The organism is Polynucleobacter sp. MG-28-Ekke-A2 (assembly GCF_035012985.1).
Classification (GTDB): Bacteria; Pseudomonadota; Gammaproteobacteria; order Burkholderiales; family Burkholderiaceae; genus Polynucleobacter.
In genome coordinates, this window is sequence record NZ_JAYGQU010000002.1 from 1 (window position 1) to 111,673 (window position 111,673).

General features: G+C 45.7%; 128 protein-coding genes, 1 tRNA gene and 2 pseudogenes (1 of these 131 cut by a window edge). 97 read left to right on the plus strand and 34 right to left on the minus strand.

The features are described 5' to 3' along the window. The 32 genes and pseudogenes from tuf to dsbD form a co-directional block, all read left to right on the plus strand. Positions 1-413, plus strand: a pseudogene (tuf, locus tag VC188_RS01655) (elongation factor Tu); the annotation flags it as partial. 123 nt (positions 414-536) lie between these two features. After that, the gene (gene rpsJ, locus VC188_RS01660; RefSeq protein ID WP_011901899.1) at positions 537-848 is read left to right on the plus strand and encodes a 30S ribosomal protein S10; all 312 of its coding nucleotides are present in this window, start codon (positions 537-539) and stop codon (positions 846-848) included. Positions 849-1,045: 197 nt separating this feature from the next. Beyond that, the gene (rplC, locus tag VC188_RS01665; protein ID WP_011901900.1) at positions 1,046-1,702 is read left to right on the plus strand and encodes a 50S ribosomal protein L3; all 657 of its coding nucleotides are present in this window, start codon (positions 1,046-1,048) and stop codon (positions 1,700-1,702) included. An 11-nt stretch (positions 1,703-1,713) separates the two neighbouring features. After that, positions 1,714-2,334 carry a 50S ribosomal protein L4 gene (gene rplD / locus VC188_RS01670; protein ID WP_011901901.1) on the plus strand — a complete coding sequence of 207 codons (621 nt, stop codon included), beginning with the start codon at positions 1,714-1,716 and terminating at the stop codon, positions 2,332-2,334. Further along, on the plus strand, positions 2,331-2,645 hold the full coding sequence (gene rplW / locus VC188_RS01675; protein WP_072582065.1) for a 50S ribosomal protein L23: 315 nt from the start codon (positions 2,331-2,333) through the stop codon (positions 2,643-2,645). Before rplD ends, rplW begins: the two co-directional genes overlap by 4 nt. A gap of 2 nt (positions 2,646-2,647) precedes the next feature. Beyond that, the gene (rplB, locus tag VC188_RS01680; protein ID WP_215321274.1) at positions 2,648-3,478 is read left to right on the plus strand and encodes a 50S ribosomal protein L2; all 831 of its coding nucleotides are present in this window, start codon (positions 2,648-2,650) and stop codon (positions 3,476-3,478) included. Positions 3,479-3,498: 20 nt separating this feature from the next. Beyond that, positions 3,499-3,777 (plus strand): 30S ribosomal protein S19, encoded by a 279-nt coding sequence (gene rpsS / locus VC188_RS01685; RefSeq protein WP_046329379.1) that lies wholly within the window; start codon positions 3,499-3,501, stop codon positions 3,775-3,777. A 7-nt stretch (positions 3,778-3,784) separates the two neighbouring features. Beyond that, complete coding sequence (rplV, locus tag VC188_RS01690) at positions 3,785-4,117, plus strand: 50S ribosomal protein L22 (RefSeq protein WP_202816811.1); 333 nt, start codon at positions 3,785-3,787, stop codon at positions 4,115-4,117. Positions 4,118-4,125: 8 nt separating this feature from the next. Continuing rightward, positions 4,126-4,953 (plus strand): 30S ribosomal protein S3, encoded by an 828-nt coding sequence (rpsC, locus tag VC188_RS01695; RefSeq protein WP_215321275.1) that lies wholly within the window; start codon positions 4,126-4,128, stop codon positions 4,951-4,953. Positions 4,954-4,955: 2 nt separating this feature from the next. After that, positions 4,956-5,369 carry a 50S ribosomal protein L16 gene (gene rplP, locus VC188_RS01700; RefSeq protein ID WP_011901907.1) on the plus strand — a complete coding sequence of 138 codons (414 nt, stop codon included), beginning with the start codon at positions 4,956-4,958 and terminating at the stop codon, positions 5,367-5,369. Between the two features lie 14 nt (positions 5,370-5,383). Then, positions 5,384-5,578 carry a 50S ribosomal protein L29 gene (rpmC, locus tag VC188_RS01705; RefSeq protein ID WP_215362451.1) on the plus strand — a complete coding sequence of 65 codons (195 nt, stop codon included), beginning with the start codon at positions 5,384-5,386 and terminating at the stop codon, positions 5,576-5,578. Between the two features lie 12 nt (positions 5,579-5,590). Further along, complete coding sequence (gene rpsQ, locus VC188_RS01710) at positions 5,591-5,860, plus strand: 30S ribosomal protein S17 (RefSeq protein WP_011901909.1); 270 nt, start codon at positions 5,591-5,593, stop codon at positions 5,858-5,860. 183 nt (positions 5,861-6,043) lie between these two features. Next, a complete protein-coding gene (gene rplN, locus VC188_RS01715; protein WP_072582069.1) occupies positions 6,044-6,412 on the plus strand; it encodes a 50S ribosomal protein L14 in 369 nt (122 codons plus the stop codon). Between the two features lie 9 nt (positions 6,413-6,421). Beyond that, on the plus strand, positions 6,422-6,730 hold the full coding sequence (rplX, locus tag VC188_RS01720; RefSeq protein ID WP_011901911.1) for a 50S ribosomal protein L24: 309 nt from the start codon (positions 6,422-6,424) through the stop codon (positions 6,728-6,730). 16 nt (positions 6,731-6,746) lie between these two features. Then, positions 6,747-7,289, plus strand: a complete 543-nt coding sequence (gene rplE / locus VC188_RS01725; protein ID WP_046329383.1) for a 50S ribosomal protein L5 — start codon at positions 6,747-6,749, stop codon at positions 7,287-7,289. 9 nt (positions 7,290-7,298) lie between these two features. Further along, the gene (gene rpsN / locus VC188_RS01730; protein ID WP_011901913.1) at positions 7,299-7,604 is read left to right on the plus strand and encodes a 30S ribosomal protein S14; all 306 of its coding nucleotides are present in this window, start codon (positions 7,299-7,301) and stop codon (positions 7,602-7,604) included. Positions 7,605-7,628: 24 nt separating this feature from the next. Then, on the plus strand, positions 7,629-8,024 hold the full coding sequence (rpsH, locus tag VC188_RS01735) for a 30S ribosomal protein S8 (protein ID WP_011901914.1): 396 nt from the start codon (positions 7,629-7,631) through the stop codon (positions 8,022-8,024). A 10-nt stretch (positions 8,025-8,034) separates the two neighbouring features. Then, positions 8,035-8,568, plus strand: coding sequence for a 50S ribosomal protein L6 (gene rplF / locus VC188_RS01740; protein ID WP_215321277.1), 534 nt, complete (start codon positions 8,035-8,037; stop codon positions 8,566-8,568). A gap of 13 nt (positions 8,569-8,581) precedes the next feature. Next, a complete protein-coding gene (gene rplR / locus VC188_RS01745) occupies positions 8,582-8,935 on the plus strand; it encodes a 50S ribosomal protein L18 (protein WP_046329386.1) in 354 nt (117 codons plus the stop codon). An 18-nt stretch (positions 8,936-8,953) separates the two neighbouring features. Beyond that, on the plus strand, positions 8,954-9,472 hold the full coding sequence (gene rpsE / locus VC188_RS01750) for a 30S ribosomal protein S5 (RefSeq protein ID WP_011901917.1): 519 nt from the start codon (positions 8,954-8,956) through the stop codon (positions 9,470-9,472). 24 nt (positions 9,473-9,496) lie between these two features. Beyond that, positions 9,497-9,685 (plus strand): 50S ribosomal protein L30, encoded by a 189-nt coding sequence (gene rpmD, locus VC188_RS01755; protein WP_216154302.1) that lies wholly within the window; start codon positions 9,497-9,499, stop codon positions 9,683-9,685. 27 nt (positions 9,686-9,712) lie between these two features. Beyond that, complete coding sequence (gene rplO / locus VC188_RS01760; protein WP_071464448.1) at positions 9,713-10,153, plus strand: 50S ribosomal protein L15; 441 nt, start codon at positions 9,713-9,715, stop codon at positions 10,151-10,153. Between the two features lie 17 nt (positions 10,154-10,170). After that, the gene (gene secY / locus VC188_RS01765) at positions 10,171-11,508 is read left to right on the plus strand and encodes a preprotein translocase subunit SecY (RefSeq protein WP_215321279.1); all 1,338 of its coding nucleotides are present in this window, start codon (positions 10,171-10,173) and stop codon (positions 11,506-11,508) included. 4 nt (positions 11,509-11,512) lie between these two features. Next, positions 11,513-11,731, plus strand: coding sequence for a translation initiation factor IF-1 (gene infA / locus VC188_RS01770; RefSeq protein ID WP_068320132.1), 219 nt, complete (start codon positions 11,513-11,515; stop codon positions 11,729-11,731). Positions 11,732-11,767: 36 nt separating this feature from the next. Further along, positions 11,768-11,884 (plus strand): 50S ribosomal protein L36, encoded by a 117-nt coding sequence (rpmJ, locus tag VC188_RS01775; protein ID WP_012357167.1) that lies wholly within the window; start codon positions 11,768-11,770, stop codon positions 11,882-11,884. 24 nt (positions 11,885-11,908) lie between these two features. After that, positions 11,909-12,274, plus strand: a complete 366-nt coding sequence (rpsM, locus tag VC188_RS01780) for a 30S ribosomal protein S13 (protein WP_071464450.1) — start codon at positions 11,909-11,911, stop codon at positions 12,272-12,274. Between the two features lie 18 nt (positions 12,275-12,292). Next, positions 12,293-12,700 (plus strand): 30S ribosomal protein S11, encoded by a 408-nt coding sequence (gene rpsK / locus VC188_RS01785; protein WP_011901923.1) that lies wholly within the window; start codon positions 12,293-12,295, stop codon positions 12,698-12,700. 118 nt (positions 12,701-12,818) lie between these two features. Then, complete coding sequence (gene rpsD, locus VC188_RS01790; RefSeq protein ID WP_215321280.1) at positions 12,819-13,442, plus strand: 30S ribosomal protein S4; 624 nt, start codon at positions 12,819-12,821, stop codon at positions 13,440-13,442. A 23-nt stretch (positions 13,443-13,465) separates the two neighbouring features. After that, the gene (locus tag VC188_RS01795; protein ID WP_215321281.1) at positions 13,466-14,446 is read left to right on the plus strand and encodes a DNA-directed RNA polymerase subunit alpha; all 981 of its coding nucleotides are present in this window, start codon (positions 13,466-13,468) and stop codon (positions 14,444-14,446) included. A 16-nt stretch (positions 14,447-14,462) separates the two neighbouring features. Further along, on the plus strand, positions 14,463-14,855 hold the full coding sequence (gene rplQ / locus VC188_RS01800; protein ID WP_072582073.1) for a 50S ribosomal protein L17: 393 nt from the start codon (positions 14,463-14,465) through the stop codon (positions 14,853-14,855). 69 nt (positions 14,856-14,924) lie between these two features. Further along, complete coding sequence (gene cutA / locus VC188_RS01805; protein WP_323482832.1) at positions 14,925-15,275, plus strand: divalent-cation tolerance protein CutA; 351 nt, start codon at positions 14,925-14,927, stop codon at positions 15,273-15,275. After that, positions 15,272-16,951, plus strand: a complete 1,680-nt coding sequence (dsbD, locus tag VC188_RS01810) for a protein-disulfide reductase DsbD (protein WP_323482833.1) — start codon at positions 15,272-15,274, stop codon at positions 16,949-16,951. The genes cutA and dsbD overlap by 4 nt, the downstream gene beginning before the upstream one ends. A 17-nt stretch (positions 16,952-16,968) precedes the next feature. Here dsbD and hemB read toward each other — a convergent pair whose 3' ends face one another. After that, a complete protein-coding gene (hemB, locus tag VC188_RS01815) occupies positions 16,969-18,003 on the minus strand; it encodes a porphobilinogen synthase (protein ID WP_416350480.1) in 1,035 nt (344 codons plus the stop codon). Next, a complete protein-coding gene (gene yihA / locus VC188_RS01820) occupies positions 17,981-18,646 on the minus strand; it encodes a ribosome biogenesis GTP-binding protein YihA/YsxC (RefSeq protein ID WP_215321284.1) in 666 nt (221 codons plus the stop codon). The genes hemB and yihA overlap by 23 nt, the downstream gene beginning before the upstream one ends. Positions 18,647-18,760: 114 nt before the next feature. Between yihA and VC188_RS01825 the strand changes: the two genes are divergently transcribed. Then, positions 18,761-19,486: a c-type cytochrome gene (locus VC188_RS01825; RefSeq protein WP_216190688.1), complete on the plus strand. Its 726-nt coding sequence runs from the start codon at positions 18,761-18,763 to the stop codon at positions 19,484-19,486. A gap of 98 nt (positions 19,487-19,584) precedes the next feature. Here the strand turns inward: VC188_RS01825 and lysA are convergent, their stop codons facing one another. Together lysA and lptM are read right to left on the minus strand one after the other, a co-directional pair. Next, positions 19,585-20,883 carry a diaminopimelate decarboxylase gene (gene lysA, locus VC188_RS01830; protein ID WP_323482834.1) on the minus strand — a complete coding sequence of 433 codons (1,299 nt, stop codon included), beginning with the start codon at positions 20,881-20,883 and terminating at the stop codon, positions 19,585-19,587. After that, positions 20,883-21,074: an LPS translocon maturation chaperone LptM gene (gene lptM / locus VC188_RS12040; RefSeq protein ID WP_223146583.1), complete on the minus strand. Its 192-nt coding sequence runs from the start codon at positions 21,072-21,074 to the stop codon at positions 20,883-20,885. Before lptM ends, lysA begins: the two co-directional genes overlap by 1 nt. A gap of 2 nt (positions 21,075-21,076) precedes the next feature. Here lptM and cyaY point away from each other — a divergent pair, with 2 nt between their 5' ends. Next, complete coding sequence (gene cyaY, locus VC188_RS01835; protein ID WP_251368488.1) at positions 21,077-21,499, plus strand: iron donor protein CyaY; 423 nt, start codon at positions 21,077-21,079, stop codon at positions 21,497-21,499. Here cyaY and aroB read toward each other — a convergent pair. From aroB to VC188_RS01855, 4 genes are read right to left on the minus strand one after another with little or no spacing between them, the layout of a single operon-like run. Continuing rightward, the gene (gene aroB, locus VC188_RS01840; RefSeq protein WP_251368557.1) at positions 21,496-22,578 is read right to left on the minus strand and encodes a 3-dehydroquinate synthase; all 1,083 of its coding nucleotides are present in this window, start codon (positions 22,576-22,578) and stop codon (positions 21,496-21,498) included. The genes cyaY and aroB overlap by 4 nt on opposite strands. Before the next feature lie 16 nt (positions 22,579-22,594). Continuing rightward, on the minus strand, positions 22,595-23,119 hold the full coding sequence (locus VC188_RS01845; RefSeq protein WP_323482835.1) for a shikimate kinase: 525 nt from the start codon (positions 23,117-23,119) through the stop codon (positions 22,595-22,597). Positions 23,120-23,131: 12 nt separating this feature from the next. Beyond that, complete coding sequence (locus tag VC188_RS01850; protein WP_323482836.1) at positions 23,132-24,253, minus strand: secretin and TonB N-terminal domain-containing protein; 1,122 nt, start codon at positions 24,251-24,253, stop codon at positions 23,132-23,134. Next, positions 24,250-24,942, minus strand: a complete 693-nt coding sequence (locus VC188_RS01855) for a hypothetical protein (RefSeq protein WP_323482837.1) — start codon at positions 24,940-24,942, stop codon at positions 24,250-24,252. The genes VC188_RS01850 and VC188_RS01855 overlap by 4 nt, the downstream gene beginning before the upstream one ends. Before the next feature lie 141 nt (positions 24,943-25,083). Between VC188_RS01855 and VC188_RS01860 the strand changes: the two genes are divergently transcribed. The 16 genes and pseudogenes from VC188_RS01860 to hisD all read left to right on the plus strand — a co-directional run bounded on the left by VC188_RS01860 (position 25,084) and on the right by hisD (position 43,610). Then, positions 25,084-27,420: a penicillin-binding protein 1A gene (locus tag VC188_RS01860; protein ID WP_323482838.1), complete on the plus strand. Its 2,337-nt coding sequence runs from the start codon at positions 25,084-25,086 to the stop codon at positions 27,418-27,420. Positions 27,421-27,432: 12 nt separating this feature from the next. After that, the gene (locus tag VC188_RS01865; protein WP_215321291.1) at positions 27,433-28,137 is read left to right on the plus strand and encodes a transposase; all 705 of its coding nucleotides are present in this window, start codon (positions 27,433-27,435) and stop codon (positions 28,135-28,137) included. Positions 28,138-28,331: 194 nt separating this feature from the next. Next, on the plus strand, positions 28,332-33,077 hold the full coding sequence (locus VC188_RS01870) for a glutamate synthase-related protein (protein ID WP_215321292.1): 4,746 nt from the start codon (positions 28,332-28,334) through the stop codon (positions 33,075-33,077). Positions 33,078-33,124: 47 nt separating this feature from the next. Further along, on the plus strand, positions 33,125-34,588 hold the full coding sequence (locus VC188_RS01875) for a glutamate synthase subunit beta (protein ID WP_323482839.1): 1,464 nt from the start codon (positions 33,125-33,127) through the stop codon (positions 34,586-34,588). Between the two features lie 10 nt (positions 34,589-34,598). Next, positions 34,599-35,453: an ABC transporter ATP-binding protein gene (locus VC188_RS01880; RefSeq protein WP_323482840.1), complete on the plus strand. Its 855-nt coding sequence runs from the start codon at positions 34,599-34,601 to the stop codon at positions 35,451-35,453. Further along, positions 35,450-36,238: a lipid asymmetry maintenance ABC transporter permease subunit MlaE gene (gene mlaE / locus VC188_RS01885; RefSeq protein ID WP_323482841.1), complete on the plus strand. Its 789-nt coding sequence runs from the start codon at positions 35,450-35,452 to the stop codon at positions 36,236-36,238. Before VC188_RS01880 ends, mlaE begins: the two co-directional genes overlap by 4 nt. Positions 36,239-36,259: 21 nt before the next feature. Beyond that, complete coding sequence (mlaD, locus tag VC188_RS01890; RefSeq protein ID WP_215321296.1) at positions 36,260-36,742, plus strand: outer membrane lipid asymmetry maintenance protein MlaD; 483 nt, start codon at positions 36,260-36,262, stop codon at positions 36,740-36,742. Then, complete coding sequence (locus VC188_RS01895; protein ID WP_216154474.1) at positions 36,742-37,491, plus strand: VacJ family lipoprotein; 750 nt, start codon at positions 36,742-36,744, stop codon at positions 37,489-37,491. Before mlaD ends, VC188_RS01895 begins: the two co-directional genes overlap by 1 nt. Before the next feature lie 53 nt (positions 37,492-37,544). Further along, positions 37,545-38,186: an MlaC/ttg2D family ABC transporter substrate-binding protein gene (locus tag VC188_RS01900; RefSeq protein ID WP_215321297.1), complete on the plus strand. Its 642-nt coding sequence runs from the start codon at positions 37,545-37,547 to the stop codon at positions 38,184-38,186. A 3-nt stretch (positions 38,187-38,189) separates the two neighbouring features. Further along, on the plus strand, positions 38,190-38,462 hold the full coding sequence (locus VC188_RS01905; RefSeq protein ID WP_251368490.1) for an STAS domain-containing protein: 273 nt from the start codon (positions 38,190-38,192) through the stop codon (positions 38,460-38,462). Further along, positions 38,462-39,151, plus strand: a pseudogene (locus tag VC188_RS01910) (ABC transporter ATP-binding protein); the annotation flags it as partial. The gene VC188_RS01905 and the pseudogene VC188_RS01910, both read left to right, overlap by 1 nt. Before the next feature lie 65 nt (positions 39,152-39,216). After that, positions 39,217-40,005 carry an ABC transporter permease gene (locus VC188_RS01915; RefSeq protein WP_323482842.1) on the plus strand — a complete coding sequence of 263 codons (789 nt, stop codon included), beginning with the start codon at positions 39,217-39,219 and terminating at the stop codon, positions 40,003-40,005. 33 nt (positions 40,006-40,038) lie between these two features. Next, on the plus strand, positions 40,039-40,287 hold the full coding sequence (locus VC188_RS01920) for a BolA family protein (protein ID WP_323482843.1): 249 nt from the start codon (positions 40,039-40,041) through the stop codon (positions 40,285-40,287). A 49-nt stretch (positions 40,288-40,336) separates the two neighbouring features. Beyond that, positions 40,337-41,611, plus strand: coding sequence for a UDP-N-acetylglucosamine 1-carboxyvinyltransferase (gene murA / locus VC188_RS01925; protein ID WP_323482844.1), 1,275 nt, complete (start codon positions 40,337-40,339; stop codon positions 41,609-41,611). Positions 41,612-41,631: 20 nt separating this feature from the next. Beyond that, positions 41,632-42,258, plus strand: a complete 627-nt coding sequence (hisG, locus tag VC188_RS01930) for an ATP phosphoribosyltransferase (RefSeq protein WP_072582096.1) — start codon at positions 41,632-41,634, stop codon at positions 42,256-42,258. Positions 42,259-42,287: 29 nt separating this feature from the next. Beyond that, positions 42,288-43,610 carry a histidinol dehydrogenase gene (gene hisD, locus VC188_RS01935; protein WP_323482845.1) on the plus strand — a complete coding sequence of 441 codons (1,323 nt, stop codon included), beginning with the start codon at positions 42,288-42,290 and terminating at the stop codon, positions 43,608-43,610. Positions 43,611-43,644: 34 nt separating this feature from the next. Here hisD and hisC read toward each other — a convergent pair whose 3' ends face one another. Next, on the minus strand, positions 43,645-44,712 hold the full coding sequence (gene hisC, locus VC188_RS01940) for a histidinol-phosphate transaminase (RefSeq protein WP_323482846.1): 1,068 nt from the start codon (positions 44,710-44,712) through the stop codon (positions 43,645-43,647). Positions 44,713-44,828: 116 nt separating this feature from the next. Here hisC and hisB point away from each other — a divergent pair, with 116 nt between their 5' ends. From hisB to hisF, 4 genes are read left to right on the plus strand one after another with little or no spacing between them, the layout of a single operon-like run. Then, complete coding sequence (hisB, locus tag VC188_RS01945) at positions 44,829-45,416, plus strand: imidazoleglycerol-phosphate dehydratase HisB (RefSeq protein ID WP_215321305.1); 588 nt, start codon at positions 44,829-44,831, stop codon at positions 45,414-45,416. Positions 45,417-45,467: 51 nt separating this feature from the next. Further along, entirely contained in the window at positions 45,468-46,124 is a 657-nt protein-coding gene (gene hisH, locus VC188_RS01950) for an imidazole glycerol phosphate synthase subunit HisH (RefSeq protein ID WP_216190695.1), read from the plus strand. Positions 46,125-46,142: 18 nt separating this feature from the next. Beyond that, complete coding sequence (gene hisA, locus VC188_RS01955) at positions 46,143-46,904, plus strand: 1-(5-phosphoribosyl)-5-[(5-phosphoribosylamino)methylideneamino]imidazole-4-carboxamide isomerase (RefSeq protein ID WP_215362478.1); 762 nt, start codon at positions 46,143-46,145, stop codon at positions 46,902-46,904. Then, a complete protein-coding gene (gene hisF / locus VC188_RS01960) occupies positions 46,904-47,662 on the plus strand; it encodes an imidazole glycerol phosphate synthase subunit HisF (protein ID WP_215358862.1) in 759 nt (252 codons plus the stop codon). The genes hisA and hisF overlap by 1 nt, the downstream gene beginning before the upstream one ends. Before the next feature lie 9 nt (positions 47,663-47,671). Here the strand turns inward: hisF and VC188_RS01965 are convergent, their stop codons facing one another. After that, the gene (locus VC188_RS01965; protein WP_323482979.1) at positions 47,672-48,064 is read right to left on the minus strand and encodes a type II toxin-antitoxin system HicB family antitoxin; all 393 of its coding nucleotides are present in this window, start codon (positions 48,062-48,064) and stop codon (positions 47,672-47,674) included. A gap of 149 nt (positions 48,065-48,213) precedes the next feature. Between VC188_RS01965 and hisI the strand changes: the two genes are divergently transcribed. From hisI to tatC, 8 genes are all read left to right on the plus strand, one after another. After that, positions 48,214-48,603 (plus strand): phosphoribosyl-AMP cyclohydrolase, encoded by a 390-nt coding sequence (gene hisI, locus VC188_RS01970; protein ID WP_323482847.1) that lies wholly within the window; start codon positions 48,214-48,216, stop codon positions 48,601-48,603. An 86-nt stretch (positions 48,604-48,689) separates the two neighbouring features. Continuing rightward, positions 48,690-48,950 (plus strand): type II toxin-antitoxin system VapB family antitoxin, encoded by a 261-nt coding sequence (locus VC188_RS01975; protein WP_323482980.1) that lies wholly within the window; start codon positions 48,690-48,692, stop codon positions 48,948-48,950. A gap of 8 nt (positions 48,951-48,958) precedes the next feature. Continuing rightward, positions 48,959-49,345: a type II toxin-antitoxin system VapC family toxin gene (locus VC188_RS01980; protein ID WP_323482848.1), complete on the plus strand. Its 387-nt coding sequence runs from the start codon at positions 48,959-48,961 to the stop codon at positions 49,343-49,345. 28 nt (positions 49,346-49,373) lie between these two features. After that, complete coding sequence (locus VC188_RS01985; protein WP_323482849.1) at positions 49,374-49,763, plus strand: phosphoribosyl-ATP diphosphatase; 390 nt, start codon at positions 49,374-49,376, stop codon at positions 49,761-49,763. Positions 49,764-49,787: 24 nt separating this feature from the next. After that, positions 49,788-50,144, plus strand: coding sequence for a histidine triad nucleotide-binding protein (locus VC188_RS01990; protein WP_215321313.1), 357 nt, complete (start codon positions 49,788-49,790; stop codon positions 50,142-50,144). 16 nt (positions 50,145-50,160) lie between these two features. Then, positions 50,161-50,382: a Sec-independent protein translocase subunit TatA gene (tatA, locus tag VC188_RS01995; protein ID WP_215321314.1), complete on the plus strand. Its 222-nt coding sequence runs from the start codon at positions 50,161-50,163 to the stop codon at positions 50,380-50,382. A gap of 57 nt (positions 50,383-50,439) precedes the next feature. Beyond that, the gene (tatB, locus tag VC188_RS02000; RefSeq protein WP_216154326.1) at positions 50,440-50,916 is read left to right on the plus strand and encodes a Sec-independent protein translocase protein TatB; all 477 of its coding nucleotides are present in this window, start codon (positions 50,440-50,442) and stop codon (positions 50,914-50,916) included. Positions 50,917-50,955: 39 nt separating this feature from the next. Next, positions 50,956-51,747 (plus strand): twin-arginine translocase subunit TatC, encoded by a 792-nt coding sequence (gene tatC, locus VC188_RS02005; protein ID WP_323482850.1) that lies wholly within the window; start codon positions 50,956-50,958, stop codon positions 51,745-51,747. Here the strand turns inward: tatC and VC188_RS02010 are convergent. Beyond that, positions 51,723-53,183 (minus strand): sel1 repeat family protein, encoded by a 1,461-nt coding sequence (locus VC188_RS02010; protein WP_323482851.1) that lies wholly within the window; start codon positions 53,181-53,183, stop codon positions 51,723-51,725. The genes tatC and VC188_RS02010 overlap by 25 nt on opposite strands. A 208-nt stretch (positions 53,184-53,391) precedes the next feature. Here VC188_RS02010 and VC188_RS02015 point away from each other — a divergent pair, with 208 nt between their 5' ends. The 5 genes from VC188_RS02015 to VC188_RS02035 all read left to right on the plus strand — a co-directional run bounded on the left by VC188_RS02015 (position 53,392) and on the right by VC188_RS02035 (position 58,139). Further along, entirely contained in the window at positions 53,392-54,672 is a 1,281-nt protein-coding gene (locus tag VC188_RS02015) for a porin (protein ID WP_323482852.1), read from the plus strand. 294 nt (positions 54,673-54,966) lie between these two features. Then, on the plus strand, positions 54,967-55,899 hold the full coding sequence (locus VC188_RS02020; protein ID WP_323482853.1) for an amino acid ABC transporter substrate-binding protein: 933 nt from the start codon (positions 54,967-54,969) through the stop codon (positions 55,897-55,899). Between the two features lie 22 nt (positions 55,900-55,921). Beyond that, positions 55,922-56,710 carry an amino acid ABC transporter permease gene (locus VC188_RS02025; RefSeq protein ID WP_323482854.1) on the plus strand — a complete coding sequence of 263 codons (789 nt, stop codon included), beginning with the start codon at positions 55,922-55,924 and terminating at the stop codon, positions 56,708-56,710. Continuing rightward, a complete protein-coding gene (locus VC188_RS02030) occupies positions 56,711-57,379 on the plus strand; it encodes an amino acid ABC transporter permease (protein WP_216190701.1) in 669 nt (222 codons plus the stop codon). It begins immediately after the preceding gene. 25 nt (positions 57,380-57,404) lie between these two features. After that, positions 57,405-58,139, plus strand: a complete 735-nt coding sequence (locus VC188_RS02035) for an amino acid ABC transporter ATP-binding protein (RefSeq protein WP_323482855.1) — start codon at positions 57,405-57,407, stop codon at positions 58,137-58,139. A 19-nt stretch (positions 58,140-58,158) separates the two neighbouring features. On the opposite strand, the gene VC188_RS02040 is transcribed toward VC188_RS02035, so the two are convergent. The 3 genes from VC188_RS02040 to mscL are packed head-to-tail and all read right to left on the minus strand — an operon-like array spanning position 58,159 to position 62,012. Continuing rightward, positions 58,159-59,346 carry a Do family serine endopeptidase gene (locus tag VC188_RS02040; RefSeq protein WP_323482856.1) on the minus strand — a complete coding sequence of 396 codons (1,188 nt, stop codon included), beginning with the start codon at positions 59,344-59,346 and terminating at the stop codon, positions 58,159-58,161. 10 nt (positions 59,347-59,356) lie between these two features. Beyond that, complete coding sequence (locus tag VC188_RS02045) at positions 59,357-61,588, minus strand: tetratricopeptide repeat protein (RefSeq protein ID WP_323482857.1); 2,232 nt, start codon at positions 61,586-61,588, stop codon at positions 59,357-59,359. A gap of 1 nt (position 61,589) precedes the next feature. After that, a complete protein-coding gene (gene mscL, locus VC188_RS02050; RefSeq protein WP_215321324.1) occupies positions 61,590-62,012 on the minus strand; it encodes a large conductance mechanosensitive channel protein MscL in 423 nt (140 codons plus the stop codon). A 137-nt stretch (positions 62,013-62,149) separates the two neighbouring features. On the opposite strand from mscL, the gene petA reads away from it, so the two are divergent. The 7 genes from petA to VC188_RS02085 all read left to right on the plus strand — a co-directional run bounded on the left by petA (position 62,150) and on the right by VC188_RS02085 (position 68,180). Next, on the plus strand, positions 62,150-62,752 hold the full coding sequence (petA, locus tag VC188_RS02055; RefSeq protein WP_072584012.1) for a ubiquinol-cytochrome c reductase iron-sulfur subunit: 603 nt from the start codon (positions 62,150-62,152) through the stop codon (positions 62,750-62,752). A gap of 10 nt (positions 62,753-62,762) precedes the next feature. After that, complete coding sequence (locus VC188_RS02060; protein WP_215321325.1) at positions 62,763-64,163, plus strand: cytochrome b; 1,401 nt, start codon at positions 62,763-62,765, stop codon at positions 64,161-64,163. Between the two features lie 41 nt (positions 64,164-64,204). Then, positions 64,205-64,978 carry a cytochrome c1 gene (locus VC188_RS02065; RefSeq protein WP_371816837.1) on the plus strand — a complete coding sequence of 258 codons (774 nt, stop codon included), beginning with the start codon at positions 64,205-64,207 and terminating at the stop codon, positions 64,976-64,978. Positions 64,979-65,077: 99 nt separating this feature from the next. Next, on the plus strand, positions 65,078-65,689 hold the full coding sequence (locus VC188_RS02070; RefSeq protein WP_028819209.1) for a glutathione S-transferase N-terminal domain-containing protein: 612 nt from the start codon (positions 65,078-65,080) through the stop codon (positions 65,687-65,689). 29 nt (positions 65,690-65,718) lie between these two features. Continuing rightward, positions 65,719-66,126 carry a ClpXP protease specificity-enhancing factor gene (locus VC188_RS02075; RefSeq protein WP_215321326.1) on the plus strand — a complete coding sequence of 136 codons (408 nt, stop codon included), beginning with the start codon at positions 65,719-65,721 and terminating at the stop codon, positions 66,124-66,126. 18 nt (positions 66,127-66,144) lie between these two features. After that, positions 66,145-66,220: transfer RNA gene (locus VC188_RS02080), tRNA-Thr, on the plus strand. Positions 66,221-66,302: 82 nt separating this feature from the next. Then, positions 66,303-68,180 (plus strand): tetratricopeptide repeat protein, encoded by a 1,878-nt coding sequence (locus VC188_RS02085; protein ID WP_323482858.1) that lies wholly within the window; start codon positions 66,303-66,305, stop codon positions 68,178-68,180. A gap of 42 nt (positions 68,181-68,222) precedes the next feature. Here the strand turns inward: VC188_RS02085 and VC188_RS02090 are convergent, their stop codons facing one another. Further along, on the minus strand, positions 68,223-69,545 hold the full coding sequence (locus VC188_RS02090) for an MFS transporter (RefSeq protein WP_323482859.1): 1,323 nt from the start codon (positions 69,543-69,545) through the stop codon (positions 68,223-68,225). Between the two features lie 196 nt (positions 69,546-69,741). Here VC188_RS02090 and VC188_RS02095 point away from each other — a divergent pair, with 196 nt between their 5' ends. Next, on the plus strand, positions 69,742-70,326 hold the full coding sequence (locus tag VC188_RS02095) for a phasin family protein (RefSeq protein WP_072583423.1): 585 nt from the start codon (positions 69,742-69,744) through the stop codon (positions 70,324-70,326). 88 nt (positions 70,327-70,414) lie between these two features. On the opposite strand, the gene rmuC is transcribed toward VC188_RS02095, so the two are convergent. The 5 genes from rmuC to hemA form a co-directional block, all read right to left on the minus strand. Then, positions 70,415-71,689: a DNA recombination protein RmuC gene (gene rmuC / locus VC188_RS02100; protein ID WP_323482860.1), complete on the minus strand. Its 1,275-nt coding sequence runs from the start codon at positions 71,687-71,689 to the stop codon at positions 70,415-70,417. A 28-nt stretch (positions 71,690-71,717) separates the two neighbouring features. Beyond that, on the minus strand, positions 71,718-72,026 hold the full coding sequence (gene grxD / locus VC188_RS02105) for a Grx4 family monothiol glutaredoxin (protein ID WP_072583421.1): 309 nt from the start codon (positions 72,024-72,026) through the stop codon (positions 71,718-71,720). Between the two features lie 106 nt (positions 72,027-72,132). Beyond that, the gene (gene prmC / locus VC188_RS02110) at positions 72,133-72,963 is read right to left on the minus strand and encodes a peptide chain release factor N(5)-glutamine methyltransferase (protein ID WP_323482861.1); all 831 of its coding nucleotides are present in this window, start codon (positions 72,961-72,963) and stop codon (positions 72,133-72,135) included. Between the two features lie 27 nt (positions 72,964-72,990). After that, positions 72,991-74,070: a peptide chain release factor 1 gene (gene prfA / locus VC188_RS02115; RefSeq protein WP_323482862.1), complete on the minus strand. Its 1,080-nt coding sequence runs from the start codon at positions 74,068-74,070 to the stop codon at positions 72,991-72,993. Further along, entirely contained in the window at positions 74,071-75,387 is a 1,317-nt protein-coding gene (gene hemA, locus VC188_RS02120; RefSeq protein ID WP_323482863.1) for a glutamyl-tRNA reductase, read from the minus strand. A gap of 1 nt (position 75,388) precedes the next feature. Here hemA and VC188_RS02125 point away from each other — a divergent pair, with 1 nt between their 5' ends. Beyond that, positions 75,389-75,685 (plus strand): hypothetical protein, encoded by a 297-nt coding sequence (locus tag VC188_RS02125; protein ID WP_323482864.1) that lies wholly within the window; start codon positions 75,389-75,391, stop codon positions 75,683-75,685. Here the strand turns inward: VC188_RS02125 and VC188_RS02130 are convergent. Genes VC188_RS02130 through VC188_RS02145 form a run of 4 tightly spaced genes read right to left on the minus strand, consistent with a single transcriptional unit; the run spans position 75,674 to position 80,191 of the window. Further along, positions 75,674-76,423 carry a uracil-DNA glycosylase gene (locus VC188_RS02130; RefSeq protein ID WP_323482865.1) on the minus strand — a complete coding sequence of 250 codons (750 nt, stop codon included), beginning with the start codon at positions 76,421-76,423 and terminating at the stop codon, positions 75,674-75,676. The genes VC188_RS02125 and VC188_RS02130 overlap by 12 nt on opposite strands. A 6-nt stretch (positions 76,424-76,429) precedes the next feature. After that, positions 76,430-78,211: a M61 family metallopeptidase gene (locus VC188_RS02135; protein WP_323482866.1), complete on the minus strand. Its 1,782-nt coding sequence runs from the start codon at positions 78,209-78,211 to the stop codon at positions 76,430-76,432. A gap of 5 nt (positions 78,212-78,216) precedes the next feature. Continuing rightward, entirely contained in the window at positions 78,217-78,933 is a 717-nt protein-coding gene (locus tag VC188_RS02140; protein ID WP_323482867.1) for a DsbC family protein, read from the minus strand. Beyond that, on the minus strand, positions 78,926-80,191 hold the full coding sequence (locus VC188_RS02145) for an FAD-dependent monooxygenase (protein ID WP_323482868.1): 1,266 nt from the start codon (positions 80,189-80,191) through the stop codon (positions 78,926-78,928). The genes VC188_RS02140 and VC188_RS02145 overlap by 8 nt, the downstream gene beginning before the upstream one ends. 40 nt (positions 80,192-80,231) lie before the next feature. Here VC188_RS02145 and ychF point away from each other — a divergent pair, with 40 nt between their 5' ends. Continuing rightward, on the plus strand, positions 80,232-81,326 hold the full coding sequence (ychF, locus tag VC188_RS02150; RefSeq protein WP_323482869.1) for a redox-regulated ATPase YchF: 1,095 nt from the start codon (positions 80,232-80,234) through the stop codon (positions 81,324-81,326). A 68-nt stretch (positions 81,327-81,394) separates the two neighbouring features. Here the strand turns inward: ychF and VC188_RS02155 are convergent, their stop codons facing one another. Next, positions 81,395-81,745: a hypothetical protein gene (locus VC188_RS02155; protein WP_216154347.1), complete on the minus strand. Its 351-nt coding sequence runs from the start codon at positions 81,743-81,745 to the stop codon at positions 81,395-81,397. 106 nt (positions 81,746-81,851) lie between these two features. On the opposite strand from VC188_RS02155, the gene VC188_RS02160 reads away from it, so the two are divergent. After that, positions 81,852-82,421 carry a hypothetical protein gene (locus VC188_RS02160; protein ID WP_323482870.1) on the plus strand — a complete coding sequence of 190 codons (570 nt, stop codon included), beginning with the start codon at positions 81,852-81,854 and terminating at the stop codon, positions 82,419-82,421. Here the strand turns inward: VC188_RS02160 and trpC are convergent. Genes trpC through rpe form a run of 5 tightly spaced genes read right to left on the minus strand, consistent with a single transcriptional unit; the run spans position 82,402 to position 87,041 of the window. After that, a complete protein-coding gene (gene trpC / locus VC188_RS02165; protein WP_323482871.1) occupies positions 82,402-83,205 on the minus strand; it encodes an indole-3-glycerol phosphate synthase TrpC in 804 nt (267 codons plus the stop codon). The two genes, VC188_RS02160 and trpC, sit on opposite strands and share 20 nt — an antisense overlap. A gap of 10 nt (positions 83,206-83,215) precedes the next feature. After that, positions 83,216-84,241: an anthranilate phosphoribosyltransferase gene (gene trpD, locus VC188_RS02170; protein WP_323482872.1), complete on the minus strand. Its 1,026-nt coding sequence runs from the start codon at positions 84,239-84,241 to the stop codon at positions 83,216-83,218. 19 nt (positions 84,242-84,260) lie between these two features. Continuing rightward, complete coding sequence (locus VC188_RS02175; protein WP_215321344.1) at positions 84,261-84,827, minus strand: aminodeoxychorismate/anthranilate synthase component II; 567 nt, start codon at positions 84,825-84,827, stop codon at positions 84,261-84,263. Then, a complete protein-coding gene (gene trpE / locus VC188_RS02180) occupies positions 84,811-86,316 on the minus strand; it encodes an anthranilate synthase component I (protein WP_323482873.1) in 1,506 nt (501 codons plus the stop codon). The genes VC188_RS02175 and trpE overlap by 17 nt, the downstream gene beginning before the upstream one ends. Then, positions 86,316-87,041 carry a ribulose-phosphate 3-epimerase gene (rpe, locus tag VC188_RS02185; protein WP_323482874.1) on the minus strand — a complete coding sequence of 242 codons (726 nt, stop codon included), beginning with the start codon at positions 87,039-87,041 and terminating at the stop codon, positions 86,316-86,318. Before rpe ends, trpE begins: the two co-directional genes overlap by 1 nt. 49 nt (positions 87,042-87,090) lie before the next feature. Between rpe and apaG the strand changes: the two genes are divergently transcribed. The 3 genes from apaG (at position 87,091) to VC188_RS02200 (ending at position 89,529) form a co-directional block, all read left to right on the plus strand. Further along, complete coding sequence (apaG, locus tag VC188_RS02190) at positions 87,091-87,465, plus strand: Co2+/Mg2+ efflux protein ApaG (protein WP_323482875.1); 375 nt, start codon at positions 87,091-87,093, stop codon at positions 87,463-87,465. 130 nt (positions 87,466-87,595) lie between these two features. Beyond that, positions 87,596-88,726, plus strand: coding sequence for a murein transglycosylase A (locus VC188_RS02195; protein ID WP_323482876.1), 1,131 nt, complete (start codon positions 87,596-87,598; stop codon positions 88,724-88,726). A gap of 26 nt (positions 88,727-88,752) precedes the next feature. Then, a complete protein-coding gene (locus tag VC188_RS02200) occupies positions 88,753-89,529 on the plus strand; it encodes an enoyl-CoA hydratase (RefSeq protein ID WP_323482877.1) in 777 nt (258 codons plus the stop codon). Between the two features lie 31 nt (positions 89,530-89,560). Here the strand turns inward: VC188_RS02200 and VC188_RS02205 are convergent, their stop codons facing one another. Genes VC188_RS02205 through bioA form a run of 4 tightly spaced genes read right to left on the minus strand, consistent with a single transcriptional unit; the run spans position 89,561 to position 94,107 of the window. Then, positions 89,561-90,757 carry a M20 aminoacylase family protein gene (locus VC188_RS02205; RefSeq protein ID WP_323482878.1) on the minus strand — a complete coding sequence of 399 codons (1,197 nt, stop codon included), beginning with the start codon at positions 90,755-90,757 and terminating at the stop codon, positions 89,561-89,563. A gap of 56 nt (positions 90,758-90,813) precedes the next feature. Next, complete coding sequence (gene bioD / locus VC188_RS02210; protein ID WP_216121530.1) at positions 90,814-91,533, minus strand: dethiobiotin synthase; 720 nt, start codon at positions 91,531-91,533, stop codon at positions 90,814-90,816. Continuing rightward, entirely contained in the window at positions 91,526-92,764 is a 1,239-nt protein-coding gene (gene bioF, locus VC188_RS02215) for an 8-amino-7-oxononanoate synthase (protein ID WP_323482879.1), read from the minus strand. Before bioF ends, bioD begins: the two co-directional genes overlap by 8 nt. Then, on the minus strand, positions 92,761-94,107 hold the full coding sequence (gene bioA, locus VC188_RS02220; protein ID WP_323482880.1) for an adenosylmethionine--8-amino-7-oxononanoate transaminase: 1,347 nt from the start codon (positions 94,105-94,107) through the stop codon (positions 92,761-92,763). The genes bioF and bioA overlap by 4 nt, the downstream gene beginning before the upstream one ends. A gap of 89 nt (positions 94,108-94,196) precedes the next feature. Between bioA and bioB the strand changes: the two genes are divergently transcribed. The 16 genes from bioB to ftsA all read left to right on the plus strand — a co-directional run. Beyond that, on the plus strand, positions 94,197-95,246 hold the full coding sequence (gene bioB, locus VC188_RS02225; RefSeq protein WP_215321354.1) for a biotin synthase BioB: 1,050 nt from the start codon (positions 94,197-94,199) through the stop codon (positions 95,244-95,246). A 21-nt stretch (positions 95,247-95,267) separates the two neighbouring features. After that, on the plus strand, positions 95,268-95,888 hold the full coding sequence (gene coq7 / locus VC188_RS02230; protein ID WP_216154479.1) for a 2-polyprenyl-3-methyl-6-methoxy-1,4-benzoquinone monooxygenase: 621 nt from the start codon (positions 95,268-95,270) through the stop codon (positions 95,886-95,888). Between the two features lie 303 nt (positions 95,889-96,191). Next, positions 96,192-96,620 carry a division/cell wall cluster transcriptional repressor MraZ gene (mraZ, locus tag VC188_RS02235; protein ID WP_216121756.1) on the plus strand — a complete coding sequence of 143 codons (429 nt, stop codon included), beginning with the start codon at positions 96,192-96,194 and terminating at the stop codon, positions 96,618-96,620. 12 nt (positions 96,621-96,632) lie between these two features. After that, complete coding sequence (gene rsmH, locus VC188_RS02240; RefSeq protein ID WP_323482881.1) at positions 96,633-97,583, plus strand: 16S rRNA (cytosine(1402)-N(4))-methyltransferase RsmH; 951 nt, start codon at positions 96,633-96,635, stop codon at positions 97,581-97,583. Beyond that, positions 97,580-97,846 carry a cell division protein FtsL gene (gene ftsL / locus VC188_RS02245; protein WP_072583399.1) on the plus strand — a complete coding sequence of 89 codons (267 nt, stop codon included), beginning with the start codon at positions 97,580-97,582 and terminating at the stop codon, positions 97,844-97,846. Before rsmH ends, ftsL begins: the two co-directional genes overlap by 4 nt. Beyond that, complete coding sequence (locus tag VC188_RS02250) at positions 97,843-99,615, plus strand: penicillin-binding protein 2 (RefSeq protein ID WP_323482882.1); 1,773 nt, start codon at positions 97,843-97,845, stop codon at positions 99,613-99,615. The genes ftsL and VC188_RS02250 overlap by 4 nt, the downstream gene beginning before the upstream one ends. Beyond that, positions 99,612-101,162 (plus strand): UDP-N-acetylmuramoyl-L-alanyl-D-glutamate--2,6-diaminopimelate ligase, encoded by a 1,551-nt coding sequence (locus VC188_RS02255; RefSeq protein WP_416350481.1) that lies wholly within the window; start codon positions 99,612-99,614, stop codon positions 101,160-101,162. Before VC188_RS02250 ends, VC188_RS02255 begins: the two co-directional genes overlap by 4 nt. Beyond that, positions 101,162-102,610, plus strand: a complete 1,449-nt coding sequence (locus VC188_RS02260) for a UDP-N-acetylmuramoyl-tripeptide--D-alanyl-D-alanine ligase (RefSeq protein WP_215321358.1) — start codon at positions 101,162-101,164, stop codon at positions 102,608-102,610. Before VC188_RS02255 ends, VC188_RS02260 begins: the two co-directional genes overlap by 1 nt. Then, complete coding sequence (gene mraY / locus VC188_RS02265) at positions 102,601-103,770, plus strand: phospho-N-acetylmuramoyl-pentapeptide-transferase (protein ID WP_323482884.1); 1,170 nt, start codon at positions 102,601-102,603, stop codon at positions 103,768-103,770. Before VC188_RS02260 ends, mraY begins: the two co-directional genes overlap by 10 nt. A gap of 52 nt (positions 103,771-103,822) precedes the next feature. Then, complete coding sequence (gene murD, locus VC188_RS02270; protein WP_323482981.1) at positions 103,823-105,406, plus strand: UDP-N-acetylmuramoyl-L-alanine--D-glutamate ligase; 1,584 nt, start codon at positions 103,823-103,825, stop codon at positions 105,404-105,406. Continuing rightward, complete coding sequence (gene ftsW, locus VC188_RS02275) at positions 105,403-106,674, plus strand: putative lipid II flippase FtsW (RefSeq protein WP_215321361.1); 1,272 nt, start codon at positions 105,403-105,405, stop codon at positions 106,672-106,674. Before murD ends, ftsW begins: the two co-directional genes overlap by 4 nt. Positions 106,675-106,694: 20 nt before the next feature. After that, positions 106,695-107,744, plus strand: a complete 1,050-nt coding sequence (gene murG, locus VC188_RS02280) for an undecaprenyldiphospho-muramoylpentapeptide beta-N-acetylglucosaminyltransferase (RefSeq protein ID WP_323482982.1) — start codon at positions 106,695-106,697, stop codon at positions 107,742-107,744. Continuing rightward, positions 107,741-109,177 carry a UDP-N-acetylmuramate--L-alanine ligase gene (murC, locus tag VC188_RS02285; RefSeq protein ID WP_323482885.1) on the plus strand — a complete coding sequence of 479 codons (1,437 nt, stop codon included), beginning with the start codon at positions 107,741-107,743 and terminating at the stop codon, positions 109,175-109,177. Before murG ends, murC begins: the two co-directional genes overlap by 4 nt. After that, positions 109,170-110,183, plus strand: coding sequence for a D-alanine--D-alanine ligase (locus VC188_RS02290; protein ID WP_255533270.1), 1,014 nt, complete (start codon positions 109,170-109,172; stop codon positions 110,181-110,183). Before murC ends, VC188_RS02290 begins: the two co-directional genes overlap by 8 nt. Next, positions 110,180-111,037 carry a cell division protein FtsQ/DivIB gene (locus tag VC188_RS02295; RefSeq protein ID WP_215321363.1) on the plus strand — a complete coding sequence of 286 codons (858 nt, stop codon included), beginning with the start codon at positions 110,180-110,182 and terminating at the stop codon, positions 111,035-111,037. The genes VC188_RS02290 and VC188_RS02295 overlap by 4 nt, the downstream gene beginning before the upstream one ends. 9 nt (positions 111,038-111,046) lie before the next feature. Beyond that, positions 111,047-111,673: the 5' portion of a cell division protein FtsA gene (gene ftsA / locus VC188_RS02300; protein ID WP_215321364.1), read on the plus strand. 603 nt of this gene lie beyond the right edge of the window; only the first 627 of its 1,230 coding nucleotides appear in the window; its start codon is at positions 111,047-111,049; the stop codon falls past the right edge of the window.

Consider the following 111,673-nt stretch of genomic DNA (forward strand, 5'->3'; position numbering starts at 1 on the left):
GTGTTGAAATGTTCCGCAAATTGCTCGACCAAGGTCAAGCAGGCGATAACGTTGGTATCTTGTTACGCGGTACAAAACGTGAAGAAGTTGAGCGCGGCCAAGTATTGGCTAAGCCAGGTTCAATCACTCCACATACTCACTTTACAGCCGAGGTTTATATCTTGGGTAAAGATGAAGGTGGTCGTCATACTCCATTCTTTAACAACTATCGTCCACAGTTTTACTTCCGTACTACGGACGTAACTGGTTCAATCGAGTTGCCAAAAGACAAAGAAATGGTGATGCCTGGTGATAACGTTTCGATTACCGTAAAACTCATCGCTCCAATCGCGATGGAAGAAGGTTTACGTTTTGCGATCCGTGAAGGTGGCCGTACTGTTGGCGCTGGCGTGGTTGCAAAGATTTTGGCTTAAGTAGTAAGTTTTAATTAGTAAAAATATTTAGCGGTTTGCTAACCGGTGACATCAGTGCTGCTGATGTCACCGAGCTCTTTAGATGTATAACGTGGCAGCACCACAACGCTCTTTGGAATTAATATGCAAAACCAAAAAATTCGTATTCGCCTTAAAGCATTTGATTACCGTTTAATCGACCAGTCTGCAGCTGAAATCGTTGATACAGCTAAGCGTACTGGTGCAGTTGTTAAGGGTCCAGTTCCTTTGCCAACCCGTATTGAGCGTTTTGATATCTTGCGTTCACCACACGTGAACAAGACATCCCGTGATCAGTTAGAGATCCGCACCCATCTCCGTTTGATGGATATAGTTGATCCTACAGAGAAAACTGTAGATGCTTTGATGAAGTTAGACCTTCCAGCAGGCGTGGACGTTGAAATTAAGTTGCAGTAATTTGTTGTTTCCAGCCTTTTTGCTTGTCAAGACTGGGTTTTCGGGATAGAATCTAAGGCTTCGCTCAATTATTTGGGCGATAATCTTAGTTTTATCAGCACTAAAAACGTTGTAAGTTATTGATTTAGAAGTACTTTTACTTGTAAATCACTTAAATTAATTTTGCCGACCAATCGAAGTCGGCGTGGAGCATGAATATGAGCTTAGGCTTAATCGGCCGCAAGGTCGGCATGACCCGTCTATTTACGGACGAAGGGGACTCAATCCCTGTGACCGTAATTGACGTGAGCGACAACAGAATCGCTCAAATCAAGACCCAGGCAACTGATGGCTATGATGCTATCCAGTTAGCACATGGCACACGTAGAGCTACTCGCGTTACTAAAGCAATGGCTGGTCACTTCGCCAAAGCTGGTGTGATGGCAGGTAACGGCCTCAACGAATTCCAATTAGATGCAGCAAAAATTGCAGAAATGACACCAGGACAAGTTATTCCTGCTGACACTGCATTTACTGCTGGCCAGAAAGTGGACGTACAAGGCGTGTCTATCGGTAAGGGCTACGCTGGTACCATCAAGCGTTATCACTTCGCTTCTGGTCGTGCATCCCACGGTAACTCACGCTCACATAACGTACCTGGCTCTATCGGTATGGCGCAAGATCCAGGTCGAGTTTTCCCTGGTAAGCGCATGACCGGTCACTTGGGTGACGTTACACGTACAGTTCAAAATTTAGTCATCGCACGCATTGATGCAGAACGTAATCTCATCATGGTTAAAGGCGCTATTCCAGGTGCCCCAGGCGGTAAAGTTATTGTTACTCCAGCGGTTAAAACACCGCTGAAGAAGAAATAAGGAGAGCGATTATGGAACTTAAGCTTCTCCAAGACAACGGTACTTTAGGTGCAGGCGTACAAGCCTCACCGGAAGTATTCGAACGTGAATATAACGAAGCATTGGTACACCAGGTTGTTGTGGCCTACCAAGCAAATGCACGTAGCGGTAACCGTGCACAAAAAGACCGTGAGCAAGTTAAGCACACAACCAAGAAACCTTGGCGTCAAAAAGGTACGGGTCGTGCACGTGCTGGTATGAGCTCTTCCCCGCTGTGGCGTGGAGGTGGTCGTATATTCCCGAATTCTCCAGAAGAGAATTTCAGCCAAAAAGTAAACAAGAAAATGTACCGCGCCGGCATGAGATCTATTTTGTCTCAGTTAGCACGCGAAGGTCGTTTGAATGTAGTTGATCAATTTTCTCTTGACGCTCCAAAGACTAAAGTTTTAGCTGACAAAGTTAAAGCTATGGGATTGGATTCAGTCTTGATTATTGTTGATCAGGTTAGCGAGAATTTGTACTTGGCATCACGTAACTTGCATAAGGTTGCTGTATGTGAGCCACAGCACGCTGATCCGTTAGCTTTGGTTCAATACAAAAAAGTATTGGTAAGCAAAGCTGCGATCGCAAAAATTGAGGAGTTGCTGAAATGAGCCAAGTCCGTAAAAATGATCACAACCTAATGAGGGTTCTGCTTGGACCGGTTATCTCTGAAAAAGCCACTATGGTTGCAGAGAAAAACGAACAAGTAGTTTTCCAAGTAGCTCGCGACGCAAATAAACTCGATGTAAAACAAGCGGTTGAATTGCTCTTCAAAGTGCAAGTTGATTCTGTTCAGATCGTGAATCAAAAGGGTAAGCCTAAGCGCTATGGCCGTTTTGAGGGTCGTCGTGACCACACTAAGAAGGCCTACGTAAGCTTGAAGCCAGGTCAAGAAATTAACTTTGAAGCGGAGGCGAATTAATCATGCCTTTGATGAAGACAAAACCGACCTCACCAGGTCGTCGTTCAATGGTCAAGGTGGTAAATCCTGACCTGCATAAAGGTAAACCTTTTGCAGCGTTGGTAGAGCCACAATTCCAAAAAGCGGGTCGTAACAATAATGGTCACATCACTACCCGTCATAAAGGTGGCGGTCATAAGCATCACTATCGTGTTGTTGATTTCAAACGCAACGACAAAGATGGTATTCCAGCAAAAGTTGAACGCTTGGAATACGATCCAAACCGTAGTGCAAATATTGCATTGATCGTGTTTGCTGATGGTGAGCGTCGCTACATTCTTGCTGCAAAAGGGATGACTGTTGGTCAGGCATTGATGAGTGGCTCAGAAGCCCCAATCAAGTCTGGTAATAACTTGCCAATTCGCAACATTCCGGTTGGTAGCACGATTCACTGTGTAGAAATCATGCCGGGTAAGGGTGCTCAAGTAGCACGCTCGGCCGGTGGTTCAGCAGTATTGTTGGCCCGTGAAGGTGTATACGCTCAAGTGCGTTTGCGCTCAGGCGAAGTGCGCCGTGTTCTGATTGAGTGCCGCGCCACTATTGGTGAAGTTGGCAACGAAGAGCACAGCTTGCGTGTTATTGGTAAAGCTGGTGCAAATCGCTGGCGTGGTATTCGCCCAACCGTTCGCGGAGTGGCAATGAACCCAGTAGATCACCCACATGGTGGTGGTGAAGGTAAAACTGGTGAAGGCCGTGTACCAGTATCTCCATGGGGCACTCCAACTAAAGGTTATCGTACACGTCGTAACAAGCGTACAACATCGATGATCGTTCAACGTCGTCAAAAGCGTTAAGCGATTAAGGAAAAATAGATATGACACGTTCAGCTAAAAAAGGCCCATTTTGCGAAGCCAGCTTGGTAAACAAGGTTGAAGTCGCACAAGCCAACAAAGACAAAAAGCCGATCAAAACTTGGTCACGCCGTTCAACAATCCTCCCAGACTTTATTGGTCTGACGATTGCTGTGCATAACGGTCGTCAACATGTTCCGGTTTATGTATCAGAAAACATGGTGGGTCATAAGTTAGGCGAATTTGCCTTGACCCGTACTTTCAAAGGTCACGCTGCTGACAAGAAAGTAACGAAGAAGTAAGGGGATGATGATGGAAGTTAAAGCTATTCACAAGAGCGCCCGCATTTCTGCGCAAAAGACACGTTTGGTCGCAGACCAAATTCGTGGTTTGCCAATTGCACGCGCATTAAACATTTTGAATTTCAGCCCCAAGAAAGCTGCCTTCATTGTGAAAAAAGTGGTTGAGTCTGCAGTGGCCAACGCTGAACACAATAAAGGCGCTGATATTGATGAGCTCAAGGTTTCAACAATTATTGTTGATAAAGGTACTTCCTTGAAGCGCTTCACAGCACGCGCTAAGGGTCGTGGTAATCAAATTGAAAAACAAACATGTCACATTACCGTGACCTTGAGTAACTAAGGAAAGATATGGGACAAAAGATAAACCCAACCGGATTCCGACTCGCGGTAACGAAGAATTGGACATCACGTTGGTATGCAAACAATACTGACTTTGCGAAGATGTTGAAAGAGGACGTAGATGTCCGCATCTATCTCAAAAAGAAGTTGAAGAATGCATCCGTAAGTAAAGTTGTGATTGAGCGTCCTGCAAAGAATGCCCGCATCACCATCTATAGCTCACGTCCAGGCGTTGTAATCGGTAAAAAAGGCGAAGATATTGAAGTGCTCCGCCGCGAATTGCAAAAGCGTATGGGTGTTCCAGTTCACGTGAACATTGAAGAAATTCGTAAGCCAGAAGTTGACGCGCAATTAATTGCCGACTCAATTACTCAGCAGCTTGAAAAACGTATCATGTTCCGTCGTGCGATGAAGCGTGCAATGCAAAATGCAATGCGCCTTGGCGCGCAAGGTATCAAAATCATGTCATCAGGTCGTTTGAATGGTGCTGAGATCGCTCGTCGCGAATGGTATCGCGAAGGTCGTGTTCCACTTCATACATTGAAGGCTGATATTGATTACGCAACATCAGAAGCTGAAACTACATACGGCATCATTGGTGTAAAAGTTTGGGTATACAAAGGCGACACATTGGGTCGTGGTGCAGAAGCTCAAGTGGTTGCTCCATCAGCTGAACCAGCTGCCGAAGAAAAGAAAACTCGTCGTGCCCCAAGCAAGACAGCTGCTCGTAAACCAGCTGCTGGCACAGACAAGCCATTAGTTGCTGCTAAGCCAGCAGTAAAGCGTGTGCGTAAGGTTGAAACACCTGCCGCAGATACGCAGAAGTCAGGAGAGTAAGCATGCTACAACCAAAGCGTCGCAAGTATCGTAAGGAACAAAAAGGTCGCAACACTGGCGTGGCAACACGTGGTAGTTCCGTAGCCTTTGGTGACTTTGGATTGAAGGCCGTTGGCCGTGGTCGTTTGACTGCTCGTCAAATCGAGTCAGCACGTCGTGCAATGACTCGTCACATTAAACGTGGTGGCCGTATTTGGATTCGCATTTTCCCAGATAAGCCAATTTCACAAAAACCTGCTGAAGTACGTATGGGTAACGGTAAAGGTAATCCAGAGTACTACGTAGCTGAAATTCAACCAGGCAAAGTGCTCTACGAGATGGACGGTGTTGATGAGCAATTGGCGCGCGAAGCTTTCAAGCTTGCTGCCGCTAAGTTGCCTTTACAGACCACTTTCGTGATTCGCCACTTAGGTTGATCGGGATAGAGATTATGAAAAATACAGAATTAGCTTCAAAAGATCTGACAGCTTTAAATGCAGAGTTAACCGAGTTGCTCAAGACCGGTTTCAAGCTCCGCATGCAAAAAGGCACTCAGCAACTCACAAATACCAGCCAATTGGGTAAAAATAAGCGCGACATCGCTCGTGTGAAGACTTTTATCGCCCAAAAGACTGCACAGAAATAAGGAAAAAGGGATATGACAGAATTATCTAAACCCTTGCGCCGCACCCTCGTGGGCCGTGTTGTTAGCGACAAAATGCAGAAAACTGTGACGGTGTTGGTTGAGCGTCAAGTTAAGCATCCAGTGATTGGTAAGTACGTTGGCCAGTCCAAAAAGTACCATGCTCATGACGAAGCTGGCACATACAAGATGGGTGATACCGTTGAAATTGCTGAATCTAAGCCAATTTCACGTACTAAATCTTGGGTTGTGACCCGTTTGGTTGAGGCTTCAAAGGGTATTTAAAGAAATATTGGGGATTTTGGTGAAGATTCTTCCCAAATCCCTTTTTTTCGTAGTAGAATAGAAGGCTTCTCTGGTTTTATTGGAGAAGCAGTGTTTTTCATTAATTCCGGGTTTTAGCTCTCGTTAAAGCCCATAGACGGAACCAAGACTGTTTGCCTTTGGCCAATAAGTTGGGGATTAGAAATGATACAAACCGAAAGTAGATTACAGGTTGCCGATAACACAGGCGCCAGTGAAGTGTTGTGCATCAAGGTATTGGGCGGCTCTAAGCGTCGTTACGCCAGTATCGGTGATGTCATCAAAGTCAGCGTTAAGTCTGCTGCTCCACGTGGCCGTGTTAAAAAAGGTGACATTTATAACGCCGTAGTTGTGAGAACTGCTAAGGGTGTTCGCCGTCCAGATGGTTCATTGATTAAGTTCGATGGCAACGCTGCGGTATTGCTCAACGCTAAGTTAGAGCCAATTGGCACACGTATCTTTGGACCAGTGACGCGCGAGTTGCGTACTGAAAAGTTCATGAAGATCGTTTCTCTCGCCCCCGAAGTTATTTAAGAGGCTGATATGAAAAAGATTCGTAAAGGTGATTCCGTAGTTCTGTTGACTGGCCGCGATAAGGGCAAGCAAGGAACTGTTACAGCCGTTCTCGAGAACAAGTTAGTGATCGAAGGCGTAAATATTTATAAAAAGAGCGTTAAGCCAAATCCAGCAGCCGGTGTTACTGGCGGCATGATTGACAAGACGATGCCTGTTCACATTTCTAATGTGGCTGTGGTTGACGGTAACGGCAAGCCATCACGTGTTGGTATCAAACTCGTGGATGGTAAAAAGCAACGTTTCCTCAAAACCACTGGCGCAACTTTAAGCGCATAAGGGGCACGGAGAAATTATGAGCACACGTTTTCAAGAACACTATCAAGCAAAAGTTGTTGCAGATTTAATCGCCAAATTTGGTTATAAGTCTGTAATGGAAGTTCCACGTATCACTAAGGTAACCCTGAACATGGGCTTGGGTGATGCAGTGAACGACAAGAAAATTATCGAAAATGCAGTTGGTGATTTAACTAAAGTTGCGGGCCAAAAGCCAGTTGTAACTAAAGCGAAAAAAGCGATTGCAGGTTTCAAAATTCGCCAAGGCTACCCAATCGGTGCAATGGTGACATTGCGTGGTGCACGCATGTACGAATTTTTGGATCGTTTCGTAACTGTTGCATTGCCACGCGTACGTGACTTCCGCGGTATCTCTGGTAAAGCATTTGACGGCCGTGGTAACTACAACATCGGCGTTAAAGAACAGATCATTTTCCCTGAAATCGAATACGATAAAATTGATGCCCTCCGCGGTCTCAACATCAGTATTACGACGACTGCTAAAACCGACGAAGAAGCAAAAGCTTTGTTGGCGGCATTCAAATTCCCTTTCCGCAATTAAGAGGCTAACGTGGCAAAACTATCCCTAATTGAGCGCGAGAATAAGCGCGCAAAAACTGTAGAGAAGTACGCTGTAAAGCGTGCCGAACTCAAAGCGATCATTGCTGATCAATCACGCAGCGATGAAGAGCGCTATGAAGCTCGCTTAAAACTACAGGCACTTCCACGTAACGCAAGCCCGATTCGTCAAAGAAATCGTTGTTCATTAACCGGTCGACCACGTGGCACATTCCGTAAATTCGGATTGGCTCGTAGCAAGATTCGTGAAATCGCCTTCCGTGGCGAAATCCCCGGTTTAACCAAGGCCAGCTGGTAAGCGGCGAAAGAATTAGGAGAACTCATGAGTATCAGCGATCCAATCGCCGACATGTTGACAAGGATCCGCAATGCGCAAGCAGTGCAGAAACCCGTAGTCTTGATGCCGTCGTCAAAAGTAAAAGTAGCCATCGCAAAAGTTTTGCAAGATGAAGGCTATATCGAAAGTTTTGAAATCAAAGGTGAAGCAGCTAAGCCAGTGCTCCATATTGATCTCAAATACTATGCAGGCCGTCCTGTTATTGAGCGTATTGACCGTGTATCAACACCAAGTCTACGCATCTATAAAGGTCGCCATGACATTCCAGAAGTAATGAATGGCTTGGGCATTGCAATTATTTCAACCCCTCAAGGCGTAATGACAGACCGTAAAGCACGTGCAACAGGCGTGGGCGGCGAAGTTATTTGCTACGTAGCTTAAGGAGCGAAATATGTCCCGCGTAGGTAAATCACCAATTACAGTTCCTAAAGGCGCTGAGATCAGCATCAACGGTGCAAACGTAACTGTTAAGGGTCCATTGGGCACTTTGACACACAACTTGCATCCTTCTGTTGGTTTGAAACAAGAAGATGGCGTATTGACAGTTGTTTTAAATAACAACTCACCAGAAGCTGGTGCACAGTCAGGTACAGCCCGTGCTTTGGTTAACAACATGGTTGTTGGCGTAACTGCTGGCTTTGAGCGCAAGCTCAGCTTAGTAGGCGTTGGTTACCGTGCTGCTGCTCAAGGTGAAACATTGAAGTTGCAGTTAGGTTTCTCACACGACATTATTTACAACCTACCAAAGGGTGTAAAAGCTGAGACTCCATCGCAAACTGAAATCATTATCAAAGGTTCCAACAAGCAGCAAGTTGGCCAGGTCGCAGCTGAAGTTCGCGCATACCGTTCACCAGAGCCATACAAAGGCAAGGGTGTTCGCTACGTGGATGAGGTTGTGCATCTGAAAGAAACTAAGAAGAAGTAAGCGAGATTAGAAAATGAATAAAGACGAATCCAGACAAAGACGCGCTAGGCAGACTCGTATTCGCATTGCCGAAGCATTGGCAAATCGCTTAACAGTTATCCGTAGCAATACTCATATTTCTGCTCAGGTTTATAGCCCATGCGGAACCAAAGTTGTAGCAGCCGCTTCAACAATGGAAAAAGATTTGCGCCAAGCGATCAAAAACGGCGGCAACGCTGAAGCTGCAAAACAAATCGGCAAATTAGTTGCTGAGCGTGCTGTTAAGGCAGGCATTGTTGATGTTGCATTTGATCGCTCCGGTCATCGTTACCACGGCCGTATTAAGGCCTTAGCTGAAGCTGCGCGTGAAGCCGGCCTGAAGTTCTAATAGGGTTTAGGAAAAAACATGGCAAAAATGCAAACTAAGATGCAAAACGAAGAGCGTGATGATGGTCTTCGCGAGAAGATGATCGCTGTTAATCGTGTAACTAAAGTGGTTAAGGGTGGTCGTATTCTCGGCTTCGCCGCACTTACTGTAGTTGGCGATGGCGATGGCCGCATCGGCATGGGTAAGGGTAAATCTAAAGAAGTGCCAGTTGCTGTTCAAAAGGCAATGGATGAAGCTCGTCGCAAGATGATCAAAGTTACTTTACGTAAAGGCACTTTGCAGCACACCGTTACTGGTCAACATGGCGCGTCACGCGTTTTGATTTCCCCAGCTAAAGACGGTACTGGAATTATTGCTGGCGGCCCAATGCGCGCAATTTTCGACGTAATGGGTGTAACTAATGTGGTTGCTAAGTCACTTGGCTCTACAAACCCATACAACTTGGTTCGTGCAACCATTGATGGCTTGAGCAAGATGAGTACTCCTGCTGAGATTGCTGCTAAACGCGGTAAGTCAGTTGAAGAGATTCTCGGCTAAGACCAAAAGATTAGGAATCTACAAATGACAACAACTATCTCCAAAGTCAAACTGCAATTAGTACGCAGCTTGATCGGTACACGCGAAAGCCACCGTGCAACTGTACGAGGCTTAGGCCTTCGTCGCATCAATTCAGTTTCTGAATTGGAAGACACTCCAGCTGTTCGCGGCATGATTAATAAAGTTTCTTATCTAGTTAAAGTCGTTGGCTGATAACTAGCAAGTAAATAGGCGAAGAATATGCAACTCAACACAATTAAACCTGCAGAAGGCTCCAAGAAAAACCGTCGTCGCGTTGGTCGCGGTATTGGTTCTGGTCTTGGTAAAACTGCTGGCCGTGGTCACAAAGGTCAAAAATCCCGTTCTGGTGGTTTCCACAAGGTTGGATTTGAAGGCGGTCAGATGCCTATGTATCGTCGTTTGCCAAAACGCGGTTTCGTGTCTTTGACACGTCGTCACGTTGGTCAAATTACATTGAACGATTTAGCAAAAATCAATTTGCCAGAAGTGGACTTATTGGTATTGAAGGCACACGGCTTTGCTGGTGAGCAAATCAATGCAGTTAAGGTTATCAAGACTGGCGAACTCAAGATTGCTGTAACCCTCAAGGGTATTACAGCTACTGCCGGCGCAAAAGCAGCAATCGAAGCAGCTGGCGGCAAATTGGTTGAATTGGTTTAATAGGTCTTTTAGTAGATATGGCATTAGCACCTACCAATAACGCAAGCACTGCAGCAACAGGTGGCAAGTTTGGCGAATTACGCCAACGCTTAGTCTTCCTGGTGTTGGCTTTGCTCGTGTTCCGTTTGGGTGCTCATATTCCAGTCCCTGGAATCGATCCAGATCAATTAGCGCAGTTGTTCTCTGGCCAAAAAGACGGTATCTTGGGAATGTTCAACTTATTCTCTGGTGGCGCTTTATCTCGCTTCACTGTCTTTGCTTTGGGAATCATGCCGTATATTTCTGCATCGATCATCATGCAGTTAATGACGATTGTTGTGCCTTCTCTAGAGTCTTTGAAAAAAGAAGGCCAAGCAGGTCAACGCAAGATTACTCAGTACACGCGCTACGGCACTGTGTTCTTGGCTACATTCCAAGCATTAGGGATTTCTGTTGCTTTACAGGCTCAACCAGGTTTAGTTATTAACCCAGGTTTGATGTTTGAATTGAATACAGTAGTTACTTTGGTAACAGGCACAATGTTCTTAATGTGGTTGGGTGAACAAATTACTGAGCGTGGCTTGGGTAATGGCATCTCTATCATTATTTTTGGTGGCATTGTTTCTGGTTTACCAAATGCATTGGCTAGCTTGTTAGAGCTGGTTCGTACTGGCTCAATGAATATTATTTCTGCGCTTTTGATCGTTGTGATCGTTGCAGCAGTAACTTATTTTGTGGTGTTTGTAGAGCGCGGTCAGCGCCGTATCTTGGTGAACTACGCTAAGCGTCAAGTTGGCAACAAGATTTACGGTGGTCAGTCCTCTTATTTCCCATTGAAGTTGAACATGGCAGGCGTTATTCCTCCAATATTTGCTTCATCTATTATTTTGTTTCCCGCAACGATTGCTGGCTGGTTTACATCAGGCGAGCCAACCAATATGTTCAGCAGAATTATTAAAGACTTAGCAGCGACCTTAGCTCCTGGTCAACCCGTGTATACGATTTTGTACGCAGCTGCGATTATTTTCTTCTGTTTCTTCTATACCGCGTTGGTATTTAACAGTCGTGAGACTGCTGAGAACTTAAAGAAGAGTGGTGCCTTTGTTCCTGGTATTCGTCCAGGCGACCAAACAGCGCGCTACATCGATAAGATCTTGGTGCGCTTAACTCTGGCTGGTGCAATTTACATGGTTCTGGTTTGCTTGTTACCAGAATTCCTGGTCTTGAAGTACAACGTGCCGTTTTATTTCGGCGGTACTTCATTATTAATTATTGTTGTTGTTGCAATGGATTTCATGGCTCAGGTTCAGTCATTTGTCATGCAACAGCAGTACGGCTCTTTAATGAAGAAAGCCAACTTTAAGATGGGCGCTTAACTGAATGTCTAAAGACGATGTAATTCAGATGGCGGGAGAAGTTGTAGAGAATTTGCCGAACGCGATGTTTCGCGTGAAGCTGGAAAACGGACATGTGGTTCTAGGGCACATTTCCGGAAAGATGCGGATGCACTACATCCGTATTTTGCCGGGAGACAAGGTGACGGTGGAGATGACTCCTTACGACCTAACGCGCGCCAGAATCATTTTCCGCGCGAAGTAAAGATTAAGAAGTACCAATTTTTTTTAGAGGTGAGTTATGAAAGTTTTAGCATCCGTTAAGTGTATTTGCAGAAATTGCAAGATCATTAAGCGCAAACGCGTTGTTCGCGTGATCTGTTCTTCTGACGCACGTCATAAGCAGCGTCAAGGCTGAACTGGTTAATTAAGAGGAAATCTCATGGCACGTATCGCTGGGGTAAATATCCCAAATCATCAACATACTGTTATCGGTTTAACAGCAATTTTTGGCATTGGCACAACTCGTGCTAACAAAATTTGTCAAACCACAGGTGTTGCAATCAATAAAAAAGTTAAAGATCTTACTGACGCTGACTTGGAAAAGTTACGCGATGAAGTTGGTAAGTTCATCACTGAAGGTGACCTTCGTCGTGAAGTAACTATGAGCATCAAGCGTTTGATGGACTTAGGTTGCTACCGTGGCGTACGTCATCGTAAGGGCTTGCCCGTACGTGGTCAACGTACTAAGACAAACGCTCGTACCCGCAAGGGCCCGCGTAAGTCCGGCGTGCAACTGAAGAAATAATCAAGAAAGTTTATTGACATGGCAAAACAACAATCCGCTTCCGCCGCTTCACAGCGCGCTCGTAAGAAGGTTAAAAAGAACGTTGCTGACGGTATTGCACACGTTCACGCTTCTTTTAATAACACCATTATTACGATCACTGATCGTCAAGGAAATGCACTTTCATGGGCAACTTCCGGCGGCCAGGGTTTCAAGGGCTCACGTAAATCAACACCTTTTGCTGCTCAGGTAGCTGCAGAAGTTGCTGGTAAAGCAGCCGTTGAATGCGGTATTAAGAACTTGGAAGTTCAGATCAAAGGCCCAGGCCCAGGTCGTGAATCAGCAGTTCGTGCATTGAACTCATTAGGCATCAAGATCACTGAGATTCAAGACGTAACTCCAGTTCCACATAATGGTTGCCGCCCTCCTAAGCGTCGTCGTATTTAAGCTTGGAAGTTGGCAGTACAACAGTTTCAGTAGTTTTTTATTAAAGCCCACTGTTTGCCTGATTTAAAGGGCGAACTCACCGTCGGTCGTAAGGCTGCGGCAAAGAAAGGAAAGCATCGTGGCACGTTACTTAGGGCCTAAGGCCAAATTAGCACGTCGGGAAGGTACCGACTTATTTTTAAAGAGCGCTCGTCGCGCCCTGTCAGACAAGTGCAAGTTAGATACTAAGCCTGGTCAACATGGCCGTACATCTGGCTCAAGAACATCTGATTACGGTAATCAATTGCGTGAAAAGCAAAAGGTTAAGCGTATCTATGGCGTATTAGAGCGTCAATTCCGTCGTTACTTCGCAGAAGCTGAGCGTCGCAAGGGCAACACTGGCGAAACATTGCTCCAGTTGCTTGAGTCACGTTTAGACAATGTGGTGTATCGCATGGGTTTTGGTTCAACACGCGCTGAAGCACGTCAGTTGGTTTCTCACTGTGCAATTTTGCTCAATGGTAGCCCTGTCAATATTCCATCAATTCAGGTTAAGCCTGGTGATGTAGTTGCGATTCGTGAAAAAGCGAAGAAGCAAACGCGTATTACAGAATCACTCAATTTAGTCGGACAAATGGCAGCTGTTACTTGGGTTTCAGTTGACGCAGCTAAGCTCGAGGGAACATTTAAGCAAGTGCCTGACCGTGAAGATATTAGCGGTGAAATTAATGAAAGTTTGATCGTCGAATTGTATTCACGCTAATTAGGCACTCTCAAGGAAAAAATATGCAAACAAATTTGCTCAAGCCAAAGATTATTTCTGTTGAAGCGCTTACCGCCAACCAAGCTAAGGTTGTTATGGAGCCGTTCGAGCGTGGCTATGGCCACACACTCGGAAATGCATTACGTCGCGTACTCTTGTCCTCGATGGTTGGTTATGCGCCAACTGAAGTAGCTATTGCAGGCGTTGTTCATGAGTACTCCACTTTGGATGGAGTTCAAGAGGATGTAGTAAACCTCTTGTTGAACCTCAAAGGTATCGTATTTAAGTTGCAGTCACGTGATGAAGTCACTATCAATTTGCGCAAGGAAGGCCCAGGGGTTGTTACGGCAAAAGATATCGATTTGCCACATGATGTAGAAATCATGAACCCTGATCATGTGATCGCTCACTTGTCAGCTGGTGGTAAGTTGGACATGCAGATCAAGGTTGAAAAAGGCCGTGGTTATGTACCTGGTAACGTTCGTCAGTACAGCGACGAAGCTACTAAGATCATTGGTCGTATTGTGCTGGATGCCTCATTCAGCCCAGTAAGCCGTGTTAGCTATGCTGTTGAGTCTGCTCGTGTTGAGCAACGTACCGACCTCGATCGTTTAGTAATGACGATTGAAACAAACGGTGTGTTGTCTCCTGAAGAAGCAATTCGTCAAGCAGCTAGCATCTTGGTTGACCAATTAGTTGTATTCGCGGCTCTTGAGAGCAGCGAAGTTTCTGGTGATTTAGCACCAAGCCGCTCATCAATGGTTGATCCAATGTTGATGCGTCCGGTTGATGATCTCGAGCTGACAGTTCGCTCTGCAAACTGCTTGAAGGCTGAGAACATTTACTACATCGGTGACTTGATTCAACGTACTGAGAATGAATTGTTGAAGACGCCTAATCTGGGTCGCAAATCTTTGAATGAAATCAAAGATGTATTGGCTGCTCGTGGCTTAAGTCTTGGCATGAAACTCGAAAGCTGGCCTCCAGCTAACCTCGAGAAATAATTAGAAAGGAAGCATCATGCGTCACGGAAACGGCTTACGCAAACTAAACAGAACATCATCACATCGCTTGGCGATGCTGCGCAACATGTCCAATTCACTTTTGGAGCACGAGGTCATTAAAACGACTTTGCCAAAAGCAAAAGAATTGCGCATGGTTGTTGAGCCCTTGATTACCTTAGGTAAAAAAGACAACTTAGCAAACCGTCGCTTAGCATTCAATCGCACGCGTGATCGCGATATCGTAGCCAAACTCTTTACAGAGCTGGGTCCACGTTACGCAACACGTCCAGGTGGCTATCTTCGTATTTTGAAGTTTGGCTTCCGTCATGGCGACAATGCGCCAATGGCCTTGGTTGAGTTAGTAGATCGCCCAGAAGTTGAAGAAACAGCAGTAACTGAAGAGGCTTAAGTCTCGGTGTTACGGTAAAAAGCCAGGCTTCGGTCTGGCTTTTTTCATTTATCAGGTTATAAATACAGAATGTCTGAAAACTCCCTAGCCAATTCCAGCAAGCTTTTGGTGGTGCTAACGAGCCTTCCTAATTTAGAGGTTGCCACAGCCTTGGCAAGAGCCTTGGTGGAGAGAAATTTCGCCGCTTGTGTGCAGCTTACGGAGGGTATTCAATCAATTTATCGCTGGAAGGGTAAAGTTTGCGAGGAGCATGAAGTATTGCTTTCTGCGAAAACTATCGCAAGTAAATGGCTGGAAATTTCCAGCTTTATTCAAGAACAGCATCCTTATGACCTGCCGGAAATATTGGCCTTTTCCCCTGAGCAATATGAAAAGCAATTCGGCAAGTGGGTCGAGTCTGAGGTAAATTCGAAGTCATGAGAATGCATTCCTTTGTAGCAAAGATCTTTGCCCTATTTTTATTCCTGTCCGCGCAAGTTTTTGCTGCGCCGGATTTCTTGCCCCCAGAGAAAGCGTTCCGAGTGGAGGCTACTTGGTTAGAAAATTCCAATCAAGTGGAGCTGGAATTTTTGCCTGCTAAAGGCTATTACATCTATCAAGAATCTTTAAAGTTCCAAGCGGGCACGCAGGCTGAGAAGCTAATTAATATAAGGCCTTCATTGCCATCAGGTGTGGTGAAGTTTGATGAAACTTTTCAGAAAAAACTGCAAGTTTATAAAGAACCCTTCCTAGTACTTTTAGATGTAAAGCCTGCCGATGGCAAGCCGATCCATGCAGCTGTAACACTGCAAGGTTGCGCCGAGGCAGGCATTTGCTATCCACCTATGACCCTGAAATTTTTACTCGCCGGTCCTGGGGTTAAAGTAGCTCCGATTCCAGATGCTTTAGATGGCATGCCTTTATCTAGCTCCCAGGTTGGCGGCGAATTCGGCTTGGCCGATTTATGGCGTGAGCGTGATGACGTCAATGCTATTGGTCGCTTTTTAGAAAGCACTTCAACTGCTTATTTATTTCTAGCTTTCTTTGTATTGGGGCTTGCGCTCGCTTTTACACCCTGCGTCCTTCCCATGTTGCCTATTTTGTCGAGCGTTATCTTTGGCACTCAAGACGGTAAGGCTGTAACCAAGGGGCGTGCCAGCATCTTAGCGCTAGCCTATGTCTTGGGCATGGCATTGGTATACGCCTTGGCAGGTGTGCTTATGGCGGCCCTTGGTGGGAGCGTACAGCGTGCATTGCAGAGCCCCATTGCATTAGCTGCTTTTGCCCTACTACTTTTGGCCCTTTCAGGCAGTTTGTTTGGTTTGTATGACCTACGGTTGCCGCAATCATGGCATCACCATGTAGATCGGTTGGCAGGGCGCCAAAAGGGCGGCAATGTATTTGGTGCTTTTGCTTTGGGGGGTATTTCTACTTTAGTAGCCAGCCCCTGTATTACAGCGCCCCTGGCAGGCGTTTTAGCCTTTATTGCGCAAACCGGCTCTATGAGTCTAGGCGCAGGACTCCTTTTTGTAATGGCCCTAGGAATGGGGCTACCACTATTCTTTATTGCGATTGAGGCCCGCATTCTGATTCCATCCACGGGTATTTGGATGGTTTATTTACAGCGTACCTTGGGAGTTCTTCTGGTCGCCACGGCAGCATGGATTGCCTCGCCATTGCTCCAGAAAAATGATGTTGCAGGAGCTACAAAATTAGTGAACGGCCAGAGCATTCATGAGGTTGGTGATTTATCTTTTGTAGTGATTCATTCGCCTGCAGAGTTAGATACGCAACTAAGCAAAGCCAAGGAAGAAAAGAAAGTGGTCCTCCTAGATTTTTATGCGGACTGGTGTATTAGCTGTAAGGAGATGGAAGTAAATACCTTTACAAATCCAGAGGTAAGTAAAGAGCTAAAACAGTTTGTCTTAGTACAAGCTGACGTTACTGCAAATAGCCCTGAGAACCAGGTATTACTTAAGCGCTTCGGTTTATTTGGTCCCCCAGGAATTCTGATCTTCAATCAAAATTCAGGAGAGCTAAAAGACCAACGTGTGATTGGCTACATGCCACCCCAGCGTTTTATAGAACGATTAAAACAAGCAGCAAGCACTCAATAAAAAATCAAATTTGTTTTTTATTTGCCTGCTGCGTTTTTTTTAAGTCGGCGTGCTGCTTCGAGTGCAAAGTAAGTCAAAACACCATCAGCACCTGCGCGTTTAAAGGCGAGCAGCGATTCCATCATCACAGCATCGTGATCTAGCCAGCCATTTTGTGCGGCAGCTTTGAGCATGGCATATTCACCGCTTACTTGATAGGCATAAGTCGGGTAGTCAAACTCTTCACGGACGCGACGCACAATATCCAAATAAGGCATACCGGGCTTCACCATGACCATATCTGCACCTTCGCTGATATCAAGAGCAACCTCCCGCAAAGCCTCGTCGCTATTGGCGCAATCCATTTGATATGTTTTTTTATCGGCCTTACCTAGGTTTTTTGCAGAACCAACTGCATCTCTAAAGGGGCCATAAAAGGCAGAGGCATATTTAGCTGAGTAAGCCATGATTCGGGTGTGAATTAAATTCTTTTGCTCGAGCGCTTCACGAATTTTTCCGATGCGCCCATCCATCATGTCTGATGGTGCAACAATATCAACACCAGCTTCTGCTTGTGTGAGCGCTTGCTGAACCAAGATGGCAGTCGTTTCATCATTCAGAATACGACCTTGCTCATCGAGTACGCCATCTTGACCATGGCTTGTATATGGATCAAGCGCTACATCAGTCATGATGCCTAAATTGGGGAAACGTTTTTTGAGTTCGCGAACAGCCGTAGGGATGAGTCCTTTTGAATTAAAGGCTTCCTCACCATCAGGTGTTTTTAATCCGCTATCGATTACTGGAAAAAGCGCAAGAACTGGAATGCCTAAATCCACACATTCTTGTGCAATTGGCATGAGCAGGTCTAATGAAAAGCGGTTAACACCAGGCATAGAGGCAACTGCTTCGGATTTGCCTTGACCTTCAAGTAGAAAGACGGGGTAGATTAAATCATTTGCCGAAACATTGTGCTCTTGCATGAGGCGACGTGACCAATCATCACGACGCATGCGGCGAGGACGGTGTTCTGGAAAACTAAGCAATGAGTTAGCTGGTGATTTCATCTTCATGAGTTTCTGCTTCAAATAGCCATTTAATAATTAAATTATCTGCCTCTTCTAGGCCAATACGTTTGGTGCTTGAAAATAATTGTGCCGTAAGTTGCTTAGAGTCACCCGTTCCATCCGGTAGGGCTGGGTCATATTGTTGTAATTGCTGGCGTACCGCCTCCAGCACATGCTTGCACTCACTTTTGTTTAGTTTGTCGCATTTGCTGAGTAAAACGTGAATAGGTTTGCCAGTGGGTACAAACCACTGAATCATTTGCTCGTCTAGCTCGGTGATACCGCGCCTTGAGTCCACGATCAGGATCATGCCTACCAACTGCTCTCGCTCCTGTAAATAGTCGCTTAGGAGGGCATTCCAGTGGTATTTGGTCTCGTGATTGACTGCTGCATAGCCATAGCCTGGCAAGTCAACCAAATAAGCTAGCAGGTCATCTTTTGCAAAAACACCGAAATAGTTAATATGTTGGGTGCGTCCAGGCGTTTTACTGGCAAAAGCTAGCCTTTTTTGGTTGCAAAGGATGTTAAGGGCGCTAGATTTGCCTGCATTTGAGCGGCCAGCAAAGGCCACCTCTCGCAGCGGGGTGGCAGGTAGACAATGGGTATCATTGACTGTAGTGGCGAATCGGGCTTGAAAGAGTTTAGACATGTCCAGAAGCTATTGTAAAATCACGCAAAATCATGAAATATCTCATGGTGTTGGGTAAAAAGTTGTAAATGCAGGGCCCAAACACTTTTAGGAATTTTTGCCAAGGTAAACATAATGCGTCAAACCTCTCAAATCTCCAAATTAACTGGCTTACGGGCTGGTTTTGCGGTTCTCTCCATTTTCGCTCTGATCGGCGTATCTGGTGCAGTTTTTGCTGCCGATGCTGCTCCTATGGCAGCCGCTCCAGAAGCTAAAGCAGAAGTTCCAGGTAAACCTAAGGTTGATCCAGCCGCGGGTGAAGCACTGTATTCAAATGGTGATGCAACTCGTGGCGTAACCGCCTGTATCACTTGCCATGGCCCTAAAGGTCAAAGTGCGATTGGTACATGGCCAAAGCTTTCCGCACAGCATGCTGCATACCTTACAAAGCAGTTGAAAAACTTTAAAGAAGGCACTCGCGCAAATCCAATCATGATGGGTATGGCCGCCACTTTGACTCAAGAAGACATGCAAAATATTTCAGCTTTTTTATCTAAGCAGCCTATCTCCCAGGGTGTTGCTCAAGATAAAGAAACAATCGCATTAGGCCAAAGTATTTATCGTGGTGGTATTGCAGCAAAAGGCGTTCCAGCTTGTGCTGCCTGCCACAGCCCAACAGGCGCTGGTATTCCTGCTCAGTACCCACTCCTTGGCGGTCAATGGGCTGAATACAATAATGCCCAGTTGCTAGCGTTCCGTGAAGGCGTGCGCACCAACAGTAGTCAAATGACAACGATTGCTTCAAAGCTTTCGGATAAAGAAATGAAAGCGGTAGCTGATTACATCGCAGGCTTGCATTAATTAGCTAAAGCCTTAAAACAAAACCCCGCTACTTCAGCGGGGTTTTTTATTGACTAAAACTTTTGCAAAGTGTTTAAATGTGCTCCAATTACTGATTGTTAACTTGGTAAAACTGTTTCAGAAGAAAACAAGTCAGTAGTTTTTTCGCGAGTGCGAATAACGTAAGCATTTTTTCCATCAACCATAATCTCCGCAGGTTTAGGGCGCGTGTTGTAGTTGGATGCCATTACAAAACCATAAGCGCCAGCAGACAGAATAGCTAGCAGATCGCCTTCCTCTACCGCAAGATGACGATCCCTTCCCAGCCAGTCGCCAGATTCGCAAACAGGACCAACGATGTCATAGGTCAATGCTTTTGCTGCCTTCTTTTGTACGGGCACTATTCCATGATGTGCTTCATATAGGGCAGGTCGCATCAGTTCAGTCATTGCAGCATCAACAATGCAGAAGTTCTTCTCAGCACCGGGCTTTAAATACTCTACAGTTGTTAGTAGCACGCCAGCATTGCCTACTAATGACCTGCCTGGCTCAAGCACAACGTCAAGGTGACCAAAACCACGCTCAGCCACTCGATTCAATAAGGTGTTCGTAAATTCAGTAATGTCTGGCGGGGTTTCATCACTATAAGAAATACCAAGACCACCACCAAGATCAAGATGGTGAATCACAATACCCTCTTTTTTCAGTTGCGCGACAAGATCTAACACTTTATCTAACGCATCTAAGTAAGGGGCGGTGGTCGTGATTTGAGAGCCAATGTGACAATCAATTCCAACTACATCTATTTGAGAAAGTTGTGATGCTTCACGATAGGTTTTTAAAACCTCGTGATATGCGATGCCAAATTTATTGCCCTTAAGCCCAGTGGAAATATAAGGATGGGTTTGCGCATCTACATCAGGATTAACGCGTAAAGAAATCGGGGCGCGGCAATTGAGTTCAGTGGCTACGCGATTAATCTTATGCAGTTCAGCAATCGATTCAACATTAATACATTTGACGCCAGCTTTGAGGGCTGTAGCGATTTCAGCAGCAGATTTACCTACACCTGCAAATACTAGGCTCTTTGGATCTGCGTCAATTGCTAATGCACGAGCTAACTCACCACCACTCACTAAATCAAATCCAGCACCCAGTTTTTTAAAGCAATCAATCACCGCTAAATTGCTGTTGGCTTTCATGGCGTAGTGCACACGAGCACGACGCTTACCGTTGCTATCAACGCATGCCTTGTCGTAGGCTTGGTAGGCTTCAGTCAATGCTTTTTTGCTATAGATATATAGCGGCGTACCAAATTCTTTTGCTAAGTCTGCGAGTAGAATTTCTTCGGCATACCAGTTGCCATCGCGTTCAGTAAACCCGGATAACTTAGGAAGGGGGATTGCTTTGCTTTTCATTACTTGGCCGATGAAGAATTGCTTGGGCTAGCAGGGGTTTGAGGTGGGTATAGCTTGCCTTTAGGTTCCGGCTCTGTAGGAGCTGACGGAACTGGTGGCACATTTGGCATAAATAGCGGTCCTCTTACCCCACACCCAACAAGGGATATTAGAAGGCTAAGGCAGAGGGTTCTATTAAGAATCGCTATCATGAATGTCTCTAAAACGAATGATTGAATATAGCATGCAGGACTCCGGTATGAATCCAAACGATCCAGGCGTAGAAACCATCGATGACAAGCAGTTTTACCAGCTGGGAAGCAATTTATTGCATTCCATAGAGGTGGCGTTGGAGACTGCTGATGAAGCATTAGATCTCGACTTGGATATTGAGCGCCAAGGCGGGAACGTTATTAATATTCGTTTTAAGGATAAAAGTGTCATTGTGATTAATACTCAACCACCTTTGCATGAGATTTGGGTCGCTGCCAAATCGGGTGGATATCACTATCGCTGGGCTGGCACTATGGCACAACCTTTGTGGCTTGATACCAAAACAGGAAAAGAGCTTTTAAGCGATTTGACTGAGTTTGCGAGCGCTCAGGCTGGTCAAGCAGTTAATATGAGCTTGATTTAAGCTGCGCCAGTAGCACTTAAAGTTTCAATCACTTGGGCATCAGCTACGCTTTTAATCTGGGCTTTACCAATCTTTTCTAAAACAACATAACGGATTTGACCGCCCTCGGTTTTTTTATCAACCTGCATAAGTTCCATATAACGCCCTACACCAAACTTTGGCGGCGTAGTTGGTAAATTCATAGATTGGATGATTTTGGTGAGACGCTGGAAATCTGCGTCGCTAATGTAGTTGAGTCGACGTGACAGATCCGCACCCATCACCATGCCACATCCGACTGCTTCACCATGTAGCCATTCGCCGTAGCCCATACCCGCTTCAATTGCGTGACCAAAGGTATGACCAAAATTGAGGGTTGCACGAATACCGCCCTCTCTTTCATCTGCGGAAACTACTGCAGATTTAATTTCACAGGAACGTAAGACGGCATGACCCATTGCTTCTGTGTCGCAGGCTAGCAGCGGTGAGGCATTAGATTCAATCCAATTTAAGAACTCGGCATCTGCAATAGCGCCATGCTTCACAACTTCAGCAAGCCCAGCAGATAGCTCTCTCGGGGGTAGAGTCTTTAAGGTATTGAGATCTGCAATCACAGCGGCCGGCTGATGAAAGGCGCCAATCATATTTTTACCTAGCGGATGATTGATGCCCGTTTTACCGCCAACGGAAGAGTCTACCTGTGCAAGCAAGGTAGTGGGTACTTGGATAAAGCGAATGCCGCGCATAAAGCTAGCCGCAGCAAATCCAGTCATATCGCCTATAACGCCACCACCCAGGGCAACCAACATGGTGTGGCGATCAGCGCCAAACTTTAAAAGATCATCAAAAATCAACTGAAGATTTTTCCAGTCTTTATATGACTCGCCATCAGGTAGAACAATTGTCCTAACAGGCTTCCCAAAGGTGCTCAGCGTCTTAGTTAGGCGCTCAGCATAGAGCGGGGCAACCGTAGTGTTACTAACAATGTAAATAGAGGTTGCTTTTTCACAGGCCTTAAATAAGCTTGCTTGATCAATCAGATCTTTGCCAATATAAATCGGGTAACTGCGATTGCCAAGATCAACTTCAAGTGTTTTCATCATAGTGCCAATATATTTAAGCGGAAAGTTCAAGCTGCATGATTAAGGTATTGACCAGCTGATTAACGCTAGGCTTGCCAGTCTCAATCACATGGTCAGCGATTTCACGATACAGAGGATCGCGAACGGCATATAAGTTTTCTAAAATCTTTTTGGCATCCCCATTTTTTAATAAGGGGCGACCCTCGCCACCTTTGGTGCGATGCCAAAGTTCAATTGGGTTTGCGTGAAGATAAATCACGGTGCCACCCTCACTTAATGCCTGCCGATTTTCTGGTGAGAGAACAGCGCCACCGCCGGTTGCCAAAATAATATCTTGCTCGGCAGTGATTTCACGGATGGCTTGAGCTTCTCTTTTGCGAAATCCTTCTTCGCCTTCCATTTCAAAAATGACGGGGATTTTTACGCCACAGCGCTCTTCAATCACATGGTCGGCATCTAGAAAGCTGCGCCCTAATTTTTTGGCCAAGACCTTACCAACGGTCGACTTCCCAGCGCCCATGAGGCCGATTAGAAAGATATTGTTTGTCGAGGAGTTCACCCTCCGATTTTATTAGGGTTTGTCGAGAACAGTCGGAGTTAAAAAGACAAGTAGCTCTGTTTTATCTTGTAATTTGGATTTATGGCGAAAAAAATGACCAATGAGGGGTATATCGCCTAAGAGCGGGATTTTGACTTCGTCTTCCCGTTCAGTGGTTTGGAAAATGCCACCAATGATGGCTGTCCCGCCATTTTCAACGGTGACCTCTGAACTCAGGCTTTTGGTGTCAATGGCATATCCCTGTTCTGTTTTCATGCCTACCGTGTCCTTATTAATGCCCACTAGCATTGATATCTTTCCATCTGGATGGATTTTTGGCAAAACCTCTAGGCGAAGGTTTGCCTTTCTAAATTGCAATTTACTGCCATTTTGATTCGAGGTTTGGTAGGGTAGTTCTGTACCTTGCTCAATGGTTGCCTTCACCTGGTCGCCAGTCATGATGCGTGGGTTAGAAAGAATCTTTCCCTGACCTTCAGACTCAAGCGCAGAAAGTTCTGCCTGCAGAATGCGGCTCCCATTTCTGGAGACTAAGGTTGCGGCTATAGTTGCTGGATTAAAACCACTCAAACCAGCGCCACCCAGATCCATGCTGCCAATCAATTTTTGATCTGTTTTATCTCCGATACCATTAGCTTGATATCCCAGCTTAACCCCTAGCTCACGGGCAAAGCGTTCATCAGCCTCAACTATTCGGGCTTCTATGAGGATTTGCCTGGGACTATTCATGTGGTCTCCACCAAACGGAAGGGCGGCGTCTTCACGCCGGAATTTCTGAAAGGCTTGGATTTCTGCGTGAGGCCCAATCCAGTAGATTTCTCCGTTGCGCACCAGTCGTAAACCGCGGCTCGCCAGAATAGAGTGAAGGGCTGTTTGCCAAGGGGTATTTCTAAGGTCTATCGAGATCTTCCCTTTAATGGATTCGCTTAATAAAAAATTGGTATTACCCAATTTCGCCATAGTTTCTAAAAGTTCAGTTAATTCAATATCGGTAAATTGCAGGCTAATAGGGATCAGGAAATGATTTTGTGAGGGCGCATTACCCATTGCTGTATTGCTGGATAAAAGCATCAATACAGCTAACCAAGAGGTGAGCGGTTTGAAGTATTTCTGGGGGTTATTTAGGCTGAGCTTCATTCGCTTTTTGAAGCCTTCAGAACCAGAGATTTGCCCTGGGAATGGGTCAGGGTCACAAGTCCTTTTTCGATAGAGCTTAGGTGCCATCCCCCTAAAACCTGCGCCCCCCTCTCAAAGACAAGATGGCTTTTCCCTGTATGAAAATAGGCTTGCTGGGTGTTGCCCATTTGGGATGTGCCAAGGTACTGCCAGCGGCGTAGCTCGGACTCATAGGTTGGTGCTTGCGGCCTGTTCAGAGTCCTTGTTTCAGGCTTTCTTTCCTTTAATAAGTGAATACTTACTTCTATTTCATCTATTGCTAGATATAGCTCATCTTGATCATTGTTAATTTGATCACGCATTAATAGCATCTCTTTTTTCAATTCCAAAAGCTGTTGTTGGGGTCTCTCCAAGGCATCTTGGGATTGCTTATTCAGTGAGGTGTAGGCCACAAAAAATGCAATAGCTGCTGCCAGCAAGACGCCAATCAAGGCGATTGGAAGCGCAATTCCTTGTAGTGAATTGCGGATCTGAATAGGATTTAAGGACTCCGTAAAGGGATTGCTTCTGCCTTGGTTTGGAGCTCTATGCGGTGTGCTTTGATGGGGAGGGGGCTTGCGTATTCCATGGGGGTCGGGGATGGCTGGGTCATCGCCGAGATCACTCAGAATTTCATCAAAAGATTGGCTGGAAATATGGCGTGCTGGCATACCCATATTCTTCTGTTTTGGGTACCGAAAATCCATCAGTCTAGATTGAACCCACCGTCAGAAATCAGATCTTATCTATAAGCAAAACAAGAATTTTGGAGGTTTTAGGGGAATTGTCTAAGCGCCCTATAATTTGGACATATGGCCTTACCTCCAAAAGACAAGCCGCCGCTGAATCAGCGTCCCATTCGTCCATCCGATAGACGCCCTCGGAATTCACGAGTAGAGCCTGGCTTGCCAAGGAATTCATCAGGCATTCCTTTAATAAAGGCTTTACTCATTGTTGCCGCTGTAGGCGCGATAGCCCTATCACTGGTCCTTGGCTATGCTTTTTTAATTGCCAAGCCGAATTTGCCAAAAATTTCCGCTTTAACTGATTACAACCCAAAAACACCTCTGCGGATTTACACCGCAGATAAGGTATTGATTGGTGAGTTTGGTGAAGAGCGTCGTAAAGTCATCCCGCTAAATGAAATTCCGATGGCAATGCGAAACGCCGTTATTGCTACAGAGGACGATCGTTTCTATTCCCATGGCGGGGTTGACTACGTTGGGGTTCTTAGAGCGGGGGTTGCCAATCTCCGCGGACATTTAGCTCAGGGCGCCTCGACCATCACAATGCAGGTGGCAAGAAATTTCTTCTTAAGTAACGAGAAGACATTTAGCCGCAAGATTTACGAAATTCTTTTGGCATGGGAGATTGAATCTCAACTGACTAAAGACAAGATTTTAGAAATCTATATGAACCAAATTTTCTTGGGTCAAAGAGCTTTTGGTTTCTCAAGCGCAGCGCAAATTTACTTTGGTATTGAATTGAAGGACATTAGCATTGCTCAAGCCGCAATGCTGGCTGGCCTGCCTAAGGCGCCTTCGGCTTATAACCCTGTGACCAACTACCGCCGTGCCAAGATTCGTCAAGAGTACATTCTTCAGCGCATGCGCGATCTGGGTTACATCACACCAGAGGAATACCAAAAAGCGATGATTGAAGAATTACATATTCGCGGCTTGGGTAATGAGTTTGCGGTTCGTGCTGACTTCCCCGCTGAAATGGTTCGTCAATTACTCTTCACGCAGTATGGAGAGGCAATCTATTCACAAGGGATCGACGTCTACACGACTATCTTAAAAGCCGATCAAGATGCCGCTTATAAAGCAGTCCGACGTGGAATTTTTGAATACGATTTACGGCATGCTTATCGTGGCCCAGAGGGTTTTATCGATCTTCCCGAAGACTCTGTGAAGCGCCAGCGCGCGATTGACGAGGCATTACTTGCTTATCCGCAGTTGGATGATTTGCAGTCTGGGATTGTGCTCGACGTTAAACCGAAAGAAATGCAAGTCATGATTTCGACTGGTGACACCATCACTATTAAAGGTGAGGGTATGAAATTGGCGGCTGCTTCTATTACTGATAGCACTCAGCCCAAAAAACGCTTGCGCCCTGGCGCTATAGTGCGACTTCTTTCAGATGGAGGGGTTTGGAAATTGGCCCAGCTGCCAAAAGTTGAGGCTGCCTTTGTGTCCATGAATGCAGAGACCGGCGCAATTCTATCTTTAGTGGGCGGCTTTGATTTCCGTCGTAACCAATTCAATCACGTGACGCAAGCTTTACGTCAGCCTGGTTCCTCATTTAAACCATTTATCTATGCCGCCGCCATTGAAAAAGGCTTTACCCCAAGTACGATGGTGAACGATGCACCTTTATCTATTGGTGGCATGGAGACTGGCAGTCAGGCTTGGGAGCCAAAAAACTACGATGGCAAATATGATGGCATGATGCGCCTGCGCAATGCCTTGGCAAAATCAAAGAACTTAGTGTCGGTTCGCATTATTCGCGCCATCGGCCCTTCTTATGCGCAAGAATATATTCAGCGTTTTGGCTTTGAGCCAGAAAAGCACCCCCCTTACTTAACAATGGCTTTGGGCGCGGGTTCTGTAACCCCGTTGCAGATGGCCTCTGCTTATAGTGTATTTGCCAATGGGGGCTATCGTGTGGATCCATTCTTGATTGACAAGATGGTGGACTCTAAAGGCACCGTCATGTTCGAAGCAAAGCCTACGCATGCGGGTGAAGATGCGCCTCGTGTATTAGATGCGCGCACTGCATTTGTAATGGATAGCATGCTGCAAGAAGTAACCAAGACGGGTACCGCAGCCTCAGCGCGTGGTAAGTTGGGACGAAGCGACATTGCAGGTAAAACAGGCACAACGAATGATTCGCATGATGCCTGGTTTGCTGGCTATAACCCTAAAGTAGTTGCGATTGCATGGATTGGCTTTGATAAGCCTGCGAGTTTGGGCGATCGAGAGACTGGTGGCGGACTTGCTTTGCCAATGTGGATTTCTTATATGGCGACTGCATTAAAGGATAGCCCTCAGATCTCTCGCGAAGTGCCAAGCGGCGTAACGCAAGTTGATGGCGACTGGTTTATCCCGGACTTTGCTACCAATGGCGGTGTGCGCGAACTGCAATAGTTCGTTTTCAACATGGCACGGCAAGCGCGCACAGTAATACCAGGCCAAGCAATGCATGTGATGGTCCGCGGCAATAATCGTGAAAATATTTTCTTTGCCGATGAAGATCGGCGCACTTATTTAGAGTGGCTGCGTGAAGCTGCTAGGCAGTTTGGTTGTGCCGTGCATGCGTTTGCTTTAATGCCTAACCATGTGCATTTGCTCATGACTCCCCAAAGCGAAGATTCGCTGGCGAAAACAATGCAGTCTCTTGGTCGCCGTTATGCCCAATATTTCAATCAACAGCATCGTCGCTCGGGAACCATTTGGGAGGGGCGATATCGCTCATCTTTGATTGACCCGGATTATTTTTTACGCTGCCAGCGTTATATAGAGCTCAACCCGGTCAGGGCTGGATATGAATCCAATCCCCAAAGCTCTACATGGACGAGTTTTGCAACCCACATTGGTGGCAATGCAGAGCCTTGGTTGGTAGACCATCAGCATTTTTGGAAGTTGGGTAACACCCCTTTTGAGAGGCAGATGAGCTGGTCAAACTTTGTAAAAGAGGGTGCGCCTCACTGGGAAGACCGCCAAATCACAGAATCTCTATTGCGATCCAAGCCTTGGGTCAGTGATATTTATGCCAAAAAGCTCTTTAAAGATACTCCGGAGCTTGCATTAATTCGCCATCGTGGGCGCCCTAGAAAAATTCACTCTTTAAATTCAATCACTTAGTTGATTAATGCTTTCCCTATATTTCCAATAGGGTATTGAGTATTTCGACTCTGTCCCCATATATAGAATTCATATTGGTGCGACATCAAAATAAATGGGACAGACTCATTTTATTTCTATTGCATCGGTGTGGGTATTCACCTATATTGGATCCTCCAAAAGTAATTAGGCCTTTGTCGCCCCTCGGAAATACTATGACTACAAAATTAAATACAGATCTTCGCCCTATCGCTCAAGGTTTATATGACCCTAGAAATGAGCATGACGCTTGCGGCGTAGGATTCGTTGCACATATCAAAGGTAAGAAATCTCATGAGATCGTTTCTCAGGGTTTACAGATCCTTGAGAATTTAGATCACCGGGGAGCAGTTGGTGCTGATCCGTTAATGGGCGATGGCGCCGGTATCTTGATTCAGATCCCAGATACTTTGTATCGCGAAGAAATGGCTAAGCAAGGCGTAACTTTGCCTCCATTAGGTGAGTATGGCGTTGGCATGATTTTCTTGCCGAAAGAGCATGCTTCCCGTTTGGCCTGCGAACAAGAGCTAGAGCGCACTGTGCGCTTAGAGGGACAAGTTGTTTTAGGTTGGAGAGATGTTCCGGTAGATGTGAAATTGCCGATGTCTCCAACTGTGCAAATGACAGAGCCATTTATTCGTCAAATTTTTATTGGCCGTGGCCGCGACATCATGACAACCGATGCGCTCGAGCGTAAGTTGTATGTGATTCGCAAAACAGCAAGTCATGCAATTCAAGATTTGCATTTGAAGCATGGTAAAGAATATTTCGTTGCATCAATGTCCGCTAGAACCATTGTTTATAAGGGTTTGCTGTTAGCGAATCAAGTCGGCGCTTATTACCAAGACTTGCAAGACAAGCGCACTGTATCCGCGCTTGCTTTAGTACATCAACGTTTCTCTACTAATACTTTCCCTGCATGGGAATTAGCGCATCCATATCGCATGATTGCGCACAACGGTGAGATCAACACTGTTAAAGGTAACGTCAATTGGGTTAATGCACGTGAGGGCGCTATTAGCTCCCCAGTTCTTGGCGATGATTTGCAAAAACTCTGGCCGTTGATTTATCCAGGTCAGTCAGATACTGCGTGCTTTGATAACTGCTTAGAGTTGCTGGTGATGTCTGGCTACCCTTTAGCCCAGGCCATGATGATGATGATTCCTGAAGCATGGGAGCAGCATGCATTGATGGATGACAATCGTCGTGCCTTCTACGAATATCACGCAGCAATGATGGAGCCATGGGATGGACCTGCGGCGATGGCATTTACTGATGGTCGTCAAATTGGCGCAACCTTGGACCGAAATGGTTTGCGTCCAGCACGTTATTACGTAACCGACGATGACTTGGTCATCATGGGTTCTGAAGCGGGCGTATTGCCAATTCCTGAAAGTAAGATCGTTCAAAAATGGCGTTTGCAGCCAGGCAAGATGTTCATGATCGACATGGAGCAAGGTCGCATTATTGATGACGTTGAGCTCAAGAATGCCGTTTCTAAAGCCAAGCCATATAAGAGCTGGATCGACGCAGTTCGTGTGAAGTTGGATGAAGTTGATGCCAGCAAAGCAGATTTGATTGACGAGAAAACGACTATTCGTCCGGCAGCTAAATTATTAGACCGTCAACAGGCATTTGGTTATACGCAAGAGGACATCAAATTCTTGATGGCACCAATGGCCATGAATGGTGAAGAGGCTATTGGTTCAATGGGTAATGACAGTCCATTGGCTGTTCTGTCTAATAAGGACAAGCCTCTCTATAACTACTTCAAGCAATTATTTGCGCAGGTGACCAATCCTCCAATCGACTCGATTCGCGAGAATATGGTGATGTCTTTAGTTTCTTTCATTGGGCCAAAGCCTAATTTATTAGATACCAATAACATCAATCCTCCAATGCGTTTAGAAGTTAGTCAGCCCATTTTGGATTTTGATGACATCACCAAGATTCGCCACATTGGTCACTACACCAATGGCAAATTCCGCTCTTACGAATTGGATATTTGCTATCCAGCTTCATGGGGTAAAGCGGGCATTGAAGCTCGCTTGGCATCCTTGTGCGCTGAGGCTGCAGATGCCGTACGTTCTGGCTACAACATTTTGATCGTGAGCGATCGTCAGGTTGATGAGAAGCATGTCGCCATTCCGGCTTTGTTGGCAACATCTGCTATCCATCAGCATTTGGTGCAAAAAGGTTTGCGTACCAGCGTCGGCTTAGTGGTTGAAACTGGCAGCGCCCGTGAGACTCATCACTTTGCGCTCTTGGCTGGCTATGGCGCAGAAGCCATTCATCCATACCTCGCCATGGAAACTTTAGCGGAAATGGCTAAAGGATTGTCTGGAGATTTATCTGCTGAAAAAGCAGTGAAGAACTTTGTAAAAGCTGTAGGTAAGGGTCTGCAAAAGGTCATGTCCAAAATGGGCATCTCTACTTACATGTCCTACACCGGTTCACAGATTTTTGAAGCGATTGGTTTAAATCACGACATCATCGATCAATACTTCAAGGGTACTCCATCAAATGTTGGTGGTATCGGCGTATTTGAAGTGGCTGAAGAAGCTTTACGTATGCACACAGCTGCATTTGGTAACGATCCAGTTTTAACTAATATGCTCGATGCTGGTGGTGAATATGCTTTCCGTATTCGTGGTGAGAATCATATGTGGACTCCAGACACGATTGCGAAGTTGCAGCACTCCACTCGTATTGGTGCTGAGAAGGGCTATCAGACTTATAAAGAGTACGCCAACATCATTAACGATCAAACCAAGCGTCAAATGACTCTGCGTGGTTTGTTTGAATTCAAGCTCGATCCAGCAAAAGCGATTCCATTGGATGAAGTGGAATCTGCAAAAGAAATCGTTAAGCGTTTTGCAACGGGCGCGATGTCTTTGGGCTCGATCTCTACAGAAGCCCATGCTACTTTGGCGATTGCTATGAACCGTATCGGTGGCAAGTCCAATACGGGTGAGGGTGGTGAAGATCCAAATCGTTATGTGAACGAGCTTAAAGGTATCCCAATCAAAAAAGGCGAGACTTTAGCCAGCATCTTGGGTAGCGATGTAGTTGAGGCTAATATTCCATTGTTGGATGGCGACTCATTGCGCTCCAAGATTAAGCAAGTTGCTTCTGGTCGTTTTGGTGTGACTACTGAGTACTTACGTTCTGCCGATCAGATTCAGATCAAGATGGCCCAAGGTGCTAAGCCTGGTGAAGGCGGTCAGTTGCCTGGTGGAAAAGTATCTGATTACATCGGTAAGTTGCGCTTCTCTGTGCCGGGTGTTGGTTTGATTTCTCCTCCTCCGCACCATGACATTTATTCGATTGAGGATATTGCTCAATTGATTCATGACTTGAAGAACGTTAATCCAAAGGCTGACGTTTCTGTGAAGTTGGTATCTGAAGTGGGCGTTGGAACTATTGCTGCTGGTGTGGCAAAAGCTAAGGCTGACCACGTTGTGATTGCTGGTCATGATGGCGGTACTGGCGCATCTCCACTGTCTTCAATTAAGCACGCCGGCTCCCCATGGGAACTCGGCTTGGCTGAAACACAGCAAACATTGGTTCTCAATGGTTTGCGCAGCCGTATTCGTGTTCAGGCTGATGGTCAGATGAAAACCGGCCGTGACGTAGTGATCGGCGCTTTGTTAGGTGCAGACGAGTTTGGTTTTGCGACAGCGCCATTGGTGGTTGAGGGTTGCATCATGATGCGTAAGTGTCATTTGAATACCTGCCCAGTTGGTGTTGCAACTCAAGATCCAGAATTGCGTAAGAAATTCTCAGGCAAACCTGAGCATGTGGTGAACTTCTTCTTCTTTATTGCTGAAGAAGCTCGCGAGATCATGGCGCAACTCGGTATTCGTAAGTTTGATGACTTAATTGGTCGTGTTGATTTGTTGGATACCCGTAAGGGCATTGAAAACTGGAAAGTGCACGGCTTGGATTTCAGCAAGATATTTGCTGAACCACAAGTAGCAAGCGAAGTTCCACGTTACCAAGTATTAACTCAAGATCACGGCCTAGCTAGTGCGCTTGATAACATCTTGATCGAGAAGAGTGAGCCTGCATTAGAGCGTGGCGAGAAGGTTTCCTTCATTGTTCCGGTGAAGAACGTGAATCGTACTGTAGGCGCAATGCTCTCTGGAGAAGTTGCCCAGCGTTATGGTCACGCAGGCTTGCCGGATGACACGATACACATTCAATTAAATGGCACGGCTGGTCAAAGCTTTGCAGCCTTCTTGTCACGGGGAATCACATTAGACTTAGTTGGCGACGGTAATGACTATGTTGGCAAAGGTTTGTCAGGTGGACGTGTGATTGTTCGTGCTCCTCATGAGTTCCGTGGCGATACCGCTAAGAACATCATCGTTGGTAATACTGTTCTCTACGGCGCAATTGCTGGTGAAGCCTTCTTTAATGGCGTAGCTGGTGAGCGTTTCGCAGTTCGTAACTCTGGTGCTACAACGGTTGTTGAGGGTACTGGCGACCATGGTTGTGAATACATGACGGGTGGAACAGTAGTTGTATTGGGCGCAACAGGGCGTAACTTTGCTGCAGGTATGAGCGGTGGTATTGCTTATGTTTACGACGAGGATGGATTGTTCGATAAGCGTTGCAATACCAGCATGGCAACACTAGAAAAAGTGCTGCCTTCTGCAGAGCAAATTGCCAAGATGCCGAAGTCTGAATGGCATGCCCCTATCGATGTGAAAGATGGCGGCGAGCGTTTGACGGACGAGCAAATTTTGAAGGGCTTGATCGAGCGTCATTTCCGTCACACTGGCTCTGAGCGCGCTAAGGCAATCTTGGCTGATTGGGAAAATACCCGCAGTCGCTTTGTGAAGGTTCTCCCAACTGAGTACAAGCGTGCTCTAGGTGAATTGTGGGAAAAAGCTCAGAACAAAACCGTTGCGGCATAAGCCACTTAATTAATAAAGACATTAAGAAAAGATACTAAGGATTCGATATGGGTAAGGTCACTGGATTTATGGAGTTTGAGCGCGTCGGTGAGACGTACGAAGCGCCGGTTAAACGCCTCCATCATTACAAAGAGTTTGTGGCAGCACTAACTGATGAAGAAGCGAAGATTCAAGGCGCACGTTGTATGGATTGTGGTATCCCGTTTTGTAATAACGGCTGCCCAGTTAACAACATCATTCCCGACTTCAATGACTTGGTATTTCAGAATGATTGGAAGAATGCATTAGATGTTTTGCAATCAACCAATAACTTCCCAGAATTTACTGGTCGCATTTGCCCAGCTCCTTGCGAAGCTGCTTGTACCTTAGGGATCAATAGCACTGCAGTCGGTATCAAGTCTATTGAGCATGCCATTATTGATAAAGGTTGGGAAAGTGGTTGGGTTAAGCCGCAACCTTCCAAAACGAAGACTGGTAAAAAAATCGCAGTAGTTGGTGGTGGCCCAGCGGGTATGGCGGCTGCACAGCAATTGGCTCGCGTTGGTCATGACGTCACTGTATTTGAAAAGAATGATCGTGTTGGCGGCTTACTGCGTTACGGTATTCCTGATTTCAAGATGGAAAAGTGGTTGATTGATCGTCGTGTTGAGCAGATGCAAGCTGAAGGCGTTAAATTTGAGACGGGTGTTTTCGTTGGTAAAGAGGCGATTGGCGCCGAAGTAAAAAATTACTCCAATAAGACAGTTTCTCCTGAGCAATTGATGAAAGACTTTGATGCGGTAGTGATCACCGGTGGTGCAGAGCAGCCACGTGATTTGCCGGTTCCAGGTCGTGAGTTGGCTGGCGTGCACTATGCGTTGGAATTTCTGATTCCGCAAAACAAAGAAAATGCTGGTGATTTCAAAAATGAAATTCGTGCAACTGATAAGCATGTAGTTGTTATTGGCGGTGGTGATACGGGTTCAGATTGCGTTGGAACATCAAATCGTCACGGCGCAACCAAGATTACTCAGTTTGAATTGCTCCCACAACCTCCAGAAGTTGAGAACACCCCTTTAGTTTGGCCATATTGGCCAACAAAATTACGCACATCCTCTTCGCATGAAGAGGGTTGTGATCGTGACTGGTCTGTTGGAACCAAGCGTTTTGAGGGCAAAAACGGCAAAGTTGAGAAGCTGATTGGTGTTCGTCTGGAGTGGAAAGACGGCAAGATGGCAGAAGTAGCAAACTCAGAATTCGAAATTAAGGCAGATTTAGTACTCTTGGCTATGGGTTTTGTATCTCCAGTTCAGCAGGTATTGAATGCGTTTGGCGTTGAGAAAGATGCCCGCGGCAATGCAAAAGCAACTGTAGATGGTCAAAATGCCTACCAAACGAACGTTCCTAAGGTATTTGCTGCTGGCGATATGCGTCGTGGACAGTCTTTGGTGGTTTGGGCAATTCGTGAGGGTCGTCAATGCGCCCAAGCAGTAGACCAGTATTTAATGGGGTCATCTGTTTTGCCCCGATAATATCGGGGATATGAACAGTGACCAGCCAAATTCTTTGGATGTAAGCAAGCAAGCTGCAGGTGAAGTTGTCGTCTCTATTAAAGACGTCAACTTTTCCTATGCTCCAGGTGAACGTCAGATTTTGTCTGGACTCAATATGGAGTTTAGACGCGGCCAGGTAGTCGCTGTAATGGGTGGCTCCGGCTGTGGCAAGACCACTATCCTTCGTTTGATCGGCGGGCAATTTAATGCTCAATCAGGTCAAGTTCTATTTGAAGGTCAAGACATTGGCAAGATGAATGGTGCTGAGTTGATGGCTGCCCGTCGTCGCATGGGAATGCTTTTTCAGTTCGGAGCATTGTTCACCGACCTGAGTGTTTTTGAAAACGTAGCCTTTCCTCTTCGCGAACATACGGATCTCAGTGAAGAGCTATTGCACTCCTTAGTGCTCATGAAATTGAACGCAGTTGGTTTGCGCGGCGCAAGAGACTTAATGCCTTCGCAAATTTCTGGTGGCATGGCAAGGCGTGTTGCCCTCGCTAGAGCCATTGCTTTAGATCCACCCCTCATCATGTACGACGAGCCATTTGCTGGCCTGGATCCCATCTCTCTTGGCATTACAGCACGCTTAATTCGTGATCTGAATAATGCCTTGGGAGCCACGAGTTTATTGGTTACGCACGATGTTGAAGAGACTTTTGCCATTGCTGATTACGTATATTTCATTGCGAATGGCCGCATTGGCGCAGAAGGAACTCCTGAAGAATTGAGTCGCTCAGCAGATCCTTTTGTTAGACAATTTTTAGATGCAGCACCAGATGGCCCTGTACCTTTTCATTACCCAGGAAAAAGCTTAGAAGAAGATTTTGGAGTGAGTACCTCATGACCACGCTTCTGAGTCTGTTTGGCGACCTTGGATTTTTTGTACGTCGCAATCTAAGTAGTCTAGGTTTGGCTGCTCGCATGTTTGCAGCAGTGATGGCACGCTCAGGATTCTTGCTCAAAAGACCACGTTTGGTGATTGATCAAATTTTGTTTGTTGGCAATCATTCTTTTGTGATCATTGCAGTCTCAGGATTATTCGTTGGATTCGTCTTGGGTTTACAGGGTTACTACACCTTAAATCGTTATGGCTCAGAGCAAGCACTTGGCCTATTGGTTGCCCTCTCTTTAACTCGTGAGTTGGGTCCTGTCATTACCGCTTTATTGTTTGCCGGTAGAGCCGGCACTTCTTTAACTGCGGAGATTGGCCTCATGAAGGCTGGCGAACAGTTGACTGCTATGGAAATGATGGCAGTGGACCCCTTAGGGCGCGTGATTGCGCCGCGACTTTGGGCCGGCATTATTTCTATGCCAATCTTGGCAACGATTTTTACAGCGGTCGGCGTTCTTGGGGGCTACCTAGTTGGCGTGCCTTTGATTGGGGTCGATTCAGGCGCCTTCTGGTCACAGATGCAAGGCGGAGTTGATCTGTTTTCGGATATTGGCAATGGCTTAATTAAAAGCATGGTGTTTGGTGTAGCTGTCACCTTTATTGCCCTGTATCAGGGCTATGAATCCAAGCCTACACCTGAAGGCGTTTCGCAAGCCACTACTCGTACGGTGGTGATCTCTTCTTTATCGGTTTTAGCATTGGATTTCTTGCTAACCGCGATGATGTTCTCAAATTAGAAAGAATAAACTAGGGCTCTTATGAGAAAAAGTGCAATTGATGTCTGGGTAGGAATCTTTGTTGCTATTGGTTTGCTGGCTGCTCTATTTCTCGCACTGAAGGTTGGCAATATGAATGCAGTGTCGTTTGCGCCAACATACAAAATTTCTGCACGCTTTGACAATATCGGCGGCCTCAAACCTCGCGCACCAGTGAAAAGTGCAGGCGTGGTGGTTGGCAGAATTGCTAATATTTCCTTCGATGACAAAACTTATCAAGCAACGGTGGTGATGACCATTGAAGACTCCTATAAGTTTCCAAAGGATTCATCCGCTAAGATTTTGACATCCGGCTTATTGGGTGAGCAATACATTGGTCTTGAGGCGGGCGGATCAGATGATATGTTGACCAATGGCGAAAAGATTGCGCAGACACAATCAGCCATTGTTTTAGAAAACTTGATCAGCCAGTTCCTTTACAATAAAGCAGCAGATAGCGGCCAAGAAAAGGGCGCAGCAAAGTGATGTTGCTTTTTATGCGCAAAGTCAAGATGGCAATCTTGCTTGGTTTGATGGCCTCTTTGGTTGGCTGCGCATCCATTCCTGCTGGCGTAGAGCGCTCTCCCCAGGATCCTTGGGAGCCATTCAATCGCTCAGTTTTTGAATTTAACGAAGGCTTAGATGCTTATGTCCTTAAGCCGGTAGTTACAGGCTATCGTTTTGTATTGCCTGAATTTGTGCGCGATGGAATATATAACTTCTTTAGCAACTACAACGATATTTATACTGCTCTGTATAACTTGCTGCAAGGTAAGCCGGACTATGCCTTTAATGACCTCATGCGCGTGGTGGTCAACACAACAATGGGATTGGGTGGATTCTTGGATCTAGCTACTCCTGGAGGTCTTGAGAAGCACAAAGAAGATTGGGGTCAAACCTTAGGTGTTTGGGGTGTGCCCTCAGGCCCTTATGTAGTTCTTCCGTTCTTTGGCCCAAGTAATGTGCGAGATACTTTTGGCACAGTAGCCGATTTAGAGTCGGACTATCTATTTAAGTATGTGAAGGATGTGGGTCTGCGAAATAGTATTACTGGTTTGCGTGTAGTGAACGCACGTAATACCTATTACGAGGCCGGTGATTTATTGGATGGCGCTGCAATTGATAAGTACAGCTTCTTACGAGATGCTTATATCCAAAGACGTGCCTATCAGATTAACGAGGGCAAAGATGAGGAGGAGCCTAGCATGCCTCCTTACGAGAACGGATATCAGTAAGTCTGAGCGGCTTAATCAACTCGCATTGATGTACAGATAATGAAATGGAACCTATGAAAATTCAAAAAATACTTACTCAATATTTAGCGACAAGTTTGTTTTTGGTTTCTGGTGCTCTTTTTGCACAGGCTCCTGATCAAACAACTCCGCCGGATGTCTTAATTAAAATAGTTGTCACTGAGGTGATGACAACAGTGAAGGCTGATCCCGATATTCAAAAAGGCAATATCCCCAAGATTGTGGAGTTGGTCGAGAAGAAAATTGTTCCATATACCGACATGCGTCGCACTACAGAAATGGCGATGGGTCCTAATTGGAAAAAGGCAACGACCGAGCAACAGGCTCAACTGACTTCCGAGTTTAAGAATCTGCTCATTCGCACTTACTCAGGCGCTTTGAGCCAGCTACGTGACCAAACTGTGCAATTTAAGGCTTTGCGTGCCGCGCCTGACGATAGAGAAGTAGTTGTTAAAACTGTAGTGCTTGGTCGTGGCGATCCAGTACCTTTGGATTACCGCCTTGAAAAAACAGCTAATGGTTGGAAGGTCTACGACATGAACATCATGGGCGTTTGGTTGGTTGAGGCTTATCGCAATCAGTTTTCTAATCAGATCAGTCAAAACGGCATTGAAGGCTTGGTGAAGTTTTTGCAAGACCGCAATAAGCAATTAGCCACTGCTAAACCAGCCAATTAATTGATGAGTACAAACATCATGCCCTTTCTTTTGCCTAAAAAAGTGACGCAAGAAAATGCATTGCAGTTACAAAAAGAAGGCTTGTTAAATAGTCCAAATTTACGCTCGATTGATTGCTCCGAATTGAAAGATTTTGATTCGACAGTGTTAACTGTTTTGTTGGCATGGCAGAAAAAGCTCTTGGCCAGTGGCCAATCTATTTCAGTTGAGCATGCGCCTGAAAAGTTAAAAGTCCTCGCTGGTGTTTACGGCGTAAATGTATTGCTAGGTTTGTAATGACGATACATCCTGCAATTTCCATCCAAAATATATCTAAGCAATACGGAGCACTTCAGGCTTTAGATGATGTTTCATTGAGCATTGAGCCAGGGGAATTCTTCGGTTTATTGGGGCCCAATGGTGCTGGCAAAACTACCTTGATTTCTATTTTGGCTGGTCTAGTGAGACCTAGCCATGGTCATGCCGCCATCATGGGCGCAGATGTTCAGAAGGGGTTTCGTGAGGCCCGCCGGATGTTAGGTGTGGTTCCTCAAGAGTTAGTCTTTGACCCCTTTTTTACTGTGCGCGAGACTTTACGTTTTCAATCTGGCTATTTTGGGATTAAAAATAACGATGCGTGGATTGATGAGATTATGGCCAATCTTGATCTCACCTCCAAAGCAGATAGCAATATGCGTTCCTTGTCTGGCGGAATGAAGCGTAGGGTGCTTGTCGCACAGGCTTTAGTTCATAGACCGCCTGTCATTATTTTAGATGAACCGACTGCTGGAGTCGATGTTGAGTTACGTCAATCCTTATGGCAATTTATTAGTCGGTTGAATCAAGACGGTCATACGATTGTTCTGACTACCCATTACTTGGAAGAGGCAGAAGCTTTGTGTCAACGCATTGCCATGCTCAAACAAGGCAAGATTGTGGCTCTAGATACCACCGCTAATTTATTAAGTCGTTATGGATCTGTCAAAAAAGATGGTGAAGGTAAAACGGACTTAGAAGAAGTCTTTGTCAACATCATGTCGGGGAGTGCGCAATGAAACATGGCCTCAATCGACCTGCCCTAGAGTACGGCAGCGGTTTTCCTACTCTATTGTTTAAAGAGGTAAAGCGCTTTTATAAAGTGGCTTTTCAGACGGTGGCTGCACCGGTGCTTACAGCTGTCCTCTACCTAATGATCTTTGGCCATGTGCTTGAGGGCAGAGAAGTCTACGGACGTTTAAGTTACACGGCCTTCTTAATTCCTGGTCTTGTGATGATGAGTGTCTTGCAAAATGCTTTTGCAAATACTTCATCTTCTTTGATTCAATCTAAGGTCACCGGCAACTTAGTGTTTGTTTTGTTGGCCCCCCTAAGCCATTTCGAGTTTTACTCTGCTTATATTTTGGCTGCAGTATTTCGGGGAATTGTTGTGGGACTGGGCGTTCTATTAATTACCATCTGGTTCGCAACACCCACTTTGGAATATCCATTATGGATTTTGACGTTTGCTTTCTTGGGGGCAGCTATTTTGGGAAGTCTTGGTTTGATAGCTGGTATCTGGGCTGATAAATATGACCAGTTAGCCGCTTTTCAGAACTTCGTCATCATGCCCGCAACGATGTTGTCAGGCGTCTTTTACTCTATTCACTCTTTACCGTCAGCGTGGCAAGTGGTGTCGCACTTCAATCCGTTCTTTTACATGATTGATGGTTTCCGTTACGGCTTTTTTGGGGTTTCAGACAACTCCCCTTGGAGCAGCTTAGTAATTGTGTTCTGCTTCTTTGTGGTGGTGTCAGTCATTGCTTTACGCCTATTACAAAAGGGCTATAAGCTTCGTTATTAATTGTTGAAAACTCGAGTTTGATTAGGAAAAGAAATGCTACCCACCCCAGAACAGATTGAAGGCTATATCAAGCAAGGGCTAGTCTGCACCCACATTCAGGTTGAAGGTGATGGCCAGCACTTTTTTGCAACCATCGTGAGCCCTCAGTTTGAAGGTAAGCGTTTGGTGCAACGCCACCAATTGGTATACGGTGCAATGGGTGATCGCATGAAGGCGGAAGTCCATGCCTTATCAATCAAAGCATTTACACCTGAAGAATTTGCACACAATTCAACAGCATAAAAATTGCCGCATTGCGCATCAATAACTAAGTTTTTACTGGAATCGTTTCATGGATAAATTACGAATGGTTGGCGGCACTCCTCTCAATGGAGAGGTAGTCATTGCTGGCGCTAAAAATGCCGCATTGCCCATTCTGTGCGCTTGTCTATTGACTGATCAACCAGTTGTATTGCGCAATGTTCCTGATTTGCAAGATGTGCGTACTATGCTCAAGCTTTTGCAAGAGATTGGTGTAATGGTTGATTTCCCAAGTGCTGGTGATCGTAGTCACATGGTGTTGAATGCAGCGGTTATTAAAAGTTCAGAAGCGACTTATGAGATGGTGAAAACTATGCGCGCCTCCATCTTGGTACTTGGCCCACTTTTGGCCAGAATGCATAGCGCAAAGGTTTCATTGCCGGGTGGTTGCGCAATTGGCGCACGTCCAGTAGATCAGCACATCAAAGGCTTGAAGGCGATGGGCGCGAGTATCAAGATTAAGAGTGGCTACATTCAGGCTGAAACCAAGCCACAGTCAGATCGCCTAAAGGGCGCCTCCATCTTGACTGACATGATTACCGTAACCGGTACTGAGAATTTGTTAATGGCTGCCACTTTGGCATCGGGTACAACCATCTTAGAAAATGCTGCACGCGAGCCTGAGGTTGGTGACTTGGCTGAATTGTTGGTCAAGATGGGTGCGAAGATTTCAGGCATTGGTAGTGATCGTCTCGTGATTGAAGGGGTAGAGAAACTTCACGGCGCTGAGCACTCGGTTATTCCGGATCGCATTGAAGCGGGCACATTCTTATGTGCAGTTGCTGCCACTGGTGGGGAAATTACAGTCAAGCACTGCCGCCCAGATACTTTGGATGCCGTGATTGTTAAGTTAAAAGAGGCCGGCCTACAAATGGAGATTGGCCCTGACTGGATTAAGGCTTCCATGCAGGGTCGTCCTAAAGCAGTCAACTTCCGTACTTCTGAATACCCCGCTTTCCCGACAGATATGCAAGCGCAGCTCATGACAGTCAATGCAATCGCATCGGGCAGCTCAACGATTACAGAAACGATTTTTGAAAACCGCTTTATGCACGTTCAAGAACTCAATCGTTTGGGTGCGGACATTGCTATTGAAGGCAATACTGCTATTGCGCAGGGAGTAGAGAAGCTCTCCGGTGCGATTGTGATGGCTACGGATTTACGGGCCTCAGCTAGTTTGGTGATTGCTGGATTGGCTGCCCAGGGCGAAACCCAAGTAGACCGGATTTACCACTTAGATCGTGGCTATGACCGCATGGAGCAAAAGTTAACCCTCTTGGGCGCCAATATTGAGCGCGTTAAGTAAGGCTGATGGATAATTAGTCCATGAAATTGACTTTAGCCCTCTCCAAAGGGCGCATATTCGAAGAAACCGCAGAGATCTTGTCCAAGGTCGGCATAGTGCCGCTGGAGGATCCTGAGAAGTCACGCAAACTCATTATTGAGACCTCTAATCCAGATGTTCGTCTCATTATTGTTCGCGCCTCAGACGTGCCTACTTACGTGCAATTTGGCGGCGCTGATTTTGGAGTCGCTGGTTTGGATGTATTGATGGAAAAAGGGAGCGATGGTTTGTACGTTCCTTACGACTTGGATATTGCCAAGTGCAGGATGTCTGTCGCGGTCCGCGAAGGATTTGATTACGCTGCCGCAGTAAAACAAGGCTCTCGTTTAAAAGTTGCTACGAAGTATGTCAATTGCGCGCGTGAACACTTTGCCAATAAAGGTGTGCATATCGATACGATTCAACTGTATGGCTCAATGGAGCTCGCTCCTTTGGTGGGCTTGGCAGATGCGATTGTGGATCTGGTGTCCACCGGTAATACGCTCAAAGCGAACGGCTTAGTGGAAGTTGAGCCAATTGCCGATATCAGCGCTCGCCTAGTGGTCAATCAAGCTTCATACAAACGCAAGCGTGCGCAGCTACAACCTATTTTTGAGCTACTGAAGTAATAGTAGTCAGATCGAGAAGTCTTTTCCCTATGTCTTCAAACATTAACGTAAAACGCCTCAATAGCAAGGATATAGGCTTCAGAGAAATTCTGTTGTCGAGCTTGTCTTTGCCGTCTGCTGATGATGAGGCGATAGATGCTGCAGTAGTGAAGATTTTGGCAGCAGTTAAAGACAAGGGTGATGAAGCGGTTCTAGGCTTTACAAAACAGTTTGATCGCTTGAATGTGGCCAGCGTTTCTGATTTAGAGATTCCTCGCAAAGATTTAGAGCTGGCTTATCAGTCTTTATCTGCTGAACAAAAAAATGCTCTTGATATTGCTGCGCAAAGAGTGCGTGCTTATCACGAGAAGCAAAAGATTGAAGCGGGTTGCCACTCTTGGGAGTACGAAGAGAAGGATGGAACACGTCTCGGTCAAAAAGTAACTCCACTTGATCGTGTTGGCATTTATGTGCCGGGTGGCAAAGCATCTTATCCATCATCCGTGCTGATGAATGCTATTCCTGCAAAAGTAGCGGGTGTTGCCGAGGTGATTATGGTGGTGCCCACCCCTGATGGTGCGCGCAATCCTTTAGTTTTGGCCGCAGCTTATCTTGCTGGTGTAGATCGCGTCTTTATGATCGGTGGTGCTCAGGCAGTTGGCGCTTTAGCCTACGGCACTAAAACTATTCCGTCGGTTGATAAGATTGTTGGACCTGGCAATGCCTATGTGGCTGCAGCCAAGCGCAGAGTCTTTGGTACTGTTGGCATCGATATGATCGCTGGCCCATCAGAAATCTTGATTCTTTGTGATGGATCTACTCCTCCGGATTGGGTTGCAATGGATCTGTTTTCTCAGGCTGAGCATGATGAGCAGGCTCAATCGATCCTGCTCTGTCCAGATGCTCAATATATTGAGCAAGTGCAAGCAAGCATCAACAAGCTCCTCCCAGAAATGCCTAGAGCAAAAGTGATTGAAGCTTCGCTCACAAATCGCGCTTTGTTAATTCAGGTAAACGATATGTCTGAAGCCTGTGAGATTGCTAATGCGATTGCTGCTGAGCACTTAGAGATTTGCGCTGCTGATCCACGTCAGTGGGCTGACCTAATTCGTCATGCGGGCGCCATCTTTATGGGTAGCTACACCAGCGAATCCTTGGGCGATTATTGCGCCGGCCCTAATCACGTTTTACCGACTGCACGCACGGCACGCTTTTCTTCACCATTGGGTGTGTATGACTTTATCAAGCGTTCGAGCATGATTGAAGTAAGCGAAGCTGGAGCTCAAACCTTGGGTGCTGTTGCAAGTACGCTAGCTCACGGTGAGGGCTTACAAGCCCATGCACGTGCAGCTGAGATGCGCTTAAAGAAGTAAGCGTGTAATAAACCTGCGCTGACTTCTTAAAAATTTAATTCAGAATTTCTTTTAAAGCGGCAACAAGTTCATTACTTTGTTCGTCTGTGCCAATCGTAATGCGCAAGAACTCTTCGATGCGTGGTGATTTGAAGTGACGCACGATGATGCCGCGATCCCGCAAGGCTTGATATAGCTTAGCTCCAGCATGCTGGGGATGTCGCGTGAAAATAAAGTTTGCAGTCGAAGGCAGGGTTGCAAATCCCAAAGCATCGAGTTGCTCAATTAACGTTGTACGAGTTTGAATCACCTTAGCTGAGCTTGCTTCCAGATGTGCTTGATCTTCAATAGCTGCAATCGCACCAGCTTGAGCAAGGCGTCCCAAGGGGTAGGAGTTAAAACTATTTTTTACTCGTTCCAAGCCCTCAATCAAAGCTGGATGGCCAACGGCAAAGCCGACGCGCAGACCAGCCAGAGCTCGGGATTTAGAGAGCGTGTGAACTACTAACAAATTTTCTGGACAGTCGGCGCCACGCAACAGTGGAATGCAAGATTCAGTTCCGTAATCGACGTAGGCTTCATCAATAACAAGTACTGAATCTTTGTTGCGCAAGACTAGTGCTTCAATTTCTGAGCGGGGAATCGATCTACCAGTTGGCGCATTGGGGTTAGGGAAAATAATTCCGCCGTTAGGAGATTGGTAGTCAGCAGTTTTAATCTCAAAATTTTCGTCCAAGGGAACTATTTGGGCATTAATTCCAAAAAGTTTGCAGTAGACGGGATAGAAGCTATAGGTAATATCTGGAAAATGCACGGGTTTACTTTGCTTGAGTAAACCAGCAAAGACGTGCGCCAACACTTCATCAGAGCCATTGCCTACAAAGACTTGATTTGCATCTAAGCCATGTAATTTAGCGATAGCTTGTTTTAGGGCTGCGCCTTCCGGATCGGGATAGAGGCGTAAATCGGCAGTATTTTGACCTTCAATAGCAGCAAGTGCTTTGGGCGATGGGCCATAGGGACTCTCGTTGGTATTGAGTTTTACCAGCCGCTGCATTTGCGGTTGTTCCCCTGGAACATAGGGGGTTAGGGTTTGAACAACGGGGCTCCAAAAACGGCTCATGAGGGTTCTCAGGTCAAAAATCGGGATAAAAGTGCAGCAATATCGATATTTAAATCTCTTCTAGGAATGATATTATGAGGCTTCAATCAACACTTCGCCTCGCGGCGCAATGAAGCATGCGGCAAGCCGACGTCACCCGAAACACTTCGGAAACCAAAATTCAGATTTCCATCAATTTAGATGGAACCGGTAAGGCTGAGCTAGCCTCCGGAGTCCCTTTTCTTGACCACATGCTCGATCAGATTGCGCGTCACGGCATGATTGACCTCAAAGTGGTTGCAAATGGCGACACCCATATTGATGATCACCACACCGTTGAAGATGTGGGAATCACGCTAGGTCAGGCTTTTGCCAAGGCAGTGGGCGATAAAGCGGGTATTACTCGTTACGGTCATTCCTATGTGCCTCTTGATGAGACCCTTTCTCGCGTAGTGATTGATTTCTCTGGTCGCCCAGGTTTGGAATTCAATGTTCCATTTACCCGTGCACGCGTAGGTGATTTTGACGTGGATCTCAGCATTGAGTTCTTCCGTGGTTTTGTGAACCACGCTGGAGTCACTTTGCACATCGATAATCTGCGCGGTATTAATGCGCATCACCAAATTGAAACTGTGTTCAAGGCTTTTGGTCGCGCTTTGCGTATGGCCTTGGCGGTTGATCCACGTGCTTCAGGCGCCATTCCTTCAACTAAAGGAAGTCTGTAATCTAGACTCCCCACGGTTGCTCAGAAGACAACAGTAGACAACAGGTAAATTTTGGCGCAAACCATTGCGATCGTCGACTATGGAATGGGTAATCTCCGTTCCGTATATCAAGCATTTCATCATGTTGCACCTGATGACAATGTATTGATTGCTCATCAGCCAGAAGAGATTCATTCTGCAGATCGCGTCGTTTTGCCTGGTCAAGGCGCCATGCCAGATTGCATGAAGCATCTAGAGGAATCTGGATTGTTAGATGCCTTACTGGAAGCTTCTAAAAGCAAGCCGCTTTTAGGAGTCTGCGTAGGCGAGCAAATGCTGTTTGATAGAAGTGCAGAGGTGCGCGCTACCGAGCAATGGACTCCTTGTTTAGGTTTGATTCCCGGGGAAGTGCGTCGTTTTGAGCTGGTTGGTCAAAAGCAGCCAGATGGCTCCTCCTATAAAGTCCCTCATATGGGCTGGAACCAAGTGCGCCAAGACCGAAAACACCCGCTTTGGGATGGCATACCTGATTTAACGAGCTTCTATTTTGTGCATAGCTACTATGTTGTGCCGCAGCGTAATGAAGATACAGCCGGTTCTACTGAATATGGCGATTGGTTTACTTCTGCGGTGGCGCGAGATAATATTTTTGCAACTCAATTTCATCCAGAAAAAAGTGCAGAATACGGTTTAAAGCTTTATAAAAATTTTGTTTCTTGGCAACCTTAATATTCCTAACCATTTGCTATGCTGCTGATTCCCGCAATTGATCTTAAAGACGGCCACTGTGTTCGACTCGAACAGGGTGATATGGATAAAGCTACAGTGTTTTCAGAAGACCCTGGCGCAATGGCGGCGCATTGGATTAGCAAAGGCGCTCGACGCTTACATTTAGTGGATCTCAACGGCGCATTTGCCGGCAAGCTCAAAAATGAGGCCGCGATTAAATCGATTCTCAAAGCGGTTGGCAACGAAATCCCTGTGCAACTTGGTGGTGGTATTCGTGATCTTGAAACGATTGAACGTTTATTAGATGACGGTATTAGCACTGTCATCATTGGTACCGCAGCAGTGAAGAATCCCGGCTTTGTACAAGATGCCTGCACAGCATTTCCAGGCCATGTGATGGTTGGTTTAGATGCGCGCGATGGCAAAGTAGCGACTGATGGTTGGAGCAAGATTACCGGTCATGAAGTGATTGATCTTGCCAAGAAGTTTGAAGATTGGGGCGTAGAAGCCATTATCTATACCGATATTGGTCGGGATGGCATGCTCAAGGGCGTCAACATTGAAGCCACAATCAAACTGGCTCAAGCCATTCGTATTCCGGTAATTGCCAGTGGTGGACTATCAAATAATCAAGATATTGATGCGCTGTGCAAGGCGGAAGAAGAAGGCGTCATGGGCGTGATTGCTGGCCGCTCTATTTACGCGGGCGACCTTGATCTTGCGGCCGCTCAAAAATATGCTGATGAGTTAACCCTCAAGTACGCAAAGAAAATTATCTAGTGTTAACGAAGCGAATTATTCCTTGTTTGGATGTCACTGCAGGGCGCGTTGTTAAGGGTGTTAACTTTGTTGGCCTCAGAGATGCGGGCGATCCCGTCGAAATTGCAAAACGGTATGACACACAGGGCGCTGATGAGCTGACGTTTTTAGATATCACCGCTACTTCTGATGGACGCGATCTGATTTTGCACATCATTGAGGATGTGGCATCACAAGTTTTTATTCCGCTTACTGTTGGCGGCGGTGTGCGTGCAGTGGCTGATGTGCGTCGCTTACTGAATGCCGGCGCAGATAAAGTGAGCATGAATTCTTCTGCGGTAGCTAACCCCGATTTAGTTTCCGATGCAGCCGCTTATTACGGTTCTCAATGTATTGTGGTGGCGATTGATGCCAAGCAAACTGAAGCTGGCAATTGGGAAGTGTTTACCCATGGCGGTAGAACTGCGACTGGAATGGATGTAGTCACATGGGCTACTGAAGTGGCTAAACGTGGTGCAGGCGAGATTCTCTTAACAAGCATGAACCGCGATGGCAGTAAGGATGGCTTTGACTTGGCTTTAACTGCTGCAGTAAGTGATGCGGTTTCTGTTCCCGTGATTGCCTCTGGCGGTGTTGGTAATTTGCAGCATTTAGTCGATGGCATTACTAAGGGTCATGCAGATGCAGTATTGGCCGCTAGTATTTTTCACTATGGTGATTACACCGTTGGGCAGGCAAAAGAATATATGGCAGCCCAAGGAATTCCGGTTCGGATTTAATCGGTGTTCTTAAGCGCTAATCGCCATATGCGCGATAAAGGCGGAGCGGTTTTCACCAGCAGATTTGGCCTTAGCATCTAATCTTGCTAGAACCCTTTTTGGTAAAGAAATATTTACTCTTTCGATATCGTCCGACAGTAATGCTGGGTCAATTTCAGCAATTGCCCAGATATATCCTTTGAACTCTTTCTTCTTTTGAAGATCGGTAATAGAACTGGGCTTTGGGATATCTTCGCCCGCGTCTAATGCGGCCTCAATCCAAAGCTCAATCGCTTCTTTGGCATTCTCAATAGCCTCATCAATTCCGCTGTCAGCAGCAGAAAAACAACCTGGCATATCGGGAATAATTACACCCCAGGCTAAGTTATCTCCACCCGGTTTAATAGCAATTGGATATTTCATCATAGCCCTTCTGTTGACATACGAATTTTAATTTATACACACAGTACACACAAATGAGAGAAGTGTCCATGAAATAGTGGGGTCTTTTTGGCAGGCCCTAGAAACTCGTTATTTGCTTGGCGCAAAACAATTCTGTCAAAATTGGACAAATGTCAGATACGAATAAAAACTCACAAGACCAGGCCTTATTAGAGGCAGTGACTTGGAATGATCAGGGCCTAGTACCCGTTATTGCACAAGAAGTGGGTAGTGGCGATGTATTAATGATGGCCTGGATGAATCGCGATGCCCTTTTGGAAACTATTCGCTTGGGTGAGGCTGTCTACTGGACTCGTTCCAGACAAAAACTGTGGCACAAGGGCGAAGAGTCTGGCCATACCCAGAAAGTAAAAGAAATTCGTCTGGATTGTGATGGGGATACGATTTTGCTGATGGTTGAGCAAAAAGACGGGATTGCTTGCCATACGGGTGAGCATAGCTGCTTCTTTAGGGAGTGGGATTCTGTAAGCTCAAATTGGCAAAAGATCAGTAAAAACTGACCCAAATAAATATTTATGGTCTGTATTTCCACTTTATAGTCGTTTAGAATGGTATATACTTTGATATATACCAAGGGGCTAGGATGATGGGTCTAACAGCAAAAATCTTTATGAATGGGCGTAGTCAAGCAATAAGATTGCCTGCAGCCTTTCGTTTTGAGGAAAAAGAAGTATTTATTCGGCGTGATCCCAGTACTGGCGACTTAATTCTGTCCAGAAGGCCCGAAAACTGGGATAGCTTTTTCGTGGCGCTTGCAAGCGCGGATGTTCCTTTGGATTTCTTAAGTCCCGAAGATCGAAATCAAGGTTCGCAAGATCGAGATCCTTTTGCTGGAGTCAATGAGTGATGAGATATATGCTCGATACCAATACCATCAGCAGTCTCATTAAGAAAAACCCAGTAGTAAGCAGAAAAATCGCCAGTGTTCCTATGGAAAGACTATGCTTGTCAGTGATATCTGAAGGTGAAATTCTCTACGGGTTGGCAAAAAAGCCCCATGCTAAGAATCTTCATTTAGCGGTGCAAGAGTTTTTGAAGCGAGTCGATGTTATGGTTTGGGATACTAATGTGGCTAAGCATTATGGTGTTTTGAGGGCGGAGCTAGAGGGTGGCGGCAATGTATTGGGCTCTCTCGATATGCAAATTGCAGCACATGCTTCTCAGCTCGGGGCAATTTTAGTAACGAATGACCAAGCTTTTAAAAGGATTCAGAAGCTAAAGGTAGAGGATTGGACTGTATAGTCTGCAAAACTTATTCATGGACAAAATATTGAATTCAGACAAAAAAATCGAATCTGGTTTAACCCATTTAGCCGATGTAGTTGATCAACGTCGTGATGCGTTTAAGGCCGGCCAAGCAGATCCTAAAACCTCGTATACCGCTTTACTCTTTTCAAAGGGTGATGATGGGATCTTGAAAAAGATTGGTGAAGAAGCGACTGAGGCCGTTATGGCCGCAAAAGATGCGCGTAATTCTAATTTGGCGGCTGATCAGCAAAAGCTCTTAGTCGGCGAAATGGCTGATTTGTGGTTTCACTGCTTGATTGCTTTGTCTCAATTTAACCTGCGCCCGGAAGATGTTATTGCCGAGCTTGATCGTCGCCTGGGAACATCCGGTATCGAAGAGAAGGCAGCTAGAAAAGCTACTGGTAAAGAGTAAGCACGGATAAATACGAGAAAAAGCATGTCACACGATCCTAATTGCCTGTTTTGTAAGATTTCTCAAGGTTTAATTCCCTCTCAGAAGGTCTATGAGGACGAGGAAATCTATGCTTTTAAAGATATCAACCCGGCAGCGCCAGTCCATTTTTTGATGATTCCTAAAAAGCATATCCCCATGCTGGAGTCAGCAGAAAGCGTAGATGCTCCTTTGCTGGGTAAAATGATGGAATTAGCACCGCGTCTTGCCAAAGAGCAAGGCTGTCGTCCTGGTAAGGATGGTGGCTTTAGGTTGATGGTGAACAATGGTGCGGATGGTGGGCAGGAGGTTTATCACTTGCACTTACATGTGATGGGCGGTCCCCGCCCCTGGAAAAAATAATCCAAGGAGATTAAAAATGGGTTCATTTAGCATTTGGCATTGGTTAATTGTTTTGGTGATCGTGATGTTGGTGTTCGGTACCAAAAAATTGCGCAATATCGGCCAAGATTTGGGCGGCGCTGTAAAAGGCTTTAAAGATGGCATGAAATCTGCTGAAGAGCCTAAAGAACAAATTCAACAAAGTACTGCAACAGCAGACAAGACTGTTGATGTGCAAGCTAAAGACGTAAACAAATAACTAACTAATAGCTGAAGCGCACTTGAAACTCATGCTGCATTTAAATAACTGCGTTACATGATTGATCTCGGAGTTTCAAAACTTGCGCTGATTGCTGTAGTTGCTCTGGTGGTGGTTGGACCAGAGCGCCTGCCTAAAGTAGCTCGCATGGCTGGTAATTTGTTTGGCCGTGCACAGCGCTATATGGCGGACGTCAAGTCTGAAGTGAGTCGTCAGATGGAGGTGGAGGAATTTAAAAAGTTTCGAGAAGAAACTGTTGCCACTCTCAAAGAGGTTGAAAACAGTATCGGCTCTACGGTTCAAGAGGCTAGCGCTAACTTAAGCGATCAAGCAGATATTTTTGAAACGAGCTTTGATAAGCCGCCCTTAGATGAAAAAGAAGTGCTTCGTAAAACTAAGCGCCAAGGCCGCAACAGCTGGGGTGTGCGTCGAGCTGCAAGGCCGCTTTGGTTTAAGCGTTCCGCTGGCATTCGTACTCGAGTGCAATCTGGCGCTGCTAGGATGAAGCGCTTTCATCACAGTGCTGGCAAATAAAAATAATAGTAAAAAGTAAAATAATAAAAACACTTACGCATGACTGAAAACAATTCAACTGAAGATTCGGGATTACAAGAAACCTTTCTTTCCCACTTATTTGAATTACGTGATCGCGTAATTAAAGCAGCGCTCGCAATTATTGTTGTCTTCGTATGTCTAGTCTACTGGGCGCCAGATATTTTCCATTTGTTTGCACAGCCTTTATTGGAGGCTCTGCCTGCCGGTGGCAAGATGATTGTGACGGACGTCACAGGTTCATTCTTTGTGCCGATGAAGGTCACCATGCTAGTCGCATTCATCATCGCTCTACCAGTGGTGATGTATCAACTTTGGGCATTCATTGCGCCTGGTTTGTATTTGCATGAAAGAAAACTCATTCTGCCTTTGGTCGTGAGTAGCTATACCTTGTTCATTGCTGGTATGGCGTTTGCTTACTTTTTAGTATTTCCAACGGTATTTAAGTTCATGGCTAGCTATAACGCACCCTTGGGTGCTGAGATGTCGACCGACATTGATAACTATTTAAGTTTTGCCATGACAACCTTCTTGGCATTTGGTATTACTTTTGAAGTGCCTGTTGTGGTGGTTGTCTTGGTGCGCATGGGTATGGTGCCCCTGGCTAAACTGAAAGAAATTCGCCCTTACGTGATTGTGGGAGCTTTTGTGATTTCAGCTGTAGTGACACCACCCGATGTACTTTCTCAATTATTGCTAGCCGTACCCATGACCTTGCTCTATGAAATAGGGCTATTGGTTGCGCGCTTTTACGTGCCAAAACCCTCCGATGAGGATACCGAAACTGATCAATCAACTTCTGCGTCGACCTGATTCTTGGAGAAAGTCGTTGTAAGCCAGTTGGTAACGCGATCAAAGCGATAGCGTCTTTGGCGTAAATTGCCCTCCAGATCCATCTCCGAGCCAGCAAAGGCTTTGCCAGCCGCCAAGAGGGCGCGACGTTGTTGAATCGTTTCAATCTGAATCAATCTAGGCAAGATCTTTGGTAATTCCCAGCGAATATCTACCACCACACAATGCTCGTGCTGTAGCTGCCCTACCTCGCTCAATAACAATTCTGCTTTACTAAAATTAAATTGGTTAGCAATGATGATGCGATGGCAAAGCAATAACCAATCTTCATCCACCTTATGTTCGGCATGGTGATTAATCGCCACTTCAGCGCATTGAGCTAATTCATACCATTCATTTTCTTTAGGGTTAGGGCAGCTTTCCAAAATCTTGCTGAGCAACTCTTTAGCTTCTGCCACGCCTTGCTGGTGGGCTTGCCATACCCAATAGGAGGCTTGCAGACCGCGTACCTTCTCTTCGCTCTTTTCACGCTTGCGCCACAAATTGGCGCCTTTACGAAGTTGTGCTTGTGGATGACCAAGATCGGCGGCACGATCAATACAGCGATCACTCTCTGCGGCGTTGTAACCAGAAAACTGCGGGCGACGATAAATTTCGCCGAGTGCATACCAGGCATCTCGATCGCCATCCTTGGCAGCAAGCTCTAACCAATAGGCAGCTTTTTTTAGTGAGGCATTGGATTTTGTTTCTGCCACCTCAACCCGTTCGTCGAGTTGTGCGAGGCGTAAGCCCAGAGTAAGTTTCGCAACTGTCAAACCAAGCTCAGCAGCTTGAATTAATGCATCGTCATTTTGATCATCAAGCCATACCTTCCAGAGGGAGGAGAGAGCTTCATTCTTAGGTTGCAATTTAATCAGCAACTCTTTTGCGTTGTTTGCGAAAAGAGATTCCCCATCTGCAAGATCCTGTAAATATTGTTTAGCAATCTTTTGAATGCCGGCAACATCCAAAGAAGATAATTTTTCTAGAGTTGATGATGAATTCTTTTTGAGCCAATCTGCCAGTTGCGATTGGACACTCTGATTGGCAGGATTAATTAATAGGTTAACAAGCTGCCATTTAGCAGCAAGATTGGCATCAGAGGCCTTTTCAGCTTCAGCTAACTTCCAAAAAGAGTCCCAGCCAAACCCAAAGGCAGGTGAGCTAAAGGTTTCAGCAAGCGGAATGTTGGCAATCTGGCTTAAAAGATCAAGAATTTCAGCATCACCTGAGCTTTTATTTTCAAGTGATTGATTTGTAATGGAAAAATAGGATTTTTCCAACCAAATGAGGGCGTTGGCAGGCTGAATGGGGGTTTTAAAAGCGCCCGTTAAATATGCGGAAGCCAGTTTTTGTTGTGCAGAAACGTCACCCAATCGTGCTGAACTGAGGATTTTTAAGAATTCGCGGCTTGCCATGTGACAATTTTGTCATCTAAGGCCCATAAAAGACAGAAAACAAAGGTCTTGTTGCCGAGATACAACGAAGAAAGCCAAAAAACTACCTTTTGACAAGCAAAAAGATCTCCTAAATACCCTGACCTCCAGTCTGGTGAGGCAAAAGAAGCAAAATTCGTAGGTCCCAGTTTTATTTGGGCATTACTTTTAATTTTTGGAGATTTAAAGAATGAAAAAATCGCTATTAGCACTCGCAGCATTGTCAGCTATTGCTGGCGCTGCTCAAGCTCAGTCCAGCGTAACCGTATACGGTATCTTGGACGTTGGTTACATTGGTACTAACGCACGTGTATCAAACTCATCAAACGTTAACAACGGTGGTCAGGCTAAGACTACTACTAACCAATTTGGTTCTTCTGCTGAGCAAACATCACGTATTGGCTTCAAAGGCACAGAAGATTTAGGTAACGGTTCACAGGCTTTCTTCACCGCTGAATTCCAACTATACCCAAATGATCAACAGTTGAACGGCACTACTACTGTAAGCGGCACAAAAGCAAACAACGTAGACGCAAACTCTGGTGGTTTATTAAACCGTCAAACATTTGTTGGTTTGCATAAGAATGGTATTGGCCAATTCGCTGTTGGTACTCAGTACACCCCAATGTTTAATGCTTTGGCAGCTACTGATCCTGGCCAAACCAACAATATGGCTGGTAGCGTAATTTATCCTGCCAACTCTTCAGGTAATAGCAATGATGGCGCCAACAGCAATGCATTGACTGTTCGCACATCTAACACTTTGTCTTTGAAGTCTGATAAATTTGCTGGCTTCACAGGTAGCGCTGTTTATGTTTTGAATAACAAAAATGCATCACAAGTTGACTCTACTACTGGCGTAGCAACTGCTGGTGGCAATACTAATGCTAGCGGTTGGGGCTTAGGTGCTGATTACACATTCAGCAAGTTCTATGCAACTGCTGCGTATCAGTCATTCAAGCAATTGACAACAGTTGGTAACGTAACTCCATTCACAACTGGCGCAACTGGCAATACTCCTGCTGCTTGGACTCAAGCTCAGGGTAACGGTGCTACAACTGTAAGTGGTGGTGCATTCAACTCAACTGATAACCAGTTTTATGTTGCAGGTACGTATGACTTTGGCATCTTGAAGGCTTTCGCTAACTATACAAACCGTAAAGTAACTTCTAGTGCATCTACTAACTACTACCTCAAGCGTCAAGCTGAGCAGATTGGTGTTCGTAGCTACATTACTCCAACAATCGAAGGTTGGGCTTCTGCTGGTTTAGGTCGTTACACAGCATTTGGTCAAAATACACCAACAGCTAACTTCAACGCATGGCAGTTGGGATCTAACTACTACCTTAGCAAGCGTACAAACTTGTATGCTATCTATGGTCAGTCTTTGACATCTAACTCTGCTGCTGCCGGTGTAACTACTAGCGGTGGTTACAGCAACTATGCAGTTGGTGTGCGTCACACTTTCTAATTTGATGCTAGCGTAAGCTAGTTGAAGATTGGTCTAGTATTAGATAACCCACTGTGGCAACACAGTGGGTTTTTCTTTTGCTGTTATTGGGATTTGAATGAAAAAACAAATCATAAATCAAGCAATATCAATTCATTTCATAAAAACTGTAAGTAGATGCACTTAGATCAAGCATTTTTTATAGATTAAAGGTGAAAAGTCTGCTAAAAAGTGGATAGATCAACGGCACGTGCATCCTAAAATGAAAATGCGCTAATAGATGAAATTCATCAGCAACAAAAATAAAGGTTAAAAATGTTGAAAAGAATAAATAACGGTTCACTTTTCTCTAAGTCCGCACCATTTGTACTGTTTGCTTCACTAGTTTTTGCATCTAGTGCACATGCTGGTAGCCAAACTATGGATAAAATGAAATCATCCGGTGCTGTCACCATGGGGGTTCGCGAATCCTCTATACCAATGTCCTATACCACTGGCGATAGCCGTTTTGACGGCTACCACGTCGAAATTTGCCGGATGATTTTGGCTGACATTAAAGATAAGCTTGGAATGAGCACGCTGCGTATTAATTATCAGCCTGTTACCTCCCAAAATCGTGTGCCCTTGGTTCAAAACGGCACCGTAGATATTGAGTGCGGCACAACAACCAATAATGTAAACCGTGCAAAAGATGTTGGCTTTGCAAATACGCTTTACGTGGAAGAGGTTCGCATTGCCGTGAAGGCAAATTCGGGAATTAAATCTATTGCTGACTTAAACGGTAAAAAAGTGGCAACCACTACCGGCACTACCTCTGTGCAACTTTTGCGCAAAAATGAAAAAGCGACTGGCGTTAATTTTGATGAAGTATTTGGAAAAGACCATGCCGATAGTTTCTTATTGCTGGAGTCTGGACGCGCCGACGCATTTGTCATGGATGGATCTATTTTGGCTGGAAATATTGCCAACTCTAAGAATCCAAAAGATTACAAAATTGTTGGTGAAGTTTTGAGTACTGAGCCAATTGCCATCATGGTTTCTAAAAATGATCCTGAGTTCAAGGCCGCTGTAAACGCAGCTATTGCGAAGATTGTTGCGAATGGCAAAATGCCTGGATTGTGGAATAAGTGGTTCTTGTCGCCAATTCCGCCAAAAAATATCGTAGTTGGTCTTGAGCTATCTCCAGCAACTAAAAATGCTTGGGCTAATTTGAATGACAAACCTGCAGAAGACTACAACAAGAAGTAATCAATAAAAATAAGTTTCTACTATGTCATTAGATTTAGGTGTCTTCTGTAAAAGCACCTTAGATGGAGAGGTGGTTGATCACTGCTTCTCCTCATTGTTTGGGCTTGGGCAAAATGCTGACCCAAGTTACTTAGACTGGCTTTTCAAGGCCTGGGGTTGGACCTTAGCGGTTGCGATCTTAGGCCTTGCTATTGCATTGGTCTTAGGTGCGGTGATGGGAACATTTCGCACGCTGCCACAGACTAGCACTTTAAACAAATGGTTGGTGCGATTTTCAACAGCATGGGTTGAGCTCTTTAGAAACATCCCTATTCTCGTGCAGGTATTTCTTTGGTACCACGTGATTCCTGCTTTTGTCTTACCTTTAAAGGCTTTGCCTTCTTATTGGTTAGTCAGTATTGCGCTAGGCTTTTTTACCTCTGCGCGTATTGCTGAGCAAGTGAGGGCGGGGATTCAGGCGCTACCAAGCGGTCAGGGTATGGCGGCGACTGCTTTAGGTCTGACGACCGCGCAAAGCTATCGCTATGTCATTTTGCCGATGGCATTGCGTATTGTTATTCCTCCACTCACTTCCGAGAGCATGAATCTGATTAAGAATTCATCCGTGGCGTTTGCAGTTTCAGTTCCTGAGCTCACCTTATTTGCAATGCAAGCTCAAGAGGAAACATCGCATGGTGTAGAGATCTATTTAGCGGTAACATTTTTGTATGCTTTATCTGCATTTGCTGTAAATCGTGTGATGGCATTGATTGAAAAAAGAACTCGTATACCTGGCTTCATTGTGGCCTCTAGCGACGCGGGGGCTCACTAAATGTTTAGTCTGGATCTAAGTTTTTATAACTGGGAACTGTTTACTAATTACATTCTGAAGGGCTTGCTCTTTAGTGTGCAGTTAACAGTACTTGCCACTATTGGCGGAATAATATTTGGCACATTTTTAGCGCTGATGCGTTTATCTGGGAAGCCATCATTGGTATATCCAGCTACTTTTTACGTCAATACCATGCGCTCAATTCCATTGGTGATGGTTATCCTCTGGTTCTTCCTTTTAATACCAATGCTGATTGGTAAACCCATTGGTGCTGACTTATCCGCCACCATTACCTTCATTGCATTTGAGGCTGCCTTTTTTTCGGAGATTGTGAGGGCTGGAATTCAGTCAGTTCCAAAGGGGCAGGCATATGCAGCGGAAGCCTTAGGAATGACTTACGGGCAAAACATGCGCTTTATTATTCTTCCACAAGCCTTTAGAAACATGATTCCCGTCTTTATGACGCAAACCATTGTTTTATTTCAAGATACATCCTTGGTTTATGCAATTGGTGCTTATGATTTACTCAAGGGCTTTGAGATTGCAGGTAAAAATTATGGCCGTCCAATAGAGACTTACCTCTTGGCTGCTTTTACGTATTTCCTCATTTGTTTCTCGCTGTCTAAGGTGGTACGCAAGATTCATGCCAAAGTCGCCATCATTCGTTAATTATTTTTTAAGTTACTAATACATCATGATTGAACTTCGTAACGTATCAAAGTGGTACGGCTCCTTTCAAGTGCTGACTGATTGCAGTGCAACGATCCAGAAGGGAGAGGTGGTAGTTATCTGTGGACCATCAGGCTCAGGTAAATCGACTTTAATTAAGACAATTAATGCATTAGAGCCATTTCAAAAAGGTGAAATATCGGTTGATGGAGTCCAGTTACATGACCCAAAAACTAACCTACCCAAGCTACGCGCTAGAGTGGGTATGGTATTTCAGCACTTCGAGCTTTTTCCACATTTAAGCGTTTCAGAAAATTTAACGCTTGCGCAAATGAAGGTGTTAGGAAGAACCACCGATGAAGCAAACACGCATGGGCTTAAGTATTTAGAGCGTGTGGGGTTGCTAGCACAGAAAGATAAATTTCCAGGCCAGTTATCCGGCGGTCAGCAACAGCGCGTTGCCATTGCCAGGGCTTTAAGTATGGACCCCATAGTGATGTTATTTGATGAACCTACTTCTGCCCTGGATCCCGAAATGGTCGGTGAAGTTTTGGATGTGATGGTTAAGCTTGCTAACGAAGGCATGACAATGTGCTGCGTTACACACGAGATGGGTTTTGCTAGAAAGGTGAGTCATCGTGTGATCTTCATGGATCAAGGGCGCATCGTTGAAGACTGCAGCAAAGCTGAATTTTTTGATAATCCTGAGGCTCGCTCACCAAGAGCAAAAGAGTTTCTATCAAAAATACTGGCCCATTAGCCTTTAGCAAAGTCACCCATTAGTTAGTAAGCTGTTTTGGTTTTGGGCGCTTTCCAGTTTGAGCTATTAGCTCCATTTCTTTGCCTTTGCGCAGAATCGTGAGCTTGGCGTCATTGCCTGGACTAATTTGAGCAATTTGATTCAGTAGGCTCCGCACATCCTTAATTGGATTGCCGTTTACCGTAATCAGCACATCTCCTGGCTTTATCCCTCCACGTGCTGCAGGGCCATTCTCAAGCACGCCAGATATGAGAACGCCTTCAGTATTGGCAGGCAGTCCTAGGGACTCTGAGAGCTCTATGGAGAGGTTCTGAGGCTCGACTCCTATCCACCCCCTAGTAACGCTGCCATTGGCTAGGATGGACTCCATGACTTGCTTAGCAAGATTGACGGGGATCGCAAAGCCAATGCCCATAGACCCGCCATTATTTGAGTAGATCGCGGTGTTTATGCCAATCAGATTCCCGCGAGTATCAATCAGTGCGCCACCAGAATTTCCGGGGTTAATTGCTGCGTCGGTTTGAATAAAGTTTTCAAAGGTATTAATGCCCACGTGGTCGCGACCTAATGCAGAAACAATCCCGGAAGTGACTGTTTGGCCGACGCTAAATGGATTGCCAATTGCTAGAACCACATCGCCTACATGCACAGACTCAACTTTGCCTAGAGTAATTGGGGTAGGTAATTTCTTGGCTTCAATTTTTAATACAGCAATGTCAGTTTCTGGATCGCTACCAATCACTTGCGCTTTTACTTTTCGACCATCTGATAAAGCCACATCAATGTCATCTGCATCGCTAATAACATGATGGTTAGTCAGGATGTAGCCTTCGGGGCTGACTAAGACTCCTGACCCTAGGCTTGAACTGGGCTCTTCCTCTGGCGGCTGATCCCCAAAAAAGAATTTAAATAAAGGATCTGCAGAATTTGGGCTTCCACCCTTTCGAGTCTTTGGCTTAGCGGAGGCTTTGCTTGTAAAAATGTTGACGACCGCTGGCATTGAGCGCTTCACAGCCTCGTGATACGAACCAGGGCTCAGTTGCCCGTCATAGTTGCTTTCTTTTAGCGAGACCGTATCAACCAAAGAACCTACCCTAGACTCTGAAAGCCACTCAGGTTTTAAAGTGGCAACAATAAACAAAGCTGCCAACATCACAGTAACGGCTTGCGCAAATAAGAGCCAATATTTTTGGAGGGAAGAATACATCTGGATCGTTTTATTGGCGAATTTGTTGAATGAGGAAATCTTCCAAAGCCCTGATAGGCTCTAAGTCATCAAATAAGATTGTTTTAGATTCCGCAATCTTTTCTTTATAGGAATTTAGTAAATGTTGGTTTTGAATTAACTCTACTACCAAATCAATATAAGCACTATCCGATTGACACACAAGGTCTTCAAGCCCAATGCGATTGAGGATTGCACTAGCAAGCCGACCCCGCATTCTGCTCCCCTCAATAGTGACTATGGGCAAGTCACATATTAAAGCTTGCATCGCTGTATTGAATCCTGAAAATCCTATAGTGTCTAAATATAAGTCTGCTTTTTGCATAAGCCCATAAAACTCTTCCTTTTTAAGAAAGGGAATAAAGCGCAGAAATTGGCTGGCATCGAGTTTTGCATGAGCAAAGGCAGTCTGAAGCCGCTCTTTCAAAAGTGCGGTGAGATTTTCATCAAAGTCAAAGAAGATAAATTGACATTGGCCTAGTCTCTTGGCAATTTTTACAAAAATAGAATCATGATTTGGGTCGTACTTAGAGGGCGAGCCCGCGCATAACAGTATTGGGAGAGTCGGATCGATCCCAAGGCTGGCTAGATCAGGAGCCATCGCCACCACTTTTTCTTGTTGAATATAGGTTCCTAAGCTTGGCAACTGAACTAATGTCTCGCTATAAAGACTTTGTGCATTCTGGGGCTCTAGAAGTTTGGCTGATAGGTAGAAGTCTATTGTGGGGATACCAGTAGTTTCAGGATGACCCCAGCTAGCAATTTGAACAGGGGCTAAACGAAGGCAGGCGAGGGCCTTGCTAGTCATGTCCATGCCGATTTCTGGATAAAGCAGTACATCTAGATTCTGCTTCGCGATCACTTGAGCTGCCCTTTGAACAGAGTTACCGCAGTTGATATAGTTTGCAGTCTTCTCTTTGGCGAATTCTGTCTCGCCATCTTCTACGCCGTTGGTATTGAAGATTTGTATCTCAAATTGATCTGGGTTTAAGGACATTACCCAGCCCTTGGTGATGGCATCCCATACTGGATGTTTGCAAAAATACTGACTCACGATCCCTACCTTGATTTTTTGAGAATCTTCCGCTGTTACGGCAGACTGAATAAGGCTATTTTGAATAATCTTTGCGTGCTCTACGCAAATTTTTCCATACCGGCTCAATAGGGAAACGTTATTTTCATCTTGGTAGGCCAAATAGAAAGGATGCTTACCAAGAAGGCCCTCTATTTTTCCTGCCGCCCCTCTTTTAGAAGTCGTCCCCTCCAATATATCCAGCTGCCTTGTAAAAGTTTTCCTTGATTCTTGCAATTCTTCTTTGCTTTTGTAGACCTTAGGTATTTGGGCAATAGCTAATGCAAATTGTGCTTCGATATTTTGAGGATTGAGCTCTAGTGATTTGGCCAAATACGTTTTTGCAAGATCAGCATCGCCAGTGTCGTAATAGATTTCACCTAATAAATAGTAGGTTTGCGGATGATGTGAATTGATCTTCAATGCATGCTGATAACAATCGATAGCTGTGTTGAACTGTTTTGCTTTTTTAAGACTGTTGCCAAAATTTAAACACGCATCTAAATAGCTACTATTAATTTGCAGAGCGCGCTCAAAACATTGAAATGCATCTTGATACAGATCTAATTGAGTAAGCGCATTTCCTAGGTTATTCCATGCAGCTGATAGATTGGTATTGAGTGCCAAGGCTTTTTCAAAAAGAGGTATCGCCTTTTGGGGGCTTCCCTCTTCCAGGATGATGACACCTTGATTGCTAAAGGCTTCGGCATAGTCGGGGCGCAGTAAAAGAGCTTGTTGATAAGCGCCAATGGCTTCCAGATTTCTATCTAAACCCTTTAAAGCATTGCCGCGATTATTGTGCGTCTCCGGAATGTTGGGATTGCTGGTAATAGCTAAATCAAAACACTCTAGTGCCGATTGAAAATCTAATAATGCGTTATGTGTAAGCCCAAGATTGCTTAATGTTTGTGCTGAGTGAGGTGCCAGTTCATTTGCGCTGTTGAGAAAGCGTAATGCATTTTGGCATTCATTTTTTTGATATGCGCGGATGCCTAAAATATTTAGGACATCAACGTTCTTTACATCAAGTAAGTGCGCTTCTAAAAAAAGGCTATCTGCCTCTTCAGACTTTCCTTGTTGTAGCAATCGCAAACCATTTTGAAAAATGAGTTGCGATTGCTCCTGCGCTTCTTGATGAGAGTAATTGGACAAATTATTTTTTTAGACTGTCGCGAATTTCGCGGAGCAGCACTACATCCTCTGGCACAGGTGGGGGAGGGGGAGCATCCATCAGACGAATCTTATTAACTACTTTGACCATTTGGAAGATGACAAAGGCTAAAAGGATGAAATTGATGGAAATGGTGATGAAATTGCCATAGGCAAAGATGGGCACCCCCGCTTTTTTGAGGGCATCAAATGTTCTAGGCACCCCCTCTGGGACATGTCCTAGGACTATAAATAGGTTGGTAAAGTCGATATGACCTCCCAAAAGGGTCGAAATAACAGGCATAACGATGTCATTTACCAGGGAATCTACGATTTTCCCAAAGGCGCCGCCAATAATGACGCCCACCGCCAAATCGATCACATTGCCCTTGACGGCAAAGTCCCGAAACTCCTTTAAAACGCTCATAAATGCCTTCCTTTTAATTTAGATCCCGTTTAACCCGAGATTAACCCCATAACTTTCTTGCTTACCCCACTTTTTACTTTAAAATCCTACCTTTAAGCAATTTCCACCCATAAATACCCTTTTTAGGAATTTTGTAAATGAGTGACAAGCCCTGTATGGACAAGGATCGCCGTAACTGGTTGATCGCCACATCGGCGGTTGGTGGCGTAGGTGCAGCCGCAGCCCTTTACCCTTTTGTGGACAGTTTTGAGCCTTCTGAGCGTGCAAAAGCCGCCGGAGCTGCTGTTGAAATCGATATCTCTGGTATGCAGCCAGATGAAATGAGAATGGTGGAGTGGCGCGGTAAGCCTGTTTGGGTAGTTCGTCGTACGCCTGAGCAAGTTGCTGAGTTGTCCAAAATTGATAGCGAATTGGCTGATCCGAATTCACTGCGTGACCCATCCCAATTCACGCCTCCTTATGCCCAGAATCAGTGGCGCTCTATCAAGCCTGAGTACCTGGTAGTGGTTGGTATTTGCACCCACTTGGGATGCTCTCCTAATGCTAAGTTTGAGGCTGGTCCTCAGCCATCCCTGCCAAACACTTGGCCAGGCGGCTTCCTTTGCCCATGCCATGGTTCTACATTCGATATGGCAGGCCGTGTATTTAAGAACAAACCAGCCCCAGATAACCTTGAAGTGCCGCCACATATGTATTTGAGCGACACCAAGATTCTGGTTGGCGAAGACAAGAAGGCCTAAGGAGAGATAAATGGCATTCCAAGAAAAACAAGTCCCAGCAGACGCCTCCGCAGCCCAAAAGTTAATGGCTTGGGTTGACTCACGTCTACCCGTAACAGAAGCATTTAAGCGTCACATGAGCGAGTATTACGCTCCAAAAAATCTGAATTTTTTCTATATTTTTGGCGCATTAGCTATCGTAGTGTTGGTAAATCAGATACTGACCGGTATTTTCTTGACCATGAACTACAAGCCTGATGCTGCAAAGGCTTTTGAGTCAGTTGAATACATCATGCGTGAAGTTCCATGGGGCTGGGTGATTCGCTATATGCACTCCACTGGCGCCTCTATGTTCTTTGTCGTGGTTTATATGCATATGTTCCGTGGTTTGATCTACGGTTCTTATCGCAAGCCGCGTGAACTCATTTGGATCTTCGGTTGCGCAATTTTCTTGTGTTTGATGGGTGAAGCATTCTTCGGTTACTTGCTCCCATGGGGTCAAATGTCCTATTGGGGCGCTCAAGTGATTGTGAACTTGTTCTCCGCAATTCCATTCATTGGCCCAGATCTATCTTTATGGTTGCGTGGCGACTATGTTGTGGGTGATGCAACCCTCAATCGTTTCTTCGCATTCCACGTCATTGCAATTCCATTGGTATTGGTTGGCTTGGTTGCAGCCCATATTTTGGCTCTGCATGAAGTGGGTTCAAACAACCCAGATGGTGTTGAAATTAAAGAGAACTTAGATGCGAATGGCCATCCAGTTGATGGCATCCCATTCCATCCTTATTACAGCGTGCATGACGTAATGTATTTGGGTGGATTCCTGATGGTGTTTGCATGTATTGTGTTCTTTGCACCAGAGATGGGTGGTTACTTCCTTGAGGCAAATAACTTCGTTCCTGCGAACCCATTCCAAACACCTCCGCACATTGCCCCTGTTTGGTATTTCACTCCGTTCTATTCAATGTTGCGTGCAACTACAACGAACTTCTTGCTGCCTTTATGGATTTTTTTGGCAGTCATTCTCGGAATGTTTGCTCTGAAGAGTAAAAATCTCAAGGTGAAGGGCGCATGTGCTGCAATCGCTTTGGTATTGGCGGCTGGCTTCTACTTGTTTGATGCTAAGTTCTGGGGTGTTGTGATCATGGGCGGTTCTGTTGTGATCATGTTCTTCTTGCCTTGGCTTGATCACTCGCCCGTGAAATCTATTCGCTATCGCCCAGATTTCCATAAGTATATTTATGGCGTATTTGTAGTGAGCTTTGTGATCTTGGGTTACTTGGGTATTCAGCCACCATCACCAGTGTTTGAAAAGATTTCTCAGGTATGCACTATTTATTATCTGGGCTTCTTCTTAGGAATGCCGTTCTGGAGCACGCTTGGTAAATTTAAGCCAGTTCCAACACGCGTTACTTTTAAGTCCCATTAATTCACGCCTGAGATACTGGCAAAGAGAAATTAGGAATTAGTATGAAACAAATTCTGCAAACTTTGATGGGCGTCTGCCAAGCAACAGTATTGGTTGCGGCCCTGAGCTTTGGCGTCAATGCCAATGCAAATGAAGGTGGCTTTCCTTTAGATCAAGCCCCTAATCGCGTTAGTAACAATGCCTCATTGCAAAACGGTGCAAAGATATTTGTGAACTACTGCTTGAACTGCCATGCAGCGGCAAGCATGCGTTACAACCGTTTGCGCGACATTGGCTTGACTGATCAACAAATAAAAGACAACCTCATTTTGACTGATGCCAAAGTGGGTGATTTGATGACTATCTCGATGACACCAAAAGAAGCTAAAGCTTGGTTTGGTAAGACTCCGCCTGACTTATCAGTTGAGGCGCGTGCTCGTGGAGCGGACTGGCTTTATACCTACTTCCGCACTTTCTACAAAGACGACACGACACAAACTGGTTGGAATAATTTGGTCTACCCTAAAGTCGGTATGCCACACGTTCTCTGGCAGTTGCAAGGTGAGCGTGCTGCCAAGTTTGAAGAGCACAAAGACCCACATGACCCAAGCAGAACAGAAGAAGTCTTTGTTGGCTTTGAGCAGTTAACTCCCGGCAAAATGAGCACACAAGAGTATGACGACAATATCGCCGACTTAGTTGCTTTCATGTCATGGATGGCTGAGCCAGTTCAGTTAGAGCGTAAGCGTCTTGGTGTAGTGGTGCTCTTGTTCTTGGCAATCTTTACCCTGTTGGCTTGGCGTTTGAATAAGGCCTATTGGAAAGATATTCACTAATTGAATTTGATGGGTCCTGAGCTTAGGACTCATTAGTAAAAAGATTTAACGCTAATGTGCGTTTGTTGTATTGAAGTAGAAATTTAAGGAAATAAATTTATGATGGTGTTGTACTCGGGTACTAACTGCCCATTCTCGCAACGCTGCCGTTTGGTGCTTTTTGAAAAAGGCATGGATTTTGAAATCCGCGATGTCGACTTGTTCAACAAGCCTGAAGACATTTCAGTAATGAATCCTTACGGCCAAGTACCTATCTTGGTTGAGCGTGATTTAATTTTGTACGAGTCAAATATCATCAATGAATATATTGATGAGCGTTTTCCTCACCCACAATTAATGCCACCTGATCCAGTAGCACGCGCACGCGCACGCCTCTTCCTCTTCAATTTTGAGAAAGAATTGTTTGTGCACGTAGCCGCTTTGGAAAATGAAAAAGGTAAAGCTGCTGAAAAGACTCATGAAAAAGCGCGTTTAGCGATTCGTGATCGTTTGACTCAGTTGGCACCGATTTTTGTCAAAAACAAATACATGCTGGGTGATGAGTTCTCCATGCTTGACGTAGCGATTGCGCCATTGTTGTGGCGTCTTGAGCATTACGGCATTGATCTGTCTCGCAATGCAGCGGCTTTGCTGAAATATGCTGAGCGCATTTTTAGCAGACCTGCGTACATCGAGGCTTTGACTCCTTCTGAGAAGGTAATGCGCCGCTAAGCATTTTTAGCGGTACATGACTCGTCGGCATGTCTGACATTCCAAGTAATAAACCATATCTAATCCGTGCCCTACATCAGTGGTGCACGGATTTTGGTTTTACGCCCTTCATAGCGGTTTTTGTGGATGCTAGGGTAGAAGTGCCCATGGAATTTGTGAAGAACGATGAGATCGTTCTGAATCTTTCCCTGGAGGCTTGCCATCAGCTTGCGATAGAAAACGATTGGATCAGCTTCCAAGCGAGATTTGGTGGAATTCCAAGAAAGATCATGGTCCCGGTTACCCATGTTCTAGCCATATACGCTCGGGAGAATGGCCAAGGGATGTCTTTCCCGTTTGATCCTGCCCAGGCCCGAGATCTACATATTGCTGACTCGACCGATGGCGCCCCTGAAAAGCCCAAAACCACAAGACCATCCTTGACGATTGTGAAATAGGATAAAATATCAACCGTTGCCCCTTTAGCTCATCTGGTAGAGCAACTGATTTGTAATCAGTAGGTGGTCTGTTCGAGTCGGACAAGGGGCACCAAATTCTAAAAGCTTCTAGGTAAACACTTAGAAGCTTTTTTCATTTGCATTGGCTCTTTTGGTTAATCAATTAGAATTTTCATATGCATGCACTGATTAATAATTTGATGACCCTGGCTGTTGGCTATCTCCAAAATGGGGATTTAGCTGGTGCGGAAAAATTATTAAAACAGTCTCTGACTGTAGCTCCCAGAAATTCAGAGGCATTGCGCTTGTTGGGGGTGACGTATGCCTTCAAAAAGGATTTGCAGGAGGCATTAAAAGCACTGGATAAGGCAATCAAGATCGATCCTAATAATTGGCTAGCTCATAGCAATCGCGGCAATGTTCTGAAGGATCTAAATCAATTTGATGCGGCATTAAAAAGCTATGAAAAGACAATAGCTTTACAGCCAAATTATGCAGAGGCCTATAACAACAGGGGCAATCTTTACCAAGACCTAAAAAGATATGAGGACGCTGTAAAAAGCTATGATCAGGCGATTGCATTGCAGCCAAATTATGCAGAAGCATATAGCAATTCAGGTAATGCGCTAAAGAAATTAAATTTATTTGAACTAGCTATAGCGGCTTATCAAAAAGCGCTTGAGCTTGGGGATAAGAGTGGAATTGCCTTGTCGGGTTACTTAAGCTCAAAAATGCAACTATGTGACTGGGCCAATATTCATGAGTTACTGCGGCAATTGGCTATTGGGGATATTTCCAATAAGGAAATTTTTTATCCCTTTGATTTAATGTCTATTTGCCCTTCTCCGTCTGTGATCCAGGAGGTAATGCAGGCTTATATGTTCAAGGAGAATCCAGTTAAATCAGATTTAGGTGGGTTTGATAAAACTGTAAGAAATATAAAAATTCGTATCGGATATTTTTCACCAGACTTTAGAAATCACGCCGTCTCATTTTTGATTGCTGGATTAATTGAGGCGCACGATAAGGATAAGTTTGAGTTAATCGCCTTTTCTATGGGCGCAGATGAGTCTGATGAAATGCGCGAACGTCTTAAAGCCAGTTTTGATGAATTTATAGACGTCTCCTCCAAAAGTGATCTTCAGGTTGCCAAGCTAGCAAGAGAGATGAAAATTGATATTGCGATTGATCTTGGTGGGATTACGCAGAACTCGCGCCCTAGTATTTTTGCTTACCGCGCAGCCCCAATCCAGATTAGCTATATTGGTTATTTAGGTACTATGGCCGCCCCATATTATGACTACATCATTGCTGATGAGATCATTATTCCTGCTGAATACAGGGATGCATATTCAGAAAAAATCATCTATCTTCCAAGTTATCAGGCCAACGACCCCAAGCGCGAGATTTCAGATCGAGTATTTACGAGAGAAGAGTTTGGAATTCCAAAAGAATCATTCGTTTATTGCTGTTTTAACAATAATTACAAATTTACTCCTTCTATCCTGGATGGTTGGTCAAGGATTTTGCTGCGGGTAGATAAAAGTGCCATGCTCCTCCTTGCAGAAAGCGATACAGTTAAAAAGAACTTATTGGCGGAATTCAGTACTCGTGGAATTGATTCCTCTCGAATCTTTTTTGCTGAGCGCTTGTCTCGAGCAGAGTATCTATCTCGTTATCGCATAGCAGACTTATTTTTGGATACATCCCCCTATAATGCCGGGACTACTGCAAGTGATGCCCTTTGGGCGGGCTTACCAGTACTTACTTTTCTAGGAAAGACATTTTCGGCCAGGATGGGTGGAAGTTTATTGAAAGCCGTTGGTTTGCCTGAGTTGATTTGCAATTCTCAGAAAGCGTATGAAGAATTGGCAATAGCAATGGGTTTGAATCCGGCTCGATGTCATGCCATAAGAGAAAAGTTAGCCAGCAATCGCTTGAATACCCCTTTATTTGATATCAATGAATTCGCTCGGAGTTTAGAAAACGCACTATTGCAGGCTTATGACTTGTATCTACTTGAGACGCCTCCTAAAAATATCTCTATTCAATAAAAACTACCTTGCAAAAGCATTCTCTTGAGCTAACTAAGTTCCTCAATTTTTTAAACTTGCGCGCCTGGTTTCTGGCAAATACTTAACTGCTATTACAGCGCTAATTGCTAAAAATATAGTTGGATACCAAAGTCCAGCAATACTATTTCCCCATTGCTGGTTTAACCAAGTAACAATAAAAGGTAAAAGACCACCAATCCATCCTGCCGCTAAGTTATGCGGAAGAGTGGCTGCGCTATTTCTGGATTTAGCGGGGAATAGCTCTGCTAGTAGTGCCGTTTGTGGGCCTACTACTAGGGCGAGTATTCCTGATAGACCAATTAGCGTAAATGCGATGGCTGTTGCTGAAGCTAAGCTACCTTCATTTACCCCTACGCCGAGGGCTTCCAATAAATGAAAGGCCGGAAGAATGAATAGTGCACCTAATATCAAGCCGGTCAGTACTACCGGTTTTCTGCCCAATCTATCGGAGAGCCAGCCTGCAAAAATAGTAAGCGGTAAGAGAGCAATGGTGGCATATATGCTGAGTTGATCAACCAGTATTGCTGGAATCTGCACTGTTGTTTTTAGAAAGATAGAGGTGTAGACCTGTACGCAGAAAAATAAGATTGCACCGCTTGAGGAAACGCATAGAAAAAGTAACAACATCCTTTTCCGTATTTCTGGATCCTTAAAGTTATTGAGTAATTGCGATTCTGTTTTATGACCTTTTTCGATTAACTCTAAAAACACAGGTGTTTCTTCTAGAGCCATCCTTGCTTTAAAGGCGATTAGCAAAAGCGCAATCGAAATCCAAAATGGCACACGCCAGCCCCAAGATTGAAATTCTTCTGGTGATAACTGGCTTCTGAGGAATGCAATTTGCAAGGTGGAAAACAAGATGCCAAGAGGACCCATGAGTTGGAGGAAGCTAGTCTTAAATCCCCTGTACTCATCACCAGCATGTTCGGTGAGGTAGACAGCACTGCCGCCGATTTCACCGCCAGCAGAGAGTCCTTGAAGTAGGCGCAGAGCAACCAACAGAATGGGTGCCCAAATACCTACTTGGGCATAAGTAGGTAAAAAGCCAACGCTCACAGTTGCTATCCCCATCAATGCAATGGTGATCATGAAAACCGGTTTACGGCCGATCCGATCGCCCATAGAGCCAAATAGGGCAGCTCCAATGGGTCTTACTACCATTCCAACGCCAAAAGTCGCCAGGCTCGCTAAAAGGGCTGTATTGGGGTCTGTTGAGGGAAAGAAGAGCGGTGCAAAAACCACTGCCAAGGTTGCAAATGTCAGGAAGTCATACCACTCTAAAAAGGTTCCAAAACAGGCTGCAATAGCAACTTTTCGATAGGAATGGGAATTCGGATATGACATTAAGTTATTGATTATATTAAGTTTATTGTTGTCTTGGAATATATTTGTTGCATAGCAGCAAAAACTTCTTGATTTGTCATATTCCTTCAGTTACAGTTTGATGGTGCAGTGCAATATTTAAGGTATCTACAGTTTTTCATCTCTTAAATCGTGCGCTTAATTGACTAGTTGTACCACTTAATTTCTGGAGAAATACATGAACCAAGATCAAATCACCTCTAAATTGTCCCAAATTAATAGCAAAGGCCTTGAGGCTACATTTTCTTTGAGCGAAGCTGCTTTGGAAAATGCTCAAAAATTAGCTGAACTGAACTACGCTGCTTCCAAAGATGTTTTGGTTAATGCTCAAGACGGTATTCAACAAGTTTTGACAGCGAAAGATCCTAAGCAAGTTGCTGAGATGTTAAATACTGAAACTTTGCAGTCTGCTGGTAACCAAGCTGTTGCTTACCAAAAGAAAGTTAGCAAAGTAATGCGCGATAGCAATAAAGAATTTGTAAACGTAGTTGATGCCAGCATCGACCAGTTGCAAGATGGCTTCCAAGATTGGATCAACACTGTTGCTGCTAATGCACCTGCTGGTTCAGAAACTTTCTTGTCTTCATTCAAGACTGTATACGGTAGCGCATTGCAAGGTTTTGAACAGTTCCGCGCTGCTAGCAAAGAAGCTTTTGCTACTGCAGAAAAAACTGCTGATCAAGCAATGGAAACTGTACAAGGTCAAATCGCTCAAGTTAAGAAAGTTGCTACACCTGCATCACGTAGCCGTAAATCAGCTTAATTGCTTACTGACTCAGATTATTGATTAAGTAGTCGGTATTAAAAAACCCCGCTTGGTGCAAACTAAGCGGGGTTTTTATTTGTCTAAATTATTCGAAATCAGACGAAGACTCAATCAGGGGCGGAGATAGATTCTTACTGGGCTTCACGCCTAGTTCACGAACCTTTTCGGCTGAGCGGATGAGATTGCCTTTGCCGGTTTTTAATTTATTGAATGCATCGTGGTAGCTCGTTTGCGCTTGATCGAGACGTTGGCCAAGCTTCTCAAGATCATCTACAAAGCCAACAAACTTATCGTAAAGGTTGCCACACTGTTTTGCGATTTCTAATGCATTGCGATTTTGATGATCCTGTCGCCATAGATGGGCAACTGTTCGCAGAGTGGCCATAAGAGTGCTTGGACATACCAACACAATATTTTTTGCCAGAGCTTCTTGATATAAGTTGGGTGCGGTCTTTAATGCCAGTAAGAATGCAGGCTCTATCGGTACAAACATTAAAACAAAGTCTACTGAACCCACTCCATAAAGCGAGCTATAGTTCTTTCCGGATAGGCCTTGAATATGCTGACGCAGTGATTGGATATGCGCAGCCAACTCTTGCTCAGCAACTACAGGGTCAGTAGTTTCAGCATGGCGGGCATAGGCCGTTATGGACACTTTGCTATCTACAACCAGACTTCTACCTTCAGGTAGTTTAATCACGACGTCAGGCTGTAGGCGTGAGCCATCAACTTGCGTGTGGCTGTCTTGCACAAGATACTCTTCACCCTTGCGTAAGCCGGAGGACTCAAGGATGGATTCCAATACCAGCTCACCCCAGTTACCCTGAACCTTAGAGTCTCCTTTTAATGCCTGAGTTAAGGAGCGCGTTTCATCTGACATGCGCAGATTGAGATTAGCCAAGCGCTCGATTTCACTTTTGAGAGCATGACGCTCACGAGCTTCATTGCCATAAGAGGCGCTAACTTGCTCTTTAAATTCCGTAAGCTTAGTTTGCAGAGGTTTTAATAGAGCATCTAGACTAGCAGCATTTTGTTCGGTAAAACGCTTTGACTTGTCTTCTAGAATTTCGTTGGCTAAATTTTTGAACTGATTTGTCAAAGCCTCTTTAGCTTCATTAAGTGATTCAATTCTGCCTAGACCTTGTTTGCGTTCAGAATCCAACTCTGCCTCTAGGCGAATCGCGTTTTGTAATGCTTGGTCACGTTCGGTACGCAAGCTGAGCGCTAGAGCAAGATCTGTTTGGGCTTGTAGCTCAACGCGAGCAAGGGTAGAGCGCAGGTTTAACGCATAAACTAAAAGGCCTGCACAAACTCCAAATGGCAGGCCAAATAGTAGAAGAGAGCTTAAATCAAAGGTCACAGCTTCAAAGTCTCAGCGAAAAACTTGATTAAGCTTTGACGAGTTTTTGAAGTTCACCAGACTGGAACATTTCAGTCATGATGTCAGAGCCACCAATAAATTCACCATTGATATAGAGCTGGGGAATTGTTGGCCAATTTGCGAACTCTTTAATGCCTTGACGAATACCAGCATCTTCCAACACGTTCACGGTATGGAGATTTTCAACACCGCTAGCGCGCAAGATATTGATGGCGTTTCCAGAAAAGCCACATTGTGGAAACTGCGCAGTTCCCTTCATAAATAGTACAACTGGGTGGCTAGTGACGATTTCTTTAATTTGAGCTTGTGAGTCCATATATTCTTTCTACTAAGTTTTTACTGAGACAGTCTTATTGCAAGGACAGTTTAAAAATAAGGTTTTATTGATTTTAAGACTTAATGTAAAAAAAGGTTATTTCAACCTATTTTCTGCCTGAGACGACACGGTGATGGCCGCCTAAATCCAAATGGGTTTGAATATCCTGAAAGCCCGCTTGCTTCATGAGGGCTACAACCGCTTCTGATTGGTCAAAGCCATGCTCAACCGCAAGCAGGCCATTGGGACTTAGATGGTGTTTAGCGCCTGAAATAATGTTTTCTAAGCAGGTGAGTCCGTTGCCATGATCAGTTAGGGCGGAAATTGGCTCAAAGCGCAAGTCACCCTGGCTTAGGTGTGCATCTTGGGATGTGATGTAGGGTGGATTACTCAAAATGACATCATAAGAAGCGCTAGCTTCTATCGCCTCATACCAGCTTCCCTGAAAAAACTGTACTCGAGACTCCATATTTAAGAGCTTGGCATTTATTTTGGCAATATCTAGGGCTTCTATGGCTTGATCGGTTGCAGTAAGTTGCGCGTCTGGAGCTTCATGCGCAATGGCTAAAGCTATGGCACCCGAGCCCGTCCCTAAATCCAGAATTTTGGTCGAAGTATTTAAGCGTTTGATTTCACGCAAACCAATCTCCACCAAGAGCTCAGTTTCGGGACGCGGTATCAACACTCCAGGAGCAACATAAAGCTCAATATTGTGAAAGCCTCGTTTGCCGATTAAGTAGGCAATCGGCTCGCCCTGAATTCTCTTAGATTCAAGTATTTTCCACTCTTCAAGCGCCTTTGCATTGAGCTCTAGATCATCGCGAGACAGCAGGGCAGAGCGTGGAAGTTGGTAATGCTTTTCAATGACATAGGCCATTAGAATTTTTGCCTCAGCAGGGGAGAGTGCTGAATCGCTCAATAAAGAACGTAGGCTCAAATCCTGATTCACGGTTTGCGTGATCGCTTAATTATCACCAAGGGCAGCAAGTAACTCTGCTTGGTGTTCGGATGCAAGAGCATTACAAAGATCATCGATGTCGCCATCCATCATGGCGTCAATTTTATAAAGCGTGAGATTGATGCGGTGGTCGGTGATGCGACCTTGTGGGAAGTTATAGGTGCGAATGCGGTCACTGCGATCGCCTGACCCAACTAGCGACTTCCTGGTTTGTGCCTCAAGTTGATGTTTCTCACGCTCTCTAGCATCCATGATGCGGGAAACCAATACCTTCATGGCTTGTTCGCGGTTGCGGTGTTGGCTACGATCGTCTTGGCATTCAACTACAGTGCCGGTAGGTAAGTGAGTAATACGCACGGCAGAATCTGTTTTATTAATATGCTGACCACCGGCGCCTGAAGCGCGGAAGGTATCGATACGCAACTCAGCGGGATTAATTTTGACCGCCTCAAGTTCATCTGCTTCTGGCATGACTGCCACAGTACAGGCTGATGTATGAATGCGACCCTGTGTTTCTGTTTGCGGTACACGCTGCACACGATGACCACCAGATTCAAACTTGAGTCGCGAGTAAACAGACTGACCGACGAGGCGAAGAACAACTTCTTTGTAACCACCTAAATCAGATTCAGCAGCGCTGACCATCTCTACTTTCCAGCCTTGGCGTTCAGCGAAGCGGCTATACATACGTAGTAGATCACCAGCAAAGAGCGCGCTCTCGTCACCACCAGTGCCCGCACGAATCTCTAAGAAAACGTTACGATCATCATTTTCATCTTTAGGTAGTAAGAGCTTTTGTAATTTGCCTGCAAGCTCTTCCATCGTAGCTAAAGCCTGCCTCTGCTCATCATCAGCAAAGTCCTTCATTTCGGGATCTTTGCGCATTTCCTCTGCCGCTTGGGCATCCGCCTCGGCTTGCTTATAGAGGCCAAACTGCTCTACTACGGTAGCGATATCGGAATGTTCGCGCGTGAGCTTCCGATAAGCATCCATGTCTTTGGTTGCTTCTTCGGAGGTTAATAAGGAGTTAAGTTCGGCTAAGCGCGTGTCTAGGTGGTCTAGCTTAGCCCGCATGCTGGGCTTCATCTAATGGTCTTCTGGCTTGGAATGCGAGGCGAATAGTTTGGGTAACAACTTAATCAAGGCGTCACGCTCAGCGCCATTCGAGTGTTGCAGTGCATGGAGTGAGCCATGCAGAAATTTATTGGTTAGGCCTTGTGCCATGGCATTGAGCACTTCCTGCGGATCATCACCACGCATCAAGCGTTTCATTGCACGTTCGAGTTCAAGCTGACGCATACGTTCACCTTGCTGCTGAATATCCTGAATCAGCGGAACCGCATTACGGCCTTGCATCCAATGCATAAAGTTACCAACACGGTCTTCGATGATCGCTTCAGCTTGGCTAACTGCCGCTTGACGTAAATTGGCGCCAGTCTGAATCATTGTTCCTAAATCATCAACGGTGTAAAGGTAGATATCATCCAGCCTGGAGATTTCAGGTTCAAAATCCCGCGGCACTGCTAAATCAATCATCACCATCGGCTTATGGCGACGCTGTTTTAGAGCACTCTCCACCATGCCTAGACCAATAATGGGTAAGGATGAGGCGGTACTAGAAACAATAATATCGAACTCATGTAGGCGCCCTGGGAGCTCCGAGAGCTTGAAGGATTCAGCTTCAACGTCTTGCGAGGAAATGGAATCTGCGAGCTCTTGACCGCGCTCTATCGTGCGGTTAGCAATCGCCACATTCTTCGGTTTGCGCGCAACAAAATGCGTTGCGCATAAAGTAATCATCTCACCGGCACCAATGAACAAAATCTTTTGATCTGCAATTTTTTCAAAGATACGTTCTGAGAGACGAACAGAGGCTGCAGCCATTGAAATAGAGTGCGCACCGATTTCGGTAGAGCCGCGCACTTCTTTGGCGACTGCAAACGTTTTCTGGAAAAGTTGATTGAGATAGGTTCCCAATACGCCAGCATCATTTGCGGTGCGAACCGCATCTTTCATTTGACCTAAGATTTGTGTCTCACCAATCACCATGGAATCTAAACCACACGCAACTCTGAAGGCGTGTCGCACTGCATCTGATTGCGGTAATGAGTAAATGTGAGGCTCAAGACTGCTTGGTGCAAGCTGTTGAGTTTTGGCCAGCCAATCGAAAGTAGCTTCATGCAAAAGACCTGCGGCGCTGGCATCATTCGCTGCGCAGTAGACCTCGGTACGGTTGCAGGTTGATAAAATCGTAGCTTCGGGCAGCCCGGCCTGATTCGCGCCAACTAAATGTTGGCGAAGATCGTGCAACGCTTCTTGAAGAAATTCAGGGTCAAAGGCGACCTTTTCCCGAATGGCGACCGGCGCTGTGTGATGATTGATGCCGAGTGTCAACAACTTCATAATGGCAATTATAGATTTGATGGCAGCATTAATGGGGGTATCAATGGGGTTTTTGGCTTTTCTGGTGATTGGGGGTGTTTCTGGGGTGTCAGCCTGGATTTTTTACCCCGGAGCTTCTGATGGGGTCAAGCCCGGCAGGATTCTGATGGCCTTCTTGCTAGGATTTATTGCGGCGGCAGCTAGTTCGTATGCAGGGCAATACTGGGAGCTTTTCCAATCCGGGCAAATCTTAGAGTGGGCCAGCGCTATTTTTGCTGCCTGTGCAGTCGGATGTGTTTTTACTGCTTTAGCTAAATAAGTCGGCCTGACTGTTCTCCACCCACTGAATAGGTGCGCTCTTTTGCTCAATCAGCCATTGATTGGCTTGAGTGAAGTGACTGCAACTGGTCTTACCCCCAGGCTCCAAAAAAGGCTTGTCCGTCTTGTATACGCCAAGACCAGATGGATGGGAGGATTGCAAGATCAAAGGATTCTGACCCACTTCAATGAGTGGCAGCTTAGATTGGGCATGACCACCCCATAGCATCCAAACTAAATGCGGCCTAGCTTTTGATAAAGCGCCGATCAAATGATCAATGAAGCTTTTCCATCCCAGCCCCGTATGACTGCCAGCCTCGCCCAATTTGACACTCAAAGCTGTATTGAGAAGTAGCACTCCTTGCTCGGCCCAATTGTGTAGATCACCATTTGGTAAAGGCCCAAAACCTTCTAATGCCAATGCTTTGCTGATGTTGCGTAGTGAACTAGGAAATTCTCGTGAATTGATTGCAATCTCAGAAGGTATCGAAAAGGCTAGCCCTTGCGCTAGCCCTGGTGAGTGATAGGGATCTTGGCCCAAGATCACTACCTTTACTGAATCAACGGGGCAAAGTTTGAGGGCTTTAAAAAAGTTTTGAGGCTCGGGTCGAACAACTTCAGCAACAAGAGCAGTCTGCAAATTTTTTTCTAGTGCGCGCCAATCTACTGACTCGAAATAATTCCCCAGTAATTCTTGCCAATCATTTGGGATATCGTCTTTGGAAAATAGCGCTTTCAATTTCGATCAGACATCTTTTTTAGGTGTCAGTTCATATTGCATAGGTATCTGGGTAGATTGCATTGGAACCATGCGCTCATGCTCTAGATCATCGCGATAGAAAGTAATGCGGGCATGGGAGTTTTCAGAAAGGCTGCCTAAGACTCTATCCCAGCGGGCACAAGTGACACGTTGCCCATCAATACTGGCTAGTAAATCACCGGCTGATAGGCCTGCTGCTTGAGCAATCCCGCCATCAAGCACATGGGTAACCTTAAGCCAACCATTGGCGTCTGTATGACGCATCCCAAACTGTAGCTTAAGCTTTTCCAGTGTAGATTGAGATTTTGTTTTTACAGAAATGAGATTTGAGCTAATCCATCTTTGGAGTGGAATATCTTCTACGCCAAAAATATAGCGGGCCTTCATCTCATTCCAGGTCTTGCTAAAGCCATTACCTAGCAATTCAAAAATTAAATCATCTAGCCCGTCTTCCGTAATGCCGTCAAAGGTGACGCCATGCTTATTCCAAAGTAGGCGCATGAAGTCATCTAGAGACTGTTTATTTTTAGTGAATGCGCGAATCTGTAAGTCAAGACCAAGTGCTACTAAGGCACCTTTGCCGTAGTAGCTGACAACCGTATTTGGCGTATTCTCATCCGCTTGGTAATACTTGGTCCAGGCATCAAAAGAGCTGTCAGCAAGGCTTTGCTTATGGCGTCCAGGGCCGCGTAAGATTCCGTTCCAGTTATCCGCAACGAGTTTTAGATAAGTCTTGAGGTCAATTCGCTTGCTACGCAGTAGTTGAAGATCATCGTAGTAACTGGTGAAGCCCTCAAACACCCATAGTAAGCGAGTGTGATTACGTTTAGCCAGATCATACGGTTGAAAGGCTTTTGGCTGAATACGCTTAACCAGCCATGCATGAAAATACTCGTGACTACAGAGGCCTAAGAATTCTCTATATGCAGATTCTTCAAAGAGAATATTTTCTTGGGGGATTTGATCGCGCCTACAGAGTAGTGCAGTGCTATTGCGATGCTCAAGGCCGCCATAGCCATTTAATGCCGCGTTAACTAAGAAAAGGTATTCATTAAAAGGGGCGCGTTTAGATTTTGGCTCAAAGAGGTCAATGGTGCTGGCACAGATTGCTTGTAAATCTTGTGCAAGACGTTTGGCATCAACAATATGATTGCAGCCCTGTACTGCCATGCGATGAGCTACACCATTCGATTTCCAGTGCACAAGTTGGAACTCGCCCATAGCCACGGGGCGATCCAATAGATCATCATAATTTTGTGCCAGATAAAAACCAAACCCACGCTCATCTGTCTTCGCTGCCCTCAAGGTAGTTTGAACCGTCCAGTGGTCAGCAAAGGCAAGTTCCGGCGCGGTGATGGCGAGTGAGCAAGGTAAATGCGCTTGCCCTTTGACGGCTAGACATAGGCTGGTGGCGTTAAAGAAGGCGCGTTCGGTATCGAGATACGCTGCACGTACTGAAGTATCAAAAGCATAAACAGTGCTGAGCACCTCTATCGGGCCATTACATGGCGGTAAGCGCCAATGGTCATTATCAATCCGTTCGAGCGCTATTTTTCTCTTGGCACCCTCTACTGAAAACGCTTCAATTGATTCGACATGTTTACTGAAATCACGAATTAAATAACTACCTGGAATCCAGGCCGGCATATGAAGTACCTGACCATCAGAATCAGGGTTGGCAATATGCAGCTTAACGCGATAGCGATGGCCATGCAGGTCTGCCGGCCAGACCGTATATTGAATTTCGGGTAAGTCGGCTTGGTTCATGATATTTATTTCAGGGAGCTAAATTTCTTTTCGATGTCAGTAATTTGTACTGCACCAGGGAAGCGACTGCCGTCAGTGAAGAATAAAGTCGGCGTGCCCGTGATTCCATAGGTCTTTGCGAAAGCCATATTTTTATCTAGTGGTGTGCTGCACTCCCCCTTGCCGCTGGGTGCAATGCCATTCACCATCCAGTCAATATACGTCTTATAGGGATCAGAAGAACACCAAATTTGCTTTGCTTTCTGGGTGGAGTCTGCCGACAGTATGGGTATTAAGTAGGTATAGATCGTGACGTTATCAAGCTGCTGCAGGGATTTCTCTAGACGCTTGCAATAGCCACAGTTTGGATCGGAGAAGACTGCCAGCTGGCGACTACCATTGCCACGAACATTTTTAATCGCATTGGCAGGTGTCAATTCACTCCATTTAATACGATTTAAGTCCGCCTGTCTTTGCTCGGTAATATTTTTACCGGATGCGAGCTCAATGATTTCCCCTTGAATCAGATACTTCCCAGAAGTATCAGTATAAAAAATATCATTGCCAACCAATACTTCATAAAGTCCAGAAACTGGGGCTGGTGAAACACTTTTCACTTTGGCATTGGTGCCTAACTTCTTTTGGATCTCAGTCTTTAATTGCTGTTCTTGTTGTGCGTGAAGTGGGGTAGTGCAGAGCAGGGCAGCGCCAATGAATGCAATCGCAGATAACAATTTATTCAAAATCAATTTCTCCTAGAGCGCGTTCAATCAAGCGCTGTTTTATAAAGTGGCTTTTGTTCACGAGACCTAAACCCCAGTTACGGAGCTGGCGTTCAGTACTGCTGCTTGCAGAAAATAATTTCTTGAGTTTATCGGTCACCCATAAGAGTGCGCTGGTGTCGCCTTGACGTTGTCGTTCGTAGCGCCTTAGTAATACAAGGTCACTAGGTGTGCGGAAGGATTCACGCTTGCCCAAAATATTCAGTAGTACCGCAACATCTCGAAGCCCCAGATTAAGGCCTTGCCCAGCTAGTGGATGCATGACATGGGCGGCATCGCCAATGAGCACAACCTTCGGAGAGAAGTCTGGTCCGATAAATCGTTTGGCTCGAATCTTTCTTAATGGGAAGGCTGCTGGTACTGAGCTCAAACTCAGTGCACCTAATTGTTTGGTAATTGCGCCACTAGCAATGGAGGAGAATTGATCCAGCCATTGCGCTTGATCTAGTTTTAATAAATCAGCTGCATGTTCTGGGGAAGTAGACCAAACCATCGACACTTGTTTTCCTGGCAAGGGCAGCATCGCCACAATATCGCCGCCTGGCAAAAACCACTGAAAGGCAGTTTCTAAATGGGGATAGTCACACAGCCAATTGGCAACTACTGCACTTTGTGAATAACTTTCTTCACTCGCGCTAATACCCAATTGATTGCGTATTGGTGAGTTGGCGCCATCAGCTGCAATCACGAGTTGTGCACGAATGCGCCCACCGTTTTTTAAATGCAGAATACTTCCATCAGCATCTACCTGAATTCTTTCCACAACATCATTGATGCGCTCTAACTTATTCTGAAAACGCGAAGCTTGATCGATGGTGTGCTCAATTAAATTGGCTTCTCCAATCCACGCAAGTTGTGGAGTGCCCGCTTCAAATGCAGAAAGATGGAGATGGTCATTCTTTTCGCCTCGATCACCGTAGATGCGCATATCTCGGACTGCTTGTAGGCGGCTGTGATCAATTGCATCCCAAATGTGCAAATGAGCCAGTAATTTTTGGGTGCTAGGCGAAAAAGCGTAGATTCTTTGGCCCCATTGAGCGCCTTGCGGGCTTGGGACGTTTTGCGCTAAATCGGGGGCAATTTCAATGGTTTGTAAGCCTAGCTGGGCTAGACCAAGGGCGCAAGCCTTACCAGTAATGCCTCCGCCAACCACAACAACATCTACTGTGCGGATTTGGTTGTGGGATTTAGATGCGTTATTTGGATGAACTTCTGACATAACTCGATGATATCGAAACCAGCCCCTTTACAATAACGCTATGTCTTTGAAATGTGGCATCGTCGGCCTGCCTAACGTCGGCAAATCTACCCTCTTTAATGCGCTTACCAAGGCTGGAATCGCAGCGGAAAACTATCCTTTCTGCACGATTGAGCCTAATGTGGGCGTTGTTGAGGTTCCTGACCCCCGTCTAGCCGCCTTGGCTGAGATCGTGAAGCCTGAGCGCATCCTGCCTGCAGCAGTCGAATTTGTCGATATTGCTGGTTTGGTAGCTGGCGCCTCAAAAGGCGAAGGTCTTGGCAACCAGTTTTTAGCGAATATTCGTGAAACGGATGCTATTACCCATGTCGTCCGGTGTTTCGAGGATCCCAACGTCATTCACGTTGCCGGGAAAATCGATCCCATTGCTGACATTGGTGTGATTGACACTGAATTGGCCTTATCAGACCTGGCAACGGTTGAGAAAACCCTGAATCGCTCAAGCAAGGCTGCTAAGTCTGGCAATGATAAAGAGGCTGCTGCTTTGGTTGCTGTTCTGACTAAAGTTCAGACTCATCTAGATTCTGCTCTGCCAGTACGCAGTTTGAATCTCAATGACGATGAAAAATTATTGATTAAGCCGTTGTGTTTGATCACTGCTAAGCCTGCGATGTATGTTGCAAACGTCAAGGAAGATGGCTTCTCAAATAATCCACACCTTGAGGCTGTGAAGCAACATGCGGCAAAAGAAAATGCTCCAGTTGTTGCTGTATGCGCTGCGATTGAAGCAGAGATCGCCGACTTAGAAGAAGCAGATAAGATTGAATTTTTGGCCGACTTAGGAATGGAAGAGCCAGGCCTAGATCGTGTGATTCGTGCGGGTTATTCATTGCTTGGTTTGCAAACCTATTTCACGGCAGGAGTTAAAGAGGTTCGTGCTTGGACTATCCATGTTGGTGATACAGCACCTCAAGCGGCCGGCGTGATTCATACAGACTTTGAGCGTGGCTTTATTCGTGCTCAGACAATCTCCTACGAAGATTTTGTGCAGTTCAAAGGAGAGACTGGTGCCAAGGAAGCCGGTAAGATGCGCGCCGAAGGTAAAGAGTATGTTGTTAAAGATGGAGATGTATTGAACTTCTTGTTTAACGTCTAAAGCATTCTTATTTGCCCATTAAAAAAGCCCTTTTCAGGGCTTTTTGCTTATGCAGTGGGGCTAAGTGATTAAGAAGCTTTGGCTGCTTTCTCTAAACATTTAGAAATTTCTTCATAGCGCTTTAGGGCAATCTTGGTGGGCAATACTTCTTTTTTACGACCATCAGCATTAGCGGCCATTTTGATATAGCCCAAGGCGCTGAGATTTTTGAGGCGACCATGCAATGTAGCTTGTGAGCCTAGGTCTGAAATGGAGATCAAATCACCAACCAAAATTGCTTGTTTGGCATGGGCGCAAGAAACAATCTTGTCGAGCAAACTCTCTTCGATGCAATCAAGTTTTTTCCCTGGATTGATGCGATCGAGAGCATCAATTAAGTTGAGGAACTTGATATAGGGTGACGGTTTAGTAGATGACATATTTAATATTTATTTGTATTAGCTGTGGGGCTAATACTAGTGTATTCCCTTGGTCTGATTTTAGCAATTGATACGCATCAATAAAAATTAATCCATACTAATAACAATGTCTAAATTATTCGCAAGTTATTCGGAATGGATTTTTGGCTGCGCTATTAGTGCGATGGCGTACACACTTCTTTTTTATTTTAATAACTGGTTAACAAGTGACATCACTTTCGGTTTAGGAGTAAGTTGGATCTACCTGCCAGCCGGATTACGTTTGTTTCTTACTTTAATTTTTGGCTTGCCTGGTGCTCTTGGTATTGCTATAGCCTCATTTTTAATTAGCTACTACGGTGATTTTCCGCACGATCTAATCTTATGTATTGGAACTGCATTAATTTCAGGATTTGCCCCTTATTTGGCTAGATTTTTTGTTTTTAACAATCTTCGCCTTGAGTCAGACTTAAGTAATCTCAATTTCCCTAAACTCATTGCTTGTATTTTGATTTATGCCTTGCTCTCTGCAGGCTTGCATCAGTGGTGGTTTTCAGTGATGGCTTTAGAAAATACAGGCACTGTAAATCACTTTTTAGTGATGTTTATTGGTGATGTGCTGGGCTCGCTACTATTAATCTCTTTGATCAAATACTGCTTAGATCTATTGCGAAAGGCTAGGAAAACAGCTCACTAAGGGCTGTGCCTGGATCTGTGGCCCGCATGAATGCCTCCCCAACCAGGAACGCGTTGATTTGATTGTTGCGCATGAGCTCTACATCAGCGCGACTCAAGATGCCAGACTCTGTTACTAAGGTTTTGTTCTCCGGAACCATGGACATGAGAGAGAGGGTGGTTTGCAGTGTCACCTCAAAGGTTTTAAGGTTTCGATTGTTAATACCAAGTAAAGGTGTTCTGAGTTCTAGCGCTTGCTCTAATTCTGGTGCATTGTGAACTTCGACCAAAACATCTAGGCCTAATTCATGGGCGCAAGCCTCGAGCTCTTTCATTTGATTTAATTCTAGGCAAGCCACGATCAGTAAGATTGCATCGGCGCCAATCGCACGAGCTTCATAGACTTGATACGGATCTATGGTGAAGTCTTTACGCAAAACAGGAATATTGCAGGCGGCACGAGCTTCTTGCAGATAGGCATTGCATCCTTGGAAATAATCTACATCAGTCAGTACTGATAAACAGGCTGCACCATGTTTTTCGTAGGACTGGGCAATGTCTGCTGGTATGAAGTTCTCACGCAAGATACCTTTGCTTGGGCTTGCCTTTTTGATTTCAGTAATGACTCCTGCCTTGCCAGCGGAAATCTTGTTCTCAATAGCCTGAATAAAGCCTCTTGGCTTTAGAAGGGCATCACGATTATTGGCTTGAGCTTGATCACGTTGATTGGCAAGCGATATTTTCTGCAGGCAGCTAGCTACCTCAATCTTTTTGGTAGCTACAATTTTTTCGAGGATATCGCTCATGAATAATCAATTATTGAGAGTGGGTTGCGGCAACAAAAGCATCTAACTTTTGACGTGCCGCTCCAGATGTGATGGCTGCTCTAGCCAGGGTAATACCGCTAGCAATGTCTTTTGCTACTCCAGCTACATATAGTGTGGCGCCGGCATTAAGGCAGACGATATCGCTTGCAGGCCCGGGTTTGCCATCGAGCACATCCAAGACAATCTGCTTGGACTCTTCAGCATTAGCCACTTTAAAGCTGTTGGTGGGCGCGGCATTTAATCCAAAATCTTTTGGATGAATTTCATATTCACGCACTACGCCATCTTTAAGTTCGCCAACTAAGGTTGGGCCCTCTAAGGAAATTTCATCCAGGCCATCTCGCCCGTACACAACGAGCGCATGCTCCATTCCCAAGGCTTGCAATACGCGTGCCTGAATACCGACTAGGTCGGCATGAAAAACGCCCATCAAAATCCGCTTGGCATCAGCAGGGTTGGTAAGTGGGCCAAGGATGTTGAAGATAGTCCGGACACCAAGCTGCTTGCGGATAGGTACTACGTTCTTCATCGCTGGATGATGATTCGGGGCAAACATGAATCCCGCGCCTACTGATGAGATGCATGTGGCTACCTGCTCAGCAGATAAAGCTAGATTCACGCCAAGCGCCTCCAATACATCTGCGCTGCCTGATTTGCTGCTCACACTCCGATTGCCATGCTTAGCAATCTTCGCACCAGCACCTGCTGCAACAAACATGGCAGCAGTTGAAATATTGAAGGTGTGAGCGCCATCACCGCCTGTGCCCACCACATCCACCAAGTGCTTGCGGTCATCCACCTTTACTGAGGTAGCAAACTCTCGCATCACTTGTGCGGCAGCAGCGATCTCACCAACGGTTTCTTTTTTAGTGCGTAAGGCAACCAATAATCCTGCCACTAACTCTGGCGCCATTTCACCGCTCATAATGAGCCGCATCATGGCTGTCATTTCATCATGAAAGAGTTCGCGATGTTCAATGCAGCGTTGGAGGGCTTCTTGCGGGGTAATTGACATGGCGCTGTTGACAGACTGTTTATTTGTTTTGTAAAAAATTCTTGAGTAAGGCGTGGCCGTGCTCAGAGAGAATAGACTCTGGGTGAAATTGCACACCCTCAACCGCGAGCTCTTTATGGCGTACACCCATGATCTCACCATCAGATGAAGTGGCAGTCACTTCTAGCATTGCAGGTAGAGAGCTTTTCTCAATAGCCAGTGAGTGATAGCGAGTGACCTTAAATGGATCTGGCAAATTCTTAAATACACCCACACCTGTGTGATGAATGCTGTCGGTCTTGCCATGCATGACTTTTTGGGCGCGAATGACTTTGCCGCCGAATGCTTCGCCGATAGCTTGGTGCCCCAAGCAAACCCCTAGGATCGGAATTTGACCTGCGTAACGCTTGATGGTTGCGACTGAAATACCTGCCTCAGAGGGGCTGCATGGCCCAGGTGAGATACAAATACGCGCGGGATTCAGTCTAGCAATCTCTTCCACCGCAATTTCATCATTGCGAAAGACTTTAACCTCTTCACCTAGTTCTGCAAAGTATTGAACGAGGTTGTAAGTAAAAGAATCGTAGTTATCAATCATTAGGAGCATCGAGTCCTCCTTGTACTAAATCTGCCGCAGTCAGAACCGCGCGAGCCTTGGCTTCAGTTTCTTTCCATTCAGCAGTCGGGTCAGAGTCGGCAACGACGCCAGCCCCTGCTTGAGAGTGCAGCATGCCGTCACGGATCACGCCGGTACGAATGGCAATGGCCACATCCATATCGCCTGAGAAAGACAGGTAACCCACTGCACCACCGTAAACACCCCGCTTCACAATTTCCATCTCATCGATGATTTCCATCGCCCGAATTTTTGGCGCACCTGATAAGGTACCCGCTGGGAAGGTCGCTCGCAATACATCCATATTGCTCATATTGTCCAAAAGATGGCCTTCTACTGAACTCACAATGTGCTGAACGTGGGAGTATTTCTCAATAGACATGGAGTCGGTGACTTTGACTGAGCCAGTTTTGGCAATACGACCCACGTCATTGCGTGCTAAATCAATCAACATCACATGCTCAGCAATTTCTTTGGGATCGGCCAAGAGTTCTTTGGCTAGGCGTTCATCTTCCTCTGGATTGGCTCCGCGAGGACGGGTGCCAGCTAGTGGCCTGATAGTCACAATCTTCTCGGCAGCCCGTTTTTCTTGGCGTACCAAAATCTCAGGAGATGAGCCAACAATTTGCATATCGCCAAAGTCATAGAAGTACATATATGGCGATGGGTTGAGCGAACGCAAAGCTCTATAAAGAGCTAATGGTGAGTCCGTAAATGGCTTGCTAATGCGCTGACCGATAACTACCTGCATGCAATCGCCGGCCAAAATATATTCTTTAGTTTTGAGTACTGCTTTCTCAAAATCGGCTGCTTTGAATTTACGAATGAGTTCAGTTTTAGCGCTTGGTAAAGATGCCGGCATATTTGCTGGCTTATTGAGGCAAGCGAGTAATTCTTTTAAGCGATCTTGTGCTTTTTCAAAACCATTAGCAATGCTCGGATCTGCATAGACAATCAAATAAATTTTGCCGGCAACGTTATCAATCACTGCCAACTCTTCAGTCAACATCAGTTGAATATCGGGCACACCTAATTCATCTGGAAGTTGATGTTTGGCTAAACGTGACTCGATATAGCGAACGGTGTCATAACCAAAGTAGCCGGCAAGACCACCACAAAAGCGGGGCATGTCAGCTTGTAATGCTACCTTAAAACGCTTGAAATAAGCATCCACAAAATCGAGTGGATTATCAGTATTTGTCTCAACTACTTTTCTATCAGTCACTACTTCGTTGACTGGTGTTGAAGGGGTGCCAACAGTTCTGACAATAGTCCTGGCAGGCAGGCCAATAAAGGAGAAGCGACCGAAACGCTCGCCACCTAAAACAGACTCCAATAAGTAAGTATTGGTCTTGCCAAATGCTTGAGTCAGCTTGACGTAGAGTGATAGCGGAGTCTCTAGATCTGCCAGAACTTCTTTGACCAGGGGAATACGATTGAAACCCTGCTTTGCTAGGGCGTTAAATTCTGCAAGCTGCATTACGCTTTTCCTGACTTTCCTAATTCAGTGCGCATTGCTTGAATTACTTTTGCATAATTTTCTTGTGCGTAAATTGCTGAGCCTGCAACAAAAGTATCGGCGCCTGCTCGTGCTACTTCTGCAATGTTGTCGACTTTAATTCCACCATCTACCTCAAGACGAATATGTCGACCAGTCTCAGCCTGATAGCGATCGAGGCGTGTGCGTACTTGAGCAATCTTATTGAGGGTACTCGGAATAAATGACTGGCCACCGAAGCCTGGGTTGACTGACATCAGCAAAACTAAATCGAGCAATTCCAAAGTGTGATCGAGATGATCTAGTGGCGTAGCTGGATTCAAAACAAGACCTGCTTGACATCCTTGGTCGCGAATCAAGTTCAATGTGCGATTGACATGAGGGCTTGCTTCGGGATGAAAGCTAATTAAATTGGCACCCGCTTTAGCAAAGTCAGGGACGATACGATCTACCGGCTCGATCATTAAATGCACATCGATCACCGCAGGTTTGCCATCTTTATTTGCATAAGGACGAATTGCCTCGCAAACCAAGGGGCCAATGGTGAGGTTGGGCACATAGTGGTTATCCATCACATCAAAGTGAATCCAGTCGGCGCCCGCCACTAAAACGTCTTGAACTTCCTTGCCAAGGCAGGCGAAGTCGGCCGACAAAATCGATGGGGCGATAACAAATTGACTATTTGAGGGTGATTTTTGGCTTTCCATCCCTAGATTCTAGCTTGCAGTTGGCCTTAGGATGGAGCAGAATTCGTCCATGAATCCCCACGAAATGAGCATTACGGTCAAAGCCCAGTACCTTCCTGAGCAATCTGACCCCGATAACCGCCAATTTGCCTTTGCTTATACGGTAACTATCCGCAATACGGGGACTGCCAGTATTCAGGTAATTGCCCGCCATTGGTTCATTACAGACGGGGATAACGATGTCCAGGAGGTCCGAGGCCTAGGCGTTGTTGGGCAGCAACCGCTATTACGCACCGGAGAGCATTTTGAGTACACCAGCTGGGCAACTTTGCCCACTCCTGCGGGAACCATGCGCGGGGAGTATTTCTGTGTCACTGAGGATGCCCAGCTCTTTCAGGCCCCTATCCCAGAGTTTGTCCTGGTGATGCCACGTACCCTGCATTAACGTAGGGTAGTGAGAATGCTATTTCTTGCCATTACCCGTCCAAAGGACAATAAATAATAAAAGTCCTAAGGCAACAGCACCTTCAAAAACAAACAGTAGCATTGGGTATTCATCGAGTAAATTGGCAATCATGATTTCTAAATTTAAATTGGTTCCATTAAGTGTATTCGCTATTCTCATAGCTAGCTTGATTGTTGGATGTTCTACTCCTCCCACTCGTGGGACGGGGTATCGCCCAAGTGGTTCCGGTGCTTCGCCATCAAGCTATAGTTCTTCGATTGCAAGCTTTAGTGCTGTCTCTTGGCAAGCCTTACCTGGATGGCAGGAAGACGACTTGTCTCAGGCTTGGCCTGCTTGGTTAAAAAGTTGTGATGCTTTGCGTAAGAAAAGTACTGATGTGAACTGGCGCTCAGTGTGTGCCCAGGCTGGCAATGTATCCAGCCGTGATACGCAGTCTATTCGTAAATATTTTGAAAATAATTTTCAAGCTTATGAAATTCACAATAGCTCCGGTAGTGACACGGGCTTAATCACGGGCTATTACGAACCGGTAATGAATGGCTCACAAACTCGTACGAGCACTTATAACGTGCCGCTCTACGGCTACCCTAATGCTTGGCGCAAATCTAAGCCCAACCCAGGCCCAAGCCGTGCTGAGCTAATGAGTTCTGGTGTCTTGCAGGGTTCTGAAATTGCTTGGGTGCAGGATCCAGTAGCGGCAGCATTCATGCAAATTCAAGGCTCTGGAAAAATTCGTCTTGAGGATGGACGCATCCTGCGTTTGGGTTTTGCGGGCACCAATGATCAACCTTTTAAATCCTTTGCTCAGTGGTTACTTGATCGCAAAGAAATCACACGTAGTGAGGCGACGATGCAAGGCATTTCACAATGGGCTAAAAGAAATCCTGGCCAAGTAAATGAAATGCTGAACGCCAATCCCCGTTTTGTTTTCTTTAAAGAGTTGCCTAGCAATGTCTCTGCTGATTTAGGCCCTAATGGCGCCCTCGGTGTTCCGCTCACAGCTGAGCGCAGTATTGCAGTAGATTTACAAGCCTTGCCACTGGGCGCGCCTGTCTTTTTAGCAGCCACCAAACCATTAAGTAGTCAGCCTTTGCAAAAGCTGGTGATGGCACAGGATACGGGCAAAGCAATTGTGGGTGGCGTCAGAGCGGACTACTATTGGGGATCCGGAGATGCCGCTGGAGAGATGGCAGGTCGTATGAAACAAAATGGCAGGATGTGGTTGTTGTTGCCACGTTAATTAATACTTTTCACCGAAAGAAATTCATGAGCTACAAAACTATTTTGACTGAAGTGGATGGTAAGGTTGCCACCATTACTTTGAATCGCCCTGAAGTGTTAAATGCCTTGAACGATCAGCTCATGGAAGAGCTTGGTGCTGCATTAATAGCATTTGACGCGGATGACAATATTGGTTGCATGATCGTTACTGGCAGTGAAAAGGCATTTGCTGCTGGAGCGGATATTGCTTCAATGGCCAAGTACGGTTTAAAAGATGTTTATCGCGGTGACTTTATTACCCGTAACTGGGAAGAGATCAAAAAAGTACGTAAGCCTGTAATCGCTGCTGTCTCTGGCTATGCCCTTGGTGGTGGCTGTGAGTTGGCCATGATGTGCGACACGATCATGGCGGCGGATAATGCTAAGTTTGCTCAGCCCGAAGTAAAGCTGGGCATTATCCCAGGCGCTGGCGGTACACAGCGCTTACCTCGCGCGGTATCCAAAGCAAAAGCGATGGATCTAGCTTTGACGGGCCGCATGATGGATGCCGCTGAAGCTGAGCGCTCCGGTTTGGTTGCCAGGATCTTCCCACAAGCAGATTTGCTGAAAGAAGTTAAAGCAATTGCCAAAGGAATTGCAGATATGCCTTTGTTAACTGCAATGATGGTGAAGGAAAGTATCAACACTGCTTATGAAACTACTTTGTCTGAAGGTATTCATTTTGAGCGCCGCCTCTTTCATGCTTGCTTTGGAACGAATGATCAGAAAGAAGGTATGGCTGCATTCATGGAAAAACGCCCAGCCAAATTTACCAACTCTTAATTCAATAGCCGAAGAGAAAGTTTGAAAGAACTCAGTTTTTTTCTAGGAAGCGTTGAGCTAGTTTGACCCAATAGCTCACGCCGACGGGAATCAAGGAGTCATTGAAGTCGTAAGAGGGATTGTGTAAGTGACATGGGCCCATGCCATGACCTACCGAGCGATGATCGCCGTCTCCATTGCCTAAGAATACGTAACAGCCCGGCTTCTCTAGCAACATGAACGCGAAGTCTTCCGCGCCCATTGTGGGATCGATTGAAGCATTGATATTCTGCTTGCCAACCAATTCACTCATGACTTCAGTTGCAAATTCCACTTCGTTGGCATGATTAATGAGGGGCGGGTAATTTCTAGAAAACGTAATTTCTGCTTGGCAATCAAACGCCCCTGCAACGCTATGAGCGATTTCTCGTAAACGTTGCTCGATTAAATCTAAGACGTCCAAAGTAAATGTACGTACCGTACCGCCAATGAAGGCGCTATCCGGAATGACATTGCTCGTTTCACCCGCATGAAATTGCGTAATCGATAAAACAGCAGCATCTACAGGACGCTTATTACGTGTAATGATGCTCTGTAATGCAAGCACTACTTGGGCGCCAGCAAAGACTGGATCTGCGCTATTGTGGGGTAGGGCGGCGTGACCGCCTTTGCCTGTGATGGTAATTTCAAAAGTATTGCTTGAAGCCATCATTGGGCCGGAGGTCACTCCAAAGTGACCTTCTGCCAAGCCGGGCCAGTTATGCAAGCCAAATACTGCGTCGCATGGAAATTCTTTGAAAAGTCCATCCTTAATCATTTCATTCGCACCAGCGCCACCTTCTTCTGCTGGCTGGAAAATAAAAATCACCGTGCCTTTGAAGTCGCGGTGATTTGATAAATATTGCGCCGCTCCAAGTAGCATTGCTGTGTGACCATCATGTCCACAAGCATGCATTTTTCCGGGGTTTGTTGATGCATGAGCAAAGTTGTTGTGCTCCTGCAATGGAAGCGCATCCATATCAGCGCGCAAACCAATCATTTTTCCGGGACCTAAGTCACCATCTAAACGACCTACGACACCCGTTTTCCCCATGCCGCGATAGACTGTAATTCCCCAGCTAGAAAGCGCTTCTGCAACTAGATCAGCAGTGCGATTTTCTTCGAAACGCAATTCAGGATGCGCATGAATATTGCGTCGAATTTCTTGAATAGCTTCCGCGGAGTCAATAATTTCTGGGGATAAATGCATCCCTTCATCTTATCCGAAAGTCTTTGGATATGCCTTTTGGGCTAAATTACCGCAAATTAATTGTCGGGTAATTGAATGTGCTTTGCAGCAAAACCCAAGGCTTCAATTGAATATGGGCTGTTATCGGCTTTTTGGAGTTCTTTTGGAAGCTCTGGAATGAGGCCCAAAAATGGGGTATCTATTCTGGCTTGCAGAGTCTGAATATTTTCTTCAAGCAGAGGCATTTCTGTGGATAGGGTATTCGCTACCCATCCCGCAATATTTAAGTTACGCGCTTTGATTGCCTCACAAGTTAGGAGGGCGTGATTAATGCAGCCTAATTTCATGCCCACCACCAGGATGATGGGAAATTTAATTTCTTGGGCGAAAGTCCCCAAATCTTCCCGCTCATTTAGGGGGATAAGTAAGCCGCCGGCGCCCTCAACCACAACGCAATCTGCCCGGTCTTGAACATTTTGAAAGCTCTGTAAGATCAGGCTCATTTCAAGTTGCAGCCCTTGGTGGGCCGCTACCAAATGTGGAGCAGCCGGTCGATTCAATACATAAGGACACAAACTCAATTCAGTGGAGCTGAGGTTTGAGGCGATGCGCAGTGTTTCTAAATCTTCATTCAGAGTGTGGCCTTGTGCATCTTGATAAGTTCCAGCAACAACCGGTTTAAAGCCAATCGCTTTCATTCCCTGTTCGCGTAGTTTCAGAATGAGAGCGCCGCTCACCAGCGTTTTTCCAACCTCGGTGTCTGTACCGGCGACAAAGAAGCCTGTGGCCTTACTCATGAGAGCCCTTTTGAAGGACTGTTTGCTCGATGGTCTTTAAGGTATCAATGAGTTGACGCACATCTGCTTCGCCATGGTTAGCAGAGAACGTAATGCGTAATCTTGCACTGCCATTGGGTACGGTAGGAGGGCGAATAGCAGGAATCCAATAACCTGCCTCATCAAGTAACTTAGCGGCGAGCAGAGCATTGGCATTACTGCCCAAAATGACGGGCTGTATGGCGGTGCAAGAGGATACCTTTTCCCATTGAGAAAATTGCATTTCATCTTGCCAGATGCGAATCAGTTTATTGAGTTGAGTACGGCGATTGCTGCCCTCGTCCCCTTCAATAATTTTCAAGCTCTTTGAGAGTGTATGCGCTATCGCAGGTGGCGTTGCAGTACTGTAAATGAAAGGGCGACCCTTTTGAATGAGCCATTCAATAAAAGTGGCTTGTGCACAAACAAAGGCGCCGCTGACACCTGCAGCTTTTCCAAGAGTGCCAATATAAATAAGGCGATCAGAGTAGATCTTTTCCTGCTCCAAAATGCCATGACCTTGTTTGCCCAATACTCCGAAACCATGAGCATCATCCACAAGTAACAGCGCATCGTATTGCTCAGCAAGTTTTAATAATTCTTTTACTGGAGCGAGGTCACCATCCATGCTAAAGACGCCATCAGTAACAATGATCTTTAGTGGATGTTGATCTGTTTTCAGTAATTCATTTAATGAGTCAAGATGCGTATGATCAAACAGCACGACATTTGCTTGAGTCTGAGCAGCCGCTAAACGAATCCCATCAATTAAAGAAGCATGGTTTAGCTTGGCCGAATAAATACTAGTAGATTTTTGTGGCGCAAGTCTCGCTAGACCTGTGATGGCGGTAAGGTTGGCGAGATAGCCGGTACTAAAAAATAGGGCGCGCGCATTCGGAATGTGTTGCTTTTGAAAAGAGGCTAATTGGTTTTCAAGTAGCTCATGAGCCCTGCTGTGGCCGCTAATGAGGTGGGAGGCGCCACTGCCTACCCCATACTTCTGAGCGCCTTCAGCAAGAGCTTGAATTAACGCAGGATGGTTTGCTAGTCCTAAATAGTCATTGCTACAAAATGCTTTGAGCTCGCGTCCATCGACCCAAGCTTTGGTATCACATGGAGATTCTGTTGCTCTGAGTTTGCGTTTGAGTAATTGCGACTCAAGTTCTGCAATTTGCTCTTGCGCTAACTTTAAGGCCTGATATGAGTTTGTCATGCCAAGGTTTTCTCAAGGGCAACTTGCACAGCATGACCTAATTGCGCGGTTTCTACTGTAGACAAAATATACGGCGGCATGACGTAGATAGTATTGCCGATTGGCCTAATCAATACACCTTCACTTAAACAGTTTGAGAACATCGTTCGCGCAAACATCGTAGGATTTTTTAGAAACTCATTTTTAATATCGAAGGCCAATATCATTCCTTGTTGGCGCCAATGCTCAATGCGGGAATCCGTTTTTGCCCACGTAAATGCATTTGCTAAATCCTTTGAGCGCTCAATATTTTTTTCTAATACTTTGTCAGTTGCGAAAATTTCTAAACAAGCCAGTGCAGCAGCACACGCTAGTGGGTTACCGGTATAAGAATGAGAATGTAAAAACCCTTGCTGGATTTGATCGCCATAAAAAGCTTGATATATCTGGTCTGTCGTAAGGCAGAGTGACAGTGGAAGATAGCCGCCGCTAATTCCTTTGGACAGGGTTAAGAAGTCTGGCCAGATACCAGCATGCTCACAGGCAAAGAACTTGCCACTCCGCCCACAGCCCACCGCAATCTCATCTGCAATCAGATGTACTTCGTAGCGATCACATAAATCCCTGACTAAACGTAGATACTCGGAAGAGTGCATGGCCATTTGCCCTGCGCACTGCACCAAAGGCTCGACAATGATGGCAGCAATATTGCCATGTTCTTTTACAAATAATTCTTCGAGTTTTTTTGCTGCATATCTTGCTACATCTTCTGCGCTCTCACCAGTTTTTGCTTTGCGTGCATCGGGTGATGTAATGGTAAAGACATCTTGCAATAACGATCCATAGGCGTCCCGAAAAATAGCAACATCCGTTACTGCTAATGCCCCAAGTGTTTCCCCGTGATAACCATTTTCCAAGCAAACAAATTTTTTCTTTTGTGGTTTGCCGTTGAGTTGCCAGTAGTGGTGACTCATCTTGAGCGCTATTTCTACTGCAGACGCACCATCAGAGGCATAGAAGACATGGCCTAAATGGTGATTGGTGAGTGCGGACAGTTTTTCAGATAGCTCTACTACGGGCGCATGCGTAAATCCGGCGAGCATCACATGCTCAATTTTTTCGAGTTGCGCGGAAATGGCTTGATTGATGCGTGGGTTGGAGTGGCCAAATAAATTGGTCCACCAAGAACTAATGGAGTCGAGTAAGGCTTTTCCGTTTTCGTCATAGAGCCAAGCACCCTTACCTTTTGTAATAGCAACCAGCGGAAAGGACTCATGCTGTTTCATCTGAGTGCATGGGTGCCAAACGGCTGCAAGGCTGCGATCAACGAGAGGGGCTTGATTTAAATCAGAAATAACCTTCATGTTTGATATTTGACCACTAGTTTTTCCAAATTCAGACCTGTATCTGTTATGTTTATGTCTTGAATCCCCTCATTTTCTGGAATTTACCCATGCAGGACACTCAAACCGTTGAAAAACCCTTAACCCAATTCAAATCTAAAGCGGATTTGCATCAGGGCGTAAATGCAGGGGGCGAGGCATCTGGCGAGTGGTCAGTGGCTCAAATTGAAGCCTTATTTGCACTCCCTTTAAATGAGCTGATGCTGAGGGCTCAAGAGACTCATAAAGCCTATTTCCCAGAAGGTGATGTTGAATTAGCTACTTTGCTGTCAATTAAGACGGGTGGCTGTCCTGAGGATTGTGGTTATTGCCCGCAGGCTGCTCGTTATGACACCGATGTTAAGGCTGAGAAGTTAATGGGCTTAGAGGAGGTCTTAGAGGCTGCCAAAGCTGCTAAAGCCGCTGGGTCTAACCGTTTCTGTATGGGTGCCGCTTGGCGCGAACCCAAAGACCGCGATATTGAAAAAGTGACTGCCATGATTAAGGGCGTAAAAGCCTTGGGTCTGGAGACCTGTGCCACCTTAGGCATGTTGGAGGCAGATCAAGCCCAGGCACTGCAAGAGGCTGGCCTAGACTTTTATAACCATAACTTAGATACCAGCGAAGATTTTTATCGTTCAGTGATCTCAACCAGAGGCTACCAAGACCGTTTGGATACGATATCCAATGTCCGTGCCGCCGGCATGTCGGTTTGTTGTGGTGGTATTGTCGGTATGGGCGAGTCTAGACAGCAGCGCGCCGCATTTTTGGCCCGTTTGGCAAATTTGAGCCCCTACCCAGAATCCGTTCCTATCAATCATCTAGTGCCGGTAGCCGGTACACCCTTAGCTGAGCAAAAGCCTTTAGACCCACTGGAGTTTGTGAGAACGATTGCGGTTGCTAGGATCACGATGCCTAAAGCCCGCGTACGTTTATCTGCTGGTCGTCAGGAGCTTGGTAGGGCGGTTCAGGCTATGTGCTTTATGGCTGGAGCTAACTCTATTTTCTATGGTGAGCAACTACTCACTACCGGTAATCCCGAGGCAGAACAAGACCGTGAGCTCTTGGCAGAGTTGGGTTTAAAGACCAAACAAAGCTGCAAAGCAGAGGTTTTGGTTTAGTTTTCCACGCGCATGTCCCCGATAGATCGCCTCATTCTGGAGTTTGATACCGCCCTTCGGTCGGTGGTCGGTGGTGCTCATGCCCATAGACCCACGCCAGGATCTGATTTTGGGGGTAATTCCGGTTTGGATGCTAACGAGCGCAAACATGCAGCAGGACTCATGCGAGTCAATCATGTGGGTGAAGTTTGTGCGCAAGCGCTGTATCAATCGCAAAAATTAGTTGCTCGAAATTCAGAAATTCAGGAGATGTTGGATCACTCCGGACAAGAGGAGATGGATCACCTCGCTTGGTGTGAAACTCGTCTTCAAGAGCTCGGATCACACACCAGTTATCTCAATCCACTTTGGTATGCGGGATCCTTTGCAATTGGCTTGGCAGCAGGCTTAGCGGGCGATAAGTGGAGTTTAGGTTTTGTTGCTGAAACAGAAAAACAAGTCGAGAATCACTTGGAAAGTCATCTCGAAAAATTACCAAAAGAAGATCAGCGATCTCGTGCAATTGTGGATCAAATGCGCGTTGATGAAATTGCTCACGGACAAGCCGCAAAAAATGCTGGCGGTGCAAATTTGCCAGAACCCATTCAAAAAATAATGCAGGCGATGTCTAAGATAATGACAACCACTGCTTACAAAATTTAATACGGAAATAGGTTTTAATTCTCAAAACCCATCTCTGATTAATTTTTGAGATATTTTTTACGTATTACTGTTTTTAAATACAGTATATTTAGGTATTATCTAGTGCAATAGCTAAGATCTATTCTTAAGTATATTTTCCAAGCCATTGTTTCAAGTAGCTATTTTATTATCACCATTTTCTCAACACATGACGCTAAGTGTTTGTAAACACTAGAGAAATTCCTAAAAAAACTCCTAAAAACACTTGACCCTCTTAGTGCGATCCTCTAAAGTGGGAGGAAGTGTGAAAAAGTGGGGTAAATGGTGTTTCAAGGTGCGTCAGCTCTCAATTTAGATGCAAAAGGCCGCATGTCTGTGCCGGCTAAGCATCGTGATGCCTTGTTGGTACAGGGTGAGGGCCGAATCACGCTTACAAAACACCCCGACGGCTGCCTACTTCTCTTCCCGCGTCCAGAGTGGGAAACCTTTAGAGCAAGAGTTGCGCAACTTCCGATGGATGCCCATTGGTGGCGCCGTATTTTTTTAGGTAACGCTGCGGAAATAGATTTGGATGGTGCTGGTCGTGTACTGGTAAGTCCAGAGTTGCGCGCTGCTGCCGGAATCGAAAAAGAAGTGATCTTGCTCGGCATGGGAAGTCACTTGGAGTTGTGGGACGCGGCTACATACGCTGCAAAAGAACAGGCTGCGATTGCGCAAGGCATGCCTGAAGCACTCAAGCAATTTAATTTTTGATGACAGGGTGCCATGAACATAACTCATCGCCCAGTATTACTGGCCGAGGCGGTGACAGCGCTAGTTGGCGGTCCGCTGATTCAAAATCAAAGTGCAGCAAACAAAATTTTGGTAATCGATGGAACCTTCGGGCGCGGCGGTCATACACAAGCTTTGCTCAAGGAGTTGAATCCTTCGGCACGTATGATTTCTTTCGACAAAGATTTGGATGCGATTGCAGTGGCGCAAAAAATCAACGATCCACGTTTAAAGATTGTGCACGACAGTTTTGCACACATGGATCAGTATGCAGAGGTGGAATCAGTCGATGGAATTTTGTTGGACTTGGGAATCAGTTCGCCCCAAGTGGACGAAGCGCATCGGGGATTTTCTTTTCGTCGAGAAGGACCACTCGATATGCGCATGAACACCGATCATGGTTTAACCGCAGCAGAGTGGTTGGAGCAGGCGTCACCAGAGGAAATCACTCACGTGATTAAGACTTACGGAGAAGAACGCTTTGCATTTCAGATCGCAAAAGCCATTGTGGCTAAGCGAGAAGAGGGCCTTTCCCCTAAAACGACTACTCAGTTGGCAAGCCTAGTTGCAAGCGTAGTGCGCACGCGCGAAGCTGGCCAAGATCCCGCAACAAGAACCTTTCAATCATTGCGTATTTTTATTAATCGCGAGTTAGAAGATTTGGAGCTCGGTTTGAAGGCGGCCCTGAGGTTATTAAAGCCCGGCGCAAGACTTGCAGTGATTAGTTTTCATTCGTTAGAAGATCGTATCGTGAAGCAGTTTATGCAAGCGCATGCAAAAGTCGAAGTACCCCGTGGGTTACCGGTACGCGAAAAAGACTTGCCACAAAGCGCCCTCGAAATTATTGGTCGAGTTAAGCCAAGCGATGCTGAGATATCTGAGAATCCTCGTGCCCGCTCTGCAATCATGCGTGTGGCTGAAAAGCGCATGGGAGTATCCGCATGAATCGCGCTACTTTGACTCTGCTCGCATTGCTATTAATTTGCGCGCTATCTCTGGTTGCGGCTCAGCAGCGTGCGCGAAAATTATTCATCCTTCAAGAGCGCGCGCAGATAGAAGAGCGTAAGTTAAATCAAGACTGGTTGCGTTTAGAGTATGAGCAGCGGAATTTATCGAAGTCTGCACGTATTCGCGACGTTGCTCGCAATCAATTACATATGTCTCCGATTTCTCCTGAGCGCACCTTGTATTTGAAGGAGGCAAAATGAGACCGGTTGGCTTCTCCACTACGCCAAATTTAGTTTTACGCCTGCCAATGTGGCGGTCTCGTTTGATGCTATTCCTTTTGTTCTTTGTATTCATGATGTTACTGCTACGCGCATTTTGGATTCAGGGTCCAGGAAATGCGTTCTATGAAGCTAAAGGCGTGCGTGGAACTCAGCGCGAATTGGAGCTCCCCGCTAGTCGCGGAAAAATTTTGGATCGTAACGGCCAAGTGATTGCAACGAGCTTGGAAGCCAAGTCGGTCATTGCCTATAACGACACCGTTCCTGATGATTTGGCCGCAGACAAAGTGCAGAAATTGGCAAGTCTTTTGCAAATGAGCGAATCTGATCTGCGTAAAAAGTTGAAAGAAGAGCGCAAGCAGGTTTTCTTAAAGCGTCAAGTAGATCCAGTTGTAGCGCAGCAAATTAAACAGCTAGAGATCCCTGGCATTGGTTTAAATAATGAATATCGTCGCTTCTACCCAGAAGGTGAGGCGATGGCACACGTGGTTGGCTTTACAAATGTGAATGACAAAGGTCAAGAAGGGATGGAGCTTTCTCGTGAGAATGAGCTTGCTGGTCACCCTGGTCAAAGACGAGTAGTAGTTGATCGCTTGGGTCGCGTTGTTGAGGATGTTGCGATCTTACAGTTGCCACAAAATGGAAAAGACTTAAACCTATCCATTGATAGCAAGATACAGTTCTTGGCCTATAACGCCGTTAAAGATGCTGTAGAGCAACATCACGCTAAAGCAGGCGGTGCAGTAGTGCTTGATACCCAAACTGGTGAGATTTTGGCGTTGGCAAATTACCCAAGCTACAACCCAAATGATCGAAGGTACTTAACTGGTGAGCAATTGCGTAATCGCGTATTGACCGACACCTTTGAGCCTGGCTCAACTATCAAGCCGTTAACAATTTCAATTGCTTTAGAAAAAGGCGCTATCAGACCAGATACCAATATGGTGATAGGTGCGAGTTATTTAGTAGGTCCTAAGCCCATTACAGATACCCATCCCTATGGAAATCTTACGGTCGCACAAATTATTCAAAAATCTAGCAACATTGGTACTGCAAAGATTGCGATGAACAATCTTTCCCCTGAAGAAATGTGGGACTTATATACCGCAGTTGGCTTTGGTCAAGCGCCAAAAATTGGCTTTCCTGGCGCTGTTGCTGGAACTGTTCATCCATTTAAAAAATGGATGCCTACCGATCAAGCCCGTATTGCTTTTGGCTATGGTATTTCTGCGTCACTCTTTCAGGTTGCACGCGCATACACAGTCTTTGCACGTGATGGCGAATTAGTTCCCCTAACGATTGAGCGTAGTCCTGAGTTCAAGCCGGGCATTAAAGTGCTCTCACCAAAAACGGCTATTGAAATGCGCAACATGATGGAGGCGGTTACTGAGCCGGGGGGAACTGCAGTTAAAGCGCAGGCTGAAGGTTATCGCGTTGGCGGAAAAACAGGCACTGCCCATAAATTAGTTGGCAAAGGATATGGTAATTCTTATCGCGCTTACTTTGCTGGACTTGCCCCCATTAGTGCTCCACGTATTGTGGTTGCGGTAATGATTGATGAGCCCACTGGTGGAAGTCACTACGGTGGTGATGTTGCCGCACCTGTATTCTCGACAATTGTTGGGGAGACGCTCCGTTCATTGAATGTCTTGCCAGACAACAAAGTAAAGCAAATGGTGTTGGAAGATAAGGCCCCAGAAGAAATTCGGCCAGCAGCTGCACACGCTCAACATGTGGTTTTGAAGCGATGAGGGTGGATTTGAAAATAGACACCAATCATTTGATTGACCACTTACATACTTTAGCGAACTTCTCCGCAAAAGTATGTGCGGATAGTCGCCAGATTCAGTCTGGCGATATCTTTTTTGCCTACCCTGTAGGTCATGGCAATGCTTTGCGTGATGGTCGTCAATTTATTGAGGCGGCATTAGGGTGCGGGGCAGCCGCAGTAGTGTTCGATCCAGCGGGTATGGGTAAGAAATTTTCAGATCACCCACAATGTTTTGCTGTTGAAGATCTTGCTGCAAGAGCAGGTGAGCTTTGTTCGCAATGGTATGGTCATCCGAGCAAAGAATTAAAAATCATTGGTGTCACTGGCACTAATGGCAAAACTAGCATCACGCAATGGTTAGCCCAGGCTTTAGATACTAGCAGTCATCACACTGCAGTTTTGGGCACCTTAGGTACCGGGTTCCCTGGCGCATTGGTGCAAACTGGCTATACCACTCCAGATGCACCTAAATTACAAACGCAGTTAGCAGAGTTGCGCAGCGCTGGAGCTAAACAAGTCGCGATGGAAGTGTCTTCGCATGCTTTGCATCAAGAGAGAGTCGCTGGAACAAATATTCACTGTGCAGTATTTACGAATCTGACGCAGGATCATTTGGATTACCACGGCAGCATGGCTGATTACGCCGAGGCAAAGGCTAAGTTATTTCAGCAAACCGGCCTTGAGCACGCAGTGATTAACTTGGATGATGCTTTTGGTCGTGAGCTTGCCATGAACTTGTTGGCAAAAGAGAGTTTGAAGATCTGGGCATATGCATTGTCTCAATCCGCGTTCCAAGGATTTGAAAAATTCGGTGACCGTTTATCTAGTATTTATGCAAAAGATATTCTACTGAGTGGAGCGGGTTACAACGCAAGCTTCATTTTTGATGGAGTGGGAAGCGCTCAATTGCATATTCCTTTGCTAGGTGAGTTTAATTTAAGTAATGCGCTTGCGGTGTGGACGGTATTACTTTCACAGGGCATGAGCTTGGAAGTAGCCGCTCAAAAAGTGAGCCAATTAAATCCAGTGCGTGGTCGTATGGAGTTAATTCCTTTGGGTAAATCTCAAAAGAAAGAGGGCTTGTTAGCAGTTGTGGATTACGCGCATACCCCAGATGCTTTAGAGAAAACCTTACAAGCATTACGACCTATTACTGAGCAGCGCGGTGGAAAAATTTGGTGTGTCTTTGGTTGTGGCGGTGATCGCGATGCTGGTAAGCGTTCGCTAATGGGTGCTGTCGCAGAGCGTAATGCCGACCATATTCTGATTACAAGTGACAATCCTCGCTCTGAAGATCCACAGGCTATCATGCAGATGGTTCGCAGTGGTATTAGCAAGGATGCGCAGAACGTTCAAATTATTGCCGATCGTGCGGCCGCCATCATGGCCGCAATTCGTCATTCGGATGCCCGCGATATTGTTCTGGTTGCCGGTAAGGGTCATGAAACTACTCAAGAAATCAATGGCAAGAAATTTGATTTTTCTGATCAAGAGCATATTCGCTTAGCCGCTGGAGGTGGAGTCTGATGTCTATCATGACCACCCTTGCACAAGCACAGGTAATGTTGCCTGGAAGTAAATTACTGAATATTTCTGCGCAAGCTGCCCAGGAAATCTCTGTTTCTCGAGTGGGTACTGATAGTCGCCAGATCGATCGTAACGAATTATTTGTCGCTTTAGTTGGCGAGCGCTTTGATGCGCATGACTTTTTATCCGATGTGGCTAAGGCAGGGGCTAGTGCTGCCCTTATTAGTGCGCAAGATAAATGCCCGCCTGATTTACCTGCTATTTGCGTTTCAAACACGCGTGTTGGTTTGGGAAATTTAGCAAAAGCATGGCGGACAAATCACCCCATTCCTTTGGCGTTGGTTACTGGTAGCAATGGTAAGACCACCGTAAAAGAGATGATCGCCTCTATTTTTAAAGCCGCAGTGGGCGAACAAAATACTTTGGTTACTAAAGGAAATCTGAATAACGATATTGGTTTGCCGTTAACGCTGTTGAAATTGCGTGCAACAGATCGCCTTGCTGTAGTTGAGCTCGGCATGAATCATCCTGGTGAAACAGCGCAGTTAGCAGCCATTGCGCAGGCAAATATTGCATTAATTAATAATGCCCAGCGCGAGCATCAAGAGTTTATGGCTACGGTTGCGGCGGTAGCAGAAGAGCATTCAGATGCTATTCGTGCTTTGCCAACTGATGGTATTGCTGTATTCCCAGCAGACTCAGAATTTTCAAGTGTTTGGCGCCAGGCTGCTGCAGGTCGAAAAGTGATTGATTTTGTTTTGTTGTCTGCTCAGTCTAAGGTTGCGGCTGCTGTGACCGGAAGTTTGCTAAGCAATGGGCATGTACAGATTAAAACTGAACGAGGGGCTATCGAAGTTCAATTAAATACTTTGGGCAGTCACAATGTTCGCAATGCCTTGGCTGCGAGTGCGGTTGGTATCGCGGCAGGTGTAAGTCTTGAAAAGATTAAGCAGGGTCTTGAAGCATTCTCGCCAGTAAATGGGCGTATGCAGGCAAAAGTGATTGATTCAAATAACACTTTAATTGACGATAGCTATAACGCTAACCCGGATTCCGTAAGAGCCGCTATCGATGCTTTAAAGCAATCGGGTAATTTATCTTGGTTGATTTTGGGTGATATGGGTGAGGTTGGTAATCAGGGTCCCGAATTCCATCGTGAAGTTGGTGCCTATGCTGCTGAGCAAGGAATCTCAAAACTATTTGCTTTGGGGGAGCAATGCCAATTTGCTCTTCAGGGATTTAATGAAGTTGTTGGTAATAGTGCGGCTGTATCTAATGCAACTCATTTTGCCGATATAGATAGTCTCATTATGCAATTAAGAGATGCTTTGCATGCCCAGTCTAGCGGTAGCAATCAACACTTAAATATTTTGGTTAAAGGTTCACGGTTTATGCGCATGGAGCGTGTAGTGCAGGCCTTGTTAGAGGAGGCTAAAACATGCTCTTAATGTTGGCGCAATGGTTGCAAGATGATTTCGGATTCTTCCGAGTATTTAACTACATCACTTTCAGAGCCGTGATGGCAACGGTGACTGCATTATTGATTGGTTTAGCTGCAGGACCTTGGGTGATTCGTAAATTAAGCGCCCTGAAAATGGGTCAAGCAGTCCGCGCAGATGGACCACAAACCCATTTAGTGAAATCGGGCACCCCAACTATGGGTGGTGTTTTGATTTTGATCGGTATCTTTATCTCATGCATGTTGTGGGCCGATCTCAGCAATCGATTTATTTGGATTGTGATGATTGTGACTTTTGGTTTTGGTTTAGTTGGTTGGGTAGATGACTATCGCAAAGTGGTCTACAAAGATCCTAAAGGCATGGCTTCAAGAGAGAAGTTCTTCTGGCAAACACTAATTGGCTTATTTGCCGCTATCTATCTTGCATTCTCCGTTTCTGAAGTAAATAACCTAAAAGTATTGCAATTATTTTATGAATGGTTAAGAGGTGGATTTGCTTTAGATCTGCCTGCAAAAACCAACTTGCTGCTGCCCTTCATGAAAGAAGTGAGTTATCCGTTGGGTGTGATGGGCTTCATTATTTTGAGCTATTTAGTAATCGTAGGCAGCAGTAATGCAGTGAACTTGACTGATGGCCTCGATGGTCTTGTCATCATGCCGGTGATCTTGGTAGGTGCTGCTTTGGGTGCTTTTGCTTATGTGATGGGTAATGCGATTTATGCAAAGTATCTCCTCTTCCCTTACATACCGGGCGCTGGTGAGCTCATGATTTTCTGCGGAGCTATGGGCGGTGCTGGCTTAGCCTTCCTTTGGTTTAACACACACCCAGCGCAAGTATTTATGGGTGATGTGGGCGCACTTGCTTTGGGCGGAGCCCTTGGCACCATCGCTGTGATTGTTCGTCAAGAAATTGTGTTGTTTGTGATGGGCGGCATCTTTGTTGCTGAAACTGTTTCGGTAATGATGCAAGTATTTTGGTTCAAGCTCACTAAAAAACATTTTGGAGAGGGTCGTCGCATTTTCCGAATGGCGCCATTGCATCATCATTTTGAATTGGGTGGTTGGAAGGAAACGCAAGTGGTTGTGCGTTTCTGGATCATTACCATCCTTCTAGTCTTAATTGGCTTATCTAGCTTGAAGTTACGGTGATCCAAAAGTAAATATGTTGATTTTAGAAAATACCTTTGCAAATGCAGCCTTCATGAGTGATGAGGGTTACCAGGCTCCAAGCCGATTCCTTATTCTGGGATTGGGTGAGTCTGGCGTAGCTATGGCGAAGTGGTGCCTACGAAATGGTGCGGAAGTCCGCTTAGCGGATACGCGCGAGCAATCCTCTTTTACTGAGCGTCAAAACGCCTGGCTGGAAGAGCTTCAGATTGCGGGCCTCAAAGATATTTGTTTTGGCCCTTTAGATGAGAGCTTGCTCAATAATATTGATGTGATTGGTATTAGCCCAGGACTTTCTCCGGTGCAAGACCCAACCTATGCTTTCTTGGTTAAGGCTGAGCAGGCTGAAATCGATGTGTGGAGTGAGATTGAATTTTTTGCTCGCGCAATTTCTGCTTTAAGTCGTATGTCACAAGCGCAAGAGTTGAGTTATGCGGCTGCAGTACTGGCTGTGACTGGCACCAACGGTAAAACAACTACCACCGCATTAACCGGACAACTCTGTGAGCGCGCCGGCAAGAAGGTTGCTGTGGCAGGAAACATTAGTCCTGCAGCATTAGACAAGCTCATGAGCTGCTTGGATATTGCTGATCAAATCGTAGACATGCCAGACGTTTGGGTCTTGGAGTTATCCAGCTTTCAGTTGGTCTATACCCATACTTTGAATGCTACGGCAGCAACGGTGTTGAATATTACTCAAGACCACTTAGATTGGCATGGCGATATGCAAGCGTACGCGCAAGCTAAGTCACGGATATTTGGTATTGATACAGTTTGTATTTTGAATCGCGATGATTCCCTTGTAATGGGGCTACTGTCTGAAGAGCAAAAAGCAGAGAGAGCCATTGTGACCTTTGGCTCTAATCGCCCAGATGAGCAAGGCGCTTTTGGAATTGAGCATGATTTACGTGCTGGTGGAATTGATTGGCTGGTATGGGCTGAAGTAGATGAAGATGTTGAGCCTAAGCCTAAGCGTCGTCGTAAATCCGCAGTAGTTGAAGAAGATGAGCCGTTACGCCTCAAGCGCCTTATCCCAGCTGACGCCTTAAGAATACGTGGCCGTCACAATGCATTAAATGCGCTAGCAGCCCTAGCCTTAGCACGCGCCGCTAATTTACCTATGAATGCACTGTTACATGGCTTGCGTGATTACCATGGTGAGCCACATCGTGTGCAAAGTATTGCGATTGTTAAGGATGTTGAGTACGTAGATGACAGCAAGGGCACTAATGTAGGTGCGACTGTCGCTGCATTAAATGGCTTAGGCAGTAACGAGTCTGGCAAGCGCATTTGGTTGATTGCTGGTGGCGACGGAAAAGGTCAGGATTTCAGTCCATTACGTGAACCTGCGTTACGTTTTGTGAAGGGTGTTTTCCTAATCGGCAAAGATGGCGCTGCAATTGGTGAGGCTCTTGGCTCTGGAATTCAAAGTACGAATTGTGGCGATTTAATTTCTGCAGTTCAGGCTGCTGCCTCAAAAGCAGTATCAGGAGACTTGGTATTGCTCTCACCAGCTTGCGCAAGCTTAGACCAATTCCGTGACTATGTTGAACGTGCCCAAGTATTTGCTGCAGAGGTTGAAGAGTTGGGTATGCGCTTTGAAGGGGTCCAGGTATGAATTTAAAAGAAAAATTCTTCCCCGAAAATCGGCTTGGACTCAATCGCTTCTGGAATTTTTCAAGAGGTGGAATTGATAACTTCCGCACTGGCTTGCGTGATGCTGTTTCAGGCGTAGAGCAAACCCGTTCGCGCATGATGGAGTATGACCAGTTACTTGTGTGGGCGGTCTTATCCTTGACCTTGATTGGCTTAGTCATGGTGTACTCGGCTTCCATTACTTTGGCCGATGGACCGAAGTATGCAAATTACAGTAGTAACTTCTTTCTCATTCGTCACGTGATTTCTTTGGTGATTGCGATTGGTGTCGGCATCTGGGCTTTTAAGATTCCCACTAAGGTATGGGATCGTTATTCACCAGTCATTTTTGGATTTACTGTTTTATTGCTGATCGCCGTCCTCATTCCTGGTGTGGGTAAAGGTGTGAATGGTGCGAAGCGTTGGATTCCTTTGGGGTTAATGAACTTCCAGCCATCCGAGTTGATGAAATTTGCTGCTGTGATATTTGCAGCAAGCTATACCGTTCAACGTCAGGAATATCTCCATTCCTTTGTAAAGGGCATGCTACCAATGGGTATTGCAGTTGCCCTGGTGGGTGGTCTATTGATGGCTGAGCCAGATATGGGCGCATTCGTAGTGGTTGCCTTGATTGCATTCGGCATTCTCTTTTTGGGCGGTATCAATGCTAAATTATTTGGCGGCTTGATCCTAGTTGGTTTGATGAGTGGCGCAACCATGATTGCGCTCTCTCCATTTCGTCGTGGACGCATGCTGGCCTTTATGGATCCATGGCAAGTAGATAACGCTGCCAATAAAGGCTATCAGTTAACCCATTCATTGATGGCATTTGGTCGGGGCGAATGGTTTGGTACAGGACTTGGCGGTAGCGTAGAAAAATTGCATTATTTACCAGAAGCGCATACCGATTTCATTATGGCTGTGATTGGCGAAGAGTTGGGATTTGTTGGTGTGGTGGTAGTGATTTTCTTGTTTTATTGGATCATACGTCGTGCCTTCTTAATTGGCCGCACTGCTTTGCAGTTGGATCGTAGCTTTGCTGGACTTGCTGCTAAAGGTGTTGCTATTTGGATTGGTTGGCAAGCCTTCATCAATATGGGCGTGAACCTTGGGTTGTTACCAACGAAAGGCTTGACTTTGCCATTGGTAAGTTATGGCGGTTCTGGCATTTTGATGAACGCAGTTGCCATTGCAATGTTGCTGCGTATTGATTTTGAAAATCGCATCCTCATGCGTGGAGGGAAGCTTTGACTAAACCCTCAATCTTGGTGATGGCTGGTGGTACTGGTGGACATATCTTTCCAGGCCTCGCTGTCGCTGAATATTTGCGGGTATGCGGCTGGAAGGTCTCTTGGTTGGGTAATCAAGCGGGCATGGAGTATCGCCTCGTGAAGTCTTGTGATTTCCCATTTGAGGCGGTCGAGTTCGGTGGTCTACGTGGCAAGGGATTAAAGGCAAAGTTGATGCTACCTATTAATCTTATGCGCGCTTGCTATCAAAGTTGGAAGATTATGCGTCGCCTAAAACCGAATGTGGTTTTAGGTATGGGTGGTTATATTACTTTCCCTGGTGGTTTAATCACGAAAGTTCTGAAACGTCCATTGGTTTTGCATGAAGCGAATTCAGTAGCTGGTAGTGCTAATCGTGCGTTGAGTAAAATTGCAATGCGGACTCTCACTGGGTTCCCCAACACAATGGATCATGCAGAGTGGGTAGGCAACCCGATTCGGGAAGAGTTTGATCACATGCTGGCGCCTGCAGCACGTTATGACCAGCGCCAAGGGCCTTTATCTATCTTGGTAGTAGGTGGTAGCTTGGGTGCTGCTGCCCTTAATGAAAGTCTTCCGGCTGCGCTGGCATTAATTCCAGCGGAGTCACGTCCCAAAGTGATTCATCAGGCGGGCGATAAGCATTTAGTAGATCTACAGCAGCGATATGCTGGCTTAGGTGTAACGGCAGATATTCGCCCCTTTATTAATGACATGCCAACCGCGTATTCACAGGCCGATTTAGTGATTTGCCGTTCAGGGGCCATGACAGTTTCTGAAATAGCAGCTTGTGGTGTTGCATCTTGCCTTATTCCATTCCCATTTGCAATCGATGATCACCAAACTGCGAATGCGAAATTCTTATCAAATGCTAACGCAGCAGTTTTATTGCCGCAGACGTTACTGAATCCACAAGATTTAGCAATGATGATTCAGAACTTTAATCGCACAGAATTAAAAGAGATGGCATTACGTGCGCATGCTTTAGCAAAGCCACATGCTACCCAGCGTGTAGCTGAGGTATGCGCAGATTGTGCGGGAGTAGGAATATGAAGCATATCGTTCAGCAAATTCACTTCATCGGTATCGGTGGTGCTGGCATGAGCGGTATTGCTGAGGTGCTATTGAACCTGGGTTACCAAGTTTCAGGGTCAGACTTAGCGGATAGCGCAGTCACTAAGCGTCTGAGAGAATTAGGTGCAATTATTCATATTGGGCATGATCCTAAAAATATTGGTACGGCAGAGGCAGTAGTCATTTCCACCGCTGTTGCAGGCAATAATCCAGAAGTTTTGGCTGCACGCGCGGCGAAGGTACCAGTGATTCAGCGCGCAGTCATGTTAGGTGAGTTGATGCGCCTGAAACAGGGTATTGCAATTGCTGGCACACACGGCAAAACAACTACTACCAGCTTGGTTGCATCCGTTTTAGCTGAAGGTGGTCTAGATCCCACATTTGTGATCGGCGGCAAACTCAATTCTGCAGGTGCCAATGCGCGCTTGGGGCGTGGAGATTTTATTGTGGTTGAGGCGGACGAATCAGATGCCTCCTTCTTGCAATTATTTCCAGCTATGGAAGTGGTAACCAATATTGATGCTGATCATATGGATACTTATCAGCACGATATGGCTAGATTGAAACAGGCATTTGTTCAATTCATTCAGCGCATGCCTTTTTATGGTGTAGCAGTACTTTGTATTGATGATGCTAATGTGCGCGACATTATTCCGTTTGTATCTCAGCCAGTACTTCGCTATGGTTTATCAGGGGATGCAGATATTCGCGCAAGTAATGTTCGTGCGGATGGTACACAGATGCACTTCACGGTTGACCGTCGTACTGTGCGTAGGCATGGCAATAAACCAGGCCCACTAAATATCACCCTGAATTTACCAGGCTTGCATAACGTCTGCAATGCCTTGGCTGCTATTGGTATAGCAACAGAGTTGGGTGTGGGTGATGAAGCAATTATGAAAGCCCTGTCTGAGTTTGGTGGTGTTGGTCGTCGCTTCCAGCGCTATGGAGAGATTCCTTTGGCATCTGGCGGTAGCTTTACCTTGATCGATGATTACGGCCATCACCCAGTGGAAATGGCTGCAACCTTAGCTGCAGCGAGAGGTGCTTACCCAGATCGTCGCTTGGTCTTAGCATTCCAGCCGCACCGCTTTACTAGAACGCGTGATTGCTTCGGTGAGTTTGTTCAAGTCCTCAAAAATTTTGACGCTTTGGTGCTGACTGATGTGTATCCAGCGGGCGAAGCAAAAATTCTAGGGGCTGATAGTAAGAGTTTAATAAAGGCCGCAATTGCTGAAGACAAGAATTCTAAAGTTTTATTGGATTCAAGTGCAGTTGCTTATGCTGCAAACGTGGCAGAGATGTCAGAAAAATTAAGTCAGGTTTTAAAAGATGGGGATGTATTAATTACGATGGGTGCGGGATCAATTTCTGCTTTGCCACATACGCTGTCGGAGGCAAAGAATGTCTAAGGTAGGTGCTAATTTGATTTCTTGGGGTGATCGCGTTAAGTCCAGCTTGGCTGGCCTAGATCTTAAGTCGTTAGGACGTGTTGGTGTTTTGCTTGGCGGGAAATCAGGCGAACGAGAGATTTCTCTTATGTCAGGTAATGGCGTATTAGAGGCTTTGCGCGCAAAAGGGGTTGATGCCCATGCTTTTGATACGGGTTTGCGTTGCCCTACCGAAATAGTAAAAGAAAACTTCGATCGTGTATTCATTTCCTTGCATGGCCGCTTTGGTGAAGACGGAACCATCCAAGGATTGCTGGAGTTGTTAGGGTTACCTTATACGGGTAGTGGTGTTTTGGCCTCTGCTCTAGCAATCGACAAAATTGTCACTAAGCAAGTCTGGATTAGTAATGGACTTGCTACTCCTGAGTATGTAGAGTTAACTGCTGATAGCAATTGGAATGCAGTCGTGAAGCACCTGGGCTTGCCTTTGATTGTGAAGCCAGCAAATGAAGGATCTTCTTTGGGTTTAACGAAAGTAAAGTCCGCAGAAGAGTTGCCCGCTGCTTACAGGCTTGCAGCTGGATTAGACAAAAAAGTGATTGCAGAGACTTGCATCATTGGCGATGAATTAACTTGCCCAATAGTTGGTCAGGGTAATACGGCTGAAGCATTGCCGGTGATCAAAATTATTCCGCCTCAAGCAAATTACGATTTTCATAATAAGTATTTTTCTGATGAAACTCAGTACTTATGCCCTACCGGACTGGCACCTGAAGTCAATGCCGCCGTCCAGGAATTAGCTTTGGCCGCATATAAAGCTTTGGGTTGTCGTACATGGGGCCGTGCTGACGTAATGCTAGATCAAAAGACCGGTAAGCCTTACTTGTTGGAAATGAATACTTCTCCTGGTATGACTTCCCACTCTTTGGTGCCAATGGCTGCCAAAGCTGCTGGTATCGAGTATGCAGATTTAGTGCTTTGGTTACTCAGTCAAACGTTGCATCAAAAAGAGGATGCTGCTGCATGAGCAACTTCATGGATCGCTTCGGTGAAATTTTCTCTATGTTGATGTCTCCGCTTTGGAATCATGCGGAGCGCATGGAGAAGCTGAGTCGTTTCTTGCTGCGCTGCTTTGTGGTAATGCTCGTCATTGGTATTTTGGTTTGGCTAAGTCAGCGACCAGTTTTCGCTTTGAAGCAGATTCAGATTGAGCCAGTTACTGGCCAAATATTGAAACACATCAACAAGCCTATTGTTAAGCAACAAGTTTTAGCAACAGTGCAGGGTAATTTTTTCAGTGTTCGTTTAGAAGATGTGAAGCGAGGCTTTGAAAGTATGCCTTGGGTACGACACGCCAATGTCCGCCGTGTTTGGCCAAATGGTTTAGTGGTGAGTATTGAAGAGCAGAAGCCTTTTGGTACCTGGGGTGGCGCTGAGAGTCGTATCCTAATGAATACCCATGGCGAGCTCTTTACTGGACGCGTTACTGAGGTGAGTGAGGATGTGCGTTTAGTTGACTTTTCTGGCCCTGAAGATGCGAGCAAAGAAGTGATGAGTCTTTATGAAAAAGCCAACAACTGGTTTAAACCATGGGGTTCAGAAGTCACTAGCCTTGCTCTGACTGAGCGCTACGCATGGCACGTCAAGCTCTCAAACGGAATGAAAGTAGAGTTTGGCCGCGATGAGGAAAGCTCCGATAAAAATTTAACGGAAGAACGTGTGGCGCGTTTATTTAAATATTGGCCACAAGTACAAGAGAAGTGGGCGAATCGAGTAGATGCAGTCGATTTGCGATATGCAAATGGTTTTGCGGTTCATCTTGCTTCTGCAAGCTTGAAAAAGAATGAAGTAGATGGCAAAAAAAGTGAGCTGAAGCAATGAGGAATGGTAATGAGTAAAGACAATCGCGATATTTTGGTTGGTTTAGATATTGGAACTTCCAAGGTGGTTGCCCTGGTTGCTGAATTAGCTCCGGATGGTCAATTCAACGTAGTGGGTGTTGGTCAAACTGCATCGAAGGGACTAAAGAAGGGTGTTGTAGTCAATATTGAGGCAACCGTTCAGTCGATTCAGAAGGCGCTTGAAGAGGCTGAGGTAATGGCCGATCGCCAGATTGTCCAAGTATTTACAGGTATCGCGGGTAACCACATTGTGAGCTTTAACTCCAGCGGTATGGTTGCAATACGCGACAAAGAGGTTGGTTCTGGTGATGTTGAGCGCGTATTGGAGACGGCTAAAGCAATCAACATTCCAACAGATCAACAGATTTTGCACATCCTGGTTCAAGAATTCATTATTGATGGCCAAGAAGATGTACGCGAGCCAATTGGTATGAGCGGTCTTCGCTTAGAGGTGAAGGTACATATTGTTACTGGCGCCGTAAGCGCAGCACAAAATATTGTGAAGTGTGTGCGTCGTTGTGGCCTCGAAGTGAATGACCTCATCTTGCAGCCTTTGGCATCTAGCTTGGCGGTATTAACCGAAGATGAGAAAGAGCTTGGTGTGGTATTGGTTGAT

Excerpts from the sequence above, each read along its gene's own strand:
- rpsC (WP_215321275.1), top strand. The coding sequence starts at position 4,126 with ATGGGACAAAAGATAAACCCAACCGGATTCCGACTCGCGGTAACGAAG.
- rpsQ (WP_011901909.1), top strand. The coding sequence starts at position 5,591 with ATGACAGAATTATCTAAACCCTTGCGCCGCACCCTCGTGGGCCGTGTT.
- VC188_RS01920 (WP_323482843.1), top strand. The coding sequence starts at position 40,039 with ATGCTACCCACCCCAGAACAGATTGAAGGCTATATCAAGCAAGGGCTA.
- hisC (WP_323482846.1), bottom strand. The coding sequence starts at position 44,712 with ATGAGCCGTTTTTGGAGCCCCGTTGTTCAAACCCTAACCCCCTATGTT.
- rplE (WP_046329383.1), top strand. The coding sequence starts at position 6,747 with ATGAGCACACGTTTTCAAGAACACTATCAAGCAAAAGTTGTTGCAGAT.
- ftsL (WP_072583399.1), top strand. The coding sequence starts at position 97,580 with ATGAATCGCGCTACTTTGACTCTGCTCGCATTGCTATTAATTTGCGCG.
- VC188_RS01855 (WP_323482837.1), bottom strand. The coding sequence starts at position 24,942 with ATGCCAGCACGCCATATTTCCAGCCAATCTTTTGATGAAATTCTGAGT.
- murG (WP_323482982.1), top strand. The coding sequence starts at position 106,695 with ATGGCTGGTGGTACTGGTGGACATATCTTTCCAGGCCTCGCTGTCGCT.
- rplD (WP_011901901.1), top strand. The coding sequence starts at position 1,714 with ATGGAACTTAAGCTTCTCCAAGACAACGGTACTTTAGGTGCAGGCGTA.
- petA (WP_072584012.1), top strand. The coding sequence starts at position 62,150 with ATGAGTGACAAGCCCTGTATGGACAAGGATCGCCGTAACTGGTTGATC.
- rplC (WP_011901900.1), top strand. The coding sequence starts at position 1,046 with ATGAGCTTAGGCTTAATCGGCCGCAAGGTCGGCATGACCCGTCTATTT.
- tatA (WP_215321314.1), top strand. The coding sequence starts at position 50,161 with ATGGGTTCATTTAGCATTTGGCATTGGTTAATTGTTTTGGTGATCGTG.
- hisB (WP_215321305.1), top strand. The coding sequence starts at position 44,829 with ATGCGGCAAGCCGACGTCACCCGAAACACTTCGGAAACCAAAATTCAG.
- hemA (WP_323482863.1), bottom strand. The coding sequence starts at position 75,387 with ATGAAGTTGTTGACACTCGGCATCAATCATCACACAGCGCCGGTCGCC.
- hisG (WP_072582096.1), top strand. The coding sequence starts at position 41,632 with ATGAAATTGACTTTAGCCCTCTCCAAAGGGCGCATATTCGAAGAAACC.
- rplO (WP_071464448.1), top strand. The coding sequence starts at position 9,713 with ATGCAACTCAACACAATTAAACCTGCAGAAGGCTCCAAGAAAAACCGT.
- lptM (WP_223146583.1), bottom strand. The coding sequence starts at position 21,074 with ATGATAGCGATTCTTAATAGAACCCTCTGCCTTAGCCTTCTAATATCC.
- VC188_RS02175 (WP_215321344.1), bottom strand. The coding sequence starts at position 84,827 with ATGCTCCTAATGATTGATAACTACGATTCTTTTACTTACAACCTCGTT.
- hisD (WP_323482845.1), top strand. The coding sequence starts at position 42,288 with ATGTCTTCAAACATTAACGTAAAACGCCTCAATAGCAAGGATATAGGC.
- trpC (WP_323482871.1), bottom strand. The coding sequence starts at position 83,205 with ATGAGCGATATCCTCGAAAAAATTGTAGCTACCAAAAAGATTGAGGTA.
- bioB (WP_215321354.1), top strand. The coding sequence starts at position 94,197 with ATGCAGGACACTCAAACCGTTGAAAAACCCTTAACCCAATTCAAATCT.
- rpsH (WP_011901914.1), top strand. The coding sequence starts at position 7,629 with ATGAGTATCAGCGATCCAATCGCCGACATGTTGACAAGGATCCGCAAT.
- VC188_RS01875 (WP_323482839.1), top strand. The coding sequence starts at position 33,125 with ATGGGTAAGGTCACTGGATTTATGGAGTTTGAGCGCGTCGGTGAGACG.
- mraY (WP_323482884.1), top strand. The coding sequence starts at position 102,601 with ATGCTCTTAATGTTGGCGCAATGGTTGCAAGATGATTTCGGATTCTTC.
- VC188_RS01915 (WP_323482842.1), top strand. The coding sequence starts at position 39,217 with ATGAAACATGGCCTCAATCGACCTGCCCTAGAGTACGGCAGCGGTTTT.
- VC188_RS02025 (WP_323482854.1), top strand. The coding sequence starts at position 55,922 with ATGTCATTAGATTTAGGTGTCTTCTGTAAAAGCACCTTAGATGGAGAG.
- VC188_RS02060 (WP_215321325.1), top strand. The coding sequence starts at position 62,763 with ATGGCATTCCAAGAAAAACAAGTCCCAGCAGACGCCTCCGCAGCCCAA.
- VC188_RS01795 (WP_215321281.1), top strand. The coding sequence starts at position 13,466 with ATGCAAACAAATTTGCTCAAGCCAAAGATTATTTCTGTTGAAGCGCTT.
- VC188_RS01990 (WP_215321313.1), top strand. The coding sequence starts at position 49,788 with ATGTCACACGATCCTAATTGCCTGTTTTGTAAGATTTCTCAAGGTTTA.
- VC188_RS02260 (WP_215321358.1), top strand. The coding sequence starts at position 101,162 with ATGTCTATCATGACCACCCTTGCACAAGCACAGGTAATGTTGCCTGGA.
- VC188_RS02290 (WP_255533270.1), top strand. The coding sequence starts at position 109,170 with ATGTCTAAGGTAGGTGCTAATTTGATTTCTTGGGGTGATCGCGTTAAG.
- rplN (WP_072582069.1), top strand. The coding sequence starts at position 6,044 with ATGATACAAACCGAAAGTAGATTACAGGTTGCCGATAACACAGGCGCC.
- rsmH (WP_323482881.1), top strand. The coding sequence starts at position 96,633 with ATGAACATAACTCATCGCCCAGTATTACTGGCCGAGGCGGTGACAGCG.
- VC188_RS01865 (WP_215321291.1), top strand. The coding sequence starts at position 27,433 with ATGGCACGGCAAGCGCGCACAGTAATACCAGGCCAAGCAATGCATGTG.
- lysA (WP_323482834.1), bottom strand. The coding sequence starts at position 20,883 with ATGAAAAGCAAAGCAATCCCCCTTCCTAAGTTATCCGGGTTTACTGAA.
- rpmJ (WP_012357167.1), top strand. The coding sequence starts at position 11,768 with ATGAAAGTTTTAGCATCCGTTAAGTGTATTTGCAGAAATTGCAAGATC.
- prfA (WP_323482862.1), bottom strand. The coding sequence starts at position 74,070 with ATGAAGCCCAGCATGCGGGCTAAGCTAGACCACCTAGACACGCGCTTA.
- VC188_RS02085 (WP_323482858.1), top strand. The coding sequence starts at position 66,303 with ATGCATGCACTGATTAATAATTTGATGACCCTGGCTGTTGGCTATCTC.
- trpD (WP_323482872.1), bottom strand. The coding sequence starts at position 84,241 with ATGTCAATTACCCCGCAAGAAGCCCTCCAACGCTGCATTGAACATCGC.
- VC188_RS02010 (WP_323482851.1), bottom strand. The coding sequence starts at position 53,183 with ATGGCAAGCCGCGAATTCTTAAAAATCCTCAGTTCAGCACGATTGGGT.
- murD (WP_323482981.1), top strand. The coding sequence starts at position 103,823 with ATGAGTGATGAGGGTTACCAGGCTCCAAGCCGATTCCTTATTCTGGGA.
- VC188_RS02070 (WP_028819209.1), top strand. The coding sequence starts at position 65,078 with ATGATGGTGTTGTACTCGGGTACTAACTGCCCATTCTCGCAACGCTGC.
- trpE (WP_323482873.1), bottom strand. The coding sequence starts at position 86,316 with ATGCAGCTTGCAGAATTTAACGCCCTAGCAAAGCAGGGTTTCAATCGT.
- yihA (WP_215321284.1), bottom strand. The coding sequence starts at position 18,646 with ATGTCTAAACTCTTTCAAGCCCGATTCGCCACTACAGTCAATGATACC.
- rplV (WP_202816811.1), top strand. The coding sequence starts at position 3,785 with ATGATGGAAGTTAAAGCTATTCACAAGAGCGCCCGCATTTCTGCGCAA.
- hisA (WP_215362478.1), top strand. The coding sequence starts at position 46,143 with ATGCTGCTGATTCCCGCAATTGATCTTAAAGACGGCCACTGTGTTCGA.
- tatB (WP_216154326.1), top strand. The coding sequence starts at position 50,440 with ATGATTGATCTCGGAGTTTCAAAACTTGCGCTGATTGCTGTAGTTGCT.
- VC188_RS02145 (WP_323482868.1), bottom strand. The coding sequence starts at position 80,191 with ATGTCAGAAGTTCATCCAAATAACGCATCTAAATCCCACAACCAAATC.
- ftsW (WP_215321361.1), top strand. The coding sequence starts at position 105,403 with ATGAATTTAAAAGAAAAATTCTTCCCCGAAAATCGGCTTGGACTCAAT.
- bioD (WP_216121530.1), bottom strand. The coding sequence starts at position 91,533 with ATGAGTAAGGCCACAGGCTTCTTTGTCGCCGGTACAGACACCGAGGTT.
- rplW (WP_072582065.1), top strand. The coding sequence starts at position 2,331 with ATGAGCCAAGTCCGTAAAAATGATCACAACCTAATGAGGGTTCTGCTT.
- rplR (WP_046329386.1), top strand. The coding sequence starts at position 8,582 with ATGAATAAAGACGAATCCAGACAAAGACGCGCTAGGCAGACTCGTATT.
- dsbD (WP_323482833.1), top strand. The coding sequence starts at position 15,272 with ATGAGAATGCATTCCTTTGTAGCAAAGATCTTTGCCCTATTTTTATTC.
- VC188_RS01980 (WP_323482848.1), top strand. The coding sequence starts at position 48,959 with ATGCTCGATACCAATACCATCAGCAGTCTCATTAAGAAAAACCCAGTA.
- VC188_RS01880 (WP_323482840.1), top strand. The coding sequence starts at position 34,599 with ATGAACAGTGACCAGCCAAATTCTTTGGATGTAAGCAAGCAAGCTGCA.
- VC188_RS02035 (WP_323482855.1), top strand. The coding sequence starts at position 57,405 with ATGATTGAACTTCGTAACGTATCAAAGTGGTACGGCTCCTTTCAAGTG.
- aroB (WP_251368557.1), bottom strand. The coding sequence starts at position 22,578 with ATGAAAACACTTGAAGTTGATCTTGGCAATCGCAGTTACCCGATTTAT.
- VC188_RS02065 (WP_371816837.1), top strand. The coding sequence starts at position 64,205 with ATGAAACAAATTCTGCAAACTTTGATGGGCGTCTGCCAAGCAACAGTA.
- murA (WP_323482844.1), top strand. The coding sequence starts at position 40,337 with ATGGATAAATTACGAATGGTTGGCGGCACTCCTCTCAATGGAGAGGTA.
- grxD (WP_072583421.1), bottom strand. The coding sequence starts at position 72,026 with ATGGACTCACAAGCTCAAATTAAAGAAATCGTCACTAGCCACCCAGTT.
- VC188_RS02135 (WP_323482866.1), bottom strand. The coding sequence starts at position 78,211 with ATGAACCAAGCCGACTTACCCGAAATTCAATATACGGTCTGGCCGGCA.
- VC188_RS02250 (WP_323482882.1), top strand. The coding sequence starts at position 97,843 with ATGAGACCGGTTGGCTTCTCCACTACGCCAAATTTAGTTTTACGCCTG.
- rpsK (WP_011901923.1), top strand. The coding sequence starts at position 12,293 with ATGGCAAAACAACAATCCGCTTCCGCCGCTTCACAGCGCGCTCGTAAG.
- VC188_RS01900 (WP_215321297.1), top strand. The coding sequence starts at position 37,545 with ATGAAAATTCAAAAAATACTTACTCAATATTTAGCGACAAGTTTGTTT.
- mlaE (WP_323482841.1), top strand. The coding sequence starts at position 35,450 with ATGACCACGCTTCTGAGTCTGTTTGGCGACCTTGGATTTTTTGTACGT.
- tatC (WP_323482850.1), top strand. The coding sequence starts at position 50,956 with ATGACTGAAAACAATTCAACTGAAGATTCGGGATTACAAGAAACCTTT.
- hemB (WP_416350480.1), bottom strand. The coding sequence starts at position 18,003 with ATGAAGATGAAATCACCAGCTAACTCATTGCTTAGTTTTCCAGAACAC.
- VC188_RS01850 (WP_323482836.1), bottom strand. The coding sequence starts at position 24,253 with ATGAAGCTCAGCCTAAATAACCCCCAGAAATACTTCAAACCGCTCACC.
- bioF (WP_323482879.1), bottom strand. The coding sequence starts at position 92,764 with ATGACAAACTCATATCAGGCCTTAAAGTTAGCGCAAGAGCAAATTGCA.
- ychF (WP_323482869.1), top strand. The coding sequence starts at position 80,232 with ATGTCTTTGAAATGTGGCATCGTCGGCCTGCCTAACGTCGGCAAATCT.
- VC188_RS01825 (WP_216190688.1), top strand. The coding sequence starts at position 18,761 with ATGCGTCAAACCTCTCAAATCTCCAAATTAACTGGCTTACGGGCTGGT.
- VC188_RS01965 (WP_323482979.1), bottom strand. The coding sequence starts at position 48,064 with ATGAAATATCCAATTGCTATTAAACCGGGTGGAGATAACTTAGCCTGG.
- bioA (WP_323482880.1), bottom strand. The coding sequence starts at position 94,107 with ATGAAGGTTATTTCTGATTTAAATCAAGCCCCTCTCGTTGATCGCAGC.
- hisI (WP_323482847.1), top strand. The coding sequence starts at position 48,214 with ATGTCAGATACGAATAAAAACTCACAAGACCAGGCCTTATTAGAGGCA.
- rpsJ (WP_011901899.1), top strand. The coding sequence starts at position 537 with ATGCAAAACCAAAAAATTCGTATTCGCCTTAAAGCATTTGATTACCGT.
- VC188_RS02255 (WP_416350481.1), top strand. The coding sequence starts at position 99,612 with ATGAGGGTGGATTTGAAAATAGACACCAATCATTTGATTGACCACTTA.
- infA (WP_068320132.1), top strand. The coding sequence starts at position 11,513 with ATGTCTAAAGACGATGTAATTCAGATGGCGGGAGAAGTTGTAGAGAAT.
- secY (WP_215321279.1), top strand. The coding sequence starts at position 10,171 with ATGGCATTAGCACCTACCAATAACGCAAGCACTGCAGCAACAGGTGGC.
- apaG (WP_323482875.1), top strand. The coding sequence starts at position 87,091 with ATGAATCCCCACGAAATGAGCATTACGGTCAAAGCCCAGTACCTTCCT.
- rplP (WP_011901907.1), top strand. The coding sequence starts at position 4,956 with ATGCTACAACCAAAGCGTCGCAAGTATCGTAAGGAACAAAAAGGTCGC.
- mscL (WP_215321324.1), bottom strand. The coding sequence starts at position 62,012 with ATGAGCGTTTTAAAGGAGTTTCGGGACTTTGCCGTCAAGGGCAATGTG.
- rpsS (WP_046329379.1), top strand. The coding sequence starts at position 3,499 with ATGACACGTTCAGCTAAAAAAGGCCCATTTTGCGAAGCCAGCTTGGTA.
- VC188_RS02040 (WP_323482856.1), bottom strand. The coding sequence starts at position 59,346 with ATGTATTCTTCCCTCCAAAAATATTGGCTCTTATTTGCGCAAGCCGTT.
- VC188_RS02090 (WP_323482859.1), bottom strand. The coding sequence starts at position 69,545 with ATGTCATATCCGAATTCCCATTCCTATCGAAAAGTTGCTATTGCAGCC.
- murC (WP_323482885.1), top strand. The coding sequence starts at position 107,741 with ATGAAGCATATCGTTCAGCAAATTCACTTCATCGGTATCGGTGGTGCT.
- rpsM (WP_071464450.1), top strand. The coding sequence starts at position 11,909 with ATGGCACGTATCGCTGGGGTAAATATCCCAAATCATCAACATACTGTT.
- VC188_RS01870 (WP_215321292.1), top strand. The coding sequence starts at position 28,332 with ATGACTACAAAATTAAATACAGATCTTCGCCCTATCGCTCAAGGTTTA.
- VC188_RS02160 (WP_323482870.1), top strand. The coding sequence starts at position 81,852 with ATGTCTAAATTATTCGCAAGTTATTCGGAATGGATTTTTGGCTGCGCT.
- rplF (WP_215321277.1), top strand. The coding sequence starts at position 8,035 with ATGTCCCGCGTAGGTAAATCACCAATTACAGTTCCTAAAGGCGCTGAG.
- rplX (WP_011901911.1), top strand. The coding sequence starts at position 6,422 with ATGAAAAAGATTCGTAAAGGTGATTCCGTAGTTCTGTTGACTGGCCGC.
- VC188_RS02075 (WP_215321326.1), top strand. The coding sequence starts at position 65,719 with ATGTCTGACATTCCAAGTAATAAACCATATCTAATCCGTGCCCTACAT.
- VC188_RS02095 (WP_072583423.1), top strand. The coding sequence starts at position 69,742 with ATGAACCAAGATCAAATCACCTCTAAATTGTCCCAAATTAATAGCAAA.
- rplB (WP_215321274.1), top strand. The coding sequence starts at position 2,648 with ATGCCTTTGATGAAGACAAAACCGACCTCACCAGGTCGTCGTTCAATG.
- VC188_RS01860 (WP_323482838.1), top strand. The coding sequence starts at position 25,084 with ATGGCCTTACCTCCAAAAGACAAGCCGCCGCTGAATCAGCGTCCCATT.
- VC188_RS02195 (WP_323482876.1), top strand. The coding sequence starts at position 87,596 with ATGATTTCTAAATTTAAATTGGTTCCATTAAGTGTATTCGCTATTCTC.
- VC188_RS01975 (WP_323482980.1), top strand. The coding sequence starts at position 48,690 with ATGGGTCTAACAGCAAAAATCTTTATGAATGGGCGTAGTCAAGCAATA.
- VC188_RS02020 (WP_323482853.1), top strand. The coding sequence starts at position 54,967 with ATGTTGAAAAGAATAAATAACGGTTCACTTTTCTCTAAGTCCGCACCA.
- VC188_RS02200 (WP_323482877.1), top strand. The coding sequence starts at position 88,753 with ATGAGCTACAAAACTATTTTGACTGAAGTGGATGGTAAGGTTGCCACC.
- VC188_RS02205 (WP_323482878.1), bottom strand. The coding sequence starts at position 90,757 with ATGCATTTATCCCCAGAAATTATTGACTCCGCGGAAGCTATTCAAGAA.
- VC188_RS01895 (WP_216154474.1), top strand. The coding sequence starts at position 36,742 with ATGTTGCTTTTTATGCGCAAAGTCAAGATGGCAATCTTGCTTGGTTTG.
- VC188_RS02030 (WP_216190701.1), top strand. The coding sequence starts at position 56,711 with ATGTTTAGTCTGGATCTAAGTTTTTATAACTGGGAACTGTTTACTAAT.
- VC188_RS01905 (WP_251368490.1), top strand. The coding sequence starts at position 38,190 with ATGAGTACAAACATCATGCCCTTTCTTTTGCCTAAAAAAGTGACGCAA.
- VC188_RS02155 (WP_216154347.1), bottom strand. The coding sequence starts at position 81,745 with ATGTCATCTACTAAACCGTCACCCTATATCAAGTTCCTCAACTTAATT.
- VC188_RS02015 (WP_323482852.1), top strand. The coding sequence starts at position 53,392 with ATGAAAAAATCGCTATTAGCACTCGCAGCATTGTCAGCTATTGCTGGC.
- rpe (WP_323482874.1), bottom strand. The coding sequence starts at position 87,041 with ATGGAAAGCCAAAAATCACCCTCAAATAGTCAATTTGTTATCGCCCCA.
- rplQ (WP_072582073.1), top strand. The coding sequence starts at position 14,463 with ATGCGTCACGGAAACGGCTTACGCAAACTAAACAGAACATCATCACAT.
- cutA (WP_323482832.1), top strand. The coding sequence starts at position 14,925 with ATGTCTGAAAACTCCCTAGCCAATTCCAGCAAGCTTTTGGTGGTGCTA.
- rpmC (WP_215362451.1), top strand. The coding sequence starts at position 5,384 with ATGAAAAATACAGAATTAGCTTCAAAAGATCTGACAGCTTTAAATGCA.
- VC188_RS02125 (WP_323482864.1), top strand. The coding sequence starts at position 75,389 with ATGGCAATTATAGATTTGATGGCAGCATTAATGGGGGTATCAATGGGG.
- rpmD (WP_216154302.1), top strand. The coding sequence starts at position 9,497 with ATGACAACAACTATCTCCAAAGTCAAACTGCAATTAGTACGCAGCTTG.
- cyaY (WP_251368488.1), top strand. The coding sequence starts at position 21,077 with ATGTCTCTAAAACGAATGATTGAATATAGCATGCAGGACTCCGGTATG.
- VC188_RS02295 (WP_215321363.1), top strand. The coding sequence starts at position 110,180 with ATGAGCAACTTCATGGATCGCTTCGGTGAAATTTTCTCTATGTTGATG.
- mlaD (WP_215321296.1), top strand. The coding sequence starts at position 36,260 with ATGAGAAAAAGTGCAATTGATGTCTGGGTAGGAATCTTTGTTGCTATT.
- rpsE (WP_011901917.1), top strand. The coding sequence starts at position 8,954 with ATGGCAAAAATGCAAACTAAGATGCAAAACGAAGAGCGTGATGATGGT.